A 113,105-nucleotide genomic window follows, 5' to 3' on the forward strand; every position below is an offset into this window, starting at 1 on the left:
GAGCTTCTCGGCCGATTCGCTTTTTGCTTTCGACGCGGCAACCCTCCGCCCCGAAGGTCGAAGCGCGCTCGACGGCTTCGTGGCACAACTGGGTGGCCTGCAGTTCGATGCGATCGCTATCGAAGGCCACACCGATCGACTCGGATCTGCCGCCTACAACCAGACGCTTTCGCTGCGTCGCGCCGAGGCGGTCAAGCACTATTTCGTGGCCCAGGGTCGCCTCGCGCCGGAGAAGTTGAGAGTCACAGGAAAGGGCGAGTTGGCACCCGTCACCCGCCCCGAGGATTGCCGAGGCAACACGCCGACCCCGGCACTGATCGCCTGCCTTCAGCCCGATCGTCGCGTCGTGGTCGAGGTCAACGGCCTGCGCTGAGCGATCACATCGTCGACGATCAGGCGTTGTGAGGAACGCGAACTCGGCCACGGTCTCGCCACAGACCAGGCCGTCGCTGCCAACGAACCCGAGCACGCCCGTCTGCACTTGTTAAGACTGCTGCCATCGTGCGCGTTCAGGAGGATCACTTCGCCGGCCCGCGCCCGTCGCAAAGAAGCCTGGAGTGCTCAGTGACCGGGCGTTGCTGCTACGACGCAGACGCGCCCGCTTTGGCAACGAGGTCCGAGCATTGTTTGCGACGCCAGGTCGTTTCGCGCACCGCCTGTCCGCTGTTGTCGAGGACCACCTTGTACTGACATACCAGATAGTTGTTCGACCGCGGCAGCTGGAACTTGAAGTTGTAGTCCCATTCGCGGCCGCGCGGACCATCGGCTTCACGCTGAGGCTGCCCGAGCATGTCGCGAACCTGAGTCGACGCAGAGCCTGCCACGACCTGTTTGAACCTGCCCGGCTGCGACACCACGCCGTCACGCAGGAAGGGTTCCTTGAAGTCGGGGCGGCGTGCCTCGACGTCACGGTAGTCCAGCTTGTTCGGGTTGCTCACGGGGTCAATGGGATTCTCGCGAGCGATTGCGCCCAAGCAGCTTGCAAGCAGCGCCGTGCCTGCAACGAGTTGCGCCAGACGATGGTGTTGATGAATTTTCATGGGAGCTCCTTGTTGAGATAAAAGACGGCCGACACAAGGCCTAGCGTTCGCGAAACGCCTCACGTGCGCGGTTCAGGGGTTTGGTGAGGTAGTCCCACACGGTCTTCCTGCCGGTTCGGATGTCCGCGGTCGTCACCATGCCCGGCACGATGGGAAATCGCTGGCCCGATGCGCTCACCAGCGCGTCGGCTTCGGTGCGGATCATCACGGGGTAATAAACGATCTCGGGCTTCACCTCGTCGCGCTGCGTGTCGGGTGCGATGTTCACCACCTTGCCTGGCAAGGCACCGTAGACTGCATAGTCGTAGGCAGTGATCTTGACGAGTGCATCTTGACCCGGGTGCATGAAAGCGATGTCGCGCGGCGAGATGCGCGCTTCGATCAGCAATTGGTCGTCCAGAGGTACCAGGGTCATCAGCGAACCGTTCGGCGGCACGACACCTCCGATGGTCGTGACTTCCACGTGCTTGACCACGCCGCGCACCGGTGACAGCAGCGTCAGCCGCTCCAGCGTGTCCGCTCGGCCGCGCACCACCGACGAGAGCGACTTCACCTCGGCGTCGGCCTTGGCCAACTCCTCGCGGCTGCGCACCATGTAGCCGGCACGCGCCTCGGCGATCTTGAGCTCGAGGTCGGCGCCCTGGCGCTGCAGCCGAATCAATTCCACCGTGCTGGCAGCGCCGCTGGTCACCAGAGAGCTGGTGATGTCCAGCTCGCGGCGCACCAGCCCTAACGCCTGATTCAGGCCTCCCAGGGTTTCGTTGAGGCTGGAACGGCGCGAGCGAAACAGCGCACTTTCGGCAGCCTGCAATTGCGGCCACTTGCGAAGTTCTTCCGGGAACTGCAGGCTGCTGTGCCCTTCGACCTCGGCCCGCAGCCGTGCGCTGCTGGCCAGCGCAGCGCGATAGCGAGCGGCCGTTTCCTCGACGTTCGATTCGCCGCGCGTGGGGTCGAGCTGGGCGAGCACTGCGCCCTTCTCCACGACTTGGCCTTCGCGCACCCGCAGTTCGGTCAGGATGCCGCCTTCCAGAGACTGGATGCGTTGCTCGCGCGACGTCGGAATCACCTTGCCCATGCCGCTGGAGACCTCATCAATCTCGAAGAACCAGGCCCATGCGAAGAAAGCCGCGAGGAACAGTGCCACCAGCCAGACAACGCGCCCGGATCGGCTGGCGCGCACCTCATCAAAATCGTCCAATGTAGGCATTGTTCCGCGACGTGAAGAACCACTGGCGACCGCCGGGCCAGGTGCCCGGGCGCCGGGCGCCACTTCCACCGGGGCGCTCATGCGACGTCTCCGTCGCGGCGCACCACCGGGGCCGCAGGGCCACCGCGCAGCTTGGCGAGCACGGTCTCGCGCGGCCCGTCGAGCACGATGGCGCCACGATCCACCACCACCACGCGGTCTACCGCGTCCAGCACCGCGGGCCGGTGCGTGGCCACTACCAACGTGCGGCCTTCCGTCAGCGAACGCAGATGCGTGATCACCTCGCGCTCGGCCACTTCGTCCAGCGTGGCGGTCGGCTCGTCGAGCAGCAGCACTCGCGGCCGGCGCACCAGCAACCGGGCCAGCAACAGGCTCTGTCGTTGGCCGCCCGAAAGGCCCAGGCCACCTTCAAGGACCGGATGATCCAGCCCCTTGGACAGTTGCCGCACAAAGGCCCAGGCACCCACGGCCTGCAGCGCGGCCATCAGTTCGTCATCGCTGGCGTGCGGCGCGCCGAGACAGAGATTCTCGCGCAGCGAGCCGTGGAACAGACGCGCGTTCTGCGTCAGCAGTGCCACGTCCCGGCGCACGTCGGCCGGGTCGATGTGGGCGAGTGCCACGTCATCGACCAGCAACGACCCCGACTTCGGCTCCAGCAACCCTGACAGCGCCTGCAGCAGCGTGGATTTGCCGGCCCCATTGCGTCCTAGGACGGCGATGCGCTCGCCGGCTTGGATCTTCAACCCTTTCACGTTCAGGGCAGGCACTTCGCCATCGTGGCTGAACACGGCCTCGCGAAACTCGAAATCGCCCCGCAGGGCCGGGCGATGGATGCGGGTGCCGTCAGGCGCATGATCCACCGGCAGCCGCATGAGTTGGTCCAGCGCTTCGCTGCCCACCTTGGCCTGCTGCCAGCGGTTGAGCACCTGCGTGACGCCAGCCAGCGGGGCCAGCATGCGCGTGGACAGGATCGATGCCGCCACCAATACGCCGGTGCTCATCTCTCCGGCCATCACCAGGGGTGCCCCTACGAAGATCACCACGGCGAAGGCGCTGCCCTGCACCGTCTGCAGCCAGTTGCTGAGCGTGTTGAGCAGCGCGCGCAGCTTCAGGCCCGAATCGGCGTTGACGGCGTTGTAGTGGTTCCACTGGTTTTGGAAGCGCGGCTCGGCTTGCAGCACCTTGATGTCCTCGATGCCCTGTACCGATTCGATCAGCATCGCATTGCGCAGCGACGACTCGCGCATGCTCGCCTGCGCCAGTGCCCGCAGTCGGCGCTGGACCAGCAGACTGGGCACGATCAGCAGCACGAAGGCGACGAGGGGGACGACCACCAGCCAGCCCGCGATGAACCAGAAGATCACGCAGAACAGCAGGAAGAAGGGCATGTCGGCCACAGCAGCCACCGTGGTGGACGTGAGCATCTCTCGCACCGGCTCCAGCTCGCGCACTTGCGAGATGAAGGTGCCGGTGGAACGCGGCCGGGCGGTGTTGCGCACGCGCAGGGCATGGCCGAACACGCGATCGGAAATGCGCAGGTCGGCGCGCTTGCCGAGCACGTCGGTGATGTGCATGCGCGCGCTGCGCATCGACCAAGAGAAGGCGATGGACAGCAGTACGCCGCCGAACAACACGTACAGCGTGGGCAGCGACTGCGCTGGCACGACCCGGTCGTACACCTGCATCGAGAACAGAATGCCGCCCAGCGCCATGAGATTGGCGATGAAGGAAGCCAGCAGGATGTGCGCATAGGGGCGCCAATCGGCCAACACGATGCTGCGCAGCCAGTGCGGCTCGACCGGCTTGATGTAGCTGTCCACGCGCGAGTCGGGCGCCGACTGCGTGGGCCGCAACACGGCCAGCAACTGCACGTGCGGCTGCAGCTCCGCCGCGCTGCGCGTGCTTTCGGCGCCCTCGTCGCCACTGAAGATCAGGCGCAGGCCATCGTTCGTGATGGCCGTGATGACGGCCACCTGGCCGCCATGGAGCTGAACCACCAACGGCAGCCGCCACGGCGTCAAGCCGTCGAGCCGCAGTGTCACGTGGCGCAAGCTCAACCCGGCCTGCCGTGCCATTTGACGCGCGCCCTCCTCAGGGCTCAGGTTGCTGCTCCAGGCCGCCGCCACGCGGATGCGCTCGCGCGAGGCATCGAGGTGGAAGTGCGATGCCACCGTCAGCACGGCCTCCAACCAGCCGGACTGCAGCAGGGCGTGCCGTTGTGGCTGCGACGATCCGCCCGCCCCCGGGGACATCGCAGCCGCCTGCGGCGATACGTCGGCGCCGTTCATCTCCTGCAGTTGCGTCATGGGGCGCTCCCGACCACCAGTGTTTGTGACGGCTCGATGGCGAAAGCGGTGCGAAGCAGGTCGGTCTGGTACAGGCATTCCACGCCCAGCCTGCCCAGCTCGATGAAGCTGTCGGCCTGCTCGAAGCGGGCCGTGTGGTACTCCTGTTCGGCATTCAGCAGATCGAGCAGCGAGCGGGTGCCCAGTTGCAAGTACTGCTGGCGATAGAGATCCCGCGTCGCACGGATGCTCTCGATTCGCGAGCTCAACACCGGCTGGCGTGCGGCATGGCCCGCGGACTGTGCCTGCGCGTCTTGCAAGCTCTGGCGCGCCACCAGCTGAGCCTGCGCCACGGCGGCGTCGGCCGCCGTCAGGGCATACGCAGCCGCACGCTTGCGCGCCTGATTGCCGCCGCCCTCATAGAGCGGCGCCGAGAAGTTCACCGATATCGACGTGGAGACACCGCTCTCACCCGGCAGGCGAGAGCGCGCATCGATACCCCGGCCGACGGCGCCGTCGAGCGACAACGTGGGCAGCAGGTTGGCATCGGCCACGCGCAGGTCGGCCTGCGCGATGGCGCGCTGCGCCTCGGCCAGTTGCACCGCCGGCGGATTCAGCAGGCTTGCGTCGATACCGGCTCGACAAGCGTCGGCAAGCATCGCCGGCGGCTCACCTGCGATGACGACCGGCCTCACCGCGCCGGTCAGTTGCGTGAGCTGGTTGCGCCAGCGCGCGGCCTGCGCCTGCGCGGTCAGCTGCTGAGCGCGCGCCGCGTCCACGCGGGAACTGGCCTGCGCCGTGTCCGAGCGCGAGCTGGCGCCCTTGCGTTCGCGCTCGTTCACCAGATCGGCCAGCGCCTGGACGCCCTTGACCTGATCGTCTGCCACGCGGCCCAAAACCTGCTGACGGTACAGCTCCATCCAGGCGAGCGCGGTCTCGCGCGCCACTTCATCGACGGACAGCAACTCTTGGGCGCGCGCCGTGGCCACGCCGGCCTCGGCCCGGTTCACCGCGCCAGCAACCTTGCCGAAGTCGTAGATCATTTGCGAGACCGTGAGCGAGGACTGGTTCAGCCGGCGACTCTCGTAAGGCGCGATGTCGCGATTGCTCAGCTGCGTGCCCACCCCGCCACGGATTTGAGGGTAATAGCCGGCACGTGCCGCTGCGATGCCTTCGCCGGCCTGAAGCAGCTGACCAGCAGTGGTGCGGATGCGGGGATGCCATTGCACGGCGGCACGCACCGCTGCAGGCAGGCTCGCTCCTGACGCATCAGCCACAGCCGGCTCAGCGCTGGCAGCGGTCATCGTCGGCGGCATGGCAGAAAGCAAGAAGCCTGCAGCCATCGCGAATGAAAGCTTGTGCAAACAGCGCGGCACTCGTCGGCCCCGCTGTTCGCGAAAAAAAAGAAACATCTCACCCTTCGGTTGGGTCTGCGGCGCTGGTTGCGCCGCCATCGGTGTGCGGGACCTGGTTGCGTATGCAACCAAGTCCCGCGCACGGGTCAGGCCACCACCAGGTTCGCGTGATGCAGGTCGTCGTCCAGCGGGTTGACCACCGGAGGGCTGTACGCAACGCTTTCACCGGCCGGGTGTCCGACGCCGCCGCTCGCGCCGGTGACAGTGCTGCCGGGAGGCAGGAACGAGAGAAGCGTGTCCAACGAGGACTCGCCCTGCGGCGCCATCAGCAGTTCGGAGAGCACCGGCTTGTGAGCTTGCGGCTCATCCGCCTGGAAGGCATCGGCATCGAGGTTCGCCAATCCGAGGGATTCGGCAAAAAATGTCCGCGGCTGAAGCTGCATGGCGTCGAATTCGGCCGAATCGGCAGCATTGCTTTGCGGATGGTCCGCGTGCTGCGCAGCGTCCTCGGCACGGGAAGGATCTTCCGCCTGTCCACTCATGCGCGCGACCTCATTGAGGCCCGCATTGACCTGAAATTCCAGAACAGACGTCTTAGCTTCGGCGGCGCCGTCCTTCGCCGTTACCGTCAGCGTCACCTGATGCATCCCGCCGAGTCCATCCGGGACATCGACTTGAAGATTCTCAAAAGACACGACATTCGCCTGTCCATCCACCACGACTGTCCCGCCCTGCACCGTCGCCGAGCCCTGAGTCGACGTGCCGTCTGCGAAGACGTTCGTGTACGTGAGAGTCGTGCCGTCCGGAAGACCTGTCAGCGTCATGGAAAGCGTCTCGGAGCCATCCTGATCCGTCACTGAAGCTTGGACACCCGTCAAGCTGATAGGGTCGCCTGCACCTTGGCCCGTCGTGTGGCCATATCCAAACACCAGCTCATGGAAGCCCTTGCCATCCGCGTCGTCGCCGTCCTGGAAGTCTCCCAAGGCCATATAGCCGTCGGCGAGCGCATTCGTAATGTCGGTCGTGTTGCCGAACAGTTGCACAGCGCTGCCGTCAACATTCACAACGTTGAAGTTGTAGTTGCCCACCCCAGACGCATTGTGCAAATAGAGATCGAAGGTGTAGAAGCCCGACTTCTCGACTGTGAACTGACTGTCCACCCCCGTCGAAGTGCCTTGCCAATTCACGTGTGCCTGCGCAGCGTCGCCGATCACGAGCATGCCGCTGTCGTCGACACTTCCAGAAAACTTGTACGTTTGCCCTGCTTCCAAATACATGAAGCCCGTAATGAGCTTCGCCTGAAGCGTTGGCAACGAAGTACTTTGGAGCGACGTCGTTGTGCCTTGAGTCGCCTCGTTTAGACGATTCGCCACCAGGTAATCGATTGCGCCTTTCAACGTGGCAGCCGACGCGCCGTCTCCCGCATTTTCCGTCAGGTTGTAAACCGTCCCGCCAGCGTTGACCTGTGAGATACCGTTCCAAGCATACGTTGTGAGTTGTGTGCCTGAGATACTGAAATCGGCCTGAGCCGCGATGACCGGAGCGTCGGTCACGGGAGTCACGGCCAAGGTCAACGTGCTGCTCGACGCCGATACCCCGTCCGACACCGTGTACGTTGCCACCGGAACGGGACCGCTGTAGTTCGGCACAGGGATGAAGGTGTAGCCCCCGTCCGCGTTGATCGTCAGGGCGCCTACGTTGGTGATTGACGCTGTTTCGCCGGCCAGGAAAGTGCCCACCACACCTTCCACAGTGAACTGCGTTACGGTGATGGCGCCATTCTCAACGTCGCCGTCATTGGCCAGGACGCCATTCGCCGCCGTTACCGTCAATGGCGTCTCTTCCAGCGTCGTGTTGCTATCGGCCACGACCACCGGAGCGTCATTGACCGGCGTGACGTTGCCAAAGCTGAGCACGGCAGTGTCGGTGAGAGTACCGTCGCTGACCGTGTACGTCGCGCTTGGCACTGCGCCGGTGTAGTTGGGTGCGGGCGTGAAAGTGAATGCACCATTTCCATTGATCACCAGCGTTCCCACGCCCGCGATCGTGGCGGTCTGCCCCGCGTCGTACGAGGAGGTGCCCACTGTGAACTGCGTCACCACCAACGTGGTGCCAGCATCCGGATCGCTGTCATTGCTCAGAACGTTGCCGGTGGCCGGCGTGTCCTCCGTCACAGAAATCGGGCCATCGTTCGAAGCCAGCGGAGCATCGTTGACGGGCGTGACCGACACGGTCACCGTGCTGGTGGTGGTGCCACCCTTCCCATCGTCGACGACGACGGTGAATTCATCCGTGCCGTTGAAATTCGGGTTGGGCGTGTACGTGTAGGTGCCGTCCTCGTTCACCACCACGGTGCCGTTGGTCGGGTCGTTGCCCTTGGTGTAGCTCAGCGCGTCGCCGTCCGCGTCGCTGCCCGTGACTCGGCCTGATACAGGCTCATCTTCGGCGGTCGTGTGGCCATAGTCGCCCGTCGCCGGATCGAAGCTCTGGCCAGGCACGTACCCCGGATCACCCGGCTCCAGCCCTTCGTTGGGATCGCTCGGCACAGGCGCATCGTTGACCGGCGTGACCGTGACCGTCACGGTACTGGTGGACGTGCCGCCCTTCCCGTCATCAACGACAACGGTGAATTCATCCGTGCCGTTGAAATTCGAGTTGGGCGTGTACGTGTAGCTGCCGTCCTCGTTCACCACCACGGTGCCATTGGTCGGATCGTTGCCCTTGGTGTAGCTCAGCACGTCGCCGTCCGCGTCGCTGCCCGTGACTCGGCCCGATACAGGCTCATCTTCGGCGGTCGTGTGACCATAGTCGCCCGTCGCCGGATCAAAGCTCTGGCCAGGCACGTACCCCGGATCGCCCGGATTCAGCCCTTCGTTGGGATCGCTCGGCACCGGGGCGTCATTGACAGGCGTAACGTTGGCAAAGCTCAGCACGGCAGTGTCGGTGAGAGCACCGTCGCTGACCGTGTACGTCGCGCTTGGCACTGCGCCGGTGTAGTTGGGTGCAGGCGTGAAAGTGAATGCACCATTGCCATTGATCACCAGCGTTCCCACGCCCGCGATCGTGGCGATCTGCCCCGCTTCGTACGAGGAGGTGCCCACTGTGAACTGCGTCACCACCAACGTGGTGCCAGTATCCGGATCGCTGTCATTGCTCAGAACGTTGCCGGTGGCCGGCGTGTCCTCCGTCACAGAAATCGGGCCATCGTTCGAAGCCAGCGGAGCATCGTTGACGGGCGTGACCGACACGGTCACCGTGCTGGTGGTGGTGCCACCCTTCCCATCGTCGACGACGACGGTGAATTCATCCGTGCCGTTGAAATTCGAGTTGGGCGTGTACGTGTAGGTGCCGTCCTCGTTCACCACCACGGTGCCATTGGCCGGGTCGTTGCCCTTGGTGTAGCTCAGCGCGTCGCCGTCCGCGTCGCTGCCCGTGACTCGGCCTGATACAGGCTCGTCTTCGGCGGTCGTGTGACCATAGTCGCCCGTCGCCGGATCAAAGCTCTGGCCAGGCACGTACCCCGGATCGCCCGGATCCAGCCCTTCGTTGGGATCGCTCGGCACCGGGGCGTCATTGACAGGCGTAACGTTGCCAAAGCTGAGCACGGCAGTGTCGGTGAGAGCACCGTCGCTGACCGTGTACGTCGCGCTTGGCACTGCGCCGGTGTAGTTGGGTGCAGGCGTGAAAGTGAATGCACCATTGCCATTGATCACCAGCGTTCCCACGCCCGCAATCGTGGCGGTCTGCCCCGCGTCGTACGAGGAGGTGCCCACTGTGAACTGCGTCACCACCAACGTGGTGCCAGCATCCGGATCGCTGTCATTGCTCAGAACGTTGCCGGTGGCCGGCGTGTCCTCCGTCACAGAAATCGGGCCATCGTTCGAAGCCAGCGGAGCATCATTGACGGGCGTGACCGACACGGTCACCGTGCTGGTGGTGGTGCCACCCTTCCCGTCATCAACGACAACGGTGAATTCATCCGTGCCGTTGAAATTCGAGTTGGGCGTGTACGTGTAGGTGCCGTCCTCGTTCACCACCACGGTGCCATTGGTCGGATCGTTGCCCTTGGTGTAGCTCAGCACGTCGCCGTCCGCGTCGCTGCCCGTGACTCGGCCTGATACAGGCTCATCTTCGGCGGTCGTGTGGCCATAGTCGCCCGTCGCTGGATCAAAGCTCTGGCCTGGCACGTACCCCGGATCGCCCGGATCCAGCCCTTCGTTGGGATCGCTCGGCACAGGCGCATCGTTGACCGGCGTGACCGTGACCGTCACGGTACTGGTGGACGTGCCGCCCTTCCCGTCATCAACGACAACGGTGAATTCATCCGTGCCGTTGAAATTCGAGTTGGGCGTGTACGTGTAGCTGCCGTCCTCGTTCACCACCACGGTGCCATTGGCCGGGTCGTTGCCCTTGGTGTAGCTCAGCGCGTCGCCGTCCGCGTCGCTGCCCGTGACTCGGCCTGATACAGGCTTGTCTTCGGCGGTCGTGTGACCATAGTCGCCCGTCGCTGGATCAAAGGTCTGGCCTGGCACGTACCCCGGATCGCCCGGATCCAGCCCTTCGTTGGGATCGCTCGGCACAGGCGCATCGTTGACGGGCGTGACCGTGAGGGTCAGGGTGGACGTGTCGGTGCTGGTCCCGTCCGTGATCGAGTAGCTGATCACTGGGAAGTCGCCGTTCCAGTCCGGCACAGCGACGAAACTGTAGGTCCCGTCTGCGTTGACGGTGATGGTGCCTTGCCCCGGCACCGTATAGGCGGTTCCGAGAGTGAAGGGGCCGGTGAGGCCGGCCAGGCTGAACCCTGTGACCGTGAGAGGTCCATCCACGCTCGAACTGCCCGTCAGCAGTGAGCCACTGATCGCTCCGCCGTCTTCGGGCACGGAGACGACTTCGTCGGCGTCTGCGAAGCCATCGGCAACTGGCGTGACGGTGATCGGCACCGTCACGGTGGTGCTGCCGCCATTGCCGTCGTTCACGGTCACGGTGAAGCTGTCGCCGCCATGGTAGTCGGGGTCGGGCGTGTAGGTGTAGTCGCCGGTCGCCGGATCCAGTGTCAACGTCCCGTGCGAAGGCGGCGTTCCGACGGCAAAGCTGACCGTGTCCCCATCGGCGTCTTCCGCGGTGACCTTGCCGCTGACCGGCTCGTCTTCGGGCGTGGTCACCGGCGGTGCGCTGGCGACAGGATCGTCGTTGGTCACGGTGACGGGCACGGAAATGGTCGCGGTGCCGCCCTTTCCGTCGTCGACGGTGACCTCGAAGCTGTCGGTGCCGACATACCCGGGGCGGGCCGTGTACACGAATTCGCCGGTGCGCGGATCGATCACCACCTCGCCGTTGGCAGGCACCTTGCTGACGCTGAAGGTGACGGCATCGCCGTCGGGATCGCGGGCGTCGACGCGGCCTTGGCCAGTGCTGCCGACACGCACCTCCAGCGAATTCGCGTTCGCGGAGGGGCTGTTGTTGACCGGGGCCGGGGGCGGCGCACTGCCGCCGCCGCCGCCGCCGCCGCCACCGGCCGCGGCGCCAAGCCCCAGCACGGCCAGTCCGGCAATCAACCAGCCGGGCAAACCGTCCGTCACAGGCAAGGCCGGCACGGCGTCGAGCCATTCGATCTCGGTGAAGTGGAACTGCGTCCATGGCGATGTGTACTGGCCCCACCACATGACACCGGACTCGTCCTCGAGCACCAGATCATTGCGTCCGTTGTCCGGATACACGGAGAAGAAACCGCGAAGCACGGTGACACTGCCGTCTTGAAGAACTAGCGCGAGGTCGGCCCCGCGGCGCTCGAAGCGACTCACGTTCTCGGGGGCGATTCGAAGATGAACGATGGAGGGCTGGTCCAGCGAAAGAGTCTCTACCGTTGCGTCGGCGACTTCGCCACCATGCTTGCGAACAACTTTCATTACTTCATTCCTAAGGCTGAAAAACGCGATGGGAATCCGTGCACATTGCGCGGATGCACTAAACACAGCTAAGTGATCAATGAATCATACAAAATGTGTCTTGCGTTTCCTCGAATTAAATGAGGCATAAAGTTTTAGAAAAACGAGATTCACGAAGGAAAAGTTAATAATTACTAATTAACGATTGTTAAAAGTGATTCTTAGGTATTCATTCGACTTAACGACTCTTCAGATCGATCTTCGGGCAGCCTTGGGATGGCCGGCGACGCCTTTCCAGTGCTGTGCCCGATGCGTCTGGGAGTCACGGCCAAAGCATGTGAAAGGGCTGGAAAGCACATTGAAGCGGCCAAGGGCAACCTTCGCGGCCAGTGAGCTCAGCCATGGGCTTGCCCTCACGCGTTTGAGCTATCGCCTCAGAGGGCGGCGCGACTGGGGCTCCCGGAAACTCAGCGTGTGACCAAATTCACAAAACTTGCGAGTACACACTCTCGACGGTGAAGATCGTTGATCTACCCTGAGTTACTTTTCCGTACAAAAGGGTACACCTTGGGTTCTTACCTACCGATGAACAGATCGAACGGAAATTCAATGAACTTCGGTACACACAGCGAAGCTGAGTGGCACACCGCCACCGATCAGTACGCGGACGCGCTGCGAAGAATGTCTGCCGGCGATCATGGTGCGCGGGAAGCACTTCTTGAGGCGTACAAGCGTCTTCAAACTGTGGGTCTACCGGTCGCCCCACCGGCCGCCCACCCGTACCGAGAAACCGCTCTTGGCAGTGCGAGGCGCTGGTAGTCAGCCGATTGCCAGACCCGCACAGTGCCCAGTCGAGGTCAGCCGGCGGGATGCAGAATGTGAAATGACCGCACCATCCTCCGCCTCCCTTTCTCCGGACCACCTCGCCGTTTTGCGCGTCGTCGCCCGCATGGATTTATCACACGGCGCAGCCATCAGCCAGAGCCTGGGGCGCCCGGCCTCCGAAGGTCTGGCGGTACTGCGCGCGGAAGGCTATGTTCGGGAAGTTGCCAGCCCACGAAAAGACGGCACGCCGAACCACTTGCACACGATCACGGCCAAGGGGCTCGACGCGCTGCAAAGTCAGGGCGATGAGAGCATCTCCGCTCCCGGCCCGACGACCGGCCCAAGGCCTCCTCTCCACCGCGAAACTTACACCGGCACCGAGATGCACCCCTTTACGGGCCGCGCGGGCTCGATGGACGCGCTGAAATATCCCAGCCGTGTAGGCAACCAGCTTCGCTATCGAGACGATCCCATTGCACCCGCTGGTGCAGACCCGAAGCCTGAGACCGCACTGCCCTCCAAGCGGCGCTGAAGCCAATCACAGGCAGGCATCCGGCGATCACAAGGCGATACCATCCGGCGGATGTCAGAAACTCTGCCCTTCTATCGATTGATCTACACAAGCCGTGTGAACGAACCGATCGACCTCGGCGCCCTGCTGAGACAGGCGCAGAAAAACAATCCTTCACTTGGAATCACGGGTGGTCTCGCGGTACTGGAGGGTGTTTTCCTTCAGTATCTCGAGGGCAAAGAGGATGCTGTCGAATCATTGTTTGCTCGCATCCTTCCCGATCAGCGCCACGCCCATGTGAAGGTCTTGGAGCGCAGAGCCGTACCGCGAAGAATGTTCAGCGACTGGTCAATGGCCATGCTGGATTGGACAGAGAGTGCGAAACATATCTTCCTCAGTTTCTCTCCAGGACTCGGCTTGAATCTGTACGACACGGATCCGACCACGGCGGCGCCGCTGTTCCGAGCTTGGGCTGCCACTGAGGACTGGCGCCGGATCCACTGAGTGCCGACACACCCGGGCGCACCCCAGCGCGGGCGTTGTCAGTAAAGAAATCGCGCTTCTCCAAAACCCGCTTGTCGCAAGGCAACGCGGGTTTTTTATCGCCTCGCAGGATCAGATCGCGAGACGGCGTGGCCGGTCGGGCACACCATCTTTGTGATCTGGGACACAAACGAGAAACATTCTTTGTGCAACAAAATGAAATAGTTCCTACTATCCATTTCTCTTTCACTGCTCGCCGTTTCGAGCGCCATCGCCGATGAATTCCACCTCTTTTCAGATGCATGACCTGTGCAGAGGCAGGCGCCAGGGGCATGGGCCGCAGTCTTGAATCGGCGGGCGGCGGCGTTCCACCGCAGGCTCGTCGGTACGAAGCGAGACAGCCCCGTTGCACCGATCGAGGATCCACCTCTCCTGACCAGGCGTTCGGGACAGGTGTCGAAAAAGAAGGCGCCGCTCGAAAAAAAGAACGAAAGCTTGTCACCGGAACGCGCACTGCCGCAAGACGCATGTACCTGCACCCACTGACTTCCTGCCTGCCCCAGTTCGAGCGAGACGATCTGAAAAAAGTCGTGGATGTCCGATCCTACAAACGCAACCAGTATCTGCTGACCAGCGGGCAAAGCTCGCAGAGCATCTTCTGTGTCGCCACCGGTCTGCTGCGGGTGGCCTTGCAAGGCCGGGGGAACCATGAGGAAGTCACCACGGACTTCATTCGCCCGGACGAGTTCTTCCTGCCGCCATCCCTTCGCCATGACGAATTCAAGAGCCCTGCCACCGTCATCGCGGCCTTGCCGACCGTTGTCTATGCCATCCCGCTCGGGCATGTCCGCATGCTGTGCGCCAAGTATCCCGACCTGCTGATCGGCCTGCTGGAGCACGAATCGCGACGCATCGGCATCCTGCGCACGCAGTTGCGCCGCGTCACCACCTCCTCGGTCGAGAAACTCGTGAGTCGGGTGCTGCATGAACTGACGCAGCTGGCCCCGTCCGAGAACGGCGGTTACGACAAGCGCATCACGCAGGCCCTGATCGCGTCGTACGCCGGCATCTCGCGCGAGATGGTGAACAAGACCATGAAGGACCTGGAGAACCGCGGCCTCGTCACCAAGGACGAGCAGGGCGTTCGTGTGCCGCCCAGCTTCGCATCGACCGACTTCGGCAGCGCGCTGCCGGTGGCTTCGGCCCCCGCGAAGAAGACGCCGCCGCCGGTCGAGCCGGGCTTCGAGATCGATTTTCTGAAGAAGCAGCGCAAGGACTGACGATGACCATCGCCCTGCCCTGCCTGCCGCAGCCCCTCATTTTTCTCCCGTGCCGCACGGCGTGCGCACGCTTCGTTTGAATCGCATGAGGCTTGTTGAAGCATGAAGATCCTGAAGGCAGGGTGCGCCTGCCGCCCACCGTCGCTCGAACGCCTGGAACGCAGCCCCTGGATGCGTCTTCTGCCGGGCCTGAGGGCCTACCACTGTGCGAGCTGTGGCGAGAGCTTCCTGGCCTCCAAGCGAGAGGTCACGGACATCATCGTCGCCCACCGTCAGCAGGTGTTCACCCGCCGGCACGCGCCCGCCACCGCTTCGCGTGCCGAGTAGCCGGCACCGACCCGCAAGCGCTGCCGCGCCCACGCTGGAACGACATGCCTCGACTTGTGCCTGGCGCCTGCGTGCTTAACGGTCTCGCTGCATGCCGCGCAGCGCCGGTATGGCAATGTAGTCGGCGCATTCGACCTGCGCGGTCTGCAGGTGGTCGCAGACGCAGGAGGCATCGATCATGGACAGCACATAGGAGCTGAAGGTGCGAGTGCTCTGAATCACCTGTGCGCCATCGGCGCTGCGCAGGACCCATGACCATTGGCCTCCCGCCGTGCGAATGCCGAGCAGCTGCATGCCGTCTCACCCTGCCTCGTGGTCGAAAACGGGTCGCGGCTGCAAGGGCGGCACGCCATGTCGCCGGCCTGCCATCGCACCGTGGGGTTCAGGGGTGCCAGGGCCCCTTTGCGCGGAAGCGCCCCCGTTCTGCTGTGCGATGAACGCACGCAACGCATCCACCGACGCAGGCCGGCCGAACAGCCAGCCCTGTGCGAACTGGACACCGCTGCCGATCAGGAAATCGGCCTGCGCCTGCGTCTCGACGCCCTCCGCCACCATCTCCAGCTCCAGCGACCGGGCCAGTCCGATGATGGCGATCGCCACTTCCGACGCCTGGCCGGCCTGCGTCGCGGACTGCACGAAGCGCCGGTCGATCTTCAGCAGATCCACCTCGATGCTGGCCAGCGTGCCGAGGTTGGCGTAACCGGTGCCGAAGTCGTCGATGGCCACCCGGAAGCCCAGTGCGCGAATCCGGTCGATGATCTGGCTCACGTTCTCTTCGAAACTGGTCTCGGTGATCTCGATCCAGAAACTCGCGGCGGGCAAGCCCGTGACCCGCAGCAAGCCGGTGAGCAGTTCCACCGCCTCGGTGGACCGCAGGTCCATGGCCGAGAAATTGATGCTCACGTGCAGCGCCGGATGGGTACGAAGGAGTTCGGCCATGTCCAATGCCACGAGCTGGACGATGCGGCGCGTCACCAGCGGCATGATGCCGGCGCGCTCGGCCGCGACGATGAAACGCTGGGGCGGCACCAGGCCACCGCCGTGACGCCAGCGCACCAGCGCTTCGGCGCCGATGCAGCGCCCGGTGCGAAGATCGACGATCGGCTGGTATTCCATGAAGACGCGGTCGGTGTGGAGCGCGCGGGCCAGCGACGCGGCGACCGAGCTGAAGCTCCGGTACGACACGAACAGCAGCAGCGAGAGCGCCAGGCCCAGCACCGCGCCCAGCGGCAACAACGAGGCCCGGGCGTCGTCGATGTTGGCCTTCACCCGGGCAGCAGGCAGGTCGATGAACGCGACGTACTCCGAGTTCGGGGAAGCACTGAGTCCCAGCAGCCGATGGCCGTCGAAGGCGGCGGACGCGCCGCTGTGTTCGAGGGCCTTGAGCACACCGATGTCGTAGGACCCCCGGCTGAAGAGCATCGGCCCACCATCCCTGACGTAGGCACCCAGGGACGCATCCTGCAGCGTGGCCAGGATCGTCGTGGCCACGCTGCGGTGCACGAACACGGCGAGGTTGGCGTTGGACAGCACGAAATACTCGGCACCGTCGACGGTCGGCATCGTCACGCGCCGGTGCACCCGCCGGGTGCCACGGCGGATCACGTCGTCGGCCGGTCCCAGCAGCAGCCCGTCCGCCTCGGGACCGAAGGTCGAGCACAGGATGCGATCACCGCCCGGATTCACGCGCGCGATGGCGCCGATGTAGCTGTAGCGCGCCTGGACGGCCTGCAGCCGCGGAACGTCGGCGCTGTCGCAGTGCGTGGGACTTCCGATGCCGCGGCTGCCGCGCGCCATGGCTTCGTCGATCTGCGCGCCGATGGCCTCGACGCCACCGAGCACGCCGGCGGCGAATTCGGCCGCGCGCCGCTCCGCGCGCTGCAGGCCCTGCCGCGATGCCAGCCAGGCGGAGCCCCAGACGCAGGCCAGGAAGAGGGCCAGGCAGGCCATGAAGAGCGGCGCGGGCGCCGCGTGCCGCAGGCGTGACCACGCCGCTGCGAACATGCGCGAGGCAGTGGGCCGGGCCGGCCGGCCCGCGTCATGCATCGGGATCGAGACCGATGGCATGGTTCAGGGGGGCGAAGGGGTAAATGGACATGAGGGGCCGCGGTCGTGGTTGCAACGGCGCGTCGCAGGGAGAGGCGGCAGCGGCGAGCGATCCTTCGTCGGATGGCGTCGTGGCTCGCACGCGCGGCAGCCTCATCTTTCGCCGCAAGTTCAAGGAGATGCGCCAAGCGCGAAGCGCCCGGCCACGACGGTGGCTGGGCGCGCTGGCGTGAACGGTCGGGCGGGGCGGCACGGAGTCAGACCGCCCGTCTTTTCGCGCCGATGTCGCTGATGTCTTCGTTAGAACTCGCCCTTCAGGCCGATGCGCACACCGACCGAGCCGTTGCCGCCGGCCACGCCGGCGGAGATGGCCAACGGAGTGTCGGTGGTCAGGCGGTGCATGAGGCTGGCGCCGATCGCGGCCTCGCCCTTGTAGCTCGCCGCCTGGGTCGCCCAGCTGGTCTTGCCCGGTGCCGAAGGCATCGGCGCATCGGCGCTGGCCATGGCCGCGGCCACGCCCCTGGCGGCGAATTTGCGCGCCTCGCCGAGGGTCGCGGCATTGAGTTGCTGTGCCTGCTCGAGGTTCACCGCATCCGTCGGCAGCACGCCCGGCGCCACGTTGGTGACGTTGCGCGTGAAGCCCGTCGCGGCATTGCCCACCGACACCGAGTTGTCGCGGGTCGCGACCGAACCCTGGCCCAGAGCGACCGAATTGGCGCCGCTGGCCAGCGTGTTGGCGCCGAGCGCCACCGAGTCGTTGCCCGCGGCGATGGCGTTGTTGCCCACCGCGGTGGTCGGATCCGCCAGTGCCTTGGCACCGGCGCCGATCGCCACCGAGCCGGCGAAGTTCGCCTGCGCGCCGTTGCCGATCGCCGTCGTGTTGTCGCCATTGGCGACCGCATTCGGGCCGAGAACGGTCGCACCCGTCCCGGTGGCCTTGCTGCCGGTGCCGCAGGTGACGTTCCCGCTGCTGAAGCTGCACAGGCCATTCTCGAAGGCCTTGTTCATCACCTCCTGCAGTGCGCTGACCTGCTGGCTGGTGAAGCCGTTGGCCGTCACCACGGCCGCCTGCTGCGCCTGCTGCACCTGGCCGAAGTTGGCCGCGTCGGTCGCGCCGACGCCAGCGCGCACGTTGGTGATCGTCGTGCCCGCGTTGCCGTTGGCATTGAGCTGGAGCTGGGTGCCGCCGGCGGCGTACTGGGCCGAGTTCTTGCCCAGGCGCTGCGCGTCGTTGGCGGTGGTCTGGGCCGCGTCGGCCGAGGTCTGGGCCGTCTGGGCCGCGCCGAGCGCGGTGTTGGCCGTGCCCTGTGCAGCGGCCGCCGCGTTCACGCCGGCATTGGCCGTGGCCTGTGCCGCACCGGCTGCGCCGAGTGCCGCGGTGGCCGTGCCTTGCGCGTTGTTGGCAGCGTTCTGCGCCGAATTGCCTACGCCCAGAGCCGTACCGGCAATGGCGCTGGCGGCGTTGGCGCTTTGCTGGGCACCGTTTGCGGCATTGCTGGCCGCGCCGGCCAGACTGTAGGCGCCATCGGCCGCGCTTTGTGCAGCGCTCGCGGCGCTCTGAGCCGTGCCGGCCGCATTCAGAGCGGTGTCGGCCGTGTTCTGCGCGACGCCAGCCGCCGTCGACGCCAGCGCTGCGGCATTGCCGGCATTGGCCGCGGTGTTCTGGGCCTGATTGGCCACACCCAGGGCCGTACCCGCAATGCTGCTGGCGGCGTTGGCGCTCTGCTGTGCGCCGTTCGCCGCATTGTTGGCCGCTCCCGCGATGGCCAGGGCATGGTCAGCGGTGCCTTGCGCCGCTTGCGTTGCGACCTGTGCCGCGTTCGAGAGTTGGTAGGCCTGCCCACCGTTGACGGCTTCCGTGCTGCCGGGTGCAATGAGTCCATCGCCGACATTGATGACCGGCTGGGCCAAAGCGCCGCTCATGACGGTCGCGACGACCGTGGCGATGAGGGTGCGAGCAAGAAGCGGCCGGTACGACCGTGAAAGGCGAACGTGAGAGGACAAGGTTGGCTCCGTACTTGTTGTCGTGGGAAGCGGTTTGTCATCGCAGACGCCCCCCCAAGGCACCGAGGGGTGCACAACAAATGTACATCTCGATACATTTCAACCCACGAACGAACTTGCCGAAGCAGTGAACCGGTTCACATTTGGACACATTTGCAGCGCCGTCGCGGGGCAAATGCGTGCGCCAAGATCACGCGCGTGACGGCTGGCGCAGGTGCCCTCCGAGCCGTCCCGCGACGGAATCGAAACTACTTGGTGAGGATCAGCTTGCCCAGCTTGGTGGCCTGCAGCGTGTACACGAAACCGTTGTGCGCGATCTGAACGGTCTTGTGCCCTCGCAGCAGCGCATGGCTGTCCAGGCTGGACACGCGCAGCGCCGCATCGTCGAAGCGCGGGGCCTCGGGCGTCGTCGGTTCGTGCACCTGCACGCTCATGGACGGTGCCGCGATGGAAGAAGCCGTGATACGGCGACGCACGCGCGGGGTCGGGTTGCTGCTGTGGGACAAGGCGGTCTGCATGGGAATCGATCCTTCGTTCGTCATCATTTCGGGTGCGCGACGTCGACCGCCACGATGGGGTGTCTTGCCTTCCGTAAGGGACGAGAGCACGCATGGCGGCGCGGGAGTGCGGAGAAACAACCGGGACGCCGAGTTCAACAGCGCCGAGGCCAGTATAGCCTTAAATGCGATTGATTCTCATTTAATTTTGCGCGACACCCCATCCGCGCTGCAGACCGTGGCCCGCAGAAATCCCGCGCGATCGAACGCTTACCGCTCACACGGCACAATGGTCCGATGACAGTGATAAGTGAATTGAGTGACGATGATTTGGCGCATCACGCGCAAGAATGGCGCCAGAGAGCCCTGAGAGGTGAAAAGACAGCCCGCGGCGTGGCCCACGCCCTGGAGACCGAGCTGCGTCAGCGCAGCGGCGTCACGCTCGCCAGTGCCGAGACGCTCGACACGCGGCCGGCCACCATGCGTCAACAGACCCGGCCCTGGTGGAAGTTCTGGTAGCCGCGACAAAAAGAACATCGGCCGACCGGCCTCGACGCACCACGCCGACTGCCGCCTGCGCTCACTCGTCCTCGACGGCCGCGCTGGGCAGGCTGCCCGCGACGCTGACCATGGCCGCCGCCGCGGCCTCCCGGTTCGGAAAAGTGGCCGCGCTTTTCGCCACGACCTTGCCCCCGGCATCTGTCAGCCCCCAGCTGAACAGTCCGGGTGTGTCTTCTGCAACAAAGAACTCCAATTGATCACTCCGTAGATGTGCGCACGCGCTGCGGGCACCGCTTCTCAATGACAGGCGGCCCGATCCTTCCAGGCGCGCCCTCCCTTGCTTGCAATGCTTTGGCCATGCTCCGAAAGAAGCAAACAACGCACGACCTTGCTGAGCCGGCGGATTCGGCCTCAAGAGGCCGGCCGTGGTCGTCAGCATTTGGCTGATGCCGCTGCCCGCTGAAACCGGTTCCGCAACCTCGTCATCTACGCAAGAGCGCCTGGTTTGGATGCGGCAGAATGAATCCGATGGCAGCGGCTTCGACCACCTTGGGCCATGCTCCGCCTTTCATGCCTCTCGTCCACCCGATGAAAATCTCCGCCGCGCTTGTGTTGCCCCTCTTGTCGCTCGTGATGCTGACCGGCTGCGCCGTGCCGCCGTCCTCAGGCGTGACGCGCCTTGGGGACGGCGTCCTGCAGGCCCGCAGCCCGGAGGAGGCCGAGCGCTTCTGCCGGACCACCGGCGATCCGATACGCCTGATCGACCGCCCTGCCGCGCCGCCGGGAATTGTTCGCTTCCGATGCGACTGAGCATGGCTTTGCGAGCCGGCTGCGCCATGCACCCCACCTCGTCGTGCCGATGAAAGGCCTGCTGTTCGCCATAGCGGGGCAGATCTGCGTCCTCGGCCTGGTGGTGAGCGCGGCGCGCCCGCAGTGGTTTCGCATCAACGGTGCCGTGCCGTCGCGTTGGAAGATCGGCGGTGCCTGGTTCGTGCTGGCGCTCGTGTGCGCCATCGGCGCGCTGGCCAGTGGCTTCGAGCCGGAGAGAGCCCCGACCGAATGGGTGGAGACCACGACGGTCGAGCCCGCCACCATGGACATCGCGGTGCCGGTCTACATCGATCCGACCGGCGTGCAGGACGCGAGCCGGCCTACAGATCCCGATCCCGGGCTCCGTCCGCCGACGCGGCGCTGACCTCGGGCGCGCCATGCGCCCGCGTCGCTCATGCGCGATGGCTGTGCGCTGACACGGCGCCCGCGGATCGGGAGCTTCTCTTCACCACTGCGCACGCCGAGTGCCGCCAGGTGTAGGCAGCGGACCACGCGATCGGCTTGCCTTTTCCCGCAGGGCCCGCAAGCGCACAGCCCCTACGCTGAAGCCTTGATCAAACGAGTTTGGAGAACATCATGAAGAGCATCATTCTTTGGCTGTGCGGCGTGCCCGTCGTGGCGATCATTGCCCTGAAGATTTTTGGAATTCTCTGACCCCATTTGCATCAAACGGCTGGATCCTCCTCGCGGCGCCCGAAAGGCGCCGTTCTATAGCGCCCTTCGGGGCGCTTTTTTTTGGGTATCCCTTCGACGGCCTAGCCGTCGCGACCGCCGGTCCGCTCATACACCAGCACCGCCGCCGCCAAGTCCTCGAGCGCCGTACCGACCGACTTGAAGACCGTTCGCCCCCCGCCCTCGCCACGCCCTGACACCGTGCCGCGCGCCAGCTCGGCCAGCGTGCCGACGACATCGGCAGCGGCGAAGACCCCGCGCGCCATCGGCCCGAGCAGTTCGCCGCTTTTCTGCAGCGCCTCGCCGGTATCGACGTAGAGCCGCGCACCGCTGCCGAAGCACGCATCGTCGGCCTCGCGCATGGCCGGCGTGAAGCTGCCGATCAGGTCGAGGTGGGCATGCGGCGCCAGCCAGGCGCCCTGCACCACCGGCGATGTGGCCAACGTGGCGCAGCTCACGATGTCCGCCTGTGCCACGGCCGTCGGCAGGTCGAGCGCGACATCGGCCTCGATACCTTGCGCGCGCAAACGCTCGACCAGCGCCGCGGCCTGCGCGGCATTGCGGGCCCAGACCGTCGCCGTCTCCAGCGGCCGCACGGCGCGGTAGGCCGCCGGCAGCAGTTCGGCCACGCGACCCGCGCCGACCACCAGCAGCGACCGGGCGTCGCGCGGTGCCAGGTACGAAGCCGCGAGTGCCGAGGCCGCCGCCGTGCGGCGCGAGGTGATCTCGTCGCCGTCGATCTGCGCCAGCGGCGCGCCGGTCTGCGCGTCGTAGAGCACGTAGGTGGAGTGCAGGCCCGGCAGGCCGCGCGCCGCGTTGCCGGGGAAGATGGCGACGGTCTTGATGCCGAGGTAGGCGCCGGGCTGCCAGGCCGGCATGATCAGCACCGTGCCGCCGCCCTCTGGCGCGGCCAGCGTGTGCACGTGGCGCGGCGGCACCTCGCAGCCCGACGCGAACATGGCGGCAAGTGCCGGCACCAGCCGTTCGAATGACAGAGCCTCGCGTGTGGCGGCGGCATCGATGAAACGCATGGGCGTCTCCTGGGTGAAGGGTTGGGGGCGCCGGCGCCTGTCAGCGCGTCGGCGGCATCGCGTCGCGCAGAGCGATCACGTCGCCATGCAGCGACTCGGCCCAGCGGCGCCGGTCGCGCCCGGTCGACGACTGCAGCTCGCCGAAACGCACGATGGCGCGCAGGGGCGGCGCCTTGAGCGTGTTCCACAGCGAGACCGCGAGGCTGTCGTCGTCGATGTAGCGCGGCGCCTGGCTGATGGCACCGGTGGCATCGTCGACGAAGCGCAGCGCGGCCGGCTGCACCGGCGCGCCCGAGACGATGGCCGCCTGCAGCAGGTTCGAATGGAAGGGCAGCACGCCGCGGCCGTCGCTGGTGGTGCCCTCGGGAAAGACCGCGATCAGGTCGCCGTCGCGCAGCGCCTCGGTCATGTGGTGCACCACGCGCAGCGCGTCGCGGCGATTCTCGCGCTCGATGTAGAGCGTGCCGGCGCCGGTGGCCAGCATGCCGATCAGCGGCCAGCGGTGCACGCCGGCCTTCGACACGAAACGCACATGGCGCGCCGCGTGGATGGCGACGATGTCGAGCCACGACAGGTGGTTGCAGACCAGCAGCAGCGGCCCGTGCGCCGGGGCCGTGCCCTCGACCACCAGCCGCACGCCCATCAGTTCGAGCATGCGCGCGGCCCATTGCTGCACGCGCAGGCTGCGCTGGTCCGGCGCGAGTCTCGGGAAAACGAAGCGGATGGTCCACCAGCCGCCGAAGGCATGCCCGATGGCGCGCAGCAGCTTCCAGCAGGCGGTGAAGGATCGCATGGTGGCCTTCAGGTCTGGTGCACGATCCGGCCGGCCACCAGCGTGAAGCGCGCCTGGCCGCGCAGCGCATAGCCGGCGAAAGGCGTGTGCTTGCCCTGGCTGCGCAACGCGTCGGCCTGCACCTGCCACTCCACCGACGGGTCGATCACGCAGAGGTCGGCCAGGCCGCCCGCTTCGAGGCGGCCGATGCCGGGCGCGCCGATGCGCAACGCCGGCGCGGCGCTGACCACCGCCAGTGCGCGCATCAGGCCCGCGCCGCTCTGCTCGCCCCACTGCAGCGCCAGCGGCAGCAGCAGTTCGAGCCCGGTCGCACCCGGCTCGCTCTCGGCGAAGGGCAGCGTCTTGGCATCGGTCTCGACCGGCGTGTGATCGGACACCAGCACGTCGATGGTGCCGTCGGCCAGGCCGGCCGAGAGCGCATCGCGGTCGCGCTGCTGGCGCAGCGGCGGGTTGAGACGGGCGCGGCTGTCGAAGTAGCCGATGTCGTTCTCGGTCAGGTGCAGCGAGTTGATGCTGACGTCGCAGCTCACGGGCAGGCCTTCGGCCTTGGCCGCGCGCACCAGTGCCACGCCGGCCGCGCTCGACAGGCGGCACAGGTGCACGCGCGCGCCGGTGCTCTTCATGAGCTCGAAGATGGTGAACAGCGCGATGGTCTCGGCCGCCACCGGCACACCGGACAGGCCCAGCCGCGTGGCCAGTGCCCCGCTGGCCGCCACGCCCTTGCCCAGGTCGCGGTCCTGCGGCCGCAGCCAGACGGTGTAGCCGAAGGTCGCGGCATAGGACAGCGCGCGCTGCAGCACCTGCGTGCTGGTCAGCGGCACGTCGGCCTGGCTGAAGCCGATGCAGCCGGCCTCGGTGAGCGCGACCATCTCGGTCAGCACCTCGCCGGCCAGGCCGCGCGTGACCGCGCCCAGCGGGAACAGCCGTGCGCGCTGCAGCTTCTCGGCGCGGAACTTGAGCATCTCGACCAGGCCGGGTTCGTCCAGCACCGGGTCGGTGTCGGGGGGGCAGACCAGGCTGGTCACGCCACCGGCCACGGCCGCGGCCATCTCGCTGTCGAGCATGCCCTCGTGCTCGTAGCCAGGCTCGCGCAGCCGTGCGGCCAGGTCGACCAGGCCGGGCGCGACGATGCAACCCGAGGCGTCGAGCGTGCGCTCGGCACGGAAGTCGGCGGGCGTGTGGCCGATGGAGAGGATCCTGCCGTCGGCGATGGCGACATCGCCCACCTGGTCGAAGCTGGAGGCCGGATCGACGACGCGGCCATGGGTGATCAGGATGTTCATGCTTCGTTGCCTGCCACGATGCTCATCACGGCCATGCGCACCGCGATGCCGAAAGTGACCTGCGGCAGGATCACGCTCTGCCTGCCGTCGACCACGGCCGAGTCGATCTCGACGCCGCGATTGATCGGACCCGGGTGCATCACGATGCAGTCGGGCTTGGCCAGTTGCAGCTTCTCGGGCGTGAGGCCGTAGGTCTTGAAGAACTCCTGGCTCGACGGCAGCAGCGCGCCGCTCATGCGCTCGTTCTGAAGCCGCAGCATGATGACGACGTCGCAGTCCTTGATGCCCTCTTCGAGCGTGTGGCACACGCGCACGCCCATGCCGGCCATGTCGCCCGGCACCAGCGTCTTGGGGCCGACCACGCGGACCTCGGCACAGCCCAGCGTGGTGAGTGCATGGATGTCCGAACGCGCCACGCGCGAATGCAACACGTCGCCGACGATCGCGACCGTGAGGTTCGCGAAGTCCTTCTTGTAATGTCTGATCGTGAACATGTCGAGCAGCCCCTGCGTCGGGTGCGCGTGGCGACCGTCGCCGGCATTGACCACGTGCACGTGCGGCGCGACATGCTGCGCGATCAGGTAGGGCGCGCCCGACTCGCTGTGGCGCACGACGAAGATGTCGGCCGCCATCGCCGACAGGTTGGCGATGGTGTCGAGCAGCGACTCGCCCTTGCTCGCCGAGGAGCGCGCGATGTCGAGGTTGAACACGTCGGCCGACAGCCGCTTGGCCGCGATCTCGAAGGTGGTGCGGGTGCGCGTCGAGTTCTCGAAGAACAGGTTGAACACGCTCTTACCGCGCAACAAGGGCACCTTCTTCACCTCGCGGTCGCTCACGCTGGTGAAGTGGGCCGCGGTGTCGAGGATGTGCGTGAGGATGCTCCTGGGCAAGCCCTCGATCGACAGCAGATGGATCAGCTCGCCGTTCTTGTTGAGCTGCGGATTGCGCTTGTAGAGCACTTCAGGATTCCTTGACGTCGAAGCTGAAGACGCCCGCATCGCTGCGGGCCAGCGCCAGCGATTGCGTGTCCGCCAGCGTGAGCTGCGCGGCCGCGAAGTCCGCCGCCACCGGCAGCTCACGCCCGCCGCGGTCGACCAGCACCGCGAGCCGCACGCAGGCCGGACGGCCGAAGTCGAACAGCTCGTTGAGCACTGCGCGGATGGTGCGACCGGTGTAGAGCACGTCGTCGAGCAGCAGCACGTCGGTGCCGTTCACATCGAAAGGCAGCGCGGTCTGCGCGCTGGCCGACAGGCCGCGGCGCGCGAAGTCGTCGCGGTGCATGGCCGAGGAGATCACGCCGGGCGCACCGGGCAGGCCCAGGTCTTTCTGCAGGCGCTCGACCAGCCAGGCACCGCCCGACGTGATGCCGACCAGCCGGGTGCCGGGCCGCAGCAGCGCCTGGACGCCGCGCAGCAGGTCGCCGTAGAGCGCCTCGGCTTCGGGAATGGAGGTCAAGGGAGAGTCCTCAAAAATTGCTCAAGGATGATGCAGGCCGACGCGGCGTCGGCGTCGCGCGCGCCCGAGGACAGCGCCTCGGTCGTGCTGTAGCGCTCGTCGACCTCGTAGACCGGCAGGTTGAAGCGGCCACGCAATTGGCGCGCAAACTTCTGCGCGGCACGCGTGTTGTCGTGCGCCGCGCCGTCCGGGTGGAAAGGCACGCCGATCACCAGCGCGTCGGGCTGCCACTCCTTGATCCGGGCCGCCACCTGCACGAAGCGCGCATCGCCCTCGGCCTTGATCGTGGCCTGCGGCGAGGCGCTGCGCAGCAGCCGGTTGCCGGTGGCGACGCCGGTGCGCTTCTGACCGTAATCGAAGGCAAGAAAGCTCTGGAAATGCGGAGGGACGGGCGCCGAAGCCGCCAGGCCGGCGGCGGGCGCCGGCGCGCCCTCAGTGTTCATGCGTGCCCCGCATCGGGCGACAAGGTCCAGGCTTCGAGGCCCAGCAGCAGCAACGCGCGGTCATAGCGCTCGGCGATCGGCGTGTCGAAGATCACCGCCGGGTCGGCGCCCACGGTGAGCCAGCTGTTCTCGGCCAGTTCGCTCTCGAGCTGGCCCTCGCCCCAGGCCGAATAGCCGAGCGACACCAGCACCTTGCGCGGGCCGGCGCCGGTGGCCAGCGCCTCCAGCACGTCCTTCGAGGTGGTCATTTCCAGCCCGCCGGGGATGCTCATGGTCGAGGCATAGACCGACTCCTCGGGCTTGTCGGCATCGGCGAAGACCGGCTCGTGCAGCACGAAGCCGCGCTCGGTCTGGACCGGGCCGCCCTGGAACACCGGCGCTTCGCCCAACTCGGGGCGCGACAGGTGCAGCTCGATCTTCTCGAACAGCACCTTGAGGTTGATGTCGCTGGGCTTGTTGATCACCAGGCCGAGCGCGCCGCGCGCGCTGTGCTCGCACAGGTAGACGACGCTGCGGTTGAAGACCTGGTCCTCCAGCCCCGGCATCGCGATCAGGAAATGATGCGTGAGGTTCATCGAGGCAGAATCAGAAGACATGCCTCCGATTTTACTGGCCGTCGACAAAATCTATCCCAAGGGTCTCGTGTGGTTCCGTCGGGACTTGCGCGTGGACGACAACGCCGCGCTCTGGCAGGCCCTGCGCACCTGCCGCGAGGTGCTGTGCGTGTTCGTCTTCGACAAGCCCCTGCTCGCCCCCCTGCCGCAGGCCGATCGGCGGGTCGAGTTCATCCGCGAGTCGCTGGTCGCGCTCGATGCCGAACTGCGCACCCTGGGGGGCGGCCTGATCGTGCACCACGCGGTGGCCGAGGAGGACATTCCCCAACTGGCGCACACGCTCGACGTCCAGGCCGTGTTCGCCAACCGCGACTACGAGCCGGGCGCGATGGCGCGCGACGCGCGGGTGTTCGGCGCGCTGGCGAATGTGGGCATCACCTTCGTGACGGCCAAGGACCAGGCGGTGTTCGAGCGCGACGAGCTGCTGACCAAGGTCGGCCAGCCCTACACCGTGTTCACGCCCTACAAGCGCGCCTGGCTGGCCAAGGTGGATGCCTTCTACCTCAAGGCCTACCCCTCGCGCGGCTACGCCGATGCGCTGATCCCGCCGCCCGCGCGCCACGACGCACCGGTGCCCACGCTGGCTGACATCGGGTTCGCGCCGACCAACCTGTCGACGCTCGAGATTCCCACGGGTGCGCAGGGCGGCGCCGCGCTGTTCGACGACTTCTTCGATCGCATCGACCGCTACGACGAGGCCCGCAACTACCCCGCGGTGCGCGGCCCCAGCTACCTGGGCGTGCACCTGCGTTTCGGCACGGTGTCGATCCGCGGACTGGCGGGCGTGGCGCACCAGCTCGCGCTGCAGGGCAACGCGGGCGCCGCGACCTGGCTCAGCGAACTGATCTGGCGGGACTTCTATTTCCAGGTGCTGGTGCACAACCCGCAGATGGCCGAGGGCAAGAGCTTCCGCCCCGAATACGACAGGATCATCTGGCACCACGGCAAGCATGCCGACGGGCTGTTCGCGGCCTGGTGCGAGGGCCGCACCGGCTACCCGCTGATCGACGCGGCCATGGCGCAGATCAACCAGAGCGGCTATATGCACAACCGGCTGCGCATGGTGGTGGCGAGCTTCCTGTGCAAGGACCTGGGGCTCGACTGGCGCCGCGGCGAGGCCTACTTCGCGCAGCACCTCAACGACTTCGAGCTGTCGTCGAACAACGGTGGCTGGCAATGGGCGAGCTCGAGCGGCTGCGATGCGCAGCCCTACTTCCGGATCTTCAATCCGATCACGCAGAGCGAGCGCTTCGACCCCGAAGGCAAGTTCATCCGCCGCTACCTGCCGCAACTCGCCGGCCTGTCGAACGAGGTGATCCACGCACCGTGGACCGCGTCGCCGGTCGAGCTCGCGGCGGTCGGCCTGACGCTGGGCGAGCACTATCCGCAGCCGGTGGTCGACCATGCCGAAGCGCGCGAGCGCACGCTGCAGCGTTACGGCGTGGTGTGCGGCCCCAAGGCAAAGGACGCCGGCTGATCAGAGCGCCGGCGGCGGCTCGACCTGCGCGTAGGTGCGCACCAGCCGGATCAGCTCCTCTTCCGAATAGGGCTTGCCCAGGTAGTGGTTCACGCCCAGCTGCACCGCATGCTCGCGGTGCTTCTCGGCGATGCGCGAGGTGATCATGATGATCGGCAGGTCGGCCAGCGCGGGGTCGATCCGGATGTTGCGCGCCAGGTCGAAGCCGTCCATGCGCGGCATCTCGATGTCCGACAGCACCACCGCGGGCCGCTCGACCTGCAGCCTTTCGAGCGCCTGCAGGCCGTCGGCCGCCAGCGAGACGCGGTAGCCCTCGCGCTGCAGCATGCGCTGCGTGACGCGCCGCACGGTGATGGAGTCGTCGACCACCAGGATCAGCGGTGCTTCGGGCACCACCGGCTCGGCCGCGGGCGTGCTGCCCCCGACACGCGCAGCGGCCTGATGCATCGCCCGCGCCTGCTCGCCGTGCACCGCCGCGAGCGCCACCGGGTTGTAGATCAGCACCACCGCGCCCGAGGCCAGCACCGAGATGCCCGCCATGCCGGGCAGCTGCGAGAGCTGCGGGCCGAGATTCTTGACCACCACTTCCTGGTTGCCCAGCACCTCGTCGACGTGCAGCGCCACGCGCTGGGCCGCGCTGCGCACCACGATCACCGAGTGGGTCTTGCTGCTCGACGCCTCGCTGCGGGCCGAAGACTGGAGCAGCGCGCCGCCCCAGTAGAACGGCACCGCCTCGCCCGCGAAGGGGTAGTGCTGCGCGGCGTAAGCCGTGTCGAGCTCGGCCAGGCTCACGCGCTGCACCAGCTCGACCAGGTTGGACGGCACGCCGACCGACGTGCTGCCCGCGCGCAGCATCACCACGTGCGTCACCGCGGTGGTCAGCGGCAGCACCAGCCTGAAGCGCGTGCCCTGCCCGGGCGTGCTGAGCGTCTCGATGCGGCCGCCGAGCGCCGCCACTTCGGCACGCACCACGTCCATGCCGATGCCGCGGCCGGCCAGCTCGGACACCTGCTGCGCGGTCGAGAAGCCGGGCCTGAAGATCAGTTCGGCCGCGGCCTCGGGCGTGAGCGGCGCAAGGCCGTCGACCAGGCCCAGCGCGCGGGCACGCTGGTCGATACGCGCGAGATCGAGGCCCGCGCCGTCGTCGCCGAAGCTCACCGACACGTCGTTGCCTTCGTGCTTGAGGTCGATGGTGATCAGGCCGGTCGCGTCCTTGCCGGCGCGCTCGCGCCACGCGGCGTCCTCGATGCCGTGGGCCACGCTGTTGCGCAGCAGGTGCTCGAAGGCCGGCGTCATGCGTTCCAGCACGCCGCGGTCCATTTCGATCGAGCCACCGACGATGTCCAGGCGCACCGGCTTGCCGGTGTCTTTCGAGGCCTGGCGCACCACGCGGTAGAGACGATCGGAAATGCCCTCGAACTCCACCATGCGCGTGCGCAGCAGGCCGCGCTGCAGTTCGCGCGTCTGGCGCGCCTGGGCCGACAGATCGTCTTCGGTGGCCTGCACCGTCTTCTGCAGCGTGCGCTGCACGGTGGCCACGTCGTTCACCGACTCGGCCATCATCCGGGTGAGTTCCTGCACGCGCGTGAAGCGGTCGAACTCGAGCGGGTCGAAGCCCTGCTGCGAATCCTTGGCCTGCGCCAGGCGCGACTGCATCTGGCTCTCGGCCTGCACCTCGATGTCGCGCAGTTGCTGGCGCAGGCGGTCGAGGTTGCCGGTCAGGTCGCCCAGCGACGCGCGCAACTGCTGGAGTTCGACCTCGATCCGCGAGCGCGTGATGATCACCTCGCCGGCCTGGGCCACGAGCCGATCGAGCAACTGGGTGCGGATGCGCACGGCCTGCTGCGAGCTGCTGCCGCGCAACGGCGTCAACCGTGACGGCAAGGGCTTGGCCACGTGGCCGGTCGGCACGATCGGAGCGGGCTCGGTCAGGACGTCCGACGCCGCCGCCGAAGAAGGCGCCACGGGCGCAACCGGCTCGACGACGGGCGCGACCGATGCCTCCGGCCCTCCGCCGACGGCCTCGCCGCGCAGCTGGTCGAAGGTGGACTGCAGCGCATCGAAGCGCACCAGCAGCGCCTCGACCGATGCACGGTCTGCCCCTTGCGTGCCGAGGTACTCGATCTCGGACTCCATGCGGTGGGCGCGTTCGCCCAGGCGCATCGCGCCGGCCAGCCGCGCACTGCCCTTGAGCGTGTGCAGCGCGCGCAGCACGGCGGCCCGCGGCGTGTCGCTCTCAGGCTGGTGCAGCCAGTCGCGCAAGGCGCCGCCCAGCGTCGGCAGCAGCTCGACCGCCTCTTCCTCGAAGATCGGGAACAGGTCGGGGTCGACCGCGTCCGCCAGGTCGACCGCATCGTCCGAATCGTCGAGCGACACGTCGACCTGCGTCGGCATCCGCTCGAGCGGCGCATTGCCGCTGTCCTGTGCTTCGAAAGCCAACTGCGAGGCCGCGACCTCGCGCAGGGCCTGCAGCGTCGCGTCGACCGGTTCGCGCAGGAAGCCGGCCGCGAACTGGTGCAGCAGGCGCCGCACCTCCTCGGCGGCGGCGACCAGCACCCGCCCCTGTTCGGGCGTGCCGCGGCCCTGGCGCTGCAGATGCTGCAACGCCGCCTCGAACAGGCGCGCCATGCCCGACAGGCCCTGGAAGCCAACCGTGGCAGAACTGCCGGCGAGCGAATGCGCCAGGGCGATGGTCGAATCCCCGACCCGCAGGTGCGATTCGAGCGCCCACTCGCCGACGTCGATGGCCAGTTGGCGCGACCACTCGTCGGCCTCGTTGAGGTAGACGTTGTAGAGCGCGATGCCGATGCGCAGCGGGCCGATCGCCTTGATGGGATCGTCCGCGCTCGGCGGCGGCGGGGAGTCGGAGCTGACCAGGGTCAGGCGCGGCGGCGCGGCCGGCGGGGGGGCCGCGGGCGATTCCGGTTCCGGCACGACGGCGTCGACGGGCGTCCCTTCGAGGTCCTCATGCGGCACCGGCGCCGGGTCTGTCGATTCAGGCCCGGGCTCGGCCTCCGCTCGGGCATCCGCCGGCACGGCCGGATCCCACGGCATCTCGCTCGGCCGCGACAGCAGGCTCGCGAGCACTGCGAGGTCGTCCCGCGCTTCCAAGGGATCGGGCGCGAGGCCCTCGGGTGCGACGACGAGCGGCGCCGCGGGCCGCAACCAGCTCGCGTCGATCGACGCATGGGCGGCCTCGAGGAAGTCGATGTCCTCGCCCTGCGGCAGATGCGGCGCGGGCGGAGGTGCAGGGGCCGGCTCGGGCGCGGCGTCCAGCGCGCGCAGGTCGAAATCGAGGAAGTCGGTGGACGCGAAATCGTCGTCCATCTCGCTGTCGGGACGTGCGCCCGCACGCTCCGGTTCGGCCAGGCGCGACGAGGCCTGCATCGCATGGCCCTCGGCGATTTCAGGCGCCGCGACCTCAGGCTCGGCCTGCGATGGCACGTCGGGGAGCGACAGCGCGGCTACCGGTGCGGGCGCAGCCGGTTCGGCCGCGATGTGACGCGCGGCGATCGCCAGCACATCGGGATCGCTCCAACGCGTGGGCGGCAGCGGGCCGCCACTGCGCAGGGCCTCGGCGAGGCCGCTGAAGTCGTCGTCCTGCGCATCGTGCGGCTGGCCCATCGCGATGGCCTCGACCCAGGCGGCAAAATTCTTGAGCGCGCGACCGGTGGCCTCGCGCAGTTCGGGCGTGGCGGGACGCTGGTCGGCCAGCCAGAGGTTGATGACCTGCTCGAAGGACCAGGCGGCGTCGCCGAAGTCGGTCAGGCCGACCATGCGCGAACTGCCCTTGAGCGTGTGGAAGGCCCGGCGCAGCACCGTGAGCGCGCCCCTGTCCGTGGCATCGTGCCCGAGTGTCTCGACGGCATCCTGGCCGTTGACCAGCACCTCGCGTGCCTCGTCCAGGAAGATGTTGCGCAGGTCGTCTTCCTCGAGCTCCGTCACCTCGGTGTCGGGCAAGGACATCGGGCCGACGATCTTGGCGGTCCAGCTGTCGGCGGCGCGGCTGAATTCCTCGATGGGCGAGACCGGCTTGCGGTGCGGCGTGGCCAGGGCCGCGAGCTTGGCGGCGATCTGGGCGTCGACCTCTTCCACGCTGAGCACGGTGTCGGCGCCCGACGCGGCAGCCAGGGCCTCGTCGGCGGCTGCGGCAGCTTCGGTGGTGCGGCCCATCAAGGGCTTGAGTTCGCCTGCCTCTGCATCGAAAACGAACAGACGCTTGGCCAGCGCCGGCTGGTAGGCCAGCATGTCGATCAGGAAGCCCAGCGCGCCCAGGTTGTTGCCCAGCGAATCGAAATCGCGCGTCTCGGCGGCCGGCGATTCGGCGGCCATCAGATGGTCGACGTTGTCGCGCATGCGCTGCACGGTGTGAGCGGCCTGGTCGAGGCCCAGCACCGAGAAGACGCCGCGCATCTGCAGCAGTTGCGTGGGGACCGTGCGCAACAGGGACTTGTCCTGCGGCCGGCGGAAGAACTGGTCGAGGGATTTCTCGAGCTCGCTCAGGTTGGCGCGCAATTCGGCGACCACTGTGCCCATCGACTGGCGGTCGCTCACGCGGCGGTAGAGCTCCTCCATCCAGGGCTCGAGCGGCTCGGCCCGGCCACCCTCGCGCACCCGTTCGATGCGACCGGCCAATTGGACGGTGCGCGCCGTGAGCTGGCGGTCCTGCGGATCGAGGTCCTCGAAGGCGGCCTCGAGGTACAGCACCGAGGTCGCGACCTCCATGCCGAGCTCGGTGCCCGGTGGCTGACCCGACCGCAGCGAGCCCTCGACCGCGTTGTCCAGGGCCTGCGCCATCGGCTGGCTGGATGGATGCAGCTTCTGCAGCGATTCGCCGAGCTGGGTGAAGGCATCGACCGCCTGGCGGATGCGCGACAGGTCGCCGCCGGACAGCGCCGACCACATCTCCTTGGCGGCCTCGATGCGCTTGCGGGCCTGGGCCAGCGCCTGCGGATCGAAGCGGCCGAAGTGCTCGACCGCATAGTCGACCGGCGTTTCGTCCTGGATGCCCCACGCACGCCGCACCCGGCGCAGCGTGAGCACCTCGTCGTCAGGGGCCGGCGCGGCCTGGGCGCAGAAGAAAAGCAGGTCCTGCGCCAGCCGCTCCGACATGGCGGCGTCGCCCCCCCGTGCCAGCGTGGCGTATTGCAGCAGCACGCGCGATGCGGCGCGCTTCACATAGAGGTCGACCGGCAGCAGCGACAGGCTCAGCGCCTCGAAGAAACCCGCGGCCAGCATCCAGAAGCTGACCACGCGCGGCACCGAGGAGCCCCGCGCCAGCCCGAGACACAGCGCATGCAGCCTTCGCGCCGCCTGGTCGTCGCCGTCCTGGACGATCTTGAGCACTTCGCGGTCGAGCTTGGAGCGCACGGCCGGGTCGTACACCAGCGCCACCTGGGTCGGCGACGGACGGATTTCGGCCCAGCGCCAGGGATGGGGCCAGAGATCGGCCGGGTGCACGCGGTCGCTGCTGGCCATCTGCAGCACGTCGCGGTATTGCGGGAACAGGCCGACCGCGGACACGGTCTTGCCGCCCAGCAGCGCCTGCAGATAGTCGATCACCGCGAAGTTGGCGCGGTCGATCTTGCGCACCTCGGCCTCGGTGCAACGGGCCGGTTCGTCGACGAAGCGCTGCACCGCGAACTCCATCGCGCCCACCACCAGCGCCGGCGCCTTGTGGCCGACCATCGTGAGCGCACCCACGGCCTGGTGCAGGTGCTGGCGGGCCAGCCGCAGCGGCCCGGTGTCGGGCGGCGAGGCCAGGTCGCGCGCGAAGCGGCGCAAGGACTTGCCCGTGCCCTCGAGCGTTTTCTGGACCTCACCGACCACCCAGGCCAGCGGCCCCAGGTCATGGCTGTCGGATGCGGAGCCGGCGGACTCGGCCATGGCGGACGAAGGGGTCGACACGTTCGGCGCTCGGGGTTCAGACGATCTTGAAGCGGGCCACCGACTGGCGCAGCTCCTCGGCCATCTGCGACAGCTCGCGCACCTGCTGGGCCGTGGTCCGCGTGCCGTCGCCGGTCTGCTCGGTCACCGCGAAGATGTGCTGGATGTTGGCCGCCACCACGTTGGCCGAATCGGCTTCACGCGAGGCGGACTGCGAAATCTGCTCGATCAGGTCGGCCAGCCGGCGCGACACGCGGTCGATCTCGGACAGCGCGGTGCCCGCGTTGTCGGACAGCTTGGCGCCTTCGACCACGCCCTGCGTCGAGCGCTCCATGGCGCCCACCGCGTCCTGGGTGTCGGTCTGGATCGCCTTCACCAGCGCGGCGATCTGGCGCGTGGCGTCGGCCGAGCGCTCGGCCAGCCGCTGCACTTCCTCGGCCACCACCGAGAAGCCGCGCCCGGCTTCGCCAGCGGATGCGGCCTGGATGGCGGCGTTGAGCGCCAGCACGTTGGTCTGTTCGGTGATGTCCGAGATCAGCTCGGTGATTTCGCCGATCTCCTGCGACGACTCGCCCAGCCGCTTGATGCGCTTGGACGTCTCCTGGATCTGGTCGCGGATCGAGTTCATGCCGCCGATCGCGTTCTGCACCGCCTGCAGGCCCGACGACGCGGCCTTCAGCGACTGGCGCGCCACCGTGGCCGATTCCTGCGCCTGCGAGGACACGCCGTTGATGCGCTCGGCCATGGTCAGCACCGACTGGCCGGTCTCGCGGATCTCGCGCAGCTGTTCGGTCGATGCGGCCAGCAGCTCGGTCGAGGTGCTTTCCACCAGCGAGGTGGTGTGCGCCACGCGCGCGGCCGTGTTCTGCACGTTGCCCACCAGCAGCCGCAGTTCTTCCACCGTGTAGTTCACCGAGTCGGCGATGGCGCCGGTGATGTCCTCGGTCACGGTCGCTTCCTGGGTCAGGTCGCCTTCGGCCACCGTCTGCAGTTCGTTCATGAGCCGGAGAATCGCGGCCTGGTTGGCGCTGTTCACGCGGCTGGCCTCTTCGCTCAGGCGCTCGGCCTCGAGCCGGTCCTTCTCGGCCGAGACCGCGCGCTCGCGGCCCTCGCGCACCTGCACGAAGCCCATGCCGCCGGCCAGCGCCAGCGCCGCCAGCGACAGCACGACCAGCATCGCCAGCGTGCCGGCGCCCAGGCCGGTGCGGTCCGACAGCTTGGACTGCAGGTCGCCCAGCGACAGGCGCAACGGCTCGCTGTCGGCCAGGATGGTGGCCAGGCCTTCGCGCGCCGACACCAGCCCCTGCAGATTGCCCAGGATGGCGCCGGCCTGCGTGCGGGTCTGCTCGTAGGTCTTGAGGATCAGTTCGAGCTGCTGGCGGCTTTGCGCATCGCGTGCGCCCGGCAGGCGCTGCTGCGCGTTGCCGTCGAGCAGGCCGCGGGTGATTTCCTGGAAGGTGTTCAGGTCCTTGCCCAGCAGGAACACCGCGTCCGGGCTCACGCCTTCGACGGTCAGGAACTCATTGGCCGACTTGCCGATGCGCTGCGTGAGCATCACCAGCTGGCCGGCGGCCGAGATCTCGGGAATGGAAGCGCTCTGCTGCATCTTGAGGGAGGCCAGGGTCTCGGCCATCTCGAGCAGGTCGGACGACTGCCGGTTGATGTCGCGCAGCGCTGCGCCCACCTGCGTCAGGATCTTCTGCTGGGCCAGCACGGCCTTGGCGCTCTTGTCCGCGCGCTCGACCAGCGGCGTGATCTTGGCGAGCTCGGCGTCGTACTGGCCGCCCACGCGTTCGAGCTTGAGGGACTCGTCGCCGGCCGCCAGACCCTGCACGCGGCGCGTCAGGTCGTCCGAGCTTTCGCGCACTTCGGTGAAGGCCGCGCCGTTGCCCACCAGCGCCTGCGACACCGACTTGGCCAAGCGCTGCGACTGCATCAGCGCCTGGCCGGTCGAGGCCACCTGTTGTGCCAGACGGTCGGCGCGCAGGATGGCGGAGCCGGCCACCAGGAGCAGCAGCAGGATCACCACGGCCAGTGCGATCGCGAAGATACGCAGCTGGCGCCCGGGATGGACGCGCAGCGCCGCCGCCACGGCCTGGGCCGCGCCGCCACCGCTTGCCGGCGCGGCCGGCGCGCTCGATGCAGCGACGACCGCAGGCCCGGTCGCCTGGAAGGACTCGTACGACGTGGGCCCCACCGGGGTGCGCGGCAACACCGGCTCGTCCGGCGGCGGCTGCATGGTCTCGATGTTGTCCAGCGCCAGCGTGGCGCCGGTGCCGGTGCCATGCATGCGTTCGTTGGCACTCTCCTCCGTGGCGGGCAGGTACTTCTTCAGCTTGTCGGCGATCGAGCTCACGGTCGGTCCTTCACTTGGATGTCAAAGCCCGGCCAGCCACTCAGGCGCCGATGCTCAGGAAACGGGGGTGCTGCGAAAGCGCCTGCAGGCTGATCTCCTGCCAGGAGGCGCCTTCGGCGTCGGTGTAGCTGTGGCCGAACCAGGCCGGCGCATCGTCGGCGGGGCGCTGCGATGCGGCGAAGGCCTCCACGCCACGCAGGCCGACCAGCCGGTCGACCAGCAGCGCGCAATTGACTTCGAGCAGCTCGTTGAGCGCCACCAGGCGCGACTGCGCCCGCGCGCCTTCGACGGTCGCTGCGGGTGGCTCCTGTGCGTGCCCGGTGGCGAAGCTCGACAGTTGCACCACGCCATAGAGGCCGCCGCGCAGGTTGGCCACGCCCAGGAACCAGGGTTCGGTGTAGGGCACCGCCTGGGGCGGGGTCCAGGGAAAGATCTCGCCGGCATGGCCGAGCGGCAACAGGTAGCGGCCCTCGCCGGCCTCGACCGCCAGCCACGAGGCCGACACGTCCGAGGTGCGCGCGGCCTGAAGACGCGCTGCCAACCGGGACTGAAAGGCACGCAGGGCGTCGCGATTGGCCATGGGCGGATCGCGGGCCTCAGGCCAGCGCGCTGATCTTCGCCATCAACTCGGCGGCGTTGACCGGCTTCACGATGTAGTCGCGGGCGCCCTGGCGCATGCCCCAGACGCGATCGGTTTCCTGGTTCTTGCTCGTGCACAGGATGATGGGCACGTTCGCGTACTGCGGATTGCGCGCGATCGCGCGGGTCAGCTGGAAGCCGTTCTGGCCGGGCATGACCACGTCCATGAGGATCAGGTCGGGCCGCTCTTCCTCGAGGCGGCGCATCGCGTCGTCGGCGTTCTCCGCGGTCTTGACCGAAAAGCCGTTCTTCTGGAGCAGGTCGGTCAGGAAGAACAGCTCGGTCTTGGAGTCGTCGACCACGAGCACTTTGTGGATGGGCATTAAAGCGCCTCTTTCTTCTGTGCGATGCCGAACTGCTGCACGGCCTGCAGCAGCTGGTCCTTGGTGAAAGGCTTGGTGAGATAGTCCTGGGAGCCGACCATGCGGCCGCGCGCCTTGTCGAACACGCCGTCCTTCGACGACAGCATCACGACCGGCACGTTGGAGAAATCGGCATTGCGCTTGATGATGGCGCAGGTCTGATAGCCGTCGAGACGCGGCATCAGGATGTCGCAGAAGATCAGGTGTGGCCTGTGATCGTTGACCTTGGACAGGGCGTCGAAACCGTCCTCGGCCAGCAGCACTTCATGTCCGCCCTGCTTGAGGAAGATCTCGGCGCTGCGCCGAATGGTGTTGCTGTCGTCGATGACGAGGACCTTGTAACCGGACCCATTCATGCTCATTGGCACTCGCTCCTCGTATGAGACTGCCTCGACCACCGTGCCTGCGCAGCCCGAGGGACGTCACGCCCCTATGCCATGCTTCAGATCTCAACCATTTCGAAGTCTTCCTTGCGTGCGCCACACTCGGGGCATGTCCAATTCATGGGGACATCGGCCCAGGCCGTGTTGGCGGCAATGCCGTCTTCCGGCACACCCGCCGCTTCGTCGTAGATCCACCCGCAAATCAGGCACATCCAGGTTTTCGTATTCATCGCAGCTTAAAGTCCCTGTACATAGAATGCAACGATTGTATCTAGACGTATCATCAAAATACCCGACGACCGTCGCACATACGCCACCATGGCGTGGGCGTCCGATGGCGTATGAAAACTTACCTACTACCGCTTTGCAGCGGTCGCGGCATGGCTGATCTTAACGACCCCTCCGCAGACGATCTGGCCGACCTGGACGTCGATCTCAATCCCCCCTGCGTGCTGGTCTTCAATGCCAGCGACCCGAGCGGTGCCGGCGGCCTGGGCGGCGACGCGCTGGCCATGGCGTCAGTCGGCGCTCACATGCTGGCGGTGGTCACGGGCGCGTATGCGCGCGACACCGCCGAGATCTTCGATCACTTCCCCTTCGACGAAGAGGCCGTGGCCGAGCAGACCCGCGCGATTCTCGAGGACGTGGAGGTGCAGCTGATCAAGGTCGGCTTCGCCGGTTCACCCGAGGTGCTGAGCACCATCGCCGAGACCGCGACCGACTACCCCGAAGTGCCGCTGGTCGCCTACATGCCCAACCTCTCGTGGTGGGACGAGAACCAGATAGACGCCTACCTCGACGCCTTCCGCGAGCTGGTGCTGCCGCAGACCACCGTGCTGGTCGGCAACCACAGCACGCTGTGGCGCTGGCTGCTGCCCGACTGGAGCGGCGAGAAGCCGCCGACGGCCCGCGACATCGCCCGCGCCGCCGGCGAACAGGGCACGCCCTACACGCTGGTCACCGGGATCATGCTGCCCGACCAGTTCATCGACAACGTGCTCGCGTCGCCGCAGGCGGTGCTGGCCAGCGAGAAGTACGAGCGCCTCGAAGCCGTGTTCGCCGGCGCCGGCGACACGCTCTCGGCCGCGCTGGCCGCGCTGCTGGCCAGCGGCACCGACCTGGTGGCCGCGACGTCCGAGGCACTGAGCTACATGGACCGCTGCCTCGATGCCGGCTTCCGGCCCGGCATGGGCCACGTGCTGCCCGACCGGCTGTTCTGGGCCCAGCCCGAGGACGACGACGATGAGGACGACGGCCCCGCGGACCCGGCCGATTTCGCCCTGCCCCCCCACGACACCAGACACTGACCCTGGCGTGAAGACGCCGGCACGGCCCATGCCGGCGGCTTCACGTCTTCAGAACACTCGCTTTCAAGACATGACCGATCTGAACCAAACCCTCTTCCAACGCGCCAGCGCCGTGATCCCCGGCGGCGTGAACTCGCCGGTGCGCGCCTTCAAGGCCGTGGGCGGCACGCCGCGTTTCATCCAGCGCGCGCAGGGCGCCTACTTCTGGGACGCCAACGGCCAGCGCTACATCGACTACATCGGTTCGTGGGGCCCGATGATCCTGGGCCACGGCCATCCGGCGGTGGTCGAGGCGGTGCAGAAGGCCGTGCTCGAAGGCTTCTCGTACGGCGCGCCGACCGAGCGCGAGATCGAGCTGGCCGAGGCCATCCTCGCGCTGGTGCCGTCGATGGAGATGGTGCGGCTCGTGAGCTCGGGCACCGAGGCCGCGATGAGCGCACTGCGGCTGGCGCGCGGCGCCACCGGCCGCAAGCACATCATCAAGTTCGAGGGCTGCTACCACGGCCATGCCGACGCGCTGCTGGTCAAGGCCGGTTCGGGCCTGGCGACCTTCGGCCACCCGACCTCGGGCGGCGTGCCGCCCGAGGCGGTGCAGCACACCATCGTGCTCGAGTACAACAACATCGCCCAGCTCGAGGAAGCCTTCGCGCTGCACGGCAAGGACATAGCCTGCCTGATGATCGAGGCGATCGCGGGCAACATGAACTTCGTGCGCGCCACGCCCGAGTTCGCCCGACGCTGCCGCGAGCTCTGCACGCAGCACGGCGCGCTGCTGGTGTTCGATGAAGTGATGACCGGCTTCCGCGTGGGCCTGCACGGCGCGCAGGGCGTGCTGGGCATCACGCCCGACCTCACGGTGCTGGGCAAGGTGATCGGCGGCGGCATGCCGCTGGCGGCCTTCGGCGGCCCGCGCGCCATCATGGAACAGCTCGCGCCGCTGGGCCCGGTCTACCAGGCCGGCACGCTGTCGGGCAACCCGGTGGCCACGGCCTGCGGCCTGGCGACGCTCAAGGAGATCGCCAAGCCCGGCTTCTACGAGGCCCTGTCGGCCAAGACGCGCACGCTCGTCGCCGGGCTGAAAGCCGCGGCCGACGCCGAAGGCGTGCCCTTCAATGTCGACAGCGAAGGCGGCATGTTCGGCTTCTTCCTGATGAAGGACAAGCCACAGAACTACGGCACCGTGATGACCACTGACAACGCGCAGTTCAACGCGCTGTTTCACGGATTGCTCGATCGCGGCGTGTACATTGCACCGGCGCTCTACGAGGCCGGCTTCGTGAGCGCCGCCCACAGCGACGACGACATCGCTGCCACCATCGAAGCTGCACGCCAGATCTTCAGCCAAGCCCCCTGACCATGAACCCCCTGCGCATGTTCCCGGTGTCGAGTGCCCTCCTGGGGGCCTTGCTCCTGCCCGGCCTGGCATGTGCGCAGTCCTTCGATCCGAAGGAGATCTGGATCAACCCGGGCTTCTACTCGGCGCACTTCGACAGCAACAAGGGCCTGGAGAATTCCAACTACGGCCTGGGCTTCGAGTACCCGCTGAGCGACGTCTACCGGCTCACGGCCGGCACCTTCCACAACAGCGACCGCCGGCAGTCGAACTACCTCGGCCTGTACGTGCTGCCCTTCGAGGTCTACGGCGTGCGGCTCGGCGCCGTGGTCGGCGGCTTCGACGGCTACCCCAACTACCGCAACGGCAACTGGTTCCCGGCCCTGATCCCCACCGCGGCGATCGAGGGCAAGAACTGGGGGCTGAACATCGCCTACGTGCCGACGGTCAAGAACCGGCTGTACGGTGCGCTGACCTTCCAGCTCAAGTACCGATTTAAAGACTGACCCACCCCCAGTCTTCGCGCACCTTGGCCCGTCCTGAGCTTGTCGAAGGGTGTCGCTTCGCCAACCCCCTCGAGGGGGCAACACCGACGGCCCGGCAAAGCCGGTTCCGTGGTGTTCCTGGCATGGACCTCTAGCGCGCCGGGGCGCGCGAGGCGCTCAGTGCCTGAAGTGGCGCACGCCGGAGAGGACCATCACCACGCCGCGCTCGTCCGCGGCATCGATGACTTCCTGATCGCGCATCGAGCCGCCCGGCTGGATCACGCAGCTCGCGCCCGCATCCACCACCACGTCGAGGCCGTCGCGGAACGGGAAGAAGGCGTCGCTGGCCACCGCGGTGTTCTTCAGCGACAGGCCCGCGTGCTCGGCCTTGATGCTCGCGATGCGTGCCGAGTCGAGGCGGCTCATCTGGCCTGCGCCCACGCCCATGGTCATGCCGTCGGCACAGAACACGATGGCGTTGCTCTTCACATACTTGGCGACCTTCCAGGCGAACAGCAGGTCTTCGAGCTGCTGGGGCGTGGGCTGCTTCTTGCTGACCACCTTGAGGTCGCTGGCCGCGAGCTCGTGGTTGTCGGCGGTCTGGATCAACAGGCCCGAGCCGACGCGCTTGACGTCCATCGCGTTGCGGCCGTTGTCCCAGTCGCTGGTGCCGCCCTGGGGCAGTGCGATTTCGAGCACGCGCACGTTGAGCTTGGCCTTGGTAGCCTGGAACACTTCGAGCGCCTCGGGCGTGTAGCCCGGCGCCATCAGCACTTCGACGAACTGCTTGGCGATGGCTTGCGCGGTCTCGGCGTCGACCGGACGGTTGAAGGCGATGATGCCGCCGAAGGCCGAGGTCGGGTCGGTCTTGAAGGCCTTCGAATAGGCCTCCGCCGCATCCTTGCCGATGGCCACGCCGCAGGGGTTGGCGTGCTTCACGATCACGCAAGCCGGCACGTCGAAGCTCTTGACGCATTCCCACGCCGCATCGGCGTCGGCGATGTTGTTGTAGCTGAGTTCCTTGCCTTGCAGCTGCTTGGCCGACACGAGCGAGCCCGGAGCGGGATGCAGATCGCGGTAGAACGCCGCCTGCTGGTGCGGGTTCTCGCCGTAGCGCAGGTCCTGCACCTTCACGAAGCGGCCGTTGCTCTGCGCGGGGAACAGCGAACGCGTGGGTGCGCTCTGGCCGATGCTGGCGTCGAAGTCGATGGCCGAGAGGTAGTCGCTGATCGCGCCGTCGTAGTCGGCGATGCGGTTGAACGCGGCCACCGAGAACGCGAACTTGGTCTTGTCGCTGAGTCGGCCGTCGGCCTCGAGTTCGGCCAGCGCCACCGCGTACTGCGAGGCGTCGGTCAGCACGCCCACGTCCTTCCAGTTCTTGGCCGCGCTGCGCACCATGGCCGGGCCGCCGATGTCGATGTTCTCGATCGCGTCTTCGAGCGTGCAGCCGGCCTTGGCCACGGTCGACTCGAAGGGGTAGAGGTTGACGATCAGCAGGTCGATGGTGTCGATGCCGTGTTCCTGGATCGCCGCCATGTGCGCGGGCAGGTCGCGGCGCGCGAGCAGGCCGCCGTGGATCTTCGGATGCAGCGTTTTCACGCGGCCGTCGAGCATCTCGGGAAAGCCGGTGTGCTCGGCCACTTCGGTCACCGGCAGGCCGGCATCGGCCAGCAGCTTGGCAGTGCCGCCGGTGGACAGCAGCTTGGTGCCCAGCGCATGCAGCGCCTGGGCGAATTCGAGGATGCCGGTCTTGTCGGAGACGGAAATCAGTGCGGTCAGGGCCATAGGGTTCTCAGCAAAAGCAAAAGGGGCGGTGTTCTTTTTCGGGGACCACCGCGGAACCGGCTTTGCCGGGCCGCTGGTGGTGCCCCCTCGAGGGGGAGGGCATCGCGACACGCAGTGCGCGATGCCTTCGGGGGTGGGCCTACTTGATTAATTTGTGCTCGACCAGCTTCTTGCGCAGCGTGTTGCGGTTGAGCCCCAGCCACTGGGCGGCCTTGGACTGGTTGCCCTCCGCGCGGGTCATCACCACGTCGAGCAGCGGTTTCTCCACCACCCGCACCAGCATGTCGTACATGCCGTCGGGCTCGATGCCCCGCAGGTCGCGGAAATAGCTGTCGAGGCTGTTCCTCACGCATTCGTCGATGTTCTTCTTGCTCATGGTCTTCTCTTGTGTTCTCAATGCGCGGCCGCAGCCGCGCCCTCGTCCTCGGCACCCTCTTCGTCGACCGCCTCGACGGCATCCCGGTGCACGGGAATGCGCTCCATCCCCACGGCCAGCTGCTCGAAATAGTCGGACACCGCGCGCAGCTGCTGTGCGCGGTCCTCGATCCCGTTCATGCGTCCGCGGAAATCCTCGCCGCCGGGCAGCGCCCGCACGTACCAGCCGATGTGCTTGCGCGCCGTGCGCACGCCGCTGTACTCGCCGTAGAGGCCGTAGTGCTCCTGCAGGTGATCGAGCAGCAGCCGGCGCACCTCGGCCACCAGAGGCGGTGCAAGGTGCGTGCCCGTCGCGAGGAAATGCGCGATCTCGCGGAAGATCCAGGGCCGGCCCTGCGCCGCGCGGCCGATCATCACCGCGTCGGCCCCGGTGGCGGCCAGCACCTCGCGCGCCTTCTCGGGGCTGGTGACGTCGCCGTTGGCCACCACCGGCACGCGCACCGCGGCCTTCACGGCGGCGATGGTGTCGTACTCGGCCGATCCCTTGTAGCCCTGCTCGCGCGTGCGGCCGTGCACGGTGAGCATCTGCACGCCGGCGGATTCGAAATCGCGCGCCAGCTTGACCGCGTTGCGGTGGTCGGCGCTCCAGCCGGTGCGCATCTTGAGCGTCACGGGCACGCCGTGCGGCGCGGCGGCGTCGACCACGGCACGCGCGATCTCCAGCGCCAGCGGCTCGTCGCGCATCAGCGCCGAACCGGCCCACTTGTTGCAGACCTTCTTGGCCGGGCAGCCCATGTTGATGTCGATGATCTGCGCGCCGCGGTCGATGTTGTACTGCGCCGCCTCGGCCATCATGGCCGCATCGGTGCCGGCGATCTGCACCGCGATGGGGCCGGGCTCGCCCGCATGGTCGGCGCGGCGCGAAGTCTTGAGCGTGTTCCACAGCTCCTTGCGCGAGGTCACCATCTCGCTCACCGCATAGCCGGCCCCGAGCGAGCGACAGAGCATGCGGAACGGCCGGTCCGTCACGCCGGCCATGGGCGCGACGAACAGCCGGTTTTCCAGCGCGATAGGGCCGATCTGCATGGTGGTAGAGGAGGGGGGGAGCGAGCGCAGGGCTGCTGAAAAATGAGGCACGATTGTAGCCAAGCCCCATTTCAGGGGCTGAAACGTTTGGACTCACGCTTCCCCTCTTGCGCGGAGCCGCGCGGCGCCCCCTCCCACGCGACGCGACCGGCCGCCTTCCTATACTGCGATGCAATGCAAGCCTGGCTCGACTCCCTCCTGACCCTCCTGGCGCTGCCCCAATACGGGCTGTCGACGCTTTTCTTCGCGGCCTTCGTCTCCGCCACGCTGGTGCCCGTGGGCTCCGAACCGATCCTGTTCGGCCTGCTGCGCCTCAACCCCGACATGTTCTGGTCGGCCATCGCGGTGGCGACGGTCGGCAACACGCTGGGCGGCGCGGTCGACTGGTGGCTGGGCTACGGCGCCCACAAGGTGGCCGACAAGTACTCGCACTCCAAGCACCACGTGCGGGTGCTGGGCTGGCTCGAACGGCTGGGGCCCAAGGCCTGCCTGCTGAGCTGGCTGCCGCTGGTGGGCGACCCGCTGTGCGCGGTGGCCGGCTGGCTCAAGCTGCCTTTCTGGCCCTGCCTGTTCTACATGGCCATCGGCAAGTTCGCGCGCTACGTGACGATGACGGTGGCGTTGCTCTACCTCTGGCCCACGCCTTGAAGCGCGACGCCGTTTTCCATCAAGACAGCAAACCGTAGGGTCCGCCGCGTTCCAGTGCGCGCCGGTAGGCCGGGCGCGCATGGATGCGCTCGAGCCAGGCCATCAGCCGCGGCCGGCTGGCATCGAGCCCGCCGCGGGCCCGGGCGGCTTCGACCGGGAAACTCATCTGGATGTCGGCGCCCGTGAATTCAGGCCCGGCGAACCATTCGCCCTTGCCGAGTTCGCCTTCCATGAAGTCCAGGTGCGTCTTGAGGTTGGGTGTCACGAAACCGGCCTTGGCCTTGCCCGCGATCATCCGGGCCACCGGCTTCACGAAGAAGGGCATCTTGCTGCTCTCGATGCGGTCGAAGATCAGCTTGAGCAGCAGCGGCGGCATGGCCGAACCCTCGGCATAGTGCAGCCAGTAGCGGTAGCGCAGCGCGTCCGCACTGCCCGCCGCGGGTGCGATCCGACCCTGGCCATGGCGCTCGATCAGCGTCTCGACGATCGCGCCCGACTCGGCCAGCACCAGCCCCTCGTCGGTCGTCACCACCGGCGACTTGCCCAATGGATGGATCTTGCGCAGTTCCGGCGGCGCCAGCATCGTCTTGGGATCGCGCTCGTAGCGAACGATCTCGTAGGGCAGTTCGAGCTCTTCGAGCAGCCAGAGCACGCGCTGCGAGCGCGAGTTGTTGAGGTGGTGGACGGTGAGCATCGGACGGGTCCCCGCAAAGATTGGAGAACCAGTCTAACGACGAGACATCGGCGGGCGATCGCGCGTCCCTTCCAGAAACACCGCGGAACCGGCTTTGCCGGGCCGCTGGTGTTGCCCTCTGAGGGGGAAAGCGACACGCAGTGCGCGAAGACTTCGGGGGGAGCCTAAGAACTGAACAGGAAGTTCATCACGTCGCCATCCTTGACGACGTAGTCCTTGCCTTCCGCGCGCATCTTGCCCGCGTCCTTGGCGCCCTGCTCGCCCTTGAAGGCGATGTAGTCGTCGAAGGCGATGGTCTGGGCGCGGATGTAGCCCTTCTCGAAATCGCCGTGGATCACGCCGGCGGCCTGCGGGCCGGTGTCGCCGATGTGGATGGTCCAGGCGCGCACTTCCTTCACGCCGGCCGTGAAGTAGGTCTGCAGGCCGAGCAGCGAATAGGCCGCGCGGATCAGGCGGTTCAGGCCCGGCTCGTCCTGGCCGATCTCGGCCAGGAACATGGTCTTGTCCTCGTCGTCCATCTCGGACAGCTCGGCTTCGATCTTGGCGCAGATGGCCACCACGGGCGCGTTCTGCTTGGCGGCATATTCGCGCAGCCGGTCGAGGTAGGGGTTGTTCTCGAAGCCGGTTTCCGACACGTTGCCCACGAACATCGCGGGCTTGGCGGTGATCAGCGTGAAGCTCTTGACCAGCGGCTGCTCTTCCTTGGTGAACTCCAGCGCGCGCACCGGGATGTTCTCGTTGAGCGCCTTCTGGCAGCGCTCGAGCAGGCCGACCAGCTTCTGTGCGTCCTTGTCGCCCGAGCGCGCGACCTTGGTGTGGCGGTGCAACGCCTTCTCGACCGTGGCCAGGTCGGCCAGGCAGAGTTCGGTCTGGATCACCTCGATGTCGGAGATCGGGTCGACGCGGCCGGCCACGTGGATCACGTTGTCGTCGTCGAAGCAGCGCACCACGTTCACCGTGGCGTCGGTCTCGCGGATGTGCGCGAGGAACTTGTTGCCCAGGCCTTCGCCCGTGCTGGCACCGGCCACCAGGCCCGCGATGTCGACGAATTCGACGATCGCCGGGACGATGCGCTCGGGGTTCACGATCTCGCTGAGCTGGGCCAGCCGCGGATCGGGCACTTCGACCACGCCGGTGTTGGGCTCGATCGTGCAGAAGGGATAGTTCTCCGCAGCGATACCGGCCTTGGTCAACGCGTTGAAAAGGGTGGATTTACCGACGTTGGGCAGGCCGACGATGCCGCATTGCAAACTCATGGGAGGTCCTCTTGGGTAACCCAAGATTTTAGGCGGTCCCGCGTGTCCCCCGGGTTGCACGCCCTTCGCGGCACCGGACAGACCTCTGCGAAAAGCCTCCTACGTACGGGTTAGCCCCGATTAGCAAACGTTTGCGCAAACGTTTTCGTCGACTAAGATCGCGGCCCCGGCCAAGACCGGGTGCCCCTTGCCGCTCACCCAACTCTGGAGACATCCGCCATGAAGTTCACCCGCCGTACCCTGCAAAGCGCCGCTGCCCTCACGCTCCTGGGCGCCATCGCCGGAGCGCCCGCCTTCGCCCAGGACAAGCCCAAGGTCGCACTGGTCATGAAGTCGCTGGCCAACGAGTTCTTCCGCACCATGGAAGACGGCGCCAAGGCGCACCAGAAGGCGCACGCCTCCGACTACACGCTGATCGCCAACGGCATCAAGGACGAGACCGACACCGCGGCCCAGATCAAGATGGTCGAGCAGATGGTGGCGCAGAAGATCAATGCGCTGGTCATCGCGCCGGCCGATTCGAAGGCGCTGGTGCCGGTGATCAAGGCTGCCATCGACAAGGGCATCCTGGTGGTCAACATCGACAACCAGCTCGACGGCGCCGCGCTCAAGGAAAAGGGCATCCAGGTGCCCTTCGTCGGCCCCGACAACCGCGCCGGTGCCAAGCTGGTCGGCGACGCGCTGGCCAAGGAACTGAAGGCGGGCGACAAGGTCGGGATCATCGAAGGCGTGTCGACCACCTTCAATGCGCAGCAGCGCACGCTGGGCTACCAGGACGCGATGAAGGCCGCCGGCATGACGGTGGTGGGCGTCCAGTCCGGCCAGTGGGAAATCGACAAGGGCAACACGGTCGCCGCCGGCATGATGCGCGAGCACCCCGACCTCAAGGCCCTGCTGGCCGGCAACGACAGCATGGCGCTGGGCGCGGTCGCGGCGGTCAAGGCCGCGGGCAAGACCGGCAAGGTGCTGGTGGTGGGCTACGACAACATCGGCGCCATCAAGCCGATGCTCAAGGACGGCCGCGTGCTCGCCACCGCCGACCAGTTCGCCGCCAAGCAGGCCGTGTTCGGCATCGAGACCGCGCTCAAGGCCATCGCCGACAAGAAGAAGCAGGCGGACATGCCGGCCGCCGTCAAGACCGACGTGGTGCTGGTCACCAAGGACAGCAAGTAAGCCGCCAGGCACGCCGACCGGACGCGCACACCTTGACTTCATCCTCCGCCGCCCCGACGGCCACCCCGGTCCTCGCGCTGAACGCGCTCGGCAAGGACTATGCGGCGACGGTGTTGGACGACATCTCGCTCGAACTGCACGCGGGCGAAGTGCTCGCGCTCACGGGCGAGAACGGCGCCGGCAAGAGCACGCTGTCGAAGATGGTCTGCGGCCTGGTGCAGCCCACGCGCGGCCGCATGCTGCTCGACGGCCAGCCCTTCGCGCCCGGCTCGCGCCGCGAGGCCGAGCGCCTGGGCGTGCGCATGGTCATGCAGGAGCTGGGCCTGGTCACCACGCTGTCGGTGGCCGAGAACCTGCTGCTCGACCGCCTGCCGCACCAGGCCGGCTGGGTCCGGCGCGGCCGCCTGCATGAACTGGCCGCGCAGCAGCTGGCCAAGATCGGCATGGCGCACCTCGACCCGGCCACGCCGGTGGCACGGCTGGGCATCGGCCAGCAGCAGATGGTCGAGATCGCCCGCAACCTGCAGGACGACACGCGCGTGCTGGTGCTCGACGAGCCCACCGCGATGCTCACGCCACGCGAGACCGCGCACCTGTTCGAGCAGATCGACCGGCTGAAGGCGCGCGGCGTGGCGATCGTCTACGTATCGCACCGGCTCGAGGAACTGCAGCGCATCGCCGACCGCGTGGCGGTGCTGCGCGACGGCCGGCTGGTCGACGTGCGGCCGATGGCCGGCGTGCGCGAAGCCGAGCTGGTCCAGCGCATGGTCGGCCGCGCGGTGCACGAGCACGAAGGCCGCGCGCGCCGCGTCGCCGGGCCCGTGCTGCTGAGCGCCCGCGGCCTGGGCCGGGCCCAGGCGGTGCGCGATGTCGACCTCGACCTGCATGCCGGCGAAGTGATGGGCCTGGCCGGCCTGGTCGGCTCGGGCCGGACCGAACTCGTGCGACTGCTGTTCGGTGCCGACCGCGCGGACCGTGGCGGGATCACGCTGCACGAGAACGGCCGGGCCACGCAGCCGGCGCGCAAGGGCTGGCGTTCGCCGATGCAGGCGATCCGCGCGGGCATCGGCCTGGTCACCGAAGACCGCAAGTCGCAAGGACTGCTGCTCACGCAATCGATCCGCGTCAACGCCACGCTGAGCGACCTGGGCGCCATCTCGCGCGGCGGCTGGCTGCTGCGCGCCAGGGAGCGCGGCATCGCCCAGCGCCTGGTCGACCTGCTGCGCGTGCGCTCGCGCAGCATCGAACAGCCGGTGGCCACGCTCAGCGGCGGCAACCAGCAGAAGGTGGTGTTCGCGCGCTGGCTGCATCGCGAATGCAAGGTGCTGCTGCTCGACGAACCCACGCGCGGCGTGGACGTGGGCGCGCGCGCCGATCTCTATGCCGAACTCGACCGCATGACCGATGCCGGCAAGGCCCTGCTGATGGTGTCGAGCGACCTGCGCGAACTGATGGCCATGTGCGACCGCATCGGCGTGATGAGCGCGGGTCGGCTGGTCGCGGTGTTCGAGCGCGGCCACTGGAGCGAGCAGTCGCTGCTGGCCGCCGCCTTCAGCGATGCCACCGGGCGCGCTGCCTCCTCTTCCTCCACGGCCACGGCCGACACCCCATGACCGCTGCTTCTTCGACCTCCACCGTGCCCGCTTCGCCTTCCGCCCTCAAGGGCCAGCTCGGCACCTACCTGGGCCTGACGGTCGTGCTCGTGGGCATGATCGCGCTGTTCGGTTCGATGAGCGAATACTTCCTCACGCGCGACACCTTCATCTCGATCGCCAACGAGATCCCCGCGTTGGCCGTGATGGCGGTCGGCATGACCTTCGTGCTGATCATCGCGGGCATCGATCTCTCGGTGGGCTCGGTGCTGGCGCTGAGCGCCGCCGTCACCGCCGCTGCGATCCTCGAATGGAAGCTGTCAGTGCCCGCGGCCGCGGTGCTGGGCCTCGTCACCGGCCTGCTGTGTGGCACGGTCACGGGCTCGGTGTCGGTGGCCTGGCGGCTGCCGAGCTTCATCGTCTCGCTGGGCATGCTCGAGGCCGTGCGCGGCGGCGCCTACCTCGTGACCGACTCGCGCACGCAGTACGTGGGCGATGCGATCTCGGGCCTGGCCGCGCCCTGGATCGGCGGCATCTCCGCCGCCTTCGTGCTGGCCGTGGTGCTGGTCGTGGTGGGCCAGATGGTGCTCACGCGCACGGTGTTCGGCCGCTACGTCGTCGGCATCGGCACCAACGAGGAGGCGATGCGCCTGGCGGGCGTGGACCCGCGCCCCATCCGCATCGTCGTGTTCGCCGTCACCGGGCTGCTGGCCGGGCTCGCGGGCCTGATGCAGTCGGCGCGGCTCGAGGCGGCCGACCCGAACGCAGGCGTGGGCATCGAGCTGCAGGTGATCGCGGCCGTGGTCATCGGCGGCACCAGCCTCATGGGCGGGCGCGGCTCGGTGATCAACACCTTCTTCGGCGTGCTGATCATCGCGGTGCTCGAGGCCGGGCTGGCCCAGGTGGGCGCGAGCGAGCCGAGCAAGCGCATCATCACCGGCGCCGTGATCGTGGTGGCCGTGATCATCGACACGCTGCGCCAGCGCCGCGCCGAACGCCGCCTGGCCTGAAGGAAGCGGCACCGCCATGGCCACCCTCAAGGACGTCGCGCTCAAGGCCGAGGTTTCCGTCACCACCGTGTCGCACGTGGTCAACGCCACGCGCCATGTGAGCCCCACGGTGCGCGAGCGCGTCGAGCTCGCCATCCGCGAGCTGGGCTACGTGCCCAACGCGATGGCGCGCAGCCTGAAGAGCAACACCACCTCGACGCTGGGGATGCTGATCCCCAACTGCTCGAACCCCTACTTCGCCGAGATCGTGCGCATCGTCGAAGACCGCTGCTTCGGTGCCGGCTACACGCTGGTGCTGTGCAACACCCATGACGAGCCGAACCGCCAGAGCGTCTACCTGCAGGTGCTGGCCGAGCGCCGCATCGACGGGCTGATCGTGGTGTCGACCGGCCCGGCCGACGACGACTCGCTGGTCCGTCAACTGCACGGCCTGCGCGTGCCGACCGTGCTGGTGGACCGCGAGATCGCCGACCCGGCCTGCGACCTGGTGGAGACCGCGCACATGCAGGGCGGCCTGCTCGCGGTGCGGCACCTGCTGTCGCTGGGCCACCGGCGCATCGCCTGCATCGGCGGGCCGGTGGGCGTGGCGCCCAGCGAGCAGCGCATCGAAGGCTGGCGCATGGCGCTGGCCGAGACCGGCGCGACACCCGACACGGCGAACGCCGACGCACTGCTGTGGCGCGGCGGCTTCACCAGCCAGAGCGGCTACGAAGCCATGCACGCCATCCTGCGCACCGCCGACCGACCGTCGGCCGTGTTCGTCTGCAACGACCTGATGGCCATCGGTGCGCTGCGCGCCGCGCACGAGAGCGGCGTGCACGTGCCCGACGAGATCTCGATCGTCGGCTTCGACGACATCGAACTCTCGGCCTACACCAGCCCGCCGCTCACCACCGTGGCGCAGCCCAAGGAGCGCATCGGCGCGCTGGCGGTCGACATGCTGCTCGAGCGCGTGGGCGGCCAGCGCCGCGACGCGCGCAAGGTGGTGCTGCAACCCGAGCTGCGCGTGCGCGGCTCGACCGCGCGCCATGCAGGCTTGCGCGAAGCCGGCGTGCCCGCGCCGGCACCTCCGCCTTCTGCAACTTCCTCCCGAAAGTCCCGCATCCCGTGAGTCCGACGCCTTCTTCCCGCAGCCACCCGGCACCCCGCATCGTGGTGCTCGGCAGCCTCAACATGGATCTGGTGCTGCGCGTGCCGCATGCGCCCGCCGCAGGCGAGACCCTGCAGGGCCATTCGATCGCCACCATCCCCGGCGGCAAGGGCGCGAACCAGGCCGTGAGCTGCGCGCGCCAGGGCGGCCAGGTGCGGATGATCGGCTGCGTGGGCGAGGACGCGCATGGCGCGGCGCTGCGCAGCGCACTCGAAGACGACGGCATCGACACCGCCGCGCTGCGCACCGTGGCCGGCGAGCCCACGGGCACCGCGCTGATCCTGGTCGAGGACAGCGGCCAGAACCGCATCGTGATCGTGCCCGGCGCCAACGCCCGGGTCGAACTCGACGAGGCCGCGTTGAAGCCGCAGCTGCAGGGTGCCGCCTTCCTGGTGACGCAGTTCGAGACGCCGATGGCGCCGGTGGTGCGCGCCATCGCGGTCGCGCACGGCGCGGGCTGCAAGGTGATGCTCAACCCCTCGCCCATGCAGCCGATCCCCGACGCGCTGTGGTCGCAGATCGACACGCTGGTGGTCAACGAGGTCGAGGCCGAGGCGCTGTGCGGCCAGCCGGCCGACAGCCCGCAGCAGGCCGCCGCGGCCGGCCGCTCGCTGCGCGCCCGAGGCATCGCACGCGTGGTCGTCACGCTCGGCGCACGCGGTGCGGTGGCAGTCGATGCCGACGGCGCACGCCACCATCCCGCGCCGACCGTGCAGGCGGTCGACACCACGGCGGCCGGCGACACCTTCCTGGGTGCGCTGGCCGTGGCGCTGGGCGAAGGCCAGCGTTTCGACGACGCGGTGCGCCTGGGCATCCGCGCCGCCGCGCTGTGCATCCAGCAGCCCGGCGCCCAACCGTCCATTCCGCGGCGCGACGCCGTGCTGCTGCAAAGCCCCCTGCCCCCCGACTGGATCACGCTGTGAAACGCTCTCCCCTGCTGCATGCCGAACTGTCCCAGGTGATCGCCTCGATGGGCCATGGCGAGATGCTCGTGCTCGGCGATGCCGGCCTGCCGATTCCCGATGGCCCGCGCCGCATCGACCTGGCTGTGGCACGCGGCGTGCCGCGGCTGGCCGACGTGCTGGCCGCGGTGCTGTCCGAGCTGCAGGTCGAAGGCATCGTGGTGGCCGAGGAGGCGCTGGACGCCGACAAGCGGCTGCCCGGCTGGTACCCGCAGGCGCTGGGCATCGCGCCGCGGACGGTCTCGCACGAGGAATTCAAGCAGCGCAGCGCCGGGGCCCGCGCCATCGTGCGCACGGGCGAGTGCACGCCCTACGCCAACATCATCCTCATTGCCGGCGTGGCATTTGGCTAGGGTCTGTTCACTTCGTGTGGCCACCCTCCCCCTTGCAGGGGGCAATGCCAACGGCCCGGCAAAGCCGGTTCCGTGGCATTCCTGGAAAAGACGAACTCACTCGAACCTGTAGTTCGCGTCCACCGTCTGCCCCACCTTGAGCAGGTGCTCCACGCCCTCGAGCACGATGCAGTTCATGCCGAAGGTGATCGCGCCGTCGACGCGCGCATTGGCGCGGTAGGTGCGCAGCATGTCGTTGACCTCGGGGGTCGAAACCGCAGTGAGCGGATCGATGTCGGGGATCGGGCAGCGCGGGCAGGGCTTGGCCGGCTGCAGCCGCGCCTGGCCTTCGGCGGTCGCCACGTGCATCGTCTCGACGCGGTCCTCGTCCTGCGCCTCGATGCCGGCCAGCACGATGTTGGGCCGGAAGCGCGCCATCGTGACCGCGGCATGTCCCGCGGCCAGCAGCTTGTCGTTGAGTTCGGCCAGCGAGGCCTCGCTCGTGACCAGCAACGGGAAGCCGTCGGCGAACTGGTTCTCGGCCTCGACGCCATCGGTCCACTTCAGGTTCGACAGGCGCTTCTGCTCGGGGTCGAAGCGCACCAGCCGCAGCGTCTGCGGCCTGCCGGGCTCCGAGAGGAAGTCGCTGAACCACTGGGCCGCGATGTCGCCCATGTCGTAGGCCGCCACTTCGTCGCGCCAGACCTTCACGCGCACCGGCTGCTCGACCCGGTCGAAGGCGACGTGCAGCGCCAGCATGCCGGGCGCGCGCAGCACCATCTCCATGTGCTTCAGGGTCGGCTGGATCAGCGCCATGCGCGGCAGCTCGCGCTGAGTGACGAACTCGCCCTGCGCGTCGACCACCATCCAGGCACGGTCGAATTCCAGCCCGGTCTCGGTCAGCAGCACCTCGGGCAGCTCGACCCCGGCGCAGGATTTGATCGGGTAGACGAAGAGGTGCGCGATGGTGGCGCGCAGGTCGAAAGCGGAGTCGGTCACGGTCGGAACCCTCGGGACGGCGAAGGCGCGATTGTCCTCGCTTCGCCAGGGTGCACGAAGGGCGCTCCTACAATGCCCCGATGGCCCTTTCTCCCGAGGTTTGCATTCGCGGCGGCGGCATCGTCGGCCGCACGCTGGCGCTGCTGCTGGCGCGCGAACGGGTGCGCGTGGCGCTCGTCGCGCCCGCCGCCACCGCGCCATCCGAACATCCCACCCAGGACGTGCGTGCCTACGCACTCAATGCCGCGTCGAAAACGCTGCTCGAATCGCTGCGCGCCTGGCCCGATGCGGCCCACGCCACGCCGGTGCGCGAGATGCGCGTGAACGGCGACGACGGCGGCCACGTGCGCTTCGAGGCCGCGGCGCAGAAGGTCGAGGCGCTGGCCTGGATCGTCGACGTGCCCGCGCTCGAACGGCAACTGGCCGACGCGGTGCGCTTCCAGCCGCTGATCGATGTCGTGTCCGCGCCCGCGACCGCGGCCCTGACCGTGGTCTGCGAAGGCAAGGCCAGCGCGACGCGCGAAGCGCTGGGCGTGAGCTACGAGGTCACGCGCTATCCGCAGCACGCCATCGCCGCCCGGCTCGACGCCGAACGGCCGCACGACGGCATCGCGCGCCAGTGGTTCAACGACAAGGGCGAGGTGCTGGCCCTGCTGCCGCTGGGCGGCGCCGACGGCCGCGCGCTGGCGCTGGTGTGGTCGGTCGAGCAACTGCGCGCCCCCGCGCTGCTGGCGCTCGGCGCCGACGACTTCAATGCCGCGGTGCGCGAGGCCAGCCACGATGCGCTGGGGGCGCTCACGCTGACCAGCGAACGTGCCGCGTGGCCGCTGCAACGCGCCATCGCCGACCGCTGGACCGGCCGCTTCGCAGGCGCCGACGGCAAGGCCTGGGCGCTGGCCGGCGACGCGGCCCACACCGTGCACCCGCTGGCGGGCCAGGGCCTGAACCTGGGGCTGGCGGACGTGGCCGTGCTGGCCGACGTGCTCAAGGACCGCGAGTACTGGCGCAGCGTGGGCGATGCGCGCCTGCTGCGCCGCTACGAACGCGCGCGCCGTACCGATGTGCTCTCGATGAGCCTGGCCACCGACGGCCTGCAGCAACTGTTCGCGCACAGCACCGACCCGCTGCCGGCGCTGCGCAACTGGGGCATGCGCGGTTTCGATCGCACCCGCCTGCTCAAGCACTGGATCGCTGGCCACGCAATAGGCATCCGGTGAGCGCGCGCACTGCATCTCTTGAACTTCCGCGAACAACGAAACTCGGTCAGACATGAAAACTCTCCGCCTCCTCTTCGCCGCGCTCGCGCTGGGCAGCGCCCTGGCGGCCGTCGCCGGTGAAGCCGACATCCGCAAGAACCTGGCCTCGCGCATTCCGCAGTTCGCCAACATCGACGAGGTGCGCAAGACACCGGTGGCGGGCATCTACGAGGTCCGCATCAACGGCTTCGAGATCTACTACACCGACGAGCAGGGCAACTACCTGCTGCAGGGCAACCTGATCGACGTGCAGGCGCGCCGCAACCTCACCGAGGAACGGGTCGAGAAACTCAGCACGGTCGACTTCGACAAGCTGCCGGTCAAGGACGCCTTCAAGATCGTGCGCGGCAACGGCAAGCGCAAGCTGGCGGTCTTCGAGGACCCGAACTGCGGCTACTGCAAGCAGTTCGAGCGCGAGATGAAGAACGTCGACAACGTCACGGTCTACCTGTTCCTCTACCCGGTGCTGGGCGCGGACTCGAACGCCAAGTCGCGCGACATCTGGTGCAGCAAGGACAAGGCCAAGACCTGGGACGACTGGATGAGCGCCAACGTCAAGCCGGCCGCGGGCAGCTGCGACACCGCGGCCCTGCAACGCAACATCGAGTTCGGCCGCAAGTACAACATCACCGGCACGCCGACCGTGATCTTCGCCAACGGCACCCGCGCGCCGGGTGCGATCCCGGCCGCCCAGGTCGAGAAGATGCTTTCCGCGGCCAACTGATGGCCGCCACCGAGGCCATCCACTACCGCGTGGAATGCGCGGACCCGCATGCGCACCTGTTCGCCGTCACGCTGACCATCGCTTCACCCGCCGCACTGCAGCGCGTGGCGCTGCCGGTGTGGATTCCGGGCAGCTACCTGGTGCGCGAGTTCGCAAAGAACCTGCAGCAGCTGCGCGCCTCGCAGGGCCGGCGCAAGGTGGTGCTGACGCAACTCGACAAGCACAGCTGGCAGACCGATTGCGTGGCCGGCAAGCCGCTGGTGCTGCGCTACGAAGTCTGCGCCTACGACCACTCGGTGCGCACCGCCTGGCTCGACGCCGACCGCGGCTTCTTCAACGGCACCAGCCTGTGCCTGCAGGTCGATGGCCAGACCGGCCTGCCGCATGCGCTCGAGATCGTGGCGCCCGCTCCGGCCACCGGCCGCCCGCGCTGGCAGTGCGCCACCGCACTGCGGCCCGCCAAGGCCGACGCGCGCGGCTTCGGCCTCTACCGCGCCGACAACTACGACGAACTGGCCGACAGCCCGGTCGAGCTCGGCGACTTCTGGAGCGCCAGCTTCGAGGCCGGCGGCGTGCCGCACCGCTTCGTGGTGGCCGGCGTGACCGCGGCCTTCGACGGCGAACGGCTGGTGGCCGACACGCAGGCGATCTGCGAGACGCTGATGCGCTTCTGGCACGGCGACAAGGTGGGCAAGCGCGGTGGCGGCAAGCCGCCGCACGACCGCTACGTGTTCATGCTCAACGCGGTCGACGACGGCTACGGCGGGCTCGAGCACCGCCACTCGACCGCGCTGATCTGCACGCGCCACGACCTGCCGCAGCGCGGCGCCAAGAAGCAGCCCGAGGGCTACACCACGCTGCTGGGCCTGATCAGCCACGAGTACTTCCACACCTGGAACGTCAAGCGGCTGCGGCCCGCCGAGTTCGAGCGCTACGACTACGCGCAGGAGAACTACACGCAGCTGCTGTGGTTCTTCGAGGGCTTCACCAGCTACTACGACGACCTGCTGCTGCGCCGCGCCGGCCGCATCGACGACGCGACCTACCTCAAGCTGCTCAACAAGACCCTCAACCAGGTGCTGCAGGCGCCCGGCCGGCAGGTGCAGTCGGTGGCCGAGGCCAGCTTCGACGCCTGGGTCAAGTACTACCGCCAGGACGAGCAGACCGCCAACCAGACCATCAGCTACTACACCAAGGGCGCGCTGGTCGCGCTGTGCCTGGACCTCACGCTGCGGCGCGAGGGCCAGGGCACGCTCGACGAGGTGATGCGCCTGCTGTGGACGCGCAGCGAAGGCGGTCCGATCGACGAAGCGATGATCGCGGCGGCGCTGGAAACGGTGGGCAAACGCTCCTTCGCACCCGAGCTCGCGCAATGGGTGCACGGCACCGGCGAACTGCCCCTGTCGGAACTGCTGCGCGCGCACGGCGTGGCCACGCTCGACGATCCGGCGCAGCGCGCCCAGGCGCTGGGCCTGCGCGTGGCCGAAACCAACGGCAGCGTGCAGGTGAAGGTGGTGCTGCGCGGCAGCGCCGCGGAGAAGGCCGGCTTCTCGGCCGGCGACGAATGGATCGGCATCGAGCTGCCTGCGACCAAGGGCCGGCCCGCACAAGGCTGGCGCCTGGCCAAGCTGGACGACCTGGCGCTCTACCTCGGCGATGCGCACAAGAAGGCGACGGCGCTGGTGGCGCGCGACAAGCGCCTGCTGCGGCTGACACTCACGCTGCCGATCGGCGAGACGACCAGGCGGCTGTTCGCCCAGGACGCGGCCAAACTTTCAACCTGGCTGGCCTAGCTGCCGGCTTCGGACGCGATCACCTCCCCGCGCCGCACGATCCGGATCGGCTGTTCCTGCCCCACCAGCACGCAGGGCTTGCCGGTGCGGCGGCAGTGGTCCTGCACGCGCCAGTAGGCGCCGTGGCTCATGCAGCCGGTCTGGCAGATCACCAGGTCGGCCGCGCGCAGGCTGGCCTCGAGGGCTGCCGCGTCGACGTCGACATCGTCCTGGCCGTCGTGGTGCAGGTAGCGGCCGCCCGCGATCTCCACCAGCTGGCGCGCCATGGCCGAGGCCTCTTCGGCCCGCCCCACGCACAGCACCGCCTTCTCGCGCAGGTCGGCTTCGGGCATGGAGGAGCGCGTGGCACGGCGCCGCGCGGGCAGCAGCAGGTTCTGCAGCCGCTTGGGCAGCGACACGCCGGTAGCGGGCACTGCCAGGGCTTCGCGCACCATGGCCAGCGCCGAATCGCGCACGATCAGCGCGGCGCGCAGCCGCACGATCTGCGCAGCCTGCTCGGCCAGCAGGCGCGAACAGCGCTCCTGCGCCCGGGCGTAGGCGCGCAACAGAACGGCGTTTTCTTCCATGGGCAACTCCATATCGATGGCGCATTCTAGATGCGAGTTATTCGCAACAAGTCCAGCAATCCTGCGTCGCCCCGCTGGTTATAGTGGCCCGCATCCCCCCATTCCTTTACCTCTCACGGAGACAGCATGAGCTACGAAAACATCGAAGTGCGCACCGAGGCCGGCAAGGTCGGCGTCATCACCCTGAACCGCCCCAAGGCGCTGAACGCGCTCAACGATGCGCTGATGACCGAGCTGGGCACCGCGCTCAAAGCCTTCGACGCCGACCCGGCGATCGGCTGCATCGTCCTCACCGGCAGCGAGCGCGCCTTCGCGGCCGGCGCCGACATTTCGGCGATGGCCAAGTACAGCTTCGTCGATGCCTACAAGGGCGACTACATCACGCGCAACTGGGAAACCATCCGCAGCATCCGCAAGCCGGTGATCGCGGCCGTGTCGGGCTTCGCGCTGGGCGGCGGCTGCGAGCTGGCCATGATGTGCGACTTCATCATCGCGGCCGACAACGCCAAGTTCGGCCAGCCCGAGATCAAGCTGGGCGTGATCCCCGGTGCCGGCGGCACGCAGCGCCTGCCGCGCGCGGTCGGCAAGAGCAAGGCCATGGACATGGCGCTCACGGGCCGCATGATGGACGCCGCCGAAGCCGAGCGCGCCGGCCTGGTGAGCCGGGTGGTGCCCTTCGACAAGCTGGCCGACGAGGCGCTGGGCGCCGCGCTGCAGATCGCCGACTTCTCGCAGATCGCTGTGATGGCGGCCAAGGAATCGGTCAACCGCGCCTTCGAGAGCGGCCTGTCCGACGGCGTGATGTTCGAGCGCCGGCTGTTCCACGCGCTGTTCGCCACCCACGACCAGAAGGAAGGCATGGACGCCTTCGTGAACAAGCGCAAGGCCGCCTTCACGCACGACTGAGGCCGTGCTGCTGCCACCGGCAACGCCTCAGCGTGTCGGTGACGGCGGCTGAGGCGCGCTCGCTTCTTCCAGCGCGGCGCGCAAGCCTTTCATGGCGCCGGCCCCGGGCGAACCGATGCCCGGCGCCACACCCTCCTCGCGCCAGCGCACCTGGCCGCCGACCAGTTCCAGCACGGCCAGTGACTCGCCATTGCGCGCCAGCGTGATGCGCCAATCGACCTTGCCGCGCAGCGGCCGGGCGCCCACGCCCGCCAACGCCGCCGAACCGATCAGCGCGCCCAGTTCGCGCGCCTCGGCCCGCTGCAGGCTGCGCGTTTCGCCATCGGGGCGCGTGATGTGCAGCACGGTCCATTGCGACAACGCGGCAAAGCTCGGTGGCGCCGGGGCGGCCGGTGCCGCCGCGGGCGCAGGAGCCGGTGCCGCGCGCGGCGCTGCGGCCGAGGGAGTGGCTTCCTGCGATGCCGCGAAAGCCCGCCGCTCGATGATTGCCGCCTGCTTGCTCGCGCGGGCGGTCGGCGCATCGGCCAGCGCCGGTGCAGCGGCCGGATCCGGCAGCACCAGTGCCGGTGCCGGCGGCAGCGGTGCCGGTGGCCGCAGGGCCTCCTTCTTCTGTGCCCGCGCGCGTGCCGCCGCGGCTTCGGTCTCGGCCTGGCGTGCGCGCTTCGCACGGGCTTCTTCCTCGTCGAGCGCGCGCGTGGCCGCCGCGGTGGTCGCGCGGGACTCGGCCAACTGGGCGTCGAGCGCGCTGGGCGCAGGTGCCGCCGCGGGCTCGGGTGCCGCAGGGGCCGCAGGCGCAGGCACACCCTGTGCGATCTCGGCCGCCGGCGGCGGCGCGGCGGCCGCCGGCGCAGCCTTCTCCTGCTCACCATCGAGTCGCGCACCCGGCACCTCTTCGCGCTGCCACATCATCGTGACCAGCACACCGACCAGCACGGTCGCGAAAGCCGCATTCCACGGCACACCGCCACCCGCGCCGATGCCCAGCAGCCGCTGCCACCACGGCCGTTGCGCAGCCACCGGCAATTCGGGAAGCGAGGGCGCCACGGCCTCGTGCGCCATCGCTCGGATCGATTGACCCAGGCGCCAGTCGGGCGTAGCCGCCTGATCGGGCGCGTTCTCGAGCGCACGCCGCAGCACCGGGTCGCGCAGGTCGTGATCGTCGAGTTTGTCGAGATCGCTCATGCACCCTCCCCCAGCGCCGACAGATAGCGCGCCATGCAGCCGCGCAGCTTCTTCATGCCGTAGCGCAGCCGGCTGCGCACCGTCTCGAAGCCGATCTCGAGCGTGGCGGCCAGGGCCTCGACGGTGAAGCCGTCTTCGTGGTGCAGCAAAAAGGCGGCGCGCTGATCGTCGGGCAGTTCGTCCAGGCAGTTCAGCAGCCGCCGGCCGGCCGAGCGCCAGAAGGCCATGTCCTCGGCCGAGGGGTGTGCGACGTCGATCGGCTGGCCCAGGTCGTTGACCATGCCGCGCCCGAACAGCTGCGCGGCCTCCACGCCGTCGCCGTCCTCGTCGTGCGCGTGGAAGACCACCTCGCGCCCGCTCGCGCGCAGCCGGTCCATCGCCAGGTTGTGCGCGATGGTGAAGGCCCAGGTGCGCCACGCGGCGCCCTGCGGCGAGAAGCTGGCGCGCGCCGTGATGATGCGCACCCAGGTTTCCTGGAACACCTCGTCGACCTCGGCCGCCAGCCGCACGCCCATCAGTCGCCGCACGAAGCGGTACAGCGCGCCTTCGTGGCGCCCGTAGAGCACGTCGAAGGCCGCGGCGTCGCCGCCGGCATAGGCAAGCATCAGCTGGTCGTCCGGCAGGGTGGCGTGGATCGCGGAAGCCGCGACGGGCGGGGGGGACTGCATGGACAGATTCTCACCTCAGCTTGTACGGACGGCCATGGCGTTCGGGGTTCGCACCGTGTGTTTTCTTTTGCAGACACGAACCCCGAAGGTCTGCGCCGGCCGTATCAAGGACATCACTCACCCTCGGAGTCCTCGATGACCCTGCCTTCTGTCCCTCCTTCGACCGCCTCTGCCTTCCGTCCCGTTGCCCGACGCGTTTCGCGTGGCCAGCGCGCCGTCGTCGTCCTGCTCTGCGCGCAGTTTCTGCTCAGCGCCTGCCAGGCCAGGAGCATGGTGGGCGAAGGCCCCACCGCCTGGCCCGAGCCTACGCCGCAACCCCAACCGTCGCTGCCTGCGCAAGGCACGCCACCGCAATGGCCCAGCGGCGCCACGGTCCTGCGCACGCCGAATTTCCAGGCCCCGTCGGCGCAGAACTGCGCGCGTCCGGTCCAGACAAGGGAGGTCCCCGGGCGCGATCCGCAGACCAGCCAACGCGACGAGGTGCGCGAGCGTGCGAGCCCTGCCCGCGAGAAACGCAGCGACCGCGCGACGGCCAGCGAAGCCCTGGCCGACCGCTCCGTTGCCGATGCGGAGATTCCTTCGGCCCCGCCCCCGCCCTCGCCCGCAGTGGCCGCCGCACCCTCGGCTCGCATGACCGAGCCCTCCATCCTGCCGATGCCGCATCCGCGCCAGGCACCGCCGCAACAGCAACAGCAGCCGCGGCAGCCCGTGACCGCCGGCATGGTCGACGACAACGCCGACTTCGGCGAGTACCTGCGCTTTCGCGATCGCACCTCCGTCGTGCACCGTGCCCGCGACGTGCAGCAGCGCTACCTGCTGCAGGTGCGCACCGCGCGCGGCGCCGTCGTGCCCGACGCCGAGGTCGCGGTGCGCGCCCCCGGCGGCGCCGCGATGTGGGCCCGCACCGATGCCGGCGGCCGCGCCTGGCTGCATCCCGACGCCTTCGATCCGAACGCCAGCCAGGTCTACGAAGTCGCGGTGCGCAAGAACGGCCGGCAGGCCGGCGGCTTCCTGCAGCGCGGCCAGAAGAGCGCGGTCGACATCGTGCTGTCGGACGACGCGGCGCCGGCCCGCGCGCGACTCGACCTGGTGTTCCTGATCGACGCCACCGGCTCGATGGCCGACGAGATCGGCCGCCTCAAAAGCACGCTGCGCACCATCGCCGCCGAAGTGGCGCAGCTGCCCAGCCGCCCCGACACCTGCTTCGGCCTGGTGGCCTACCGCGACAAGGGCGATGCCTTCCTGCTGCGCAGCCACGACTTCACGAACAACCTCGACGCCTTCCAGGGCGTGCTGAATGCGCTGCAGGCCAATGGCGGCGGCGACTACCCGGAAGCGATGAACGAGGCGCTGCACGAGACGGTGCACAAGCTGAGCTGGCGCGGCAGCGGCGCCACCCGCATGGTCGTGCTGCTGGCCGATGCGCCGCCGCACCTGGACTACGGCGGCCCGCAGTACGACGACGACATGATGGTGGCGCTGGGCAAGGGCATCAAGGTGTTCAGCGTGGGCGCGAGCGGCCTCGACAAGCAGGGCGAGTACATCCAGCGGCAGATCGCGCAGTACACCGGCGGGCGCTTCGTGTTCCTCACCTACAAGGACGCCGAACGTCCCGCGAGCGGCCCGGGCCGCGAGACCGTGCACGACGTGGGCAACTACTCGGTGCAGACGCTGGACCGGCTGATCGTGCGGCTCGTGACCGAAGAACTCGACAAATTGCCGCGAGGCAGTTGACGGGGCATACAAAGCTCGGGCTATAATCTCTGGCTCGGCTCTTTAGCTCAGTCGGTTAGAGCGATGGAATCATAATCCACAGGTCCGCGGTTCGAATCCGTGAAGAGCCACCAGTCAAGAAAAAGCCTTGTAAGTCAACGACTTACAAGGCTTTTTGTTTTTCAGGGGTGCCACCAGATGGGATTTTCATCCCCGCGCTTGTACCGCAAAAAAACGGGCGTTTACTTCGTCCGAGTACTCCTAGGCAAAAGTGTTTCCCTAGTTGTGAAGCTCCAATAGGTTGTATCCGGTGTTCATCCGGATTGGGTTTGAGAGACTGGAAATCGCCAAACACCCAATCCACTCAGGAGGCCCAACCGGATGAACACCCATAAGCATGCCCGACTTACCTTTGCCCGCCGAATCGAGATGGTCAAGCAGATGACCTTGGAGGGCCTTGACGCCGTGCGAGCTGCGGCCGCACATGGCGTCACCGCGCCGACGGCAAGGAAGTGGCTTGGTCGCTATCTGGCTGGCGGTGAGGCCGCGCTTGCCGATGCGTCGTCCAGGCCCGTCCGCTCCCCAAGGACCATCGATGCAGTCAAGGCCTTGCTCATCGTCGAGCTGCGCAAGCGGCGGATGCTGCAGACGCGCATCGCACGCAGCGTCGGTGTATCGGAGTCCACGGTCAGCCGTGTGCGGCGCGAGCGGGTCTGTCCAAGTTGAGCGACCTGGAGCCTGTGGAGCCCGTCGTGCGCTATGAGCATGAGGCACCCGGTGATCTGCTGCACATCGATACCAAGAAGCTCGGGCGCATCGTGCGCCCCAGCCACCGCGTCACAGGCAACCGGCGCGACTCGGTTGATGGCGCGGGTTGGGAGACGTTGTTCGTGGCCATCGATGGCCATACCAGAACTCAGCCCATCGAACCGATGCCCTGAAAAGCTGGCAGCACCACTACAACTGGCATCGCCCGCACAGCGGCATCGGCGGGCTCGCGCCCATGGACAGACTCAACTCAACAAGAAATAACCTCTTGACGTACATGGACGCCCCCGGTTTGCCAAGCTTTCAGTTTGTGAACGGCGCGGAGGTGAAGATTGCACCCGTACATCCGGACTTTTCGCGAGAGCATTCGCTGTCCCTGATGGGTTCTGCTGGCTGGCTCCCCAAAGCTTCAGCGCACTCCGAGGTGCTCTGTCAAGAGCGGGTTACGCCAACCACGGTCTGACCTGCCATGCCATCACTGCGTGATCGCTTGAGCAATCGGCGAGATATTCCTCCTTGACTGTGTTCTTCTGAAACCTTCTGGCTACGCGACCGCCGCTGCGCTCGCGCAGGGCGGTCTAAAACCTTCACCCCGCACTAGCAGGGCCCACACGATCCTCGCATTCTTGTTTGCCAGCGCGACGGCCGCGACGTTGGCGTTGCGCCGACCGATCAGCTTGAGTAGCCAACCCTGAGCGCTGGCCCGGTGTCGGGCCTGCGCCTGGTAGATCACAGATCGAGCACCGTGGATAAGCAGTGTTCTCAGGTAGGAGTCGCCTCGTTTGCTGATGCCCAGGAGCGTCGGCTTGCCGCCACTCGAATGCTGTCTGGGCACGAGACCCAACCACGCAGCGAACTGACGTCCGTTGTCGAAATTCTTCGCATCGCCCACACTGGCGACCAGTGCCGTTGCCGTCAGCGGTCCGATACCTGGAATCTGCTCCAGGCGACTGCTGGCCTCGCTTGAGCGATGCCATGCCTTGATCTGTGACTCGATCTCGTCGACTTGCTGCTGCAGTAGCTTGAGGTGTTCGAGCAGGCGTTGAATGAGAAGTCGGAATGAGCCTGGCAGTTCGTTGCAGGCATCCTCGATCAGGGACGGGACACGCTGCGTCAGGTAGGCAATGCCTTGCGGCACGATGAGACCATATTCTCCGAGCAGGCCGCGGATCTGATTCGCCTGAGCCGTGCGCGCCTTGACGAACCCCTGGCGAACGCGGTGCAGCGAGAGAACTGCCTGCTGCTCGATGTTCTTGAGCGGCACGAAGCGCATCGACGGACGTGTGTCCGCCTCGCAGATCGCCTCCGCGTCAGCGACATCGTTCTTGTTGCTCTTCACGTATGGCTTAACGAACTGCGGGGCCATCAATCTGACCGTGTGCCCCATGGCCTGCAGCTTGCGCGCCCAGTGATGCGCGCTGGCGCACGCCTCGATGTCCACCAAGCACGTCGGTAAGTTGGCGAAGAACGCCGCCACCTGGTCGCGCCTCAACTGTTTGCGAAGCACGCCCCTGCCGTGCTCGTTGACACCGTGGACCTGAAATACGTTCTTGGCCAGGTCGAGGCCGATTGCCGTAAGTTGCATGATGGACGCTCCTTCCGGATCGAGTGGTGGCTGACACTCCACTCTGGCACTGAAATGCCGTTGAAGGGTGGGGGCGTCCATCCCATTGCTTCACAGAACATTTCTTCCCGTAGGTCGTCGTCGTCCTCGATCACGTAGATCCGAAGCGCTGGGGCAAAATTGTCGATGGCATGTGAATAAACTGTAAATTCGCGGCCCCTGAGCGCCGGGTCGACCGGCCGGGGCCGACCGTTCCATGCCTCTCTCGCCCACGCTTCTCCCCTGCCGCTTCGCCCTGCTTCGCTGGCTGCGCCGCTGCCTGCTCGCCTTCGTCGGGTGGCTGGCGATCGCCCTGCCCGTGCACGCGGTGGTGCTGACCGCCGCCGACGGGCTCGAGCGGGCGGTCGACCTCACGGGCGCCCTGGCGCGGCAGAACGATCCCTCCGGCCAGTGGCGCGTCGACGATGTGTCGCGCGAGCCGCAACAGCACGGCTTCGAGCCGGTGGACGGCCCCGTCGAAGCCGGCTACACCCGCGACGCGGTGTGGCTGCGCTTCTCGCTGGCGCGCACGCCGGACGCCCCTTCGCGCTGGCTGCTGCGCCTGCGGCCGGCGCGCATGAACGAGGCCACGCTGTATGCGCCCGACGGCCGCGGCGGCTTCGTCGAGACCCCGCTGGGCGACCGCCGGGCCTTCGTCGACCGCCCCGTCCCCGACCACAACTTCGTCTTCCCGATCGATGTGGTGACGACCGCCGGCGACTACTTCCTGCGGCTGCGCAACGACGGCCCGCCGCTGCGCGCCGAGCTGGACCTGTGGCAACCCGCCGGCTTCGACCGCTTCCAGACGCAGGACTACACGGCCATCGGCGTGCTGCTGGGCGCAGCGTTGCTGGGGGTCTGCATGAACCTGATCTTCATGGTGTGGCTGAAGGACACGCTCTACGGCCACTACGCGCTCTACGTGCTCTGCACCGTCCTGCTCACCACCACGCGGCTGGGCTATCTGGCCGAATGGGTGCTGGACACGCGCCCGGAGCGCGTGGCCCAGGCGGTTCAGGCGGTGAACTGCTTCTTCAATGTGGTCGCGACCTTGTTCATGGCCCGCATGTTCGGCTTCCGGCAGCACTGGCCGCCCGCGGCGCGCTTCTTCAACGCAGTTGCCGTGTTCAACCTGGTGGCGCTGGGCCTGGCCCTGACGGACTTCCACACATGGATCGGCGTCTGGGTCGGCGTCGGCAGCGCCGTGTCGACCCTCTTCGGTGCCCTTTTCGTCTGCTATTTGCTGCTGGTGCGCCGCCAGTTCCAGTACCTGCTGCCGGCATCGGCCTTTTCGATCGGCACCGTGATCGCGCTCTACAGCCTGCTGAAGCTCTGGCTTGGCGATCGGGTGCCCGGTGCTGCGCCCGAACACCTCTACATGGTCGGCACTCTCACGCACCTGATTCTGCTGAACGTGGCGGTGGCCGACCGCACGCGCCGCGCCGAGCGCGATGTGCGCGCGCATCGAGAGCGTGCGCTGTCGATGCACATCGAGGCCGAACAGTTGCTCGAGTCCACGGTGGAACGCCGCACCGCCGAACTGGCGGGCGCCAACGTTGCGCTGCGCGACGAAATTGCCAAGCGCAGCCGGCTGGAAACGCGCCTGCTGCAGTCGCTCGACGTCACGCGCCGGAGTGCCGAGCAGCAACACGAGTTCGTCTCCATGGTGTCGCACGAGTTCCGCACGCCGCTGGCCGTGATCGATGCGGCGGCGCAATCGCTCGATCTGTCGAAGTTCGGTGCCGAACCGGCCGTCAAGCTGCGCACCGGACGGATCCGTCGCTCGGTGCAGCGGCTGTCGATGCTGATCGAGAATATTCTCGTCGCCGACCGCCTGCACCTGGAGCAGCGCGCACTGCGGCTGGAGCCCATCGACATGGAAGCGTTGGCGCGCGGCATGTGCGACAGCTTCAACCTGCACGGGTCGGAGCGCCTGCAGCTGACGATGCCGCATCCGCTGGCCGAGGTCCGGGGCGACCGTTCGTTGATCGAGATCGCGCTGCAGAACCTGATGCACAACGCACTGAAGTACTCGCCCTCGGAGAGCAGCGTGCGCGTCACGTTGCTTCGGGTCGGCGACGCGGCGCAGATCGACGTGGCCGACCAGGGCGCCGGGGTGGCGGATGCGGATGTGGCGCGCATCTTCGAAAAATACTTCCGATCCGACGCGGTCGCGACCGTCGCGGGATCGGGCTTGGGCCTGCATCTGGCGCGCGAGATTGCACGGCGCCACGGCGGTGACGTGCGGCTGATCGACACGGGCGCCGAAGGCTCGACCTTTCGCCTGGTTCTGCCTTGCAAAGGCCCCGGAAACGCTGCACCCAACGCTGCGCCTTGAGAACGAAGTGACACGGACTGCCGCTTACAGTAGCGCCCGAACCAACAGCAGGAGGCGACGCCTTCCATGACCCATGCAGATCAAGCAACGCGTTGCGCGTGGCGCATCACGGCGTCGCACGGCGGCCTGGGGCCTCGTCCTTTCCAGTGCCAGCATTGCCGCGGTCGCACAGCCTGAGGACCCGGCGTCGCTGGCGACGGTGACGGTGAACGCGCGGGGCCGCGACGAGGCCGCGCAGGCCGTGCCGGTGCCGATCACGGTGCTCGAAGGGCGCGACCTCGAGGCGCAGCATGTCGAGCACATCGACGACCTCGCGCAGCAGTTGCCGAGCACCAGCATCGCGACGCCGGACGCGCGCCGGATGAGCCTCGCGGTGCGCGGCATCGGCCTCAATCCGAGCAACGACGGGCTCGAGGGCAGCACCGGCGTGTATGTCGACAACGTGTACCTCGGCCGCACCGGCATGGCGGCCTTCGACCTGCTGGACATCGAGCGCATCGAGCTGTTGCGCGGGCCGCAGGGCACGCTGTTCGGCAAGAACACCACCGCCGGCGTGCTGAGCATCCACACGCGCCCACCCACCTTCGACACCGAACGCAGCCTGCAGTGGTCGGCCGGCCAGCGTGGTCTGGCACAAGGGCAGGCGATCTTTTCGGGGGCGCTGGCCGACGATGTGGCCGGGCGACTCCTCGTGTACGGCGCGCACGAGGGCGGCGCGATCACCAACCTCCACGACGGCGACAAGCTCGGCGGCGGCGACCGCTCCGGCGTGCGCGGACAGTTGCTGGTGCGCGGCAGCGACGGCTTCAGCCTGCGCCTGATCGCCGAACACCACCGTGAGCGTTCGAGCGCCGGCACCACCGTGACCTACGGGCTCGGGCCGGGCCTCGCGATGCAGCGCGCGCTGGCCGGTGGCGCGACCGGCATCGTCACCGACTCACGGCGGCACGAAGTCAACATTGACGGCGAGGAGTCGGTGCGCAGCGACCAGGACGCGCTGTCTGCCGAAGCACGCTGGAAGCTCGCCTCGGGCGCGGAGATCACGTCGATCACCGCCGCGCGCGACTGGCGCTTCACACGGATCACGAACGACAGCCTGAACATCCCCGTGCTGCTCGAAGGCGGCAGCACCGTGAATCAGCAGCAGGTGTCGCAGGAGCTGCGGCTGGCCGGCCCGACCGGCGGCCCCGTCGACTACGTGGTGGGTGCGTACCTGTTGCGCCAGCGCCTGCGCAATCAGGGTTGGACCGACTTCGGCCCGCGGGCCGACATCGTGCTGCAGGGCACCGCCGTGCCGGTGTTCGCCAATTCGTCCAGCATCAATTTCGGTGCGCTCGACACGCAGAGCCAAGCGCTGTTCTCACAAGCCACCTGGCATGCCACGCCGGAACTCGACCTCACGGCCGGGCTGCGGGTGACGCAGGAGGACAAGAAGGCGCGCATCGATCGCGACAACTCGACGGGCGGCTCGCGGGCGACCGCCTTCCTGCGCAACAACCCGCTGGTGCTCGGCGCCTACGACACTGGGCCGCTGCGCATCCGGCAGACCAGCCCGTCGGCGCTGCTGAGCGCGAGCTACCGCTTCGCACCGGCCCTGCTTGGCTATGCGAGCCTGTCGCACGGCGAGAAGTCCGGTGGCATCAACCTGGCCGGGCCAGGCGCCGCACCGGGGCCGCTGGGCGTGCAGTCGCTGCTGGTCGGGCCGGAACGCATCAACAGCCTCGACCTCGGCATCAAGAGCCGCTTTCTCGACGACCGCCTGCAGCTCAACATGAACGCCTTCGCGGCCGTCGTGCGGGGCTACCAGACGGCCTACCTGAAGCCCTCGGGCGCGGGGGTCGGCAACTACGTGCAGATCCTCACGAACGCCGGAGACCTGCGCTCGCGCGGTGTGGAGCTCGAGCTGAAGGCGCTGCCGATGCGCGGCCTGACGCTGTGGTCGAACGCGTCGTTCAACGACGCCCGCTACATGCGCTACGACAACGCCCCGTGCCCGTCGGAAGTTGCCATACCGCAGCCTGCGGCGCGCTGCGACTTGTCAGGGCGGCGGGTGGCCGGCGCGCCGCGCTGGATCCTCAACGTCGGCGGCGAGTACCGCTATCGCTGGTCACCTTCGCTGACGCATGCGGTCTCGGCCGCTTACGCCTGGCGGTCCGGCCAGGACGGGACGCTGGATGCGTCGGTGTATTCGCGCATGCCGGCCTACGGTGTGCTGAACTTCGCCACGCGCTGGGAACTGGTTCGCGGCAGCCAGCTCTGGAGCTTGTCGCTGTGGTTGCGCAACGCCATGGACAAGCGCTATTTTCAGGCGGTGACCGCGACCGCCAACGGCGCCTATGTCGCTTCCGTAGGAACGCCGCGGACTCTCGGCGTGACACTCCGCGTGGACTTCTGACGCGGAAAACATCGTTCAGCATCACCGAAGTTCGGACGCGGCGAATTAATACGCGGCATGACCTGCCCCCTCCCAGCTGTACCCGCGTAGCGGCAGCGAAGTCCTTCAACTCGGTGAGCCCTGGCTTCGTCAAACCGGCCTGACCGGGTACAGCACGATGACCTCGGAGGACGGCGCGAGGCCGCCAGTCCAGTACGCGCTGGAAAGCGAAGACTCAGCCCCCCTGATGAGTGCTGCAAGTTGTTGATTGAACCGGCTTTTCTTGCACCCGTATGGGTTTAGGTAGCTCTTCCGTGAAGAGCCACCAAGACAGCTTCCACGATAGCTCGCGGGAGTTCAGAAGCCCAAGGAAATCAGTACTTGGGGCTTTTTTTCGCTCGTGGAGTACCGAAGGAGTTCGGGCACATCCGGGCCCTGTCCTAAGTCTGTGCTGTCGCAACGAAGACAAAGTTTTCATATGCGACCTGCTCAAGAACAAACTGAGTGGTTCCGCGCATCATGAATCCCCTCTGCCGGTAGAACGCTTGTGCTCTAAGGTTGTCCGCCTTCACTGACAACCAGATGTCGTCAGCTCCAGTTCGCTCGTGAACCACAGCGCGAGTCTTCGCCAAGAGGGCCGTGCCGACGCCCCTGTGTGTGGAAGGCTCCTGCACGTAGAGCGTAGCCATCTCGGTGTCAGGACCTGATCCGAGCGGGCTGATGCAGCCAAAACGGGAAAGCGCATAGCCGGTCAGTGCCTTGCCCTCTTCCGCCACCAACAGGGCCACGGTTCTGTCAGTGCTTAACCTGACAAAATTTTCCACGCTGAATTCCGAGAGTACGAAGCGTGCAGCAGCCTGGTTGACGCCCGCCGTCGCATAGGTGCTCAGCCAGACCTGAATCGAAAGTGCAGCCAGGCTGTGGGCATCCGCCGATGTTGCGGTCCTGATGTGGAGTTGAGGACGCTCAATACGGACCATGGGACATCGTCGCTTTGCTGCAATCTTCCGGGCATATCGCTCTTGGCCCTATTCTGCCGTGAAGACGATCTCCGGCGCTGGACCGTTTACGGGATTTTCATTGGGGGAATTGACTTCCTTTCACTTCACACCTTCTGCTTCATCTCCGGCGCCTTGTTGATCTGCTTGACCTTCACATCCTGCAACTGCTGCTCCAGCCTTGCCATCTGTTCCATGAATGCCATCAATCGCTGCTGAGCCGCCTTCGCCTCGTCCAGTGTCTTGGCGTTCGCCATATCGACCACGGCGGCATTGATTGACTGCTGTAAGGCGCCGATGGCCGTCTGAATGCTGTTGATCGTGTCCATGGCCGTGGATGCTACCGATGAGTATGAAGTCGTTCCGTTTTCGCGCATGACCTTCATTCGCGGGGTTGCCTGTTCGGTACTGGCGATGGCGGGCTATGTCGTTGAGTTCGGCCTGGCAGGCCAACAGGACGTGCTGTCCCGACGAAAACGAAGCTCAACCCAAAGCTTCGTTGATGGGTTCATTGCTCGTCGGCAATGCCGATGGAACGCCGCCAATCTAGGTCGGTAGGCGCAGCACCGGCAAATGCCAGCCCTCGTAGATGCCGCCCAGCCGCAACATCACGATCAGCACTACACCTGCATGAAAGGCCCAGCGCCTTGATGTGCCAGCAGCCTGAAGTAATAGATAGGCTGCGATGCCCACGATGGCGGCGGAGCCGTAGATACCGCTACTCAGAAGCAGCGGAACGTGCGCAGTGAACACATCGCGCAGCAAGCCGCCTGCTGCGCCGGTCATCGTGCCGATCAGTGTCACGACGACTGCAGGCAGGCGTTGTTCTTCCGCAATCTGCGCACCAGTGATGGCGAAAAGCCCCAGTCCCACTGCATCAGCCAATGCCAGCGCATGCTCCGGCAACGGTCCGAAATGCACCCATGCGATGCCGACCGCGGTTGCCCCAAGAATCGCGTACACGTAACGCACGTCCCGGATCCAGAACACCGGATGGCGGTCAAGCAGCAGGTCACGCAAGGTGCCGCCGCCCACGGCTGTGACGGAAGCAATCACCACCACGCCCAGCCAGTCGAGCCCCGCGTGGCCCGCCGCCAGCACGCCGCTGATCGCGAATACGGCGACGCCGGCGAGATCGAAAAAATACAACAGCATGGCCCCTCAGCACAGTCTTGGAATGGCTCGGTCGGAAACGCGGATTCGCACGATCCGTGGCACGTTGTCGGCAGCGGTCTCGGCCAGCATGGGGACAGTTCCAACACGACAGTTAGTATCTGATTTCATCTCGCTTTTCTACGCAAGGTCCCGCGGCAAATGTCTGGTTCTGGCGGCGGAAGTCTATCCTCCGCGTCCCGGAGCTGACACTCCGTCAAGATGGAGCGGCCATGCGCTTACGAACCAAGAGTGAGGACTTGCAAGGCTTTTTTTTCCAGGGCAGCCCATGCAAATCCATGAACTGAGGCAACGGCTGCAGGACGCCGGCGCCGGCCCGCTGCACGAACACCGCATCCTGCGCATGTGGTCGCATGCGCGGCCGCAGGACAGTGGCCGGCGCCGACCGCACACCTTCTTCCCCGCTTCTCTGCTGGCCGCGATGCCGCGCATCGAGGCCGAGCTCGCGGGGCTGGCGCGCATCGACGCCGTCCATCCCGGGGCCGACGGTTCCGAGCGCCTGCTCGTGGCGCTGGCGGACGGCCAGACGGTGGAAAGCGTGCTGCTGCCGCGCGGCGGCCTGTGCGTCTCGTCGCAGGTGGGATGCGCGGTCGGCTGCCAGTTCTGCATGACCGGGCGTGACGGGCTGCTGCGCCAGGTCGGCAGCGCGGAAATCGTCGCTCAGGTCGTGCTCGCGCGCCAGCGTCGCGCCGTCACCAAGGTGGTGTTCATGGGCATGGGTGAACCGGCGCACAACCTGGACAACGTGATGGAAGCGATCGAGCTGCTCGGCACGGCGGGCAACATCGGCCACAAGAACCTGGTGTTCTCCACCGTGGGCGATCCGCGCGCCTTCGAGCGCCTGCAGCGGAGCGCGGTGAAGCCCGCGCTGGCGCTCTCGCTGCACACGACCGACGCCGCGCTGCGCCGAACCCTGCTGCCCCGCGCGCCGCACATGTCACCCGAGGAACTGGTCGCGGCGAGCGAACGCTACGCGCGCGCCTCCGGCTACCCCGTCCAGTACCAGTGGACCCTGATGGACGGCGTCAACGACAGCGACGAGGAGATCGAAGGCATCGTCAGATTGCTGGGCGGCAAGTACGGCGTGCTCAACATGATCCCTTTCAACACGGTGGACGGTGTGGCCTTCCACCGCCCGCAACGGGAGCGCTGCGAACGGATCGCCCGCACGCTGCTTCAGCGCGGCATCCTGACCAAGCTCCGCTACTCGGCCGGGCAGGACGTCGATGGCGGGTGCGGCCAGCTGAGGGCGCGGGCCATCGAGGCGCGCGTGGTGCTGCATCGGGGGACGTGAAGGCCTGCGCCCTGACGCGCCGCCGGGGCGCCCCTCCGGCCGCGTCGGGATGACGGAAGGCGCCATCACGCACTCCCGCGCGCCACCAGTTCGAAGCCCAGGTCGACCGTGCGCGTCTCGGGCATCTCGTTGCGCAGGCGCCGGACCAGGATGCGTGCCGCTTCCTCGCCCATGCGGACGGTCGGCACCGCGATGGTCGTGAGGCCGGGGTTCAATTCACTCGCGACCTCGTAGTCGCCGAAGCCCATGATGGCCAGTGTCTGCGGCACCGCGATGCCCTGGCGCTGGCAGGCGAGCAAGGCGCCTGCGGCCAGCAGATCGCTCGAGAACAGCAGCAGGTCGCTGTCGGGATGGCGTTCGCGGGCGGTGTCCAGCAACGCCCGGCCGCTGGTCATGGTGTAGGGCAGGTCTTCCGCCACCACGGTGCGCGGCACGAAGCCCGGGTAGTGCTGTGCCACGCCCGCCAGATAGCCGTCCAGCCGCTCCCGTGCGCGGTCGTCGCCGGGGCGCAGCGAGCCGACGAAGGTCGGCCGGGCATAGCCGCGCCGCCGCGCGTAGGCCACCGCCTCCGACAGCGCCGCCTGGTTGGAAAAGCCCACCAGCTGGTCGATGGGCGTGTCGGTCCAGGCCCAACTCTCGACCACCGGGATCGCGGCGCGCGCAAGCATGTCGCGCACCGCGTCGGTGTGATGCGTGCCGACCAGGAAGAAGGCATCGGGCCGGCGCCCGAGCAGGTTGCGCACCACGGCCTCTTCGCGCTCGTGGCTGTAGTCGCTGTGGCCGATGATCACCTGGTAGCCCGCCTGCAGCAGCACGTTCGACAGGCCCTGCAGGGTCTCCGCGAAGATCGATGCAGCGATCTGCGGGATCACCGCCGCCACCGTCATGCTGCGGTTGGAGGCCAGGTGGCTGGCCGCATGGTTCTGCACGTACTGCGTGGCGCGGACCGCCTCGCGCACGCGCTCGACCGTCTGCGGCGAGCAGCCGCCGGGCTCGCGCAGCACGCGCGAGACCGTCTGCGCCGACACCCCGGCCACCCGCGCGACATCGGCCATGGTGACCGAGTTGGTGCCGAACCGGCGGCGGGTCTGGCGCTTGTCGTTGTCTTTGTCGTTGTTGTCGTTCATGGGCGGGCCCCGCATTTTGCCGCCAACCGGCAGCACGCTGCGGAGCAGCGGCCTCATGCTGCCGTGCCCAACAGCCCCCGCGCGGCCAGGTTGTGCATCAGCGCGCCGATGCCGAAGGTCCACGGCGGAATCACGTCGCTGCGTCCCACCCGGTTGACCAGCGTGCCCAGCCGCTCCGCATGGATCGCCACCCGGTCGCCTACGTGGTGGGTGAAGCCGGCGCCCGGTGCATCGCGGTCCTGGATGGGCGCGAACATCGTGCCGCAGAACAGCAGGATGCCGTCGGGGTACTGGTGGTGCGCGCCCATGGCATGGCGCACCAGTTCCAGCGGATCGCGGCTGATCTGCGCCATCGAGCTTGCGCCCTCGAGCACGAAGCCGTCGTCCTCGCCTTCGACGCGCAGCGACACCACGGTGGTGCGCACGTCGTCGATGCCGAAGTGCGCGTCGAACAGGCGGATGAAGGGGCCGATGGCGCAGGCGCCGTTGTTGTCCTTGGCCTTGCCCAACAGCAATGCGCTGCGGCCCTCGAAGTCGCGCAGGTTGACGTCGTTGCCGAGCGTGGCGCCCACCACCTGGCCGCGCGCATCGACCACCAGCACCACCTCGGGCTCGGGGTTGTTCCAGGTCGAGCCCGGATGCAGGCCGACCTGCACGCCGGTGCCCACCGAAGCCAGCGGCGCGGCCTTGGTGAAGACCTCGGCGTCGGGTCCGATGCCGACCTCGAGGTACTGCGACCACAGGCCCTGCGCCAGCAGCACCGCCTTGAGCCGGTCGGCCTCGGGCGAACCGGGGCGGATGCCCGAGAGGTCGTCGCCGACCACGGCCACGACCTGGCGGCGCACGGCTTCGGCACGGCCCGCGTCGCCGCGCGCCTGCTCCTCGATCACGCGCTCGACCATGCTGGCCGCGAAGGTCACGCCGGCTGCCTTCACCACCTGCAGGTCGTTCGGGGCCAGCAGGTGCCGGCGGCCGATGTCCGGCCCGTGGGCAGCGGTCTCGGCCAGCCAGTCGGACAGCGGACCGAGCGCGCGGCCTGGAGCCGAGCGGATCGCCTCGGCGGCGTCCTGGCGGTCGAGCAGCGCCGACATCGTGGGCGCCAGCGCGCCGATGTCGAACAGTTGCCCCTCACGCACCGTGACCAGCGTGGGCCCGCCGCCGGGCCCCGGCACCCAGACGCGGCCGACCAGCAGCGCGCGCTCGGCATCGCGCGGCAGCGTCGCCTGCACGCTCAGGGAGTCATGCCATGGCTGCATTCAACACCCCCTGAACTGTGCAGGACGGCGTGCCTTGAAGGCCGCGCGGCCCTCCTTGGCGTCGTCGGTGGCGAAGCACACGGTCTGCAGGTCGCGCTCGTACTGGATCGCCATTTCCAGCGGCATCGCGTAGGCGGCGCGCACGTTGGCCTTGGCCGTCTCGACGGCGATCGGCGGCCGGCTCGCGAGCGTGGCAGCGATGGCCTGCGCGTGCGCCAGCAGCTCGGCCGCCGGCACCAGTTCGCTCACCAGGCCCCATTGCAACGCCTGCTGCGCGCTGATCGGGTCGCCGCCCATGAGCATCAGCGATGCGTTCGACGGCCCGATGCTGTGGGCCAGCATGTACGACATGCCGCCGCCGCCGATCCAGCCGAGCTTGACCTCGGGCGCACCGAGCTTCGCGTGGTCGGCCGCGATGCGGATGTCGCAGGACATCGCGGTCTCGAGGCCGCCGCCCAGCGCATAGCCGTTGATGGCGCAGACCACCGGCTTGCGCAGCGCGCGGATCGCGTCGCAGTAGTCGGGCCGGTTGCGGAAGGTCCAGGGCGAGTCGTAGCCGTCGAGCTCGGCGATGTCGCTGCCGGCGCAGAAAGCCTTCTCGCCGGCGCCGGTGATGACCACGGCACGCACGTCGGCGCGCGCGTTGCAGTCGTTCACGTGCGCCACCAGCGCATCGGCCATCTCGGGCGTGACGGCATTGAGCTTCTCGGGGCGGTTGAGGGTCAGGGTGGCGATGTGGTCGCGCACCTCGAACAGGATGTGGTTCATGGCGAGTGCTTTCAAAAAGGGAAGGTCAGACTTCGCTGCCTGCGGGACGGCAACGTGCGTACAGCGCCTGCAGCGCGGCCAGTGCGGGCGCGGCCGCGAGCCGGTCGGCCAGTGCGCCGCGCACCAGCGCCGAGGCCTCGGTCTGGAACGGGATGTAGCCGGGGTGGCGCGGTCGCACGATGGCCTGCTCGAGCGTGGCCTGCGTCTGCGCATAGAAGCCGTTCCAGGCCGCATCGACGCGCGGGTCGCTCCACGCGGCACGCGCACTCGGCTGGCCATCGGCGAAGGGAATGAAGTCGCACTGCATCGCCGGGCTCATCAGCTGGGCGAGATGCTGGCGCAGCGTGTCGTCCACCGTGGCGCGGCGGCTCACCGCCAGGCCGGTGCCGCCGAGCGTCGAACCCAGCCGGCCCTCAGGTCCGGCCGGCACATCGCCGAAGCGCAGCGGTTGCCGGCCCTCGCCCGCCACCGCGTAGTTGACGTAGCCGTAGACCAGCGGGCAGTACACCGCTTCGGGGTCGCGTGCCATCGCATCGAGGATGCCGATCGGGTTGAGTCCGGCCCAGCCGCGGAAGGACAGCGCGTGCAGCGCAGTCAGCAGCTCCCACGCCGCGACCGCGCCTTCGCCCGCGAACAATCGGCCGGGGTCGTGCGCGGCCGGTGCATCGCCGTGCGCGGCCGCCATGCTGAACAGCGTGAGCGCGGCATGCGGCCCGGCCAGCGAGAGGCACACGGGCTGCCGCGCTGCAAGCGCGAGCACCTCGGTCCAGTCGCGCGGCAGGGCGCCCTCGAGCCGGTCCTCGCGCGCCACCGCCACCTGCGTGGCCGCGTCCAGCGGCAGCGCCCATTGCGTGCCGGCATAGCGGTAGCTGTCGAACGAGCGGCCGATGCTCTGCGCGCGCCAGCCCGCGAGCGTGGCCGCGTCGAACAGCGATGCGAGCGGCTGCAGGCAATCGCCGGCCACCGCATCGCCGATGTGCGGATGGTCGAGCACGATCAGGTCGTAGCGCTCGGCGAGCGCCTCGATCGGATGCGACTCGAACCCCTCGAGCGGCTGGCGCTCCCATGTCAGGTCCAGCCCGTCGGTGCGCGCGCGCTGCGCGGCGCGCTCCAGCGCGACATAGCCGCGCGGATGGTCCCAGGTCAGGCCACGGTACGCAGGCTGGGTCACAGCGTGTCTTCCCCGATCACCTTGGCGCGCATCAGCGCGTCGATGCGCTCCGCGCCCCAGCCCAGCTCGCCGAGGATCTCTCGCGTGTGCTCGCCCGCGAGCGGCGCACCGCGGCGCACGCTCGAGGGCGTGCGCGTGAACTGGATCGGGAAGCCCGGCGTCTTCACCTTGCCCTCGGTCGGATGCTCGTACTCGACGAAGGTGCCGTTGTGCACGATCTGCGGATCGTTCATCACGTCGGCGTAGCCGTACACCGGGCCGGCCCAGATGTCGGCCGCGCGGAAGGCCTCGAGCCAGTCGGCGGTCGTGCGGTGGCGCAGCCGGTCGCGGGTGATGGCGAAGATCTCGTCGCGCCGCGCGAAGGTGTCGCGCTCGTCGTCGAAGCCGGCCAGCTCGGGCGCCTCGATCACCTGCGCCAGCGCCGCCATCTTCGGGAAGGCCAGCGCCAGGAAGCCGTCCTGCGTCGCGAAGACGCCGTACGGCGCACGGATGTAGACGTGTGCATGCGGCTCGGCCGTGCGCTCCTGCGGCTTGCCCGCCACGCTGAACACCGACAGCTCCTGCATCTGCAGCGCCACGATGGCGTCGAGCATGTTGACCTTCACCAACTGGCCTTCGCCGGTGCGCTCGCGGTGCAGCAGCGCGGCGATCACGGCCTCGAAAGCGGTCGAGGCCGTGATGGCGTCCACAAGATACTGGCCCGCGGGCGTCGGCGGCTCACCGGCGCGGCCGGTCGACAGCATCGCGCCGCTCATGGCCTGCAGCAGCAGGTCCTGGCCGGGCCAGAGCTTGTAGGGGCCGTCTTCGCCGTAGCCCGACATCGACACGTACACCAGCTTCGGGTTGATCTTCGACAGCGTCTCGTAGTCCACGCCAAGGCGCTGCGCCACGCCGGGCCGGTAGTTCTGCAGGAACACATCGGAGGTGCGCACGAGTTCGTAGAGCGCGTCGCGGCCCTCGTCGTTCTTCAGGTCGACGGCCAGGCTGCGCTTGTTGCGGTTCAGCGAAAGGAAGGACACGTTGATGCGGTTGCCGCGCGCGCCGCCGGCCGAGACGTGGCGCTGCCATTCGCCGGTCACGGGCTCGACCTTGATGACGTCGGCGCCGAGGTCGCCGAGCCGCTGGGCGGCGAAGGGGCCGGCCATGGCGATGGAACAGTCGAGGACGCGGAAGCCCTCGAGGATGTTGGATGGTTGGGTCATGGAGTGCTTGACGGGTTGGGGGAATTCGTTTCACTGCACCTGGCGCGGAGCGAGCGCCAGGTTGCGGCCGGTGGCGGCGTCGAACAGCACCGCCTGCGCGAGGTCGAGGCCGACCACCACCGCTTCGCCGGCGCGCAGGTCGGTGTAGCCCGGCAGGGTCACCATCACGTCGGCGCCGGCGTTGCCTTCTTCTTCGTGCAAGGTCTGCGCGTCGGTGAGGCTCACCGCCACCAGCGACTCGGCGCCCACGTGCTCCACCAGCGACACCGTGCCGGCCAGGCCTTGCCCGCCGCGCGCCACCGTGAGCGCGTTCGGCCGCACGCCCAGCACCGCATCGCCGCCCTGCGCGTTCGCCAGGCCCTGGAGCTGTACCGGCATGGCCATGCGCGCAGCGCCGATCGCGAGCGTCCGGTCATCGGCCTGCACGCGCAGCAGGTTCATCGGCGGCGTGCCGATGAAGCGCGCCACGTAGAGGTTCGCCGGCTGCTCGTAGATGTCGCGCGGGGTGCCGAACTGCTGCACCACGCCGTCCTTGAGCAGCGCGATGCGGGTGCCCATGGTCATGGCCTCGACCTGGTCGTGCGTCACGTAGACGAAGGTGCCACCCACGCGCTGGTGCAGCTTGGTGATCTCCGAGCGCATGGTGGTGCGCAGCTTGGCGTCGAGGTTCGACAGCGGCTCGTCCATCAGGAACACCTGTGGCTGGCGCACCATCGCGCGGCCCAGCGCCACGCGCTGGCGCTGCCCGCCGGAAAGCGTGCGCGGGAACTTGTCGAGCCATTCGGTCAGCGCCAGCGTGCGCGCGGTGCGCTCCACCAGTTGCGAGACTTCCGGCGAGCGCTCGATGCGCCGCTTGGCCATGCCGCCCAGCAGCGGGATGTGGAACCACCAGCGGTGCTGCCGCATGATCAGCGGGAACGCGATGTTGCGCCGCACCGTCATGTGCGGATAGAGCGCATACGACTGGAAGACGAAGGCGATGTCGCGCTCGGTGGGCGGCAGCTCGTCCACGCGGCGCTCGTTGATGTGGATCTCGCCGCCGCTGATGCGCTCGAGCCCGGCGAGCATGCGCAAGAGCGTCGACTTGCCGCAGCCCGAGGGGCCGAGCAGCACGAGGAACTCGCCGTCGGGCACGTCGAGCGAGACGCCCTTCACCACCTGCTTGTCGGCGAAGTCCTTGGTGATGTCCTGAAGCTTGATGGAGGCCATGGGCTTCTCCTTTTCTGTGTGTCTGTTGTGTGCTGTGGAAAGGTGCGGCGATCAACCTTTGACGCTGCCGGCGGTCATGCCGGAAACAACGTGGCGTTGCACGACGAGGTAGAAGGCCACCGCGGGCAGCGTGTACATCACGCCCACGGCCATGACCGCGTCGAGCGGCGTGCTGAGCTCGCCGATGAAGCCGGCCAGCCCGACCGAGGCGGTGTGCAGGCGCTCCTCGGTGATCAGCGTCTGCGCGAAGACGTACTCGTTCCAGCCGTGGAAGAACGAGATCACGGCCGCGGCCGCGAGCGTGGGCGCGATCAGCGGCACCACCACCTGCAGCACGATGCCGATGCGCGAGCAGCCGTCGATGCGCGCGGCCTCCTCGACCTCGATCGGCACGCCGTCGATGGCGCCCTTGAGGATCCAGGTGATCACCGGCACGGTGAAGGCGGTGTTCGCCAGGATCAGGCCCGAGAGCGTGTTGAGCAGCGACATCTGCGAGAAGATCGCGTACAGCGGCACCACCAGCATCGCCTCGGGCAGCATCTGCGTGGCGAACAGGCCGAAGCCGATGGCGCCCTTGCCGCCGAAGCGGAAGCGCGACAGCGCATAGGCCGGGAACACCGCCAGCGCGATGCTCAGCACCGTGGTGCCGATGGCCACCCAGGCGCTGTTGAGCAGCCAGGTCGCGACCGGCTTGATCGCGAACACCTCGCCGTACACCGGCAGCCGCGACAGCGAGGGCAGCATCTGCGGCCGGTCGCCGAACAGGGCGTCCGACGGCGTGAGCGAGGTCACGAGCATCCAGTAGATCGGGAAGGCGGCGGCCCCGAGCAGGGCCAGCACCGCGAGCATGCGCAGCGCATGGCGCATGGACATCGCCGGCATGGCGACAGAGGCAGCGGCGCTCATCAGCGGGCCCCCTGCTTCTCGGCGCGCGCCGTGTAGCGGAAGTACACCAGCGTCACCGCCAGCGCGATGACCACGCCCACCATGCCCACCGCCGCGGCCTGGCCGAGGTGGTGGTTGACGAAGGCGCGGCGGTAGAGGTCGATCACCAGCGTGTTGGTCGAACCGACCGGACCGCCCTGCGTGAGCAGCCAGATCAGGTCGAATCGCCGCAGCGACCAGATGGTGGAGAACAGCGCCAGCAGCGCCACCGACGGCCGGATGGTGGGCCACACCACCGCCTTGAACACGCTCAGCCGATCGGCGCCGTCCATCACGGCGGCTTCGCGCAGTTCGGACGGCACGCCCTGCAACGCGGCCAGCAGCACCACCGAGGCGAAGGGGAAGATCTGCCAGATGGTGGTGATCAGCACCGCGGGCATCGCATGCTGCATGCTGTCGAGCCAGTTCTCGTTGCCGGCCTCGATGCCGAAGAAGCGCAAGGTGTGGCCGAACACGCCGTACTGCGCGTTGTAGATCCAGATGAAGATCAGCGCCACCGCCACCGGGGGCGCGGCCCACGGAATGGTGACCAGCGCGCGTGCGATGCCGCGGCCACGGAAGGGCGCGTCGAGCAGCAGCGCCGATCCCAGCCCCAGGCCGATGGCCGCAACCACGCAGGCGACGGTGTAGAGCAGCGTGGTGAAGATCACCCGGTGGAAGTCCGGGTCGCTCCAGAGGTCGGCATAGTTCTGCAGCCCGACCCACTGGCCGCCTGCCGGCGAGAGCAGCGAGGTCGAGGTGAAGCTCAGCATCAGCTCGCGCAGCAGCGGGTAGCCCTGGAACACCAGCAGGTAGAGCGTGGCGGGCAACACCAGCGCATAGGGCATCAGCCGATGGCCGTCGAGGCGGTTCGAGCCGCCGGCACGAACCGGTCGGCTGGCCACGGCCTTGCCGGTGGAGGGAAGCACGGCCGTCATGTCAGCGCTTGAGCACGCGCGTCAGCACGGTCTGCTGCGCATCGTTCATGGCCTTGGCCGGATCGACGCCGCCCTGCAGCACGCGGATGACCTGCTCGATCACCACCTGCTGGATCTCCGGCGCCTTCACTTCCAGGCCCTGCGGCAGCGCGGGCACGCTGTGGGCGGTCTGCTGGTCGTAGACCGTGATCCACGGCCACTTGGCGACCTCCTCCTCGGAGCGCGGCACGGCGATGGCCACGCTGGAGGCGCCGTGGATCGATTGCAGATCGCGCTGCGCCTCGGGCGTCAGCATCCACTTGAGGAAGGTGCCGGCGGCCGCCTTGTTCTTGCTGTTGGCGTTGATGCTGATCGGCGCCAGGATCATGCCCTGCGCGCGCGTGGGGAAGGGCGACGGGCCGGCCCCCACGTCGAAGCCCTTGGCCGCGGTCGCCAGGTTGGCCGCGACGCCGCCGTTGTCGATCTGCATGGCGATCTTGCCTTCGGCGAACATGCGGCGGTAGGTGGCGGCATCGGCGCCCTTGGGCGTGGCGGCGGCGTCGTACATCTTCTTGTACGCAGCCACGCCCTCGATCACCTTGGCGCTGTTGATCGTCGGGTTGCCCTGCGCGTCGGACCAGCGGCCACCGAAGCCGTAGACGTAGTTGCAGAGGTCATACCAGAAGCCGCCGCGCTCGGCCATCGTGGCGCGGTAGGCGTAGCCGTAGTTGCCGGCGGCGGTGGCGGCCTTGGCCGCGGCCACGAACTCGTCGAAGTTCGCCGGCGCCTTGCCCTTCAACAGGTTCTTGTTGAAGACCATCGCGTAGTTGCTCACCTCGAATACCACGCCGTAGCGCGCGCCGCCGACCTTCATGTACTTGTCGGGACCGGTGAGCGGGAAGGCGCCGTCGGCGATCACGTCGTCGATGGGCGCCAGGCGCTTGGCGTCGACCGCGGCATAGAACTCGGGCAGGTCGAAGCGCACGAGGTCGGGGCCGGCGTTGCCGCCCATCTGCGTGAAGATCGTGCTCGAGAAGGACGAGAACGGGATGGTCACGGGCTGGATCTCGACCTTGTCCTGGCTCTGGTTGAACTTGCCGATCCAGGCCCGCATCTTCTCGCCGCGCGCGGGCTCGGCGAAGCTGGCCGCGGCGAAGGTCACGATCTGCTTGTCGGCCGCATGGGCGCCGCCCGTCGCGGCCAGCGCGAGCGTGGCGAGGCCGGCGAACCCGGCAAGGCGCGCAAGGGCCGCGCGGCGGTCCTGCAAGAGGCGGTGGTTCATGCTTCTGTCTCCTGGTCGGCCGTGCGGCCGGTCACGTCTGTGCGTTGATGGAAGTTGAATTAGCGCTAACTGTTAGCGCTAACAATTCGCAATGTAGCCTGACATCCGCACGCGGTGCGCGCGGGATTTCCCTAGCTTCGCGGGAGGACGCGGGTCACTGCATGACCCAGCCGCCGTCGATGTTCAGCGTCTGGCCGGTGACGAAACCGGCGCCTTCGGAAGCGAAGAACAGCATCGCGTTGGCAATGTCCTGCGGCGCGCCGCGGCGCTTCACGGACTGGTGCTCGAGCACGAAGCGCTCGTAGCCCTGCGGGTCCGGATGGATCTTCTCGGCATCGGTCGGGAACGCGCCCGGCGACACCGCATTCACCGTGATGCCGTGCGGCCCGAGCTCGCGCGCCATCGCGCGCGTCATGCCCAGGAGCGCGCCCTTGGAGGTCACGTAGGGCAGCAGCAGCGACCAGCCGCCGTACAGCGTGATGCTCACCACGTTGATGATGCGGCCGTGCTGCTGGCGCTTCATGTGCGGCAGCGCGGCCTGCACGCAGACCAGCGCCGCGTCGACGTTCACGCACTGCACCTGGCGGTGGTCCTCGATGCTGTAGTCCTCGATGGCGCGCGAGGGGTAGACGGCCGCGTTGTTGATCAGGACGTCGATGCCGCCGATGGCCTCGAACAGCGCCGTCAGTTGCAGGCCCAGGCCGTGCGCATCGGACAGGTCGCCGCGCACGAAGCGCACCCGTTCGCGCACCTCGGCCGGTTCCGTGCTGCCGGCCGCGAGCAGCCGCTCGCCCTTCGCGGCATCGATGTCGAGCGCGTGCACCTGTGCGCCGGCGCGGGCGAAGGCCCAGGTGATCGCGGTGCCGAGTCCGCCTGCGGCACCGGTGATGAGCACCTTGCGGCCGGTCATGTCCATGGTCGTCATGTCGTCTGAGAAAGAGTGAAAGGAGCCCTTCAGGGCAGGTTCTCGCGCACCGCGATGCCGGCGCGTATCGGCTCCACGCCGGCGAGCGCATCGCGCCCGGCGCGCAGGTTCGCGAAGATGCGCACGCAGTTCATCACCTCGGTCTGCGGGTTCTGGTTGATGACGGCGTCGAGCGTGCCGTCGATCAGCATCGCGCGGGTGTCGGGCGTGATCTCGTGGCCGACGAACACCACCTTGCGTTCGAGTCCTGCCTCCTTCAGCGCCCGGCCGATGCCGTCGGAGGCGCCGCCGATGTTGTAGAGCGCGACCAGGTCCGAATGCTGGCGCAGCAGCATGCGCGCCTGCAGGTAGTTCTGCTGCGCGTCGTCCTGGCCTTCGCGCAGGCCGACCACCTGGAGCGCAGGGAACTGCTCGGCCAGCACGTCGAGGAAGCCGAACTCGCGCTCCTCGTGGCCGCGGTAGCTCAGGCTGCCGGCGATCAGGCCGACCTTGCCGCTCTCGCGGCCCAGCATGCGCCCGAGCAGGTAACCGGCGGTGCGGCCCGCCGCGCGGTTGTCGATGCCCACATAGGCCGCGCGGCGGGAGTCCGGCAGGTCGGACAGCAGCGTGAGCACGTGCACGCCCTCGGCCACCAGCGTGTCCACCGCCTCGCGCACCCGCGGATGCTCGAGCGCCACGAAGGCGATGCCGTCGCATTGCCGGCCATGGCGCAGCAGGCGGGCCGCGAGCACCTCGGCGTCGAAGCCCTCGATCGCCACGCGGCGGCAGCGCACGTTGAAGGGTTCGAGCTGCTTCTCGACGATCTCCACATGGTCGCCGAGCATGCGGATGAACTGGTTGGTGCCCGCGGGCAGCATGAAGCTCAGCGCCATCGGCCGCGGCCGGATCACGCGGTGCAGGTTCTCGTCGGGCAGGTAGTGCAGCCGCGCGGCCGCCTTGACCACGCGCTGGACCGTGGCCGAGCGCACGCCCTTGCGCGCATGCAGCACGCGGTCGACGGTGGCCTTGGACACGCCCGCTTCGCGCGCCACGTCTTCCAGCCGCGCGCGGCCATGGCCCGCCTCGGGCGTGGGGGTCGGATCGTTCATGCCGCCCAGTATTCCCGCTGCGGCCGTGTCGCGCATGCGTTCCACCTCAGTCCCATCGGCCCGTGATGGCCGGGTACTCGGCCTCGGGCTGGTCGCAGATGGCGCGCACGCGGGCCTCGAAGGCATCGATGTCGCCGCGGCCGTCGAGCACGGCGAAGCGCGTGGTGTAGCGGCGTTCGTCACCGTGCTCGAGCCAGATCAGCTCGCCGCGCTCGCGCGCGAAGGGCTTGCCGAGCACATGGTGGGTGCTGGGCTCGATGCCCATCGCGTACTGGCCCTTCTGGAAGTTCTGCCACTGGAACTGGCAGGGGAACTCGTCGCGGTTGACCTCGACCGACAGGCCGATGCCGCGCCCGCCGTCGAAGCCGTCGTTGACCAGACCGACGGGGATGCGGCCCTGCGCATCGGCGGCCATCGCATGCTCGTACACCTGCTCGTGGAAATCGTGGCGCGGCCCGGCCTGCGTGCGGTAGCCGGCCGACTGGCGGCGCAGCGCGTCGGCGTGCGCGGCCCAGGGCGTGTGGCGTACCGGCGCGATGTAGCGGCTGCCCTCGTCGAGCACCGGATGGCCGACGTTGATGTGATAGCAGAACATGTGCGGCGTGCGGTAGAAGCCGTGGTTCACCACGCGGTCGTGCAGCGTGAATGCGCGATCGCCCACGCGGGCCTCGATGCGCCGCACCAGGTGCAGGTCTTCGCCGAACACGGTCGACTGCTGGATCACGCCTTCGCACCACAGGATGCATTCGTCGCCCTCCCAGCGCTCGCCGTAGCCGGTGAGCCGCGCGGGGATGTTGGCCACGCGGCCATGCAGGCCGCTCTTGACCACCTCACGCGGGCCGTAGTGGTAGTGGCCGGCCGGGTCGCTGTCCATGAACAGCGTGTGGTCCAGTCCGCAGGTCACGAGCAGGCCCGAGAAGGAGCGCAGCCAGCCCAGCCCGCCCTCGTCGGCGTTCTCGTGCAGGCCGGGGTGGCGAAAGCCGGTGGGCGACTGCCAGCCGATGGCCGCGCCGCGGTACTCGCAGGCGCCGACGTCCATCGCGCGGTCGACCAGCACATGGAAGGCGAAGCCCGCACCGGTGCGGAACTCCAGGCAGCGGATGCCGCGCTCCACGCCGTCGCCCAGCGTGACCAGCCGCACGCCCGCGAACTGCGACAGCATGCCCGCGTGCTCGCGCAGCGACTGCCGGGTGTAGTTGCGACCGTGCAGCTGCGTCACGCGCCGGCCTCCTGCAACTGGGTGTCGAGGAATTTCTTGGCACGCGGCACGTCGGCTTCGTCGAGGTGCTCGATGATGATCGGGATGTTCGGATGGTGCTGCGCCAGCCGCTGGAGGTAGAGGCCGTAGTTGAGTGCGCCCAGGCCGGGCGCCGGCAATTCGATCTCGCCCACGCCGCGGAACTGGTGCGCCTCGGAGGCGTCGATGTCGGCGAACTTCTCGCCCTTGTCGGTGCCGCTGCTGCGCTTCACGTCCTTGGCATGCGCGATGCGCACCTTGTCGCCGAGCGCGTCGAACATCTGGTTGAGCACCTGGTCCATGCGGTCGATGTTGTGCGTCTCGAAGTAGTTGGTCGGGTCCATCAGCAGGCCCAGGCCCGGATGGTTCACGTCGGCGAAGAGCCGCAGCGTTTCCTCCACCGACCCGATGATGTTGTTCACGTAGGTCTCGACCAGGAACATCGCGCCGTGGTCGTGCGCCTCCTGCGCCAGCTCGCGCACCACCTTCACGCAGTCCTCGTAGGCGCGCTCGGTCTTGTTGTCGGGATGGGAGGACCAGTCGCTTTCGGGGTTGACGGTGCCGGTCTCGCTGATCACGTAGGGCGTGCCGCAGTCGCGCGCATGGCGCAGCGTGGCTTTCAGGTAGTCGTTGCGGCGCTTGCGCTCGGCCGCGTCGGGATGAACGATGTTGGTGTACGCCGAGATGCAGCTGATCGGCAGGTTGTGCGCGCGGAAGGTGTCGCGCACGCGGTGGCACTTCTCGCGCGTGATGGACTCGGGCGTGGAGAAATCGATGTCCTTGAATGCGAGGTCCAGCTGCACCGTGTTGAAGCCCTGGGCCTTGATGCGGCGCGCCGATTCCTCGAGCGCATAGGGAAAGTAGCCGCTGAAAATTCCGACTTGAATCATGTCGCTTGTCTCCTGTGGGTGGTTCTGCAAACGCCGCCGTCGGCGGCCCGGGGGTTTCAGCTGCCGTATTCGGACAGCGCGACGGCGCGCTTTTCTTCGAGCGAGCGGTAGCCCGCTTCGACCAGCGCCATCGTCTTCACGTTGTCGGCCACGTCGAGCAGCGGCGGCTCGCCGCTGTGCAGCGCCCATTGCAGCTGCTCCATCACGCCGGCGAAGGCCTGCGGAAACCAGCGCGTGGTCCATTGCGGCTGCAGCCATTCACCGCCGGTGCCACCCGGCGTCTTGCGCGAGGCGTAGCGCAGCGTGCTCGGGCTGCCGTCGGGGTAGTCGGGCCAGCCGATGGTGCCCTCGGCCACGCCCTCTGTGCCTTCGACACGCCACTTGATGTAGGTGTCGGACGGGAAGCCGTCGCCATGTGGCCCCGTCCAGACGTCCTCGAGGCTCACCGCCATCACGCCGCTGCGGAAACGCAGCGTCGAGCACACGATGCCGTCGCGGTGCGTGAAGTCGGTGCGCGGGTCCGGGCGCGCGGCGGTGTAGATGTCTTCGGGCTCGCCGAACAGGAAGCGCAACACGTCGAGGTGGTGCACGCTCATGTTCGCCAGCGTGAGCCGGCCGTAGCCGCGCAGGAACTCCTGCCAATGCGGGATGGCGCGCATCTCGATCGTCGCGAGCACGGGCGCACCCAGGTCCCCGCGATCGAGCAGCTGCTTGAGCACCCGCATCGACTGGTCGAAGCGCATGTTCTGGTTGACCGACAGCAGCTTGCCCGCGCGCTTCGCCTCGTCGGCGAGTGCGCTGGCGGTGGCGAGGTCGAGCGCCAGCGGCTTCTGCGCGAGCACCGCCTTCACATGCGGCTGCGCCAGCGCCAGGCGGATGAGCGCCGGCTGCAGGTCGGGCGGGTAGGCGATGTCGACGATCTGGACCTGCGGATCGCGGATCAATGCCTCCGGGTCGTCGTGGACCGTGGGGATGCCGTGGCGCTGCGCGACCGCGGCCGCCTTGCTGCGGGTGCGCGAGGCGATGGCCACCACCGGGAAGCCGGCCTCGCGGTAGGCCGCGAGCTGCACGTCCGCCATGATGAAGCCGGCACCGATGGCGCCGATGCGGAACTCGCGACAGCGGATCGGTGCGTCGGGCACCAGGCCTTCGAGTCCGCTCATCGCGTGCGCCCCGGGGCGCGAACCCCATGCCGATGCGGGGGCCGCTCGGTCCGTTTCTTCATGCTTGTCTCCGTTCTTCGTTGAAGCGAATCGGGGCAGTCGTTGTGCTGCCTTCAACGGAGACTAAGGGACGGCGCCCCCGAGCTCAACGAACGGTCATGAGGCGTTTTGAGGTGATTGAAGCGTTCGGCCGCCGAGCGGCAGCCAGCGCCACTGCCCTACATCGTCCCCTTGACCTCTTCCCCATGCAGCGGCATGCCGAGCGCGCGGAGCTTCTCCTGGACTCTCGCGACGTCGACGCGGCGCACGTTCACGCCCTGGTCGATCGCCACCGCCGCCGCCACGCCCGCGGCCTGCCCCGTCGCCATGCAGGCCGGCATGTTGCGCGAGCGTGCGTGCGCATCGTGGTCCGCCGAGATGCAGCGGCCCGCCACCAGCATCTGTTCCACACCGTTCGGCAGCAGCGTGCGGTAGGGAATCTCGTAGGGGCGCAGTCCCTGGAAGTCGACGTCTGCGCCCTTCGGGTCGTGGATGTCGAGCGCCGACGCATCGGCCGCGATGCTGTCGTCGAAGTGCGTGCCTTCGATCGAGTCCTTGCCGCTCAAGGTGTACTCGCCAATGATGTGGCGCGTCTCTCGCACGCCGAGCACCGGCGCGATGGCCTCGATGCGCGCGCGCTCGAAGCCGGGGATGCTCTCGCGCAGGTAGCGCGCCACACCTTCGATCTGGCGATAGCACTCCAGCACGGCGTCGGTGAACTGCACCGGATCGAACACGTTCACGCCGGTCACGCGGGTGCCGTTCACGTACATGCGGCCATCGGCCGTCTTGAGCGTGATGTTGTCCCGCTGCAGCTGGACGCCGGTCTTCTCCTGCCACTGGCGCAGCGACTTGTTGAAGCCGGTGAGCCACAGGCCGTAGTTGAGGCCTTCCACGGTCTTCGGAATGGCGCGTGCAGGCACGTCCTCGGTCGTGGCGGCCCAGTCGGCCAGGCGCACCAGGTCGACGCGGTCCATCGTGAAGTACATCGAGACCGGCTGCATCGTTTCCGCCTCGCCGCCCGCCCCCATGACGAAGGGCGCGCCGGCACGCACCGCCATGTCGGCATCGGCCGAGCAATCGATCACCACCTTGCCGGCGATGAACTGACGGCCCGTCTTGCTCTCGACGATCACGCCCTTGACGGTGTCGCCCTCCATCACCGGATCGGACACCACGGTCTCGAAGAGGATCTGCACGCCGGCCTCGGCACACAGGCGCGTCAGCAGCATCTTCATCATCTCGGGGTCGCAGGGCGACGCGATCTTCACGCCGCCGGTCTTCACCACGGCCATGTAGTCGTCGCCGGCGCCGCCCACCGAGCGTGCGAGGTTCCATATCTCCAGCGGAAGCCCGCCGACCAGCGCGCCGGAAGGCTTGGTGTTCAGGCCCAGCGTGAGGTTGCCGCCGAGCGAGCCGAAGCGCTCAATCATGACCACGCGCTTGCCTTGCCGCGCGGCCGAGATGGCCGCGAAGGGGCCGGTGGTGCCGCCGCCGACGACGATCACGTCGGTCTCCATCAGCACGGGGATCTGGCGTGCGGGTTCGGTGATGAAAGTTGCGTTGGTGTTCATGCGGTTCATTCCAGTTCGATGTGGGCCCGCTTGACGACCGGGCCCCACTTGTTGATCTCGTCGGCCATGAAGCGGCCGAACTCCTCGGGTTTGTCTGCCACCACCGTGGCACCCATGCCGGACAGCCGTTCCCTGATGTCGGGGGACTTCAGTACGGCGACCAGTTCCTTGTTGAGCCGATCGACGATCGGCTGCGGTGTGCCGGCCGGCGCCAGCAGGCCGAACCATGCGGTGGCTTCGAAGTTGGGATAGCCGGCCTCGGCCATCGTGGGCACGTCGGGCAGTGCGGCTGCGCGCGTCTTGCTGGTCACGGCCAGCGCCTGGAGCTTGCCGCCCCTGATGTGCGGGGCGACGGGCACGATGTTGTCGAACATGATGTCGACCGAGCCGCCCATCAGGTCGACGTGCGCCGGCGGGCTGCCCTTGTACGGAACGTGCAGCATGTCGATGCCCGCGAGCGACTTGAAGAGCTCGCCCGACAGCTGATGCGACGTACCCGGGCCCGACGACGCAAAGGTGATCTTTCCCGACTCCTTCTTCGCCAGCGTGACCAGGCCTGCGACGTCCTTGACCGGCAGGCTGGTACGCGTGACCAGCACCAGCGGCGTCATGGTCATGAGCGTGATGGGCACGAAGTCCTTCGCCGGATCGAAAGGCAGCTTGCGGTAGACATGCTTGCTGATCGGCAGTGCCGCCGTGGCGATCGTCAGCGTGTAGCCGTCGGGTGCCGACTTGGCCCCGATGTCGGTGCCGATGTTGCCGCCGGCCCCAGGGCGGTTGTCGACCACCACCGGCTGGCCCAGGGCCTTGCCGAGACGCTCTCCGACCAGCCGCGTGATGGTGTCGGAAGCCTGCCCTCCCGGGTAGGGAACGATGATCTTGATGGGCTTGCTGGGGTACTCATCGGCGTGCGCCACACCGCACAACGCCCATGCGGCGGCCACAGCGAATGCGATTCGCTTCATGGATTTGTCTCCTTCGGTTTTCGGCCGCCATGCCGGCGGCCCTCGTCAGGGGTGGCGACGGACCTCGGGGCCGCCGCCGCGGAACGGACGGCTCAGGCCGCCTTCTGGTTGCCAAACGCGTCGGGCACATGCGCCCGCAGCGTGGTTTCATAGGACCTTCTGACGTGCTCCGCGGCCAGCGCCTGCGCTCGCACTTCGTCGCGCGCCTTCACGGCTTCGAAGATCGCGCGGTGATCGCGTACCGCGGCCAGCCGGCGCACCGGATCGGCCTGGGCCACGGTGCGGCGCGAGATCACGATCTGCGCATTGAGCGAATCGAGCATCGTCTTCAACCGCGAGTTGTGCGCTGCCTTGATGAGCACGTTGTGGAAGTCGTGGCCGAGCTGCACCCACGTGGCGTCGTCCTTCTCGCGCTCGTAGCGATTGCACAGACGTTCCAGCTCGGAAATTTCAGCGGCGGTCGCCCGCAACGCGGCGTAGCGCGTGGCGCTCGCTTCCAGCACTTCACGCAGCTCGAAGAACTCGCGCAGGTCGTCCAGAGAGCGGCGCGGCACGGCGTAGCCGCGCGAGGGCAGCTCTTCGAGGTAGCCATCCCGCGTCAAGAGCTTCAGCGCCTCGCGGATCGGGGTGCGACTCATGCCGAGGCGCTCCGCCAGATGGATTTCGTACAGTGCCTCCCCTTCCTGCAGCAGCCCCTGCACGATCTCTTCGCGCAGCTGGCTGTAGGCGCGCGGTGTCAGTCCGGAAGTCTTGGTGGCCATATTGGATTCACTGTGTATACACAACGTCCACAGTTTGCAGCCGCACATCGTGCCGTGTCAACAGAGGCACGGGTTTGCACCGAGGTGCGGTCGCATGCCCGGACTCGCGGTTGCATCAACAAGCAGACATGCGGCGCCCCAGGGGTTCATGCGCCGCAGCACGCGGGCTCACGCGCCCCGGTGCAGCGTCACCGCACGGCGCCGTTTGCCCTACTTCCTCGCGCCCTCGCCGTCGATGGCCTTCTGCACCGCCTTGTAGAAGTCGTCGCGCGCCGCGCTGTCGGCGCGCGACGACGCCCCGCCAGCCCAGTTGCCATTGGAGGCGATGACCAGATCGCGCTTCGGGTCGATGAAGATGCCCTGGCCGAAGATGCCGCGTGCCGCGAAGCTGCCGTCGTCGTAGGTCCACCACTGGTAGCCGTAACCGCGGCCCGGCTGGCCGGTGTCCGCACGCCGTGAGGTGGCCTGGGCCAGCCAGTCGTCCGGCACGATGGGCTGCCCGCCGACCCGTGCACCGTCGAGGATGAACTGTCCGAAGCGGGCGAAGTCGCGCGTGGCCGCCTGGATGCAGCAACCGCTGATCTCCTGGCCCGTGCGGCTCAGCATCCACGTGGCCTGCTGTTCCATGCCGGCCGGTCGCCAGATCTTCTCCGAGAGATAGTCGGCCAGCGGCTTGCCCGTCGCCCGCGCCACCAGAACCCCCACCAGATTGGTCTCGCCCGTGCTGTAGTTCCAGCGCGTGCCGGCCGGCGCGACCCGGGGCAGCTGGCGCAGATAGCTCACCAGCGCATCGACACCCGGCTCGGGCCGATGGTTGTTGAAGCGCGCCACGTCCGACTGCGGATCGGCATAGTTTTCGTTCCAGCGCACGCCGGAAGTCATCGTCAGCAGATCGCGGATGCTCACGGCGTCATAGGCCGAGCCCTTCATTTCCTGAATGTAGTCGCTGACCTTGTCGTCGAGGCTGCGGATGTGGCCGTCACGCACCGCGGCACCGAGCAGCGTGGAGGTGATGGATTTCGCCACCGAGAAGCTGGTCCAGCGCCCGTCACGGTCGAAGCCCAGACCGTAGCGCTCCAGGCGCAGCTTCCCGCCTTGCAGGACCACGAGCGCGGCGCTGCGCTGCTGCGCCATGAAGGCGTCGACGTCCAGCGGCAGGACCAGGGGCGGCCCCGGCGGCAGGGGCGACGGTGCGGTGCCTGCGGCCACGACACGCGCCTTGGCCAGCACGGGCAGCCGGTCGAGGGCCCGGAAGCCCGCATCGCGCTGCGACTGGCTCCAGAACAGCACATCGCTGTTGGTCGGCAGCGTGGCGAGCAGCCCACGCGTTTCCTTGTCCAGACTGAACCAGCCCGCGGTGCCGGCGATGGCCAGAACGGCGAGCCCTCCGAGAACGATCTTGCCAAGCTTCATGCGACGAATGCCATCCGTGATGGGTGAAGTGATGAGTGCTGCGCATTGGACACCAAGCGGGATCTCGCTTCCCCGCATATCAGGACACGATCTATTCGCAACGTGGCGCCGGCGCCGCGACAAAGGTCGTTGTCGATCCGCACGATGCCGCCGGCCTGCCTCGGGCGATTTCATCGTCGATGCGGAGCGACCGCCGCACGTCACGGCACGCCGCGCCGGATCAGCCGGCCGATCCAGATGCCGTGCAGCCGCCGTCCGGTGGCGCAAGGGCAGGACCTGTGGCGTGCCCGCCCTGGCGCCCTGCCCGCGGCACGCGCTGACCCCATGCGCGCATCGTCATGCGCCCTCCATCGTCCGCGTGCCCTTGCAAACCGGATAGGCCGAACAGCCCCAGAACGCATGGCCGGACGATGCCCCTCGCTTGGCGACCCGTCGCACCATCGCCTGGGCGCAAGCGGGACAGGCCGGCGCGTCGCTCCCGGACGCAGAGACTGGTGCAGCAGTTTCACTGCGCCGTGTTTCGCCTGCAGGCCGCCGTGCCGCACGCCCCTGACGAATCAGCTGCAGCAGCGCGGGTCCGTCGACGAGGCGAATGTTCCGCCCCTCGGCGAAGGACGCCGCCTCCTGCGTGAACCGGCCCGAGGTAACGACCACACCGCCGACGGCGCCGCCTGCAGCCATGACGCCGTACAACTCGCGCACGACGGTGACGCCCACCTTGAAGGCTTTCCACTGCTTGCATTGCACGAGGTATTTCTCACCCGCCTTGGCGAGGACCAGATCGATGCCGCCGTCGGCGCCGCCCCCACCGGTCTCCGAGACCGCGTAGCCCTGCTGACGGAAGGCCTCTCCGACCAGCAATTCGAACTCCTGCCACGTCATGCCCTCCAGCGCATCGGCTGCATTGCTTTGGGAAACGGTGCTCAACAGTGTGCGGCGCCGACGTCGACGAAGCACCGAGGCCAGGGCGCCCATGGCGCACAGGAAAGGCAGGATGAATTGCCCCGCATAGGCGAACCCACGCCAGAGACCACGCACCGCCACCTGACCAATGTCCTGCGACGTGTGCGCCACTGGCATGGGCGCGGCCGCAAGGGCATGCAGCACGAGGTAGCTCAACACGGCCAGACCCAACCCCGCCCACCATGGCAAGAGCGCAACCAGATCCATCAGATCGTCGGCACCTGTCTTCCTGCGTCTTGCCATCGTGAATGCTCCTCGGGGGAACAGCGGACTGCCATGCCTTCCGGAAACATTTTGCAATACTTTTGCATTTACAGCGACCAGGCTTCCCCGTGGTCAACCCTCACGCGCGGGCCTGCGGGGATCGACAGGCGACACATTGCTGATGCTCGCACCGTGGCTGCTGCCCGCGATGCTCGTCGGCACCGCCATCGGCCGGCGCCTGACGCACGGGCTGACGAAGGCGCAGTTCATGCGCATCGTTAGCGTGATCGTGCTGTGCTCGGGTCTGGCGCTGATCTGGCGGTACTTCGCGGGATAGCGCGACGGCCTGTCCTCAGCGCACCCGTACAGGCACCATCAAAGGCATGGCCGCCAACGCGCAGCCGCCCGCGACGAACCACACCAGCGGCCATCCCAGCAACGTGAGCAGGTGCGGAATGAGCAGCGGCGTGACGAAGCAGAACAGGAAGACGCTGGTGTTCGCCATGCCCAGCGCGGTGCCCGCGCGTGCTGCGCCGGCCAGGGTCGCGAGTTCGGTGTAGGCCACGCCGTGCCAGGCCGACACGCTGATGCCGGCCAGCGTCAGCAGCACGATCAGGCCGATGCGTCCCATCGAAGTCTCCGTGGCCATGGCGCCCGACAGCGTGAGCGCGCCGAGCGCGGCGAACAGCAGCAGGCTCAGCAGCGCGCAGCCGCGCAGGTAGGCCGGACGGTTGCGGCGGCGGTCGGTCCAGCGGCCGCTCCAGACGCGCGTGCCCATCGCGCCGACCTGCACCGCGACCATCGCGGCCGTGATGGCCGCCAGGCCCAGATGGCCGAAGTCGTGCAGGAACACGGTGCCGAAGGACAGCACCGCGAACTGCGGCGCGCACAGGATGCCGATGCCGGCCACGATGCGCCAGATGCGCGCGTCGTGCAGCGGTCCGCGCTCGTGCGTGCCACCGGCCACGGGCGCCGGTGTGCGCATCGGCACCGCGGGCTCGTGCACCCAGGCCCAGGCCATCAGCGCACCCAGCGCGCACAGCACGGCCAGCACCGCGTACAGCGCGCGAAAGCCGCCGTGCAGCGCCAGCATCGGCAGCAGCAGCGCGCCGATGCCGCCGCCCAGGGGCACGGCGGTCTGGCGGATGCTCATCGCCAGGCCGCGTTCGCTTTCGTCGAACCAGGTCATCACGGCGCGTCCGCTCGCGCCGTTGACGCTGCCGCCCAGCAGGCCCACGCTCAGCAGTCCGACGGCCAGCCAGCCCAGGCCGGGCACGTGCTCGCCGTGCGGCGCGGCCCACAGGGCCATGGCCGCGAGTGCGGCTGCGGTGGCGCCCAGGCCGAGCAGCAGCACCGGCCGGTCGCCCCATCGGTCGGTGAGCAGGCCCCAGGGCAGTTCGCTCACGGCGATGCCCAGGCCCATGAGCCCCAGCACCAGGCCCAGCGTCGCGTTGTCGAGGCGGTAGCCCGAGCGCATCAGCACGGCGGTCATCGGGATGCCGCTGAAGGCCACCGAGAAGGCCGCGTTGGCGGCCACGCCGGCCGCCAGCACCTTCCAGCGATGGCGCGGACCGAGCGCGGAGGAAGAAGACGAAGGAAGGGGAAGCGCGGCGTTGGACTGCATGGTCCGAGAAGTCTCGTGCGCCACCAAGGTTTTGAAAATCAGAAAATAATGGCCCCACCATCCCAAAATTCAGGACAGTTCAACATGAGCCAGGTGATGTTCGATCTCGACGTGCTGCGCAGCTTCTCCACCGGCATGGCGCTGGGCAGCTATGCCCGCGCGGCCGACAAGCTGGGGCGCTCGACCTCGGCGGTGAGCGCGCAATTGAAGAAGCTCGAAGCGCAGGCCGGCACCGCGCTGTTCCGCAAGGCCGGCCGCGGCCTCGAACTGACCGATGCCGGCCAGACGCTGCTGGCCTATGCGCACCGGCTGCTCGAACTCAACGACGAAGCGGCGGCCGCGATGCGCGGTGCCGACCTCGAGGGCTGGGTGCGGCTGGGCCTGCAAGAGGACTTCGGCGAGACGCTGCTGCCCACGGTGCTGGGCCGTTTCGCGCGCGCCCACCCCAAGGTGCGCATCGAGGCCTGCATGGTGCGCTGTGCCGAACTGCGCGAGCGGCTGACGCTGGGCAAGCTCGATCTGGCGCTGGTCTGGGACACGGGCGACCATCCGCCGATGCCCTACGGCGAGCGGCTGCTCAAGGCGCCGCTGCAATGGATCGGCACGGCCGCGGCCGCCACGGGCGACCGGCCGAACTGGTGGCCGGACCGGCATGCGCGCAGCGGCGAGGCGCTGCCGCTGGTGTTGCTCGACGCCCCCTGCCCCGTGCGCGACATCGCGACGAACGCGCTGGACCGTGCGGGCATCCCCTGGCGCCACGCCTTCAGCAGTTCGAGCCTGGGCGCGCTTTGGGCCGCGACCTCGGCGGGTCTCGGCCTGACGCTGCGCACGCCCTTCGGCCTGCCGCCTTCGGTGCGGGGAATCGATGCCGCAGCCGCAGGCCTGCCCAAGCTGCCGCCGATGGGCCTGTGGCTCTATCGCGCACAGGCGCAGCCCGAGGCGCCGGTGCTGCGGCTGGCCGAGTTGGTGCGGCAGGCGATCGAACCCCAGCCGCTCGTCGCGGCCCCGGGGCGCGCGCAAAGGTTGAGGGAAGAAGTGGCGGTCTGAGGCAGGCCTCGCGCGCACGCCGTGCGCGACGCGTCGTACGGAGCGGCCTCAGCGCGCGAACACGAGCAGCAGGTTGTTCGCCGGCATCGCGTGCCGCTCGCGCAGCAGCAACCCCGCGCGCGCCGCCTGCGCCGCCACGTCGTCCAGGCGGCGGATGCCCCAGGCGGGATTGCGCGCGCGCAGGTCCGCGTCGAAGGCCTGATTGCTGGGCACCGCCGGGCCCTCTTCGAAGTACGGCCCGTAGGTGACCAGCACGCCGCCGGGCGACAGGTGGCGTGCCGCGCCTTCCATCAACGCGGCACATGCCGCCCAGGGGGCGATGTGCAGCATGTTGGCGCAGAAGATCGCATCGAAGTCACGGCCGAACGCGGGCCCCTGCGAGGGCCACTGCGGCGCCATCACGTCGAGCAGCACGGGCGCCTGCAGGTGCGGCAGCCCGGCCTCTTCGACCCGGCGCGACAACAAGGGAAGCATGCGTGCGTCCGCTTCGGTGGGCTGCCAGACCCAGGGGCTCAGGCCCGCGGCAAACCACACCGCATGCTGACCCGTGCCGGCCGCGATCTCCAGCGCACGACCACGTTCGCCCAGGATGCGGCGCAGGACGTCGAGGATGGGTTGCTTGTTGCGCTCGGCGGCGGGGCTGGTCGGGAGATCGGACATGCGGGGCGGCTGAAATTGGGGCGTGCAAAGGGTAGCAGGGACAGTGCGTCGCCGAAGGCATACCCGATAATCATTGATCAACCAATTAATTACAGGTTCGCGATGCCCGAGAAAAGCCAAGACACCAAGCAGCGTCGCAAGCCAAGAGGTCCGGGCCGGCCCGAGGGAACGAGCGTGGTGCGCGACGAGATCCTCGACGCGGCGGAGACGGTGTTCTCCACCTTGGGCTACGCCGGCACCTCGATGCGCGAAGTCGCCGAGAAAGCCAGGGTGACCCAGGCCCTGATCAGCTACTACTTCGGCTCGAAGTTCGGCCTCTTCGAACAGGCTTTTCTGCGCCGCAGCGAGCCGGTGTCGCTCGAGCGCATCGAACGCCTGGAGGCGCTTCAGCGAACGGGCAAGGCGACCGCGCGGGAAGTCGTGCGGGCCTTTCTGCTGCCCACGGTCTCGCTCCGTGCATCGCCACAGGGCCGCGCCTTCCTTCGGCTGCAGGCGCGGCTGCACACCGAGCCGCCGGAAATCTCGTACGAGCTTCGGACCCAGGCCTACGGCGGCTCCACCGGTCGGTACGTGGAAGCGCTGCGGGCCGCATTGCCGGGCCTGAGCGAACTCGATGCGCACTGGCGCGTCACGATGATGATCGGCACCTACCTCTATGCGTTCTCGGACACGCACCGGATGGAAGAGATGACACGTCCCGGCGTCTACGATCCCGCCGACACGGAGTCGCTGATCGAGCAGGTCACGCGCTTCGTGGTCGGCGGCTTCGAGGCAGACTGAAGCCACACGCTCTGCGCTTCAGTCCGCCAGCGCCAGCCTCGAACGCAGCCCGTCGAGCGGCATCACCTCGGCGTACTTCTGCGCCAGGTCGAACAGGCTGGCGTCGTGCGGTCCGATGGCGCGGTCGCCCACGCAATCGCTCACCACGACCGGCGAGAAGCCCCAGCACATCGCATCCACCACGCTGGCGCGCACGCAGCCGCTGGTCACGCAGCCCGCGACCACGAGGCTGCGCACGCCGCGCTGCGTCAGCCAGGGCGCGAGCGTGGTGCCGAAGAACGCCGAGGGGACGTTCTTGCGCACCACCAGTTCGCCCTCGCGCGGTGTCAAAGACGCCACGATCGCGCTCGCGGGTGAGCGCTCCTTGAGCGTCAGCATGCCCGGCACCTTGTCGGAGAAGACGTTCGCGTCGCCGTCGTCGTCGGCATAGACGATCCGGCTGTGCGCCACCGGCCAGCCACGCGCACGCGCCAGGTCGAGCAGCGCGTGGGTGCGCACGATCGCCTGTGGGATGTTGCCGCCGCCGAAGACCGCCGGGTCGGCGAAGCCTTCGACGAAGTCGACGATCAGCAGGCCGAAGGGCGGGTCCAGGCGCAGCGAAGCACCGAAGCCCTGCTGCCGGTAGACGGCCATGTCGCGCGCGTCATGCATGCTGGGCCTCCTTCGTGTGTGCGGCCGAAGGGGCCGGCATCAGCGACTCCACCACGCGCCCGTCGCGCACGACCTCGCGGCCGTCCACCGTCACCGTGCAGCGGCGCATCGGCACGTCGATGTGGCAAGCCGTGGTGCGGCTGCCGCCCGCCTCGTTGTTCGGACCGAGCGAGAACAGGAAGTTGCCGCTAACCGCACGCGCGTCCATGCCGATCGTGCCCTCGCGGTCGTACAGGCCCAGCGTGGACCAGTAGGCGCGCTGCTGCAGGCCCCAGCCGATGTGCGAGATCGCATAGGCCTCGGGGTCGGCGAAGGACTCGATGTACTCGCTGAGCATCTCGGCCTCATGCCCGCCTTCGATGCGTGTCACGAAGCCCTTCTCGACCGTGAGCGTGATGGCCTCGCCCACGTAGGATTTCATGGGCAGCAGCACGTCGCCCTTGGCCAGCACGATGCGTCCGTGCGCCTGGCCCTCGTTGGGCCAGGTGAACGCGAAGCCGCTGGGCCAGTGGTCCCAGCGCCCGGGCGCGTCGACGAAGCCGTACTCGGCGGTCAGCGGGTACTCGCCGTAGGGGCAGCGCAGGTCGGTGCCTGCCGCGGAGGTCACGTGCATCTCGCTGCCGCCCTGGAGCAGGGCCACGCCCGCCAGCACGCGCTCGCGGTCGGCGGCGGTCGGCACCATGCGCATCAGCACCTCGGGCGGTTCCACAGCCAGCAGGATCTTGGTTCCGCCCTGCAGGATCTCGTGCTGCTCGGGCGAGAACAGCAGCGTCATCAGGTCGAGCACCAGATCGGAGGCCTTGAGCGCGGCGATCGCCGGCCGGTTGCCGGTCAGCGGCGTGGTGCCCAGGTAGGCCAGCGGATCACGGCTCAGCGCCTTGTCGCCGTTGACCGGCGGCAGGTCGAGCCGGCTCACGCTGGCGCCCAGCATGCTCGCGGCGGTGATCGCGCAGCGCAACGTCTGCGGGTGGGTCTGTTCGCTGGTGAGCACGGTGACGGCCGCGCCGGGCTCGAGTTTGGACAAAGTGAGCACCTGGGTCCAGGCGCGGATGAGATCGGTATCGCTGACGGCCATGAGGAGTCTCCGGGCAGTGAGGGTTGAGAAGGAAGTCGGAAGAAGGTCGGCGCTGCCGCTCAGTCCAGGGCCTGGCCGAGGAAGTCCCCGAAGGCGGCGTGGAAGCCGGTCTCGTTGTCCCACGGGATCATGTGGCCCGCATCGGGCACGCGCCGTTCCAGCAGCGCGGGCAGCAGGCCGCGGAGTTCGTCGACGTCGGCCGGCCGCACCACGTCGCCGCGTTCGGCCGTGAGCAGCAGCGTCGGCACGGCGATGCGCGCGACGTCGGCATGGATGTCGTCGGTCTGGAAGGCCTCGAAGCTGGCGACGATCGCGCGCTCGTTGCAGGTGTGCAGCCATTGCGCGCGCAGGCGCAACTGCGCCTCGCTCCAGCTCGGACAGAAGGCGCGCATCTGCTCGAGCGAGATGCCGCGCTGCGCCAGGCGGATGGAGTCGACGTACCAGGGCAATTGCGCGGGATAGGGCCGCCGGCCCGGGCCCGAGACGGGCGGATCGACCGCCACCAGCCGCGTGAGCCCTTCGGGCCGAAGCGACGCGGCGCGCAGGCCGATGCGCCCGCCCATCGAGTGACCGACGATCGCGTAGCGGCGCAGCCCGAGCGCCCGCGTGAAGGCGATCACGTCGGCCACCTGCGCGTCGAGGCTGTAGTCGAGCGCATCGGTGGCCTCGCTCAGGCCGCGGCCGCGCACGTCAAACACATAGGTGTCGAAGTGGCGGCCGAAGCGCTCGGCGACGAAGCCCCAGGTCACGGCCGGGCTGGTGATGCCGGGGATCAGCACGACCGCGTCGCGCTGCGCACGCGCGCCTTCCGTGCCGCCATAGCGCAGGTAGTGCTGGCGGATGCCGTTGGCATGCACCTGCGCGCCATAGCGATAGGTGGACTCGCTCATGCCGCCGCCTTCGGGTAGGCGCCGGAGAGCAGCGCCCCCGCGCCCGGCACGATGGGCTCGAGGCCGAGCTGGCACAGCATGGCGTAGACGGTCGCGGCCGCGGCGGTGACGACCGGCTTGCCGGTGCGCGCCTCGACCTGCGCGATGGCCTGCAGCGAGGGCATCTGCACGCAGGCCGACAGCACGATCACGTCGACGTCGTCGGTCGGCATGCCAGCCACGATGCCCGGCAGCTTCGCCGGGTCGTGGCGCCCCACTTCCAGGTTGTCGGGAATCTCGAGCGCGCGCCAGTGCACGACCTCGAAGCCTTCGTGCGCGATGTAGTCGACTACCAGCTTCGTGAGCGGCAGCATGTAGGGAGCGACCAGCGCGATGCGCTTCGCGCCCAGCACGCGCAGGCCGTCGACCAACGCGCCGGCGCTGCTGACCACCGGCGCCGCGCCCTGGTTGGCCGCGGTCACCCCTGCGAGCCGCTCCTGCGAAGCGCGGTGGTAGCCGTGGCCCATGGCCATGATGGCCACCAGGCAGGCGTAGCCGAGCACGTCGACACGCGCGTCGCTGAGCTCCAGCGCACAACGGTCGGACTCGGCGTCCATGGCCGCGAGCTCCTCCTTGGTGACGTGCTTCATGCGCATGCGCGCCGAATGGAAAGTGAAGCGCTCGGGCCGGATCTGCTCGCGCAGGCGCAGCATCGCCGGGATCTCAGTCTCCATGGTGGTGTTCGAGCTGGGCACGATCTGGCCGATGCGGTAGTTCGTCTTCATCTGTGTTCTCCGGTTCAGGCCGACACGGCCTCGGCATCGAAACGGTCGACGCAACGCGTCGCGTCGTACTCGTAGACCCACTCGGCCTTGATGCCCACTGCGTTGGGGTTCTGCGCCTGCTGGCGCTGCATCTCCAGGTCACGCTGCTGTAGCTCCTCGGGCGTGGAGAGGTGGTAGGTCCGGCCGCGTTCGCGCGCCTCCAGCTGCACGCGCGCGGTGCGCGGGCGGCGCTCCGTCTCGTAGGCCTGCAGCGCGGCGTCGATGTCGCCCGCGCGGTGCACGAGCGCAGCGGCGAGCACATAGGCGTCCTCGATCGCCATCGCGGCACCCTGCGACAGGAAGGGCAGCATCGGATGCGCGGCATCGCCCAGCAGCGTGACCCGGCCCTGCGACCACTGGGTCATGGGGTCGCGGTCGAACAGGCCCCACTTGAAGGTCTGCGCGCTGTCCACGCGCTCGAACAGGTCCACGATGTCGCGGTGCCAGCCCTGGTAGGCGCCCAGCAGTTCCTCGCGGGTGCTGGGTTCGGTCCACGACTCCGCCACCCAGTCGGCACTCTCGTTGACTGCCACGATGTTCACGGCCGCGCCGCCCTTGACATAGTAGGTCACGATGTGCGCCTTCGGGCCCATCCAGAACGATGCGTCCGGGCTGACGAAGGGCAGGGGATGCCGATCGACAGGCACCAGCGCGCGCCAGCACATGTGGCCGGTGAAGCGCGCGGCGGTCTTGCCCCAGAGCCCGTCGCGCACCACCGAATGGATGCCGTCGGCGCCGACGATCAGGTCGGCCTCGAAGGACGAGCCGTCGGCGAAACGCGCGGTCGCGCCGTGCGCGCCCTGCTCGATGCCCACGCACTGCACGTTGAAGCGGACCTTGTCCGCGGGGATGCCCTCGCACAGGATCGCGTGCAAATCGGCCCGGTGCACGTGATAGAAGCCGGCGCCGAACAGCCTCGGGCAGGTCTCGCGCAGCGGGGTGCGGAACAGTTCACGCGCCGTGTCCCAGTTGCGCCCGACCATCGCCTCGGGCAGGAAGCCGATGCGCTCGAGTGCATCGCTCAGGCCCAGAGCCTGCAGCACCTTGGCGGCGTTGGGGGTCATCTGCACGCCCGCGCCGATCTCGCCAAAGGCAGCCGCCCGCTCGAACAGGTGCGCATCGATGCCGCGCAGGCGCAGGGCCCGCGCCAATGCCACGCCGCCGATGCCGGCGCCCACGATCCCTACACGCAAGGGCTTGCTCATCACGATCTCCTTCGTACCGGACACTGCCGGCGCTTAATAAATAAACACACAATTAATTAATGAGGACAAAAGAGGCCGGCCTCCGAAGGCCGGCTTCTCTCACTCGGCTCAGCCGCCCAGATAGGCGCTCAGCAAGGCGGTGTCCTCGAGCAGTTCGGCTGCCGGCCGCTCCGCCACGATGCGACCCGTCTCGTAGACGTAGGCGCGCGCCGCGACCGACAGCGCGTTGTGCACGTTCTGCTCCACCAGAAGCACCGTCACGCCATGCGCGTGGATCTCGCGCACGAAGTCGAACACCTCCTCGGCCATGCGCGGGCTCAGGCCCAGGCTGGGCTCGTCGAGCAGCAGCAGCGTCGGTTCCGACATCAGCGCCCGGCCGATCGCCAGCATCTGCTGTTCGCCGCCGCTGAGCGTGCCGGCCAGTTGCTTGTAGCGCTCCTTGAGGCGCGGAAAGCGGGCGTAGACCTTGGCGGCGCGCTCTTCCACCACCGTGCCGGACTTGCAGAGGTAGGCGCCGAGGGCCAGGTTCTCGTGCACCGTCATGGCGGGCCAGACGTGGCGCTCCTCGGGCGATTGGGCAATGCCCTGCCCCACGATCCGGTCGGCCGGCATGCCGCCGATCGCATGGCCCTTGAACAGGATCTCGCCGCGCGTCGGCTTGAGCAGGCCCGAGATCGCGCGCAGGGTCGTGCTCTTGCCCGCGCCGTTGGCGCCGATCAGCGCGACGACCTCGCCGGGCGCGATGCGCAGATCGACGCCGTGCAAGGCCGCGGTCTTGCCGTAGCTCACATGCAGTTGGCGCAGCGCCAGCAGCGGCTCGGCGGCGGGAGCGTCGGTACCGGCCATCGGCGCCTTTTCAAGGACAGCGCTCATGCTTTTTTTCCTCCGCCCAGGTAGGCCTCGACCACGCGCGGATCGCTCTGCACTTGTGCCGGCGTGCCTTCGGCCAGCTTCTCTCCGAAATGCATCACGACGACGCGGTCGGACACCGCCATCACCAGTCCCATGTTGTGCTCCACGATGAGGACCGACTGCACCAGCCGGCCCGGAAGGGTTTTGAGGATGTCCCCGAAGACGCGCGCCTCCTGGCTGTTGAGTCCGGCCGCCGGTTCGTCGAGCATCAGCACCTGCGGCTTGGCGGCCAGCGCGAGCGCGACCTCCAGCAGGCGCAGCTCGCCGCAGGACAGCACCGAGGCGGAGGTGTCCATGCGCTGCGCCAGGCCCATCGTCTCGACGATGCGCGCGGCGCTGTCGCGCACCGCCTGCTCGGTCTCGCGCACGCGGCGGCCCGGGAAGAAGGTCTGCCACAGCGACTGGCGCGCTTCCAGGTAGTGGCCCGTGAGCACGTTCTCGAACACCGTCAGCGATTTGAGGATGTTGGTCTTCTGGAAGCTGCGCACGATGCCGCGGCGTGCCATGCGGAAGGGCTTCTCGCCCGTGACGTCGGCGCCGCCATAACGGACCTGGCCCGTGGTGGGCGTGTAGAAGCCGGTGATCAGGTTGAAGCAGGTGGTCTTGCCGGCGCCGTTGGGGCCGATCAGGCCCACGATCTCGCCCGGCCGCACGTCGAAGCTGATGTCCTTGACGGCACGGATGCCGCCGAAGGACTTGCCCAGGCCGCGCACTTCGAGCGTCGCGCCGGCCGGCAGGGTCAGGGTGGCGTTCATGCGGCGCTCCCGGTGGCCGGCGTCGCCAGCTTGGTCGACGTCGGCGACGGCAGGCGCCGCTCGCGCCGCCGCTGCGCGAAGCCCATCAGCCCCTGCGGCAGGAACAGCACGATGGCGATCACGGCGAGGCCGAAGATCGACAGCCGCAGCTCCTTGGTCTCGCGCAGGTACTCCTCTAGCAGCGTCACGAGCAGCGCGCCGATCAGTGGGCCGACCAGCGTGCCCTTCCCGCCGATCAGCACCATGATGATCATGCTGATCATGAAGGCGAAGCGGAACATCTCCGGACCGACGAAGGAGATGTAGTGCGCATAGAAGCCGCCGGCCATGCCCGACAGGAAGGCGCCGAGCACCAGCGCCAGCATCGAGTAGGTCAGCGGACGCACGCCGATCGACTGCGCGACGAAGCGGTTCTCGCGGATCGCCACGGCCGCGCGTCCCGCGTTGGAGTGCACGAAGCGATACGACAGGTACAGCGCGATGGCCAGCACGCCCCAGGCCACGGCGTAGTAGAACTGCTTGGCCCCGAGATTGCCGGCCTCGGCCAGCATCGCGGGCTGCGGGATGCCCGCGATGCCCATCGGGCCGTTGGTCAGGCCGATCCAGTTGTCCGCGACCAGACGCAGCACCTCGGCGAAGGACAGCGTCACGATCACGAAGAACGGCCCCTGCAGCCGCAGCGTGATGGCGCCGATCACCACGCCCATCACCGCGGCCAGCACGCCTGCAACCGGCACGGTGGCCCACATCGGCCAGCCGTACTGCGTCGAGAGGATCGCCGCGGCATAGGCGCCGGTGCCCAGGAAGGCGGTGTGGCCCAGCGAGAACTCGCCAACGTAGCCGACCACCAGGTTCAGGCTGGTGGCCAGCACCGCGTAGAACAGCACGATGATGGCGATGTGCAGCAGGTACTGATCCCGCACCACGAAGGGCACCAGCGCGGCCAGCGCCAGGAAGCCGAAGAGAAAGTTGCGTTCGAATTTCATGCTCGCTCCGCGCGCTTGGAGAACAGGCCGTAGGGCCTGAAGACGAGGGTCAGGATCACCAGTGCGAAGCCGATGATGTCGACCCAGCCGGTCGCGACGTAGCCGCCCCAGAGGGCCTCGGCCACGCCCAGCAGCAGGCCGCCGGCGATCGCACCGGCGAAGCTGCCCATGCCGCCGAGGATCACCACCACGAAGGCCTTCATGCTCACCAGCCCGCCCACCGACACCTGGGCCGAATAGATCGAGCCCAGCAGCATGCCGGCCATCGAGGCGATCACGGTGCCCATCGCGAAGGTCGCCGCATAGACGTTGGCGGTGCGGATGCCTACCAGCCGCGCAGCCATCGGGTCCTGGAAGGTCGCGCGCATCGAGCGGCCCAGACGGGTCTTGTGGATGGTGAGCCAGGCCGCGACGATCAGCAGTGCACACACGGCCACCGCGAACAGGCGCAGCTTGGTCAGCACGATCGGGCCGAGGAAGGCCGGGCCGGCCGAGATCGGCGCCTCGACCTTGAGCGGCGCGGTACCGACCGCGAGCAGCGCGGTGTTGGCCAGGAAGATCGACAGGCCGATGGTCAGCAGGATGCCGGCCTCCTCGCCCTGGTCGCGGATGCGTTCGATCAGGAAGCGATCGATCAGCCAACCGAAGGCACCCATCGCAACGGCCACCAGCAGCAGCCCGGAGAAGAAGTCGAGGCCGAGCCGCGTGGTGGCCCACCAGCCCATCACGCCGCCGAGCATGTAGAGCTCGCCATGGGCGAAATTCACCACCCGCATGAGGCCGAGGATCAGGGTCAGGCCCAGCGCCGACAGCGCGTAGAACGAACCGGTCACGAGGCCGTTGGCGAGGTATTGCAGGAGCAGTTCCATCTGCATTCCGATCTGGGGAAGGAGCCGCGGCTCAGGGCTTTTCGGTCTGGGACTCGGCCACGACCTTCGGCTCCTTGCCGACGATCTGCACCAGCACCACGTCGAAGCCGTAGCCCTCGCCCTTCTCGGTGAACCGGTAGCGGCCGTTGGGCGCCTGGTAGTCGGTCTTGCGCAGCGCGTCGCGGATGGCCTCGGGCTCGGCCTTGCCTGCGCGGGCGGTTGCTTCCATCAGGATGTTCAGTGCGTTGAAGCCGGCCGCGCCGTACTTGCCCGGCTTCTCCTTGTAGGCGGCCGTGTACTGGCCGACGAAGGCCTTGTTGCGCTCGCCGGGCATGCTCGACGCATAGGGCACCGCGGCGTAGACGCCTTCCGAGGCCGCGCCCGTGAGCCCGATGAAGTCGGCGGTGGCCCAGGAGCCGACGCCGAAGATCTTGGTGGTGAGACCGAACTCCTTGAATTGCTTCACCAGGATCGAGCCGTCCTGCGTTTCCGCGGCCACGAACACGCCGTCGGCCTTGGCCGCACGCAGCTTGGTCAGCAATGTGTAGAAGTCGGTCGCACCGTGGTCGAAGTACTCCTTCATGACCGTCTTCACGCCCATGCCGGCAAGGTCCTTGGAGAAGTCCTCGACGCCGCCGCGCCCCCAGTCGTCGTTCACGCCGATGTAGGCCACGTTCTTCAGTTGCAGCTTCTCCGCGAGGATCTTGCTGAAGGTCTTCGACATCAGCCGGTCGGTCTCGGCCGAGCGGAAGAAGTACTGCATGCCCTTCTCGGTCAGATCGGCCTTGGAGGACACGCCGCTGAGCAGCGGCACCTTGTACTTCTCGGCCACGGGCATGACCGCAGCGGTGGCAGAACTGCAGAACGCGCCGGTCACGGCCACCACCTTGTCGCGCTGGATCAGCTTCTCGGCTGCATTCACCGAATTGGCGGGGCGGCACTGGCCGTCCTCGATCACCAGTTCGATCTTCCTGCCCCCCACGCCCCCGGCCGCGTTGCGCTGCTCGACGGCCAGCTTGGCGCCCGCCACGAAGGCCTGGCCGTTATAGGCGACCGATCCGGTCAGGGGCTGGATCACGCCGATCTTGACGGTGTCCTGCGCCCATGCGCCGAGACAGAAGGTCGGCAGCACCCACGCCGCGAGAGATTTCCATTGGTAGTTCATGAGCTTCTCCAGAAAAAGCGTCTGCCCGACGCAGCATTTACATAATTAATCGATCAATTAATTTAAGGCGAAGTCTACGGCGTGCATCGCACCACGCCACAGGGCTAACCCTGACAATTAATTGATCGGTTAGTTAGCAATCTGCATGCCAGGCGCTGCGTCGCTTCTTCTCCTCTGACGGACCTTTTCGAAGTGTGCGAGCGTGCATGCTGCACCGGCGCGCGGCGCCATGCCCCCGATCAGGGCGCCAATGGGTGGAGCGCCGCCGAACACTCGCGCAAGCGGCCAACGGCCCGTTGCATGGCGTCATCTGGCGGCGCGGATGCAGGAGGCTACTTCTTGCGCTTTGCGACCGGCGTCGCCGACGGCGCTGCCGTCGTGCCGGCCTCGACGCGCCGAACGATCGGCGGCATGGCGACCGGTGCGCTCATCGACGGGTGCACGTCGTTCACCGCCTCGCACACCGAGAGCATCAGGCACGGGCCCTCGCTCGCGGCCACGTAGGCGTGCCCCATCGCGCTGTCGAAGTAGACCGAATCGCCGGGGTTGAGCAGCACCGGCGCATAGAGCTCCGTGTGGAACTCGATGCGCCCCTCGAGCGCATAGATGAATTCCTCGCCCGGGTGATGGGTGAGACCGCCGAACTCCGAGAAGAAGTCGTCGAGGCTGCGCGCGCGCACCTCCGTGATCATGGGCGTGAGCCGCTTGTTGAGCAGCTCGGTTGCGAGGTAGGTCTGCCGGTAGGTGCGATTGCTGACCGCCATGCCCTCGCCGTGGCGCTGCACCACGCGCCGCCCCGTGCCCCGCACCAGCGGCGCAGGTGTCAGCGCGGGTGCGCCGCGCGTGCCGGGCACTCCACCGCCGCTGCTGCCGCCGGACGGCTCGAGCACCTGCGCCATGTCGACGCCGAGGCCGCGGCTGATCAGCTGCAATTTCTCATACGTCAAAGACGCATGTCCTTTTTCCAATTTAGACAATGTGGAAACCCCTAGTCCCGTGCGCTCGCTGACCTCGCCCAACGTGAGGCCCAGCCGCTTGCGAAGGGCGCGAATCGTCTCGCCGGGCGCTACGCGCGCGGGGGAGGGAGCAGACGGGTTTTCGTTCATGGGGCGATGTGGTTGGAGGCCTAGGGACGATACGGATTGCAGCCGTCGAATCTATCCGCAAGAGCGGATCTTGTCGAATTCGCCATATTTATACATACAAGAAAATAAATTGCTAATTTGGAAATTCGTTTGTAGGATGCCGACCGGATCGACCGCCGTCACAAACCCTTCGCTGGAGTGCCTCACCCATGATTCGTCCCGACAACACCGGCTTCAACCGGATCGCCCGTCCCTCTTTCCTGCGCGCCACGCCGCTCGCTCTGCTGGTGGCTTCGGCCGCCGTCCTGATGGGGCAGGCTGCGCACGCACAGAACGCCGCCGCATCGACTGCGGCCGCTCCTGCGGGCGAAGCCGAGAGCAAGGCGACGAACGCACTCGACAGCGTGACCGTCACGGCCACGCGCCGCCGCGAGCCGGTGCGTGAAGTGCCGATGCAGGTCAACGTGGTGCCCAGCGAAAAGCTGGAACGCGAAGGCGCGAAGAAGCTGGCCGACTACATCGCCGACCAGCCAGGCGTGAACCTGACGAGCAGTGGCACCGTCGGCGGTTCGCTGAGCATGCGCGGGCTGACCACCGGCCCGTCGCAGACCATCGCCACCGTCGGCGTGTACATCGACGACGTGGCCACGGGCATGAGCTCGGCCTATGCGTTGGGCAGTTCCACGCCTCTCGACATGGGCATGCTCGACCTGCACCACATCGAAATCCTGCGCGGCCCGCAAGGCACGCTGTACGGCGCCGGCGCCATGGGCGGCGTGCTCAAGTACGTGACCAACCAGCCCGACACCACCGAGTTCTCGGGCGCGGTGAAGTTCGGCGCCTCGTCGACCAAGGGCGGCGGCAACGGCTTCACCACCGGCTTGATGCTCAACATCCCGATCAAGGAAGACACGGCCGCGGTGCGCCTGTCGGCCTTCAGCGATCGCGTCGGCGGCAGCTACGACGCCGTCGGACCGGCCGCAGGCTCCAACGTCGACCGCGGCCACACCGAAGGCGGCCGCTTCTCGCTGCTGCTCACGCCGACCCGCGAACTGACCGTCCGCATGACCGCGACCGCCCAGGAAGTGAGTCGCAAGGGTCTGGGCTTCGAAGAGATGGACATCGCCAGTGGCCGCCCCATCTATGGCGAACGCCAGCGTTTCCTGTCCACCGGCGAGCCATACAAGAACCGCACCACGCTGTGGGGCCTGGACGTCGAGTACGACTTCGGCTGGGCACGCCTGAACTCGATCACCTCCGTGCAGGACGTGAAGATCAGCAACGCCGCCGACATCAGCCCCCTCTACGCGCCGCCACTGCGCTCGCTGGGCTACCCCGTCGTCTCGGTCCCGCTGGGAAGCAACGTCGACCAGCACCGCACGAGCCAGGAGTTCCGCCTGACCTCGCGCTCGGGCCAGACCTTCGAATGGCTGGCCGGCCTGTACCTGAACCGCGAGCGCGGCAATGTCGCGGGCAGCATCGATGCGAACCTCGCAGGCGGACTGCCCAGCGCGAACCTGCTGACCACGGGCAAGCCCAACCGCTACCAGGAAGTGGCGGCCTACGGCGACATTACCTGGAACGCAACGTCCGCGCTGTCCTTCACCGGCGGCGTGCGCGTGGCGCGCAACAAGCAGTCGTACACCGACCGCAGCACCGGTCTGCTGATCGGCGCGGTGCCCTCGACGGGCGGCGGCACCTCGTCGGAGAGCCCGACCACCTATCTCGGCACCGTCAAGTACGCGCTCGACAAGACCAGCAACGTGTACTTCCGCGCCGCCAGCGGCTACCGCCCGGGTGGCCCCAACGGCCTCAAGCCCAACACCAACCGCAACGTCGTCAAGCCGATGTACGAGTCCGACTCGCTGTGGAGCTACGAGCTCGGCTACAAGGCCGACCTGCTGAACCGCACGGTGTCGGTCGAAGCCGCGCTCTACGACATCGAGTGGAAGAACATCCAGCAGCCGATCCGCGACGGGGGGTTCAGCTTCTTCACCAACGCCGGCGATGCGCGCATCAAGGGTGCCGAGCTGATGCTGGGCTGGAAGCCCAATCGCGACTGGAACCTGCATTCCTCGGCATCGCTGATCGATGCGCGCCTCCAGACCGACGCCGCCGGCCTCCAGGCCAAGGCCGGTTCGCGCCTGCCCTCGACGCCGCGCTTCGCGGCCTCTGCCGGCGTGACGCGCAACTTCAGCCTCGCGGGCCGCGATGCCTACGTCGGCGTCGCCGCACGCTACACCGGCGAGCGCAATGCGGGCTACGAAGGCAGCAAGATCGCGCCCAGCATCAAGCTGCCGGCCTACACGATGGTCGACCTGCAGGCCGGCATCGAGTTCCAGCGCTTCAGCCTGGCCGCCTACGTGCGCAACCTGGCCGACAAGCGCGGCCTGGTGTCGGCTGAAGTGGGCGTGACCTCGCCGACCCAGGCCCTGGTAGCGCTGGCGCCGGCGCGCACCATCGGCGTGACCATGACCGTTCCGTTCTGACGATGGCGCTGTTCACGCCGATCGCGCCTCCGCTGGCGACCGAAGGGTCGTCGGCCGGGGTGTCCGAAGGGGTCGTCAAGGCCCCGCCCAGCGCCTGGTATGCGCTGATCGTCCTGATCATCGCCACGGTGCTGGGCGCGGTCGACAAGGTCGTGCTCACGCTGCTGACCGAGCCGGTGCGCCTGTCCTTGTCACTGTCCGACACGCAGATCGGCCTGCTGCAGGGCGCGGGCCTGGTGCTGTTCACCGGCATCGCCACGCTGCCGCTGGGCTGGCTCAGCGACCGCTACGACCGCCGCGTGGTGCTCGCCGCCTGCGTGGTGCTGTGGAGCGCGGCCACCGGCCTGCGCGGCACGGCCGAAGGCTACGGCGTGCTGTTCATCGCCTCGATCGGGCTGGGGGTCGGCGAAGCCGGCCTCACGCCCATCACGAACAGCATGATCCCCGACCTGTTCCCGCGCGCGCAACGGGTGTTCGCCAACGCGGTCTTCGCGCTGTCCATCATCTTCGGCAGCGCGCTCGGCGCGTTGCTGGGCGGCAGCGTCGTGAACCTGACCGACGACCTGCGGCACCTGCTGCCGGTGTCGATGCAGGGCTACGAAGCCTGGCGACTGACCTTCTTCGTGATGGCCGCGGCAGGCATCCCCGTGGCCCTGCTGGTGCTGTCGATACGCGGCGGCCGCGGCGGCAAGGGCAAGGCCGCCACACTGAGCTTCGACACCGTGACGCCCGCCAACGCCATCGGTTTCCGCGATCACCTCGTCACGCACTGGCGCACCTTCGCCGGCCTGGTGATCGGCTTCGGCCTGGGCGCCGTGGGCCTGAGTTCGATCGGCACCTGGCTGCCGGTCGTCGCCGCACGCGAGTTCGGCGCCACGCCGGCCGAAGTGGGCCGCGGCATCGGCCTGGCCTTCCTCACCGGCACGCTGGTCGGCGGTGCGCTGGGCGTGCTCGTGATGCGCTTCGTGCAGCGCCGCATGGGCCCGGCCGCCGCACTGCGCATCATCATGCTGGGCA

The 113,105-nt window shown here is 68.0% G+C and carries 101 protein-coding genes, 1 tRNA gene and 1 pseudogene (1 of these 103 running past the window's edge); 35 read left to right on the forward strand and 68 right to left on the reverse strand.

Translation table 11 applies throughout. The annotated features are described in order from the left end of the window. Positions 1-373: OmpA family protein (locus tag ACSFBC_RS27420; RefSeq protein WP_435513494.1), on the forward strand; the 373-nt coding region annotated here is incomplete at its 5' end. A 208-nt stretch (positions 374-581) separates the two neighbouring features. Here ACSFBC_RS27420 and ACSFBC_RS27425 read toward each other — a convergent pair. From ACSFBC_RS27425 to ACSFBC_RS27445, 5 genes are all read right to left on the reverse strand, one after another. Then, on the reverse strand, positions 582-1,040 hold the full coding sequence (locus ACSFBC_RS27425; RefSeq protein WP_435513495.1) for an outer membrane protein assembly factor BamE domain-containing protein: 459 nt from the start codon (positions 1,038-1,040) through the stop codon (positions 582-584). Between the two features lie 40 nt (positions 1,041-1,080). Beyond that, positions 1,081-2,328: a beta-barrel domain-containing protein gene (locus ACSFBC_RS27430; RefSeq protein ID WP_435513496.1), complete on the reverse strand. Its 1,248-nt coding sequence runs from the start codon at positions 2,326-2,328 to the stop codon at positions 1,081-1,083. Beyond that, positions 2,325-4,499, reverse strand: a complete 2,175-nt coding sequence (locus ACSFBC_RS27435) for a type I secretion system permease/ATPase (protein ID WP_435513594.1) — start codon at positions 4,497-4,499, stop codon at positions 2,325-2,327. Before ACSFBC_RS27435 ends, ACSFBC_RS27430 begins: the two co-directional genes overlap by 4 nt. 50 nt (positions 4,500-4,549) lie before the next feature. After that, entirely contained in the window at positions 4,550-5,875 is a 1,326-nt protein-coding gene (locus ACSFBC_RS27440; protein ID WP_435513497.1) for a TolC family outer membrane protein, read from the reverse strand. A gap of 158 nt (positions 5,876-6,033) precedes the next feature. Then, positions 6,034-11,793 carry a tandem-95 repeat protein gene (locus ACSFBC_RS27445; protein WP_435513498.1) on the reverse strand — a complete coding sequence of 1,920 codons (5,760 nt, stop codon included), beginning with the start codon at positions 11,791-11,793 and terminating at the stop codon, positions 6,034-6,036. Positions 11,794-12,655: 862 nt separating this feature from the next. On the opposite strand from ACSFBC_RS27445, the gene ACSFBC_RS27450 reads away from it, so the two are divergent. From ACSFBC_RS27450 to ACSFBC_RS27465, 4 genes are all read left to right on the forward strand, one after another. Then, on the forward strand, positions 12,656-13,129 hold the full coding sequence (locus ACSFBC_RS27450; RefSeq protein WP_435513499.1) for a hypothetical protein: 474 nt from the start codon (positions 12,656-12,658) through the stop codon (positions 13,127-13,129). Between the two features lie 51 nt (positions 13,130-13,180). Next, the gene (locus ACSFBC_RS27455; RefSeq protein ID WP_435513500.1) at positions 13,181-13,612 is read left to right on the forward strand and encodes a BLUF domain-containing protein; all 432 of its coding nucleotides are present in this window, start codon (positions 13,181-13,183) and stop codon (positions 13,610-13,612) included. Positions 13,613-13,923: 311 nt separating this feature from the next. Further along, complete coding sequence (locus ACSFBC_RS27460) at positions 13,924-14,871, forward strand: Crp/Fnr family transcriptional regulator (protein ID WP_435513501.1); 948 nt, start codon at positions 13,924-13,926, stop codon at positions 14,869-14,871. 102 nt (positions 14,872-14,973) lie between these two features. Then, positions 14,974-15,198 (forward strand): hypothetical protein, encoded by a 225-nt coding sequence (locus ACSFBC_RS27465; RefSeq protein WP_435513502.1) that lies wholly within the window; start codon positions 14,974-14,976, stop codon positions 15,196-15,198. Between the two features lie 75 nt (positions 15,199-15,273). On the opposite strand, the gene ACSFBC_RS27470 is transcribed toward ACSFBC_RS27465, so the two are convergent. From ACSFBC_RS27470 to hemP, 4 genes are all read right to left on the reverse strand, one after another. Next, positions 15,274-15,492, reverse strand: a complete 219-nt coding sequence (locus tag ACSFBC_RS27470) for a hypothetical protein (RefSeq protein WP_435513503.1) — start codon at positions 15,490-15,492, stop codon at positions 15,274-15,276. Positions 15,493-15,498: 6 nt separating this feature from the next. Next, a complete protein-coding gene (locus ACSFBC_RS27475; protein WP_435513504.1) occupies positions 15,499-17,265 on the reverse strand; it encodes an EAL domain-containing protein in 1,767 nt (588 codons plus the stop codon). A gap of 279 nt (positions 17,266-17,544) precedes the next feature. Further along, positions 17,545-19,248: an adhesin gene (locus ACSFBC_RS27480; protein ID WP_435513505.1), complete on the reverse strand. Its 1,704-nt coding sequence runs from the start codon at positions 19,246-19,248 to the stop codon at positions 17,545-17,547. A gap of 248 nt (positions 19,249-19,496) precedes the next feature. Next, positions 19,497-19,766 carry a hemin uptake protein HemP gene (hemP, locus tag ACSFBC_RS27485; protein ID WP_435513506.1) on the reverse strand — a complete coding sequence of 90 codons (270 nt, stop codon included), beginning with the start codon at positions 19,764-19,766 and terminating at the stop codon, positions 19,497-19,499. Between the two features lie 372 nt (positions 19,767-20,138). Here hemP and ACSFBC_RS27490 point away from each other — a divergent pair, with 372 nt between their 5' ends. Continuing rightward, entirely contained in the window at positions 20,139-20,264 is a 126-nt protein-coding gene (locus ACSFBC_RS27490) for a hypothetical protein (RefSeq protein ID WP_435513507.1), read from the forward strand. A gap of 61 nt (positions 20,265-20,325) precedes the next feature. On the opposite strand, the gene ACSFBC_RS27495 is transcribed toward ACSFBC_RS27490, so the two are convergent. Continuing rightward, entirely contained in the window at positions 20,326-20,499 is a 174-nt protein-coding gene (locus tag ACSFBC_RS27495; protein WP_435513508.1) for a hypothetical protein, read from the reverse strand. A gap of 335 nt (positions 20,500-20,834) precedes the next feature. Here ACSFBC_RS27495 and ACSFBC_RS27500 point away from each other — a divergent pair, with 335 nt between their 5' ends. Continuing rightward, entirely contained in the window at positions 20,835-21,056 is a 222-nt protein-coding gene (locus tag ACSFBC_RS27500) for a hypothetical protein (protein WP_435513509.1), read from the forward strand. Positions 21,057-21,105: 49 nt separating this feature from the next. Continuing rightward, positions 21,106-21,441: a hypothetical protein gene (locus tag ACSFBC_RS27505; protein WP_435513510.1), complete on the forward strand. Its 336-nt coding sequence runs from the start codon at positions 21,106-21,108 to the stop codon at positions 21,439-21,441. A gap of 391 nt (positions 21,442-21,832) precedes the next feature. Here ACSFBC_RS27505 and lhpI read toward each other — a convergent pair whose 3' ends face one another. Genes lhpI through ACSFBC_RS27540 form a run of 7 tightly spaced genes read right to left on the reverse strand, consistent with a single transcriptional unit; the run spans position 21,833 to position 27,350 of the window. Next, positions 21,833-22,780 (reverse strand): bifunctional Delta(1)-pyrroline-2-carboxylate/Delta(1)-piperideine-2-carboxylate reductase, encoded by a 948-nt coding sequence (lhpI, locus tag ACSFBC_RS27510; protein ID WP_435513511.1) that lies wholly within the window; start codon positions 22,778-22,780, stop codon positions 21,833-21,835. Positions 22,781-22,820: 40 nt separating this feature from the next. Continuing rightward, entirely contained in the window at positions 22,821-23,573 is a 753-nt protein-coding gene (locus ACSFBC_RS27515; protein WP_435513512.1) for a lysophospholipid acyltransferase family protein, read from the reverse strand. An 8-nt stretch (positions 23,574-23,581) separates the two neighbouring features. After that, complete coding sequence (locus tag ACSFBC_RS27520; RefSeq protein WP_435513513.1) at positions 23,582-24,856, reverse strand: dihydroorotase; 1,275 nt, start codon at positions 24,854-24,856, stop codon at positions 23,582-23,584. Beyond that, entirely contained in the window at positions 24,853-25,815 is a 963-nt protein-coding gene (locus ACSFBC_RS27525) for an aspartate carbamoyltransferase catalytic subunit (protein ID WP_435513514.1), read from the reverse strand. The genes ACSFBC_RS27520 and ACSFBC_RS27525 overlap by 4 nt, the downstream gene beginning before the upstream one ends. Before the next feature lies 1 nt (position 25,816). Beyond that, on the reverse strand, positions 25,817-26,311 hold the full coding sequence (gene pyrR, locus ACSFBC_RS27530) for a bifunctional pyr operon transcriptional regulator/uracil phosphoribosyltransferase PyrR (RefSeq protein WP_435513515.1): 495 nt from the start codon (positions 26,309-26,311) through the stop codon (positions 25,817-25,819). Next, positions 26,308-26,754: a Holliday junction resolvase RuvX gene (ruvX, locus tag ACSFBC_RS27535; protein ID WP_435513516.1), complete on the reverse strand. Its 447-nt coding sequence runs from the start codon at positions 26,752-26,754 to the stop codon at positions 26,308-26,310. Before ruvX ends, pyrR begins: the two co-directional genes overlap by 4 nt. Next, positions 26,751-27,350, reverse strand: coding sequence for a YqgE/AlgH family protein (locus tag ACSFBC_RS27540; protein WP_435513517.1), 600 nt, complete (start codon positions 27,348-27,350; stop codon positions 26,751-26,753). The genes ruvX and ACSFBC_RS27540 overlap by 4 nt, the downstream gene beginning before the upstream one ends. Between ACSFBC_RS27540 and ACSFBC_RS27545 the strand changes: the two genes are divergently transcribed. Then, positions 27,349-28,845 carry a cryptochrome/photolyase family protein gene (locus tag ACSFBC_RS27545; RefSeq protein ID WP_435513518.1) on the forward strand — a complete coding sequence of 499 codons (1,497 nt, stop codon included), beginning with the start codon at positions 27,349-27,351 and terminating at the stop codon, positions 28,843-28,845. The genes ACSFBC_RS27540 and ACSFBC_RS27545 overlap by 2 nt on opposite strands. Here ACSFBC_RS27545 and ACSFBC_RS27550 read toward each other — a convergent pair whose 3' ends face one another. The 6 genes from ACSFBC_RS27550 to ACSFBC_RS27575 all read right to left on the reverse strand — a co-directional run bounded on the left by ACSFBC_RS27550 (position 28,846) and on the right by ACSFBC_RS27575 (position 38,701). Beyond that, on the reverse strand, positions 28,846-34,752 hold the full coding sequence (locus ACSFBC_RS27550) for a hybrid sensor histidine kinase/response regulator (protein ID WP_435513519.1): 5,907 nt from the start codon (positions 34,750-34,752) through the stop codon (positions 28,846-28,848). Positions 34,753-34,768: 16 nt separating this feature from the next. Beyond that, a complete protein-coding gene (locus tag ACSFBC_RS27555) occupies positions 34,769-36,970 on the reverse strand; it encodes a methyl-accepting chemotaxis protein (RefSeq protein ID WP_435513595.1) in 2,202 nt (733 codons plus the stop codon). Positions 36,971-37,127: 157 nt separating this feature from the next. Beyond that, complete coding sequence (locus tag ACSFBC_RS27560) at positions 37,128-37,667, reverse strand: chemotaxis protein CheW (protein WP_435513520.1); 540 nt, start codon at positions 37,665-37,667, stop codon at positions 37,128-37,130. A gap of 16 nt (positions 37,668-37,683) precedes the next feature. Further along, a complete protein-coding gene (locus ACSFBC_RS27565) occupies positions 37,684-38,049 on the reverse strand; it encodes a response regulator transcription factor (protein ID WP_435513521.1) in 366 nt (121 codons plus the stop codon). Beyond that, positions 38,049-38,450, reverse strand: coding sequence for a response regulator (locus ACSFBC_RS27570; RefSeq protein ID WP_435513522.1), 402 nt, complete (start codon positions 38,448-38,450; stop codon positions 38,049-38,051). The genes ACSFBC_RS27565 and ACSFBC_RS27570 overlap by 1 nt, the downstream gene beginning before the upstream one ends. An 80-nt stretch (positions 38,451-38,530) precedes the next feature. Beyond that, positions 38,531-38,701 carry a rubredoxin gene (locus ACSFBC_RS27575; RefSeq protein ID WP_183023681.1) on the reverse strand — a complete coding sequence of 57 codons (171 nt, stop codon included), beginning with the start codon at positions 38,699-38,701 and terminating at the stop codon, positions 38,531-38,533. A 111-nt stretch (positions 38,702-38,812) separates the two neighbouring features. On the opposite strand from ACSFBC_RS27575, the gene thiD reads away from it, so the two are divergent. From thiD to ACSFBC_RS27590, 3 genes are all read left to right on the forward strand, one after another. Beyond that, a complete protein-coding gene (thiD, locus tag ACSFBC_RS27580) occupies positions 38,813-39,778 on the forward strand; it encodes a bifunctional hydroxymethylpyrimidine kinase/phosphomethylpyrimidine kinase (RefSeq protein ID WP_435513523.1) in 966 nt (321 codons plus the stop codon). Between the two features lie 70 nt (positions 39,779-39,848). Next, positions 39,849-41,132 (forward strand): glutamate-1-semialdehyde 2,1-aminomutase, encoded by a 1,284-nt coding sequence (gene hemL / locus ACSFBC_RS27585; protein WP_435513524.1) that lies wholly within the window; start codon positions 39,849-39,851, stop codon positions 41,130-41,132. Between the two features lie 2 nt (positions 41,133-41,134). Beyond that, positions 41,135-41,617 (forward strand): hypothetical protein, encoded by a 483-nt coding sequence (locus ACSFBC_RS27590; RefSeq protein ID WP_435513525.1) that lies wholly within the window; start codon positions 41,135-41,137, stop codon positions 41,615-41,617. A 156-nt stretch (positions 41,618-41,773) separates the two neighbouring features. Here ACSFBC_RS27590 and purH read toward each other — a convergent pair whose 3' ends face one another. The 3 genes from purH to dusB all read right to left on the reverse strand — a co-directional run bounded on the left by purH (position 41,774) and on the right by dusB (position 44,842). Further along, positions 41,774-43,381 carry a bifunctional phosphoribosylaminoimidazolecarboxamide formyltransferase/IMP cyclohydrolase gene (gene purH, locus ACSFBC_RS27595; RefSeq protein WP_435513526.1) on the reverse strand — a complete coding sequence of 536 codons (1,608 nt, stop codon included), beginning with the start codon at positions 43,379-43,381 and terminating at the stop codon, positions 41,774-41,776. Positions 43,382-43,520: 139 nt separating this feature from the next. Further along, positions 43,521-43,757, reverse strand: a complete 237-nt coding sequence (locus ACSFBC_RS27600; RefSeq protein WP_183027280.1) for a Fis family transcriptional regulator — start codon at positions 43,755-43,757, stop codon at positions 43,521-43,523. A gap of 17 nt (positions 43,758-43,774) precedes the next feature. Continuing rightward, positions 43,775-44,842, reverse strand: a complete 1,068-nt coding sequence (gene dusB / locus ACSFBC_RS27605; RefSeq protein WP_435513527.1) for a tRNA dihydrouridine synthase DusB — start codon at positions 44,840-44,842, stop codon at positions 43,775-43,777. A 174-nt stretch (positions 44,843-45,016) separates the two neighbouring features. Here dusB and ACSFBC_RS27610 point away from each other — a divergent pair, with 174 nt between their 5' ends. Next, positions 45,017-45,490, forward strand: coding sequence for a YqaA family protein (locus tag ACSFBC_RS27610; RefSeq protein ID WP_435513528.1), 474 nt, complete (start codon positions 45,017-45,019; stop codon positions 45,488-45,490). Positions 45,491-45,509: 19 nt separating this feature from the next. Here the strand turns inward: ACSFBC_RS27610 and ACSFBC_RS27615 are convergent, their stop codons facing one another. Further along, on the reverse strand, positions 45,510-46,184 hold the full coding sequence (locus ACSFBC_RS27615) for a glutathione S-transferase (protein ID WP_435513529.1): 675 nt from the start codon (positions 46,182-46,184) through the stop codon (positions 45,510-45,512). A gap of 164 nt (positions 46,185-46,348) precedes the next feature. Next, positions 46,349-47,440 carry a redox-regulated ATPase YchF gene (ychF, locus tag ACSFBC_RS27620; protein ID WP_435513530.1) on the reverse strand — a complete coding sequence of 364 codons (1,092 nt, stop codon included), beginning with the start codon at positions 47,438-47,440 and terminating at the stop codon, positions 46,349-46,351. A gap of 219 nt (positions 47,441-47,659) precedes the next feature. On the opposite strand from ychF, the gene ACSFBC_RS27625 reads away from it, so the two are divergent. From ACSFBC_RS27625 to rbsD, 6 genes are read left to right on the forward strand one after another with little or no spacing between them, the layout of a single operon-like run. Continuing rightward, positions 47,660-48,613 carry a sugar ABC transporter substrate-binding protein gene (locus ACSFBC_RS27625; protein WP_435513531.1) on the forward strand — a complete coding sequence of 318 codons (954 nt, stop codon included), beginning with the start codon at positions 47,660-47,662 and terminating at the stop codon, positions 48,611-48,613. Between the two features lie 32 nt (positions 48,614-48,645). Next, positions 48,646-50,226 carry a sugar ABC transporter ATP-binding protein gene (locus ACSFBC_RS27630; protein ID WP_435513532.1) on the forward strand — a complete coding sequence of 527 codons (1,581 nt, stop codon included), beginning with the start codon at positions 48,646-48,648 and terminating at the stop codon, positions 50,224-50,226. Next, the gene (locus ACSFBC_RS27635) at positions 50,223-51,215 is read left to right on the forward strand and encodes an ABC transporter permease (RefSeq protein ID WP_435513533.1); all 993 of its coding nucleotides are present in this window, start codon (positions 50,223-50,225) and stop codon (positions 51,213-51,215) included. Before ACSFBC_RS27630 ends, ACSFBC_RS27635 begins: the two co-directional genes overlap by 4 nt. A 16-nt stretch (positions 51,216-51,231) precedes the next feature. Continuing rightward, entirely contained in the window at positions 51,232-52,326 is a 1,095-nt protein-coding gene (locus tag ACSFBC_RS27640) for a LacI family DNA-binding transcriptional regulator (RefSeq protein ID WP_435513534.1), read from the forward strand. After that, on the forward strand, positions 52,323-53,288 hold the full coding sequence (gene rbsK, locus ACSFBC_RS27645) for a ribokinase (RefSeq protein ID WP_435513535.1): 966 nt from the start codon (positions 52,323-52,325) through the stop codon (positions 53,286-53,288). Before ACSFBC_RS27640 ends, rbsK begins: the two co-directional genes overlap by 4 nt. Then, positions 53,285-53,680 (forward strand): D-ribose pyranase, encoded by a 396-nt coding sequence (rbsD, locus tag ACSFBC_RS27650; protein ID WP_435513536.1) that lies wholly within the window; start codon positions 53,285-53,287, stop codon positions 53,678-53,680. The genes rbsK and rbsD overlap by 4 nt, the downstream gene beginning before the upstream one ends. Positions 53,681-53,776: 96 nt before the next feature. On the opposite strand, the gene ACSFBC_RS27655 is transcribed toward rbsD, so the two are convergent. Next, positions 53,777-54,658: an MOSC domain-containing protein gene (locus tag ACSFBC_RS27655; protein ID WP_435513537.1), complete on the reverse strand. Its 882-nt coding sequence runs from the start codon at positions 54,656-54,658 to the stop codon at positions 53,777-53,779. A gap of 80 nt (positions 54,659-54,738) precedes the next feature. Here ACSFBC_RS27655 and ACSFBC_RS27660 point away from each other — a divergent pair, with 80 nt between their 5' ends. The 3 genes from ACSFBC_RS27660 to ACSFBC_RS27670 are packed head-to-tail and all read left to right on the forward strand — an operon-like array spanning position 54,739 to position 58,431. Then, the gene (locus ACSFBC_RS27660; protein ID WP_435513538.1) at positions 54,739-55,875 is read left to right on the forward strand and encodes an FAD-dependent monooxygenase; all 1,137 of its coding nucleotides are present in this window, start codon (positions 54,739-54,741) and stop codon (positions 55,873-55,875) included. Positions 55,876-55,927: 52 nt separating this feature from the next. Continuing rightward, a complete protein-coding gene (locus ACSFBC_RS27665; protein WP_435513539.1) occupies positions 55,928-56,638 on the forward strand; it encodes a DsbC family protein in 711 nt (236 codons plus the stop codon). Then, positions 56,638-58,431 (forward strand): M61 family metallopeptidase, encoded by a 1,794-nt coding sequence (locus ACSFBC_RS27670; RefSeq protein WP_435513540.1) that lies wholly within the window; start codon positions 56,638-56,640, stop codon positions 58,429-58,431. Before ACSFBC_RS27665 ends, ACSFBC_RS27670 begins: the two co-directional genes overlap by 1 nt. Here ACSFBC_RS27670 and ACSFBC_RS27675 read toward each other — a convergent pair. Further along, positions 58,428-58,997, reverse strand: a complete 570-nt coding sequence (locus ACSFBC_RS27675; RefSeq protein ID WP_435513541.1) for a DUF2325 domain-containing protein — start codon at positions 58,995-58,997, stop codon at positions 58,428-58,430. The two genes, ACSFBC_RS27670 and ACSFBC_RS27675, sit on opposite strands and share 4 nt — an antisense overlap. Before the next feature lie 126 nt (positions 58,998-59,123). On the opposite strand from ACSFBC_RS27675, the gene ACSFBC_RS27680 reads away from it, so the two are divergent. Further along, positions 59,124-59,903 (forward strand): enoyl-CoA hydratase, encoded by a 780-nt coding sequence (locus ACSFBC_RS27680; RefSeq protein ID WP_435513542.1) that lies wholly within the window; start codon positions 59,124-59,126, stop codon positions 59,901-59,903. Positions 59,904-59,930: 27 nt separating this feature from the next. Here the strand turns inward: ACSFBC_RS27680 and ACSFBC_RS27685 are convergent, their stop codons facing one another. Together ACSFBC_RS27685 and ACSFBC_RS27690 are read right to left on the reverse strand one after the other, a co-directional pair. Continuing rightward, the gene (locus ACSFBC_RS27685; RefSeq protein WP_435513543.1) at positions 59,931-61,085 is read right to left on the reverse strand and encodes a hypothetical protein; all 1,155 of its coding nucleotides are present in this window, start codon (positions 61,083-61,085) and stop codon (positions 59,931-59,933) included. Further along, positions 61,082-61,753, reverse strand: a complete 672-nt coding sequence (locus ACSFBC_RS27690) for a sigma-70 family RNA polymerase sigma factor (RefSeq protein ID WP_435513544.1) — start codon at positions 61,751-61,753, stop codon at positions 61,082-61,084. Before ACSFBC_RS27690 ends, ACSFBC_RS27685 begins: the two co-directional genes overlap by 4 nt. Before the next feature lie 135 nt (positions 61,754-61,888). Between ACSFBC_RS27690 and ACSFBC_RS27695 the strand changes: the two genes are divergently transcribed. From ACSFBC_RS27695 to ACSFBC_RS27705, 3 genes and pseudogenes are all read left to right on the forward strand, one after another. Beyond that, entirely contained in the window at positions 61,889-63,487 is a 1,599-nt protein-coding gene (locus ACSFBC_RS27695) for a vWA domain-containing protein (RefSeq protein ID WP_435513545.1), read from the forward strand. Between the two features lie 36 nt (positions 63,488-63,523). Beyond that, positions 63,524-63,600: transfer RNA gene (locus ACSFBC_RS27700), tRNA-Met, on the forward strand. A 247-nt stretch (positions 63,601-63,847) separates the two neighbouring features. Then, positions 63,848-64,508 (forward strand): annotated as a pseudogene (locus ACSFBC_RS27705) (leucine zipper domain-containing protein); the annotation flags it as partial. 270 nt (positions 64,509-64,778) lie between these two features. Here ACSFBC_RS27705 and ACSFBC_RS27710 read toward each other — a convergent pair. Then, a complete protein-coding gene (locus ACSFBC_RS27710) occupies positions 64,779-65,819 on the reverse strand; it encodes an IS110 family RNA-guided transposase (protein ID WP_435513546.1) in 1,041 nt (346 codons plus the stop codon). 235 nt (positions 65,820-66,054) lie between these two features. Here ACSFBC_RS27710 and ACSFBC_RS27715 point away from each other — a divergent pair, with 235 nt between their 5' ends. Together ACSFBC_RS27715 and ACSFBC_RS27720 are read left to right on the forward strand one after the other, a co-directional pair. Beyond that, positions 66,055-68,175: a sensor histidine kinase gene (locus ACSFBC_RS27715; protein WP_435513547.1), complete on the forward strand. Its 2,121-nt coding sequence runs from the start codon at positions 66,055-66,057 to the stop codon at positions 68,173-68,175. A gap of 73 nt (positions 68,176-68,248) precedes the next feature. Further along, the gene (locus tag ACSFBC_RS27720; RefSeq protein ID WP_435513548.1) at positions 68,249-70,570 is read left to right on the forward strand and encodes a TonB-dependent receptor; all 2,322 of its coding nucleotides are present in this window, start codon (positions 68,249-68,251) and stop codon (positions 70,568-70,570) included. A 419-nt stretch (positions 70,571-70,989) separates the two neighbouring features. Here the strand turns inward: ACSFBC_RS27720 and ACSFBC_RS27725 are convergent, their stop codons facing one another. Both ACSFBC_RS27725 and ACSFBC_RS27730 read right to left on the reverse strand, forming a co-directional pair. Beyond that, a complete protein-coding gene (locus ACSFBC_RS27725; RefSeq protein ID WP_435513549.1) occupies positions 70,990-71,529 on the reverse strand; it encodes a GNAT family N-acetyltransferase in 540 nt (179 codons plus the stop codon). 125 nt (positions 71,530-71,654) lie between these two features. After that, positions 71,655-71,876: a hypothetical protein gene (locus ACSFBC_RS27730; protein ID WP_435513550.1), complete on the reverse strand. Its 222-nt coding sequence runs from the start codon at positions 71,874-71,876 to the stop codon at positions 71,655-71,657. Here ACSFBC_RS27730 and ACSFBC_RS27735 point away from each other — a divergent pair. Beyond that, positions 71,857-72,105 carry a hypothetical protein gene (locus tag ACSFBC_RS27735; RefSeq protein WP_435513551.1) on the forward strand — a complete coding sequence of 83 codons (249 nt, stop codon included), beginning with the start codon at positions 71,857-71,859 and terminating at the stop codon, positions 72,103-72,105. The genes ACSFBC_RS27730 and ACSFBC_RS27735 overlap by 20 nt on opposite strands. Here the strand turns inward: ACSFBC_RS27735 and ACSFBC_RS27740 are convergent. Then, positions 72,094-72,702 carry a trimeric intracellular cation channel family protein gene (locus ACSFBC_RS27740; RefSeq protein WP_435513552.1) on the reverse strand — a complete coding sequence of 203 codons (609 nt, stop codon included), beginning with the start codon at positions 72,700-72,702 and terminating at the stop codon, positions 72,094-72,096. The genes ACSFBC_RS27735 and ACSFBC_RS27740 overlap by 12 nt on opposite strands. Before the next feature lie 286 nt (positions 72,703-72,988). Between ACSFBC_RS27740 and ACSFBC_RS27745 the strand changes: the two genes are divergently transcribed. After that, entirely contained in the window at positions 72,989-74,014 is a 1,026-nt protein-coding gene (locus ACSFBC_RS27745; RefSeq protein WP_435513553.1) for an RNA methyltransferase, read from the forward strand. 65 nt (positions 74,015-74,079) lie between these two features. Here the strand turns inward: ACSFBC_RS27745 and ACSFBC_RS27750 are convergent, their stop codons facing one another. The 19 genes from ACSFBC_RS27750 to ACSFBC_RS27840 all read right to left on the reverse strand — a co-directional run bounded on the left by ACSFBC_RS27750 (position 74,080) and on the right by ACSFBC_RS27840 (position 95,131). Next, entirely contained in the window at positions 74,080-75,141 is a 1,062-nt protein-coding gene (locus tag ACSFBC_RS27750) for a LacI family DNA-binding transcriptional regulator (protein WP_435513554.1), read from the reverse strand. A gap of 53 nt (positions 75,142-75,194) precedes the next feature. Beyond that, a complete protein-coding gene (locus ACSFBC_RS27755; protein WP_435513555.1) occupies positions 75,195-76,397 on the reverse strand; it encodes a fumarylacetoacetate hydrolase family protein in 1,203 nt (400 codons plus the stop codon). Next, the gene (locus tag ACSFBC_RS27760) at positions 76,398-77,165 is read right to left on the reverse strand and encodes an enoyl-CoA hydratase/isomerase family protein (RefSeq protein WP_435513556.1); all 768 of its coding nucleotides are present in this window, start codon (positions 77,163-77,165) and stop codon (positions 76,398-76,400) included. Between the two features lie 25 nt (positions 77,166-77,190). Beyond that, a complete protein-coding gene (locus tag ACSFBC_RS27765) occupies positions 77,191-78,336 on the reverse strand; it encodes an extracellular solute-binding protein (RefSeq protein WP_435513557.1) in 1,146 nt (381 codons plus the stop codon). Further along, entirely contained in the window at positions 78,333-79,538 is a 1,206-nt protein-coding gene (locus tag ACSFBC_RS27770; protein ID WP_435513558.1) for a CaiB/BaiF CoA transferase family protein, read from the reverse strand. Before ACSFBC_RS27770 ends, ACSFBC_RS27765 begins: the two co-directional genes overlap by 4 nt. Before the next feature lie 30 nt (positions 79,539-79,568). Beyond that, positions 79,569-80,747 carry an ABC transporter ATP-binding protein gene (locus tag ACSFBC_RS27775; protein ID WP_435513559.1) on the reverse strand — a complete coding sequence of 393 codons (1,179 nt, stop codon included), beginning with the start codon at positions 80,745-80,747 and terminating at the stop codon, positions 79,569-79,571. A gap of 51 nt (positions 80,748-80,798) precedes the next feature. After that, positions 80,799-81,653, reverse strand: a complete 855-nt coding sequence (locus tag ACSFBC_RS27780; RefSeq protein ID WP_435513560.1) for a carbohydrate ABC transporter permease — start codon at positions 81,651-81,653, stop codon at positions 80,799-80,801. Then, positions 81,653-82,609, reverse strand: a complete 957-nt coding sequence (locus ACSFBC_RS27785) for a carbohydrate ABC transporter permease (RefSeq protein WP_435513561.1) — start codon at positions 82,607-82,609, stop codon at positions 81,653-81,655. The genes ACSFBC_RS27780 and ACSFBC_RS27785 overlap by 1 nt, the downstream gene beginning before the upstream one ends. Position 82,610: 1 nt before the next feature. Continuing rightward, positions 82,611-83,870, reverse strand: a complete 1,260-nt coding sequence (locus ACSFBC_RS27790) for an ABC transporter substrate-binding protein (RefSeq protein ID WP_435513562.1) — start codon at positions 83,868-83,870, stop codon at positions 82,611-82,613. A gap of 154 nt (positions 83,871-84,024) precedes the next feature. After that, positions 84,025-84,795 carry an SDR family NAD(P)-dependent oxidoreductase gene (locus ACSFBC_RS27795; RefSeq protein ID WP_435513563.1) on the reverse strand — a complete coding sequence of 257 codons (771 nt, stop codon included), beginning with the start codon at positions 84,793-84,795 and terminating at the stop codon, positions 84,025-84,027. A gap of 29 nt (positions 84,796-84,824) precedes the next feature. Next, a complete protein-coding gene (locus ACSFBC_RS27800; protein ID WP_435513564.1) occupies positions 84,825-85,883 on the reverse strand; it encodes a LacI family DNA-binding transcriptional regulator in 1,059 nt (352 codons plus the stop codon). A gap of 46 nt (positions 85,884-85,929) precedes the next feature. Next, entirely contained in the window at positions 85,930-87,102 is a 1,173-nt protein-coding gene (locus tag ACSFBC_RS27805) for an aldose 1-epimerase family protein (RefSeq protein ID WP_435513565.1), read from the reverse strand. Next, positions 87,099-88,010, reverse strand: a complete 912-nt coding sequence (locus ACSFBC_RS27810; protein ID WP_435513566.1) for a sugar phosphate isomerase/epimerase family protein — start codon at positions 88,008-88,010, stop codon at positions 87,099-87,101. Before ACSFBC_RS27810 ends, ACSFBC_RS27805 begins: the two co-directional genes overlap by 4 nt. A 56-nt stretch (positions 88,011-88,066) precedes the next feature. Further along, on the reverse strand, positions 88,067-89,173 hold the full coding sequence (locus ACSFBC_RS27815) for a Gfo/Idh/MocA family protein (RefSeq protein ID WP_435513567.1): 1,107 nt from the start codon (positions 89,171-89,173) through the stop codon (positions 88,067-88,069). Between the two features lie 218 nt (positions 89,174-89,391). Then, positions 89,392-90,786 (reverse strand): FAD-dependent oxidoreductase, encoded by a 1,395-nt coding sequence (locus ACSFBC_RS27820; protein ID WP_435513568.1) that lies wholly within the window; start codon positions 90,784-90,786, stop codon positions 89,392-89,394. A 5-nt stretch (positions 90,787-90,791) separates the two neighbouring features. Continuing rightward, positions 90,792-91,751: a tripartite tricarboxylate transporter substrate binding protein gene (locus ACSFBC_RS27825; RefSeq protein WP_435513569.1), complete on the reverse strand. Its 960-nt coding sequence runs from the start codon at positions 91,749-91,751 to the stop codon at positions 90,792-90,794. Between the two features lie 92 nt (positions 91,752-91,843). Further along, positions 91,844-92,560, reverse strand: a complete 717-nt coding sequence (locus tag ACSFBC_RS27830) for a GntR family transcriptional regulator (RefSeq protein ID WP_435513570.1) — start codon at positions 92,558-92,560, stop codon at positions 91,844-91,846. 162 nt (positions 92,561-92,722) lie between these two features. Then, positions 92,723-93,925 (reverse strand): serine hydrolase domain-containing protein, encoded by a 1,203-nt coding sequence (locus tag ACSFBC_RS27835; protein ID WP_435513571.1) that lies wholly within the window; start codon positions 93,923-93,925, stop codon positions 92,723-92,725. A gap of 336 nt (positions 93,926-94,261) precedes the next feature. Then, a complete protein-coding gene (locus ACSFBC_RS27840) occupies positions 94,262-95,131 on the reverse strand; it encodes a restriction endonuclease (RefSeq protein WP_435513572.1) in 870 nt (289 codons plus the stop codon). A 142-nt stretch (positions 95,132-95,273) separates the two neighbouring features. Here ACSFBC_RS27840 and ACSFBC_RS27845 point away from each other — a divergent pair, with 142 nt between their 5' ends. After that, a complete protein-coding gene (locus tag ACSFBC_RS27845; RefSeq protein ID WP_435513573.1) occupies positions 95,274-95,429 on the forward strand; it encodes a hypothetical protein in 156 nt (51 codons plus the stop codon). 15 nt (positions 95,430-95,444) lie between these two features. On the opposite strand, the gene ACSFBC_RS27850 is transcribed toward ACSFBC_RS27845, so the two are convergent. Then, positions 95,445-96,716, reverse strand: a complete 1,272-nt coding sequence (locus tag ACSFBC_RS27850; protein WP_435513574.1) for an MFS transporter — start codon at positions 96,714-96,716, stop codon at positions 95,445-95,447. A gap of 84 nt (positions 96,717-96,800) precedes the next feature. Between ACSFBC_RS27850 and ACSFBC_RS27855 the strand changes: the two genes are divergently transcribed. After that, positions 96,801-97,763, forward strand: coding sequence for a LysR substrate-binding domain-containing protein (locus ACSFBC_RS27855; RefSeq protein WP_435513575.1), 963 nt, complete (start codon positions 96,801-96,803; stop codon positions 97,761-97,763). A gap of 48 nt (positions 97,764-97,811) precedes the next feature. On the opposite strand, the gene ACSFBC_RS27860 is transcribed toward ACSFBC_RS27855, so the two are convergent. Then, complete coding sequence (locus tag ACSFBC_RS27860; RefSeq protein ID WP_435513576.1) at positions 97,812-98,423, reverse strand: DUF938 domain-containing protein; 612 nt, start codon at positions 98,421-98,423, stop codon at positions 97,812-97,814. 102 nt (positions 98,424-98,525) lie between these two features. Between ACSFBC_RS27860 and ACSFBC_RS27865 the strand changes: the two genes are divergently transcribed. Next, a complete protein-coding gene (locus ACSFBC_RS27865; RefSeq protein WP_435513577.1) occupies positions 98,526-99,203 on the forward strand; it encodes a TetR/AcrR family transcriptional regulator in 678 nt (225 codons plus the stop codon). 18 nt (positions 99,204-99,221) lie between these two features. Here the strand turns inward: ACSFBC_RS27865 and ACSFBC_RS27870 are convergent, their stop codons facing one another. The 11 genes from ACSFBC_RS27870 to ACSFBC_RS27920 form a co-directional block, all read right to left on the reverse strand. Next, the gene (locus ACSFBC_RS27870) at positions 99,222-99,854 is read right to left on the reverse strand and encodes an isochorismatase family protein (RefSeq protein ID WP_435513578.1); all 633 of its coding nucleotides are present in this window, start codon (positions 99,852-99,854) and stop codon (positions 99,222-99,224) included. Then, positions 99,847-100,929 carry a 2,5-dihydroxypyridine 5,6-dioxygenase NicX family protein gene (locus ACSFBC_RS27875; RefSeq protein ID WP_435513579.1) on the reverse strand — a complete coding sequence of 361 codons (1,083 nt, stop codon included), beginning with the start codon at positions 100,927-100,929 and terminating at the stop codon, positions 99,847-99,849. Before ACSFBC_RS27875 ends, ACSFBC_RS27870 begins: the two co-directional genes overlap by 8 nt. Before the next feature lie 59 nt (positions 100,930-100,988). Beyond that, positions 100,989-101,819, reverse strand: coding sequence for an alpha/beta fold hydrolase (locus tag ACSFBC_RS27880; protein ID WP_435513580.1), 831 nt, complete (start codon positions 101,817-101,819; stop codon positions 100,989-100,991). Next, positions 101,816-102,583, reverse strand: a complete 768-nt coding sequence (locus ACSFBC_RS27885; protein WP_435513581.1) for a maleate cis-trans isomerase family protein — start codon at positions 102,581-102,583, stop codon at positions 101,816-101,818. Before ACSFBC_RS27885 ends, ACSFBC_RS27880 begins: the two co-directional genes overlap by 4 nt. A 14-nt stretch (positions 102,584-102,597) precedes the next feature. Continuing rightward, complete coding sequence (locus tag ACSFBC_RS27890; RefSeq protein WP_435513582.1) at positions 102,598-103,827, reverse strand: FAD-dependent monooxygenase; 1,230 nt, start codon at positions 103,825-103,827, stop codon at positions 102,598-102,600. 108 nt (positions 103,828-103,935) lie between these two features. Continuing rightward, positions 103,936-104,700 carry an ABC transporter ATP-binding protein gene (locus ACSFBC_RS27895; RefSeq protein WP_435513583.1) on the reverse strand — a complete coding sequence of 255 codons (765 nt, stop codon included), beginning with the start codon at positions 104,698-104,700 and terminating at the stop codon, positions 103,936-103,938. After that, a complete protein-coding gene (locus ACSFBC_RS27900) occupies positions 104,697-105,494 on the reverse strand; it encodes an ABC transporter ATP-binding protein (protein WP_435513584.1) in 798 nt (265 codons plus the stop codon). Before ACSFBC_RS27900 ends, ACSFBC_RS27895 begins: the two co-directional genes overlap by 4 nt. Continuing rightward, entirely contained in the window at positions 105,491-106,480 is a 990-nt protein-coding gene (locus ACSFBC_RS27905; protein ID WP_435513585.1) for a branched-chain amino acid ABC transporter permease, read from the reverse strand. Before ACSFBC_RS27905 ends, ACSFBC_RS27900 begins: the two co-directional genes overlap by 4 nt. Further along, the gene (locus ACSFBC_RS27910) at positions 106,477-107,349 is read right to left on the reverse strand and encodes a branched-chain amino acid ABC transporter permease (RefSeq protein ID WP_435513586.1); all 873 of its coding nucleotides are present in this window, start codon (positions 107,347-107,349) and stop codon (positions 106,477-106,479) included. Before ACSFBC_RS27910 ends, ACSFBC_RS27905 begins: the two co-directional genes overlap by 4 nt. 31 nt (positions 107,350-107,380) lie before the next feature. Beyond that, complete coding sequence (locus ACSFBC_RS27915) at positions 107,381-108,514, reverse strand: ABC transporter substrate-binding protein (RefSeq protein ID WP_435513587.1); 1,134 nt, start codon at positions 108,512-108,514, stop codon at positions 107,381-107,383. Between the two features lie 332 nt (positions 108,515-108,846). After that, positions 108,847-109,620, reverse strand: coding sequence for a helix-turn-helix domain-containing protein (locus tag ACSFBC_RS27920; protein ID WP_435513588.1), 774 nt, complete (start codon positions 109,618-109,620; stop codon positions 108,847-108,849). 188 nt (positions 109,621-109,808) lie between these two features. On the opposite strand from ACSFBC_RS27920, the gene ACSFBC_RS27925 reads away from it, so the two are divergent. Both ACSFBC_RS27925 and ACSFBC_RS27930 read left to right on the forward strand, forming a co-directional pair. Next, positions 109,809-112,088 carry a TonB-dependent receptor gene (locus ACSFBC_RS27925; RefSeq protein ID WP_435513589.1) on the forward strand — a complete coding sequence of 760 codons (2,280 nt, stop codon included), beginning with the start codon at positions 109,809-109,811 and terminating at the stop codon, positions 112,086-112,088. Positions 112,089-112,090: 2 nt separating this feature from the next. Next, a protein-coding gene (locus ACSFBC_RS27930; RefSeq protein ID WP_435513590.1) for an MFS transporter crosses the window boundary here: on the forward strand, positions 112,091-113,105 show its 5' portion. It continues 380 nt past the right edge of the window; only the first 1,015 of its 1,395 coding nucleotides appear in the window; it begins with the start codon at positions 112,091-112,093; its stop codon lies beyond the right edge, outside the window.

Origin of the sequence: Variovorax frigidus, assembly GCF_051216515.1 — a bacterium.
Classification (GTDB): Bacteria; Pseudomonadota; Gammaproteobacteria; order Burkholderiales; family Burkholderiaceae_C; genus Variovorax.

Bases quoted from the DNA above. Each gene is read 5' to 3' on its own strand.
- ACSFBC_RS27860 (WP_435513576.1), bottom strand. From the start codon at position 98,423: ATGTCCGATCTCCCGACCAGCCCCGCCGCCGAGCGCAACAAGCAACCC.
- ACSFBC_RS27515 (WP_435513512.1), bottom strand. From the start codon at position 23,573: ATGCGATCCTTCACCGCCTGCTGGAAGCTGCTGCGCGCCATCGGGCAT.
- ruvX (WP_435513516.1), bottom strand. From the start codon at position 26,754: ATGAACACTGAGGGCGCGCCGGCGCCCGCCGCCGGCCTGGCGGCTTCG.
- ACSFBC_RS27840 (WP_435513572.1), bottom strand. From the start codon at position 95,131: ATGGCAAGACGCAGGAAGACAGGTGCCGACGATCTGATGGATCTGGTT.
- ACSFBC_RS27895 (WP_435513583.1), bottom strand. From the start codon at position 104,700: ATGAGCGCTGTCCTTGAAAAGGCGCCGATGGCCGGTACCGACGCTCCC.
- ACSFBC_RS27730 (WP_435513550.1), bottom strand. From the start codon at position 71,876: ATGGACACGATCAACAGCATTCAGACGGCCATCGGCGCCTTACAGCAG.
- ACSFBC_RS27775 (WP_435513559.1), bottom strand. From the start codon at position 80,747: ATGGCCTCCATCAAGCTTCAGGACATCACCAAGGACTTCGCCGACAAG.
- ACSFBC_RS27575 (WP_183023681.1), bottom strand. From the start codon at position 38,701: ATGAATACGAAAACCTGGATGTGCCTGATTTGCGGGTGGATCTACGAC.
- ACSFBC_RS27795 (WP_435513563.1), bottom strand. From the start codon at position 84,795: ATGACGACCATGGACATGACCGGCCGCAAGGTGCTCATCACCGGTGCC.
- ACSFBC_RS27690 (WP_435513544.1), bottom strand. From the start codon at position 61,753: ATGCAGTCCCCCCCGCCCGTCGCGGCTTCCGCGATCCACGCCACCCTG.
- ACSFBC_RS27545 (WP_435513518.1), top strand. From the start codon at position 27,349: ATGCCTCCGATTTTACTGGCCGTCGACAAAATCTATCCCAAGGGTCTC.
- ACSFBC_RS27635 (WP_435513533.1), top strand. From the start codon at position 50,223: ATGACCGCTGCTTCTTCGACCTCCACCGTGCCCGCTTCGCCTTCCGCC.
- ACSFBC_RS27735 (WP_435513551.1), top strand. From the start codon at position 71,857: ATGCTGTTGATCGTGTCCATGGCCGTGGATGCTACCGATGAGTATGAA.
- thiD (WP_435513523.1), top strand. From the start codon at position 38,813: ATGAAAACTTACCTACTACCGCTTTGCAGCGGTCGCGGCATGGCTGAT.
- ACSFBC_RS27610 (WP_435513528.1), top strand. From the start codon at position 45,017: ATGCAAGCCTGGCTCGACTCCCTCCTGACCCTCCTGGCGCTGCCCCAA.
- ACSFBC_RS27540 (WP_435513517.1), bottom strand. From the start codon at position 27,350: ATGTCTTCTGATTCTGCCTCGATGAACCTCACGCATCATTTCCTGATC.
- ACSFBC_RS27445 (WP_435513498.1), bottom strand. From the start codon at position 11,793: ATGAAAGTTGTTCGCAAGCATGGTGGCGAAGTCGCCGACGCAACGGTA.
- ACSFBC_RS27785 (WP_435513561.1), bottom strand. From the start codon at position 82,609: ATGACGGCCGTGCTTCCCTCCACCGGCAAGGCCGTGGCCAGCCGACCG.
- ACSFBC_RS27640 (WP_435513534.1), top strand. From the start codon at position 51,232: ATGGCCACCCTCAAGGACGTCGCGCTCAAGGCCGAGGTTTCCGTCACC.
- ACSFBC_RS27790 (WP_435513562.1), bottom strand. From the start codon at position 83,870: ATGAACCACCGCCTCTTGCAGGACCGCCGCGCGGCCCTTGCGCGCCTT.
- ACSFBC_RS27470 (WP_435513503.1), bottom strand. From the start codon at position 15,492: ATGCAGCTGCTCGGCATTCGCACGGCGGGAGGCCAATGGTCATGGGTC.
- ACSFBC_RS27755 (WP_435513555.1), bottom strand. From the start codon at position 76,397: ATGCAGCCATGGCATGACTCCCTGAGCGTGCAGGCGACGCTGCCGCGC.
- ACSFBC_RS27870 (WP_435513578.1), bottom strand. From the start codon at position 99,854: ATGCATGACGCGCGCGACATGGCCGTCTACCGGCAGCAGGGCTTCGGT.
- ACSFBC_RS27880 (WP_435513580.1), bottom strand. From the start codon at position 101,819: ATGAGCGAGTCCACCTATCGCTATGGCGCGCAGGTGCATGCCAACGGC.
- ACSFBC_RS27905 (WP_435513585.1), bottom strand. From the start codon at position 106,480: ATGAAATTCGAACGCAACTTTCTCTTCGGCTTCCTGGCGCTGGCCGCG.
- ACSFBC_RS27740 (WP_435513552.1), bottom strand. From the start codon at position 72,702: ATGCTGTTGTATTTTTTCGATCTCGCCGGCGTCGCCGTATTCGCGATC.
- ACSFBC_RS27760 (WP_435513556.1), bottom strand. From the start codon at position 77,165: ATGAACCACATCCTGTTCGAGGTGCGCGACCACATCGCCACCCTGACC.
- ACSFBC_RS27670 (WP_435513540.1), top strand. From the start codon at position 56,638: ATGGCCGCCACCGAGGCCATCCACTACCGCGTGGAATGCGCGGACCCG.
- ACSFBC_RS27685 (WP_435513543.1), bottom strand. From the start codon at position 61,085: ATGAGCGATCTCGACAAACTCGACGATCACGACCTGCGCGACCCGGTG.
- ACSFBC_RS27570 (WP_435513522.1), bottom strand. From the start codon at position 38,450: ATGAGCATGAATGGGTCCGGTTACAAGGTCCTCGTCATCGACGACAGC.
- ACSFBC_RS27425 (WP_435513495.1), bottom strand. From the start codon at position 1,040: ATGAAAATTCATCAACACCATCGTCTGGCGCAACTCGTTGCAGGCACG.
- ACSFBC_RS27695 (WP_435513545.1), top strand. From the start codon at position 61,889: ATGACCCTGCCTTCTGTCCCTCCTTCGACCGCCTCTGCCTTCCGTCCC.
- ACSFBC_RS27845 (WP_435513573.1), top strand. From the start codon at position 95,274: ATGCTCGCACCGTGGCTGCTGCCCGCGATGCTCGTCGGCACCGCCATC.
- ACSFBC_RS27720 (WP_435513548.1), top strand. From the start codon at position 68,249: ATGCAGATCAAGCAACGCGTTGCGCGTGGCGCATCACGGCGTCGCACG.
- ACSFBC_RS27825 (WP_435513569.1), bottom strand. From the start codon at position 91,751: ATGAAGCGAATCGCATTCGCTGTGGCCGCCGCATGGGCGTTGTGCGGT.
- ACSFBC_RS27780 (WP_435513560.1), bottom strand. From the start codon at position 81,653: ATGAGCGCCGCTGCCTCTGTCGCCATGCCGGCGATGTCCATGCGCCAT.
- ACSFBC_RS27680 (WP_435513542.1), top strand. From the start codon at position 59,124: ATGAGCTACGAAAACATCGAAGTGCGCACCGAGGCCGGCAAGGTCGGC.
- hemL (WP_435513524.1), top strand. From the start codon at position 39,849: ATGACCGATCTGAACCAAACCCTCTTCCAACGCGCCAGCGCCGTGATC.
- ACSFBC_RS27745 (WP_435513553.1), top strand. From the start codon at position 72,989: ATGCAAATCCATGAACTGAGGCAACGGCTGCAGGACGCCGGCGCCGGC.
- ACSFBC_RS27850 (WP_435513574.1), bottom strand. From the start codon at position 96,716: ATGCAGTCCAACGCCGCGCTTCCCCTTCCTTCGTCTTCTTCCTCCGCG.
- ACSFBC_RS27725 (WP_435513549.1), bottom strand. From the start codon at position 71,529: ATGGTCCGTATTGAGCGTCCTCAACTCCACATCAGGACCGCAACATCG.
- ACSFBC_RS27920 (WP_435513588.1), bottom strand. From the start codon at position 109,620: ATGAACGAAAACCCGTCTGCTCCCTCCCCCGCGCGCGTAGCGCCCGGC.
- ACSFBC_RS27890 (WP_435513582.1), bottom strand. From the start codon at position 103,827: ATGAGCAAGCCCTTGCGTGTAGGGATCGTGGGCGCCGGCATCGGCGGC.
- ACSFBC_RS27815 (WP_435513567.1), bottom strand. From the start codon at position 89,173: ATGAGCGGACTCGAAGGCCTGGTGCCCGACGCACCGATCCGCTGTCGC.
- ACSFBC_RS27820 (WP_435513568.1), bottom strand. From the start codon at position 90,786: ATGAACACCAACGCAACTTTCATCACCGAACCCGCACGCCAGATCCCC.
- ACSFBC_RS27520 (WP_435513513.1), bottom strand. From the start codon at position 24,856: ATGAACATCCTGATCACCCATGGCCGCGTCGTCGATCCGGCCTCCAGC.
- ACSFBC_RS27460 (WP_435513501.1), top strand. From the start codon at position 13,924: ATGGGCCGCAGTCTTGAATCGGCGGGCGGCGGCGTTCCACCGCAGGCT.
- ACSFBC_RS27885 (WP_435513581.1), bottom strand. From the start codon at position 102,583: ATGAAGACGAACTACCGCATCGGCCAGATCGTGCCCAGCTCGAACACC.
- ACSFBC_RS27555 (WP_435513595.1), bottom strand. From the start codon at position 36,970: ATGCAGCCGCCGCCGGACGAGCCGGTGTTGCCGCGCACCCCGGTGGGG.
- lhpI (WP_435513511.1), bottom strand. From the start codon at position 22,780: ATGCGTTTCATCGATGCCGCCGCCACACGCGAGGCTCTGTCATTCGAA.
- ACSFBC_RS27435 (WP_435513594.1), bottom strand. From the start codon at position 4,499: ATGTCCCCGGGGGCGGGCGGATCGTCGCAGCCACAACGGCACGCCCTG.
- ACSFBC_RS27835 (WP_435513571.1), bottom strand. From the start codon at position 93,925: ATGAAGCTTGGCAAGATCGTTCTCGGAGGGCTCGCCGTTCTGGCCATC.
- ACSFBC_RS27875 (WP_435513579.1), bottom strand. From the start codon at position 100,929: ATGGCCGTCAGCGATACCGATCTCATCCGCGCCTGGACCCAGGTGCTC.
- ACSFBC_RS27430 (WP_435513496.1), bottom strand. From the start codon at position 2,328: ATGAGCGCCCCGGTGGAAGTGGCGCCCGGCGCCCGGGCACCTGGCCCG.
- ACSFBC_RS27675 (WP_435513541.1), bottom strand. From the start codon at position 58,997: ATGGAAGAAAACGCCGTTCTGTTGCGCGCCTACGCCCGGGCGCAGGAG.
- ACSFBC_RS27560 (WP_435513520.1), bottom strand. From the start codon at position 37,667: ATGGCCAATCGCGACGCCCTGCGTGCCTTTCAGTCCCGGTTGGCAGCG.
- ychF (WP_435513530.1), bottom strand. From the start codon at position 47,440: ATGAGTTTGCAATGCGGCATCGTCGGCCTGCCCAACGTCGGTAAATCC.
- ACSFBC_RS27600 (WP_183027280.1), bottom strand. From the start codon at position 43,757: ATGAGCAAGAAGAACATCGACGAATGCGTGAGGAACAGCCTCGACAGC.
- ACSFBC_RS27475 (WP_435513504.1), bottom strand. From the start codon at position 17,265: ATGCCATCGGTCTCGATCCCGATGCATGACGCGGGCCGGCCGGCCCGG.
- ACSFBC_RS27615 (WP_435513529.1), bottom strand. From the start codon at position 46,184: ATGCTCACCGTCCACCACCTCAACAACTCGCGCTCGCAGCGCGTGCTC.
- ACSFBC_RS27455 (WP_435513500.1), top strand. From the start codon at position 13,181: ATGTCAGAAACTCTGCCCTTCTATCGATTGATCTACACAAGCCGTGTG.
- ACSFBC_RS27925 (WP_435513589.1), top strand. From the start codon at position 109,809: ATGATTCGTCCCGACAACACCGGCTTCAACCGGATCGCCCGTCCCTCT.
- ACSFBC_RS27900 (WP_435513584.1), bottom strand. From the start codon at position 105,494: ATGAACGCCACCCTGACCCTGCCGGCCGGCGCGACGCTCGAAGTGCGC.
- ACSFBC_RS27865 (WP_435513577.1), top strand. From the start codon at position 98,526: ATGCCCGAGAAAAGCCAAGACACCAAGCAGCGTCGCAAGCCAAGAGGT.
- ACSFBC_RS27800 (WP_435513564.1), bottom strand. From the start codon at position 85,883: ATGAACGATCCGACCCCCACGCCCGAGGCGGGCCATGGCCGCGCGCGG.
- ACSFBC_RS27565 (WP_435513521.1), bottom strand. From the start codon at position 38,049: ATGCCCATCCACAAAGTGCTCGTGGTCGACGACTCCAAGACCGAGCTG.
- ACSFBC_RS27465 (WP_435513502.1), top strand. From the start codon at position 14,974: ATGAAGATCCTGAAGGCAGGGTGCGCCTGCCGCCCACCGTCGCTCGAA.
- ACSFBC_RS27625 (WP_435513531.1), top strand. From the start codon at position 47,660: ATGAAGTTCACCCGCCGTACCCTGCAAAGCGCCGCTGCCCTCACGCTC.
- ACSFBC_RS27710 (WP_435513546.1), bottom strand. From the start codon at position 65,819: ATGCAACTTACGGCAATCGGCCTCGACCTGGCCAAGAACGTATTTCAG.
- ACSFBC_RS27590 (WP_435513525.1), top strand. From the start codon at position 41,135: ATGAACCCCCTGCGCATGTTCCCGGTGTCGAGTGCCCTCCTGGGGGCC.
- ACSFBC_RS27770 (WP_435513558.1), bottom strand. From the start codon at position 79,538: ATGACCCAACCATCCAACATCCTCGAGGGCTTCCGCGTCCTCGACTGT.
- ACSFBC_RS27810 (WP_435513566.1), bottom strand. From the start codon at position 88,010: ATGATTCAAGTCGGAATTTTCAGCGGCTACTTTCCCTATGCGCTCGAG.
- ACSFBC_RS27715 (WP_435513547.1), top strand. From the start codon at position 66,055: ATGCCTCTCTCGCCCACGCTTCTCCCCTGCCGCTTCGCCCTGCTTCGC.
- ACSFBC_RS27665 (WP_435513539.1), top strand. From the start codon at position 55,928: ATGAAAACTCTCCGCCTCCTCTTCGCCGCGCTCGCGCTGGGCAGCGCC.
- ACSFBC_RS27750 (WP_435513554.1), bottom strand. From the start codon at position 75,141: ATGAACGACAACAACGACAAAGACAACGACAAGCGCCAGACCCGCCGC.
- ACSFBC_RS27915 (WP_435513587.1), bottom strand. From the start codon at position 108,514: ATGAACTACCAATGGAAATCTCTCGCGGCGTGGGTGCTGCCGACCTTC.
- ACSFBC_RS27505 (WP_435513510.1), top strand. From the start codon at position 21,106: ATGAAAGGCCTGCTGTTCGCCATAGCGGGGCAGATCTGCGTCCTCGGC.
- purH (WP_435513526.1), bottom strand. From the start codon at position 43,381: ATGGCCCTGACCGCACTGATTTCCGTCTCCGACAAGACCGGCATCCTC.
- ACSFBC_RS27910 (WP_435513586.1), bottom strand. From the start codon at position 107,349: ATGGAACTGCTCCTGCAATACCTCGCCAACGGCCTCGTGACCGGTTCG.
- ACSFBC_RS27500 (WP_435513509.1), top strand. From the start codon at position 20,835: ATGAAAATCTCCGCCGCGCTTGTGTTGCCCCTCTTGTCGCTCGTGATG.
- ACSFBC_RS27440 (WP_435513497.1), bottom strand. From the start codon at position 5,875: ATGGCTGCAGGCTTCTTGCTTTCTGCCATGCCGCCGACGATGACCGCT.
- ACSFBC_RS27660 (WP_435513538.1), top strand. From the start codon at position 54,739: ATGGCCCTTTCTCCCGAGGTTTGCATTCGCGGCGGCGGCATCGTCGGC.
- ACSFBC_RS27830 (WP_435513570.1), bottom strand. From the start codon at position 92,560: ATGTGCGGCTGCAAACTGTGGACGTTGTGTATACACAGTGAATCCAAT.
- ACSFBC_RS27450 (WP_435513499.1), top strand. From the start codon at position 12,656: ATGACCGCACCATCCTCCGCCTCCCTTTCTCCGGACCACCTCGCCGTT.
- dusB (WP_435513527.1), bottom strand. From the start codon at position 44,842: ATGCAGATCGGCCCTATCGCGCTGGAAAACCGGCTGTTCGTCGCGCCC.
- ACSFBC_RS27855 (WP_435513575.1), top strand. From the start codon at position 96,801: ATGAGCCAGGTGATGTTCGATCTCGACGTGCTGCGCAGCTTCTCCACC.
- hemP (WP_435513506.1), bottom strand. From the start codon at position 19,766: ATGCAGACCGCCTTGTCCCACAGCAGCAACCCGACCCCGCGCGTGCGT.